107 protein-coding genes (2 of these 107 cut by a window edge) are annotated in these 115,343 nt (G+C 53.2%); 52 read left to right on the forward strand and 55 right to left on the reverse strand.

What is annotated here, in order from left to right; all coding sequences use genetic code 11:
* Both LF95_RS17405 and LF95_RS17410 read right to left on the reverse strand, forming a co-directional pair.
* Positions 1 to 762, reverse strand: the 5' portion of a protein-coding gene (locus LF95_RS17405; protein ID WP_073956453.1) for a pyridoxal phosphate-dependent aminotransferase. The gene continues 390 nt to the left of window position 1, outside the view; only the first 762 of its 1,152 coding nucleotides appear in the window; the start codon lies at positions 760 to 762; the stop codon falls past the left edge of the window.
* A gap of 81 nt (positions 763 to 843) precedes the next feature.
* The gene (locus tag LF95_RS17410) at positions 844 to 2,118 is read right to left on the reverse strand and encodes a gamma-glutamyltransferase (RefSeq protein ID WP_252509814.1); all 1,275 of its coding nucleotides are present in this window, start codon (positions 2,116 to 2,118) and stop codon (positions 844 to 846) included.
* Positions 2,119 to 2,203: 85 nt separating this feature from the next.
* Here LF95_RS17410 and LF95_RS17415 point away from each other — a divergent pair, with 85 nt between their 5' ends.
* From LF95_RS17415 to LF95_RS17425, 3 genes are all read left to right on the forward strand, one after another.
* Positions 2,204 to 3,541, forward strand: a complete 1,338-nt coding sequence (locus LF95_RS17415) for a M48 family metalloprotease (RefSeq protein ID WP_073956454.1) — start codon at positions 2,204 to 2,206, stop codon at positions 3,539 to 3,541.
* A gap of 168 nt (positions 3,542 to 3,709) precedes the next feature.
* A complete protein-coding gene (locus LF95_RS17420; RefSeq protein WP_073956455.1) occupies positions 3,710 to 4,474 on the forward strand; it encodes a hypothetical protein in 765 nt (254 codons plus the stop codon).
* 81 nt (positions 4,475 to 4,555) lie between these two features.
* The gene (locus LF95_RS17425; RefSeq protein ID WP_073956456.1) at positions 4,556 to 5,326 is read left to right on the forward strand and encodes a DsbA family protein; all 771 of its coding nucleotides are present in this window, start codon (positions 4,556 to 4,558) and stop codon (positions 5,324 to 5,326) included.
* 110 nt (positions 5,327 to 5,436) lie between these two features.
* Here LF95_RS17425 and thiS read toward each other — a convergent pair whose 3' ends face one another.
* Positions 5,437 to 6,432: a sulfur carrier protein ThiS gene (thiS, locus tag LF95_RS17430; protein ID WP_073956457.1), complete on the reverse strand. Its 996-nt coding sequence runs from the start codon at positions 6,430 to 6,432 to the stop codon at positions 5,437 to 5,439.
* Between the two features lie 244 nt (positions 6,433 to 6,676).
* On the opposite strand from thiS, the gene aroQ reads away from it, so the two are divergent.
* From aroQ to accC, 3 genes are read left to right on the forward strand one after another with little or no spacing between them, the layout of a single operon-like run.
* A complete protein-coding gene (gene aroQ / locus LF95_RS17435; RefSeq protein WP_073956458.1) occupies positions 6,677 to 7,123 on the forward strand; it encodes a type II 3-dehydroquinate dehydratase in 447 nt (148 codons plus the stop codon).
* A gap of 12 nt (positions 7,124 to 7,135) precedes the next feature.
* Complete coding sequence (gene accB / locus LF95_RS17440) at positions 7,136 to 7,585, forward strand: acetyl-CoA carboxylase biotin carboxyl carrier protein (protein ID WP_073956459.1); 450 nt, start codon at positions 7,136 to 7,138, stop codon at positions 7,583 to 7,585.
* Positions 7,586 to 7,602: 17 nt separating this feature from the next.
* Positions 7,603 to 8,946 (forward strand): acetyl-CoA carboxylase biotin carboxylase subunit, encoded by a 1,344-nt coding sequence (gene accC, locus LF95_RS17445; RefSeq protein ID WP_073956460.1) that lies wholly within the window; start codon positions 7,603 to 7,605, stop codon positions 8,944 to 8,946.
* Between the two features lie 48 nt (positions 8,947 to 8,994).
* On the opposite strand, the gene LF95_RS17450 is transcribed toward accC, so the two are convergent.
* Complete coding sequence (locus tag LF95_RS17450; protein WP_073956461.1) at positions 8,995 to 9,798, reverse strand: hypothetical protein; 804 nt, start codon at positions 9,796 to 9,798, stop codon at positions 8,995 to 8,997.
* A gap of 316 nt (positions 9,799 to 10,114) precedes the next feature.
* Between LF95_RS17450 and aat the strand changes: the two genes are divergently transcribed.
* Complete coding sequence (aat, locus tag LF95_RS17455; RefSeq protein WP_073956462.1) at positions 10,115 to 10,765, forward strand: leucyl/phenylalanyl-tRNA--protein transferase; 651 nt, start codon at positions 10,115 to 10,117, stop codon at positions 10,763 to 10,765.
* 119 nt (positions 10,766 to 10,884) lie between these two features.
* On the opposite strand, the gene serA is transcribed toward aat, so the two are convergent.
* The gene (gene serA, locus LF95_RS17460; protein ID WP_073956686.1) at positions 10,885 to 12,123 is read right to left on the reverse strand and encodes a phosphoglycerate dehydrogenase; all 1,239 of its coding nucleotides are present in this window, start codon (positions 12,121 to 12,123) and stop codon (positions 10,885 to 10,887) included.
* Between the two features lie 197 nt (positions 12,124 to 12,320).
* Here serA and LF95_RS17465 point away from each other — a divergent pair, with 197 nt between their 5' ends.
* A complete protein-coding gene (locus tag LF95_RS17465; protein ID WP_073956463.1) occupies positions 12,321 to 13,487 on the forward strand; it encodes a GNAT family N-acetyltransferase in 1,167 nt (388 codons plus the stop codon).
* 79 nt (positions 13,488 to 13,566) lie between these two features.
* Here LF95_RS17465 and LF95_RS17470 read toward each other — a convergent pair whose 3' ends face one another.
* The 6 genes from LF95_RS17470 to LF95_RS17500 all read right to left on the reverse strand — a co-directional run bounded on the left by LF95_RS17470 (position 13,567) and on the right by LF95_RS17500 (position 21,130).
* Positions 13,567 to 15,249: a methyl-accepting chemotaxis protein gene (locus tag LF95_RS17470; protein WP_073956464.1), complete on the reverse strand. Its 1,683-nt coding sequence runs from the start codon at positions 15,247 to 15,249 to the stop codon at positions 13,567 to 13,569.
* Positions 15,250 to 15,262: 13 nt separating this feature from the next.
* Positions 15,263 to 15,880 (reverse strand): hypothetical protein, encoded by a 618-nt coding sequence (locus LF95_RS17475; RefSeq protein ID WP_073956465.1) that lies wholly within the window; start codon positions 15,878 to 15,880, stop codon positions 15,263 to 15,265.
* 806 nt (positions 15,881 to 16,686) lie between these two features.
* Positions 16,687 to 17,238: a hypothetical protein gene (locus LF95_RS17485; RefSeq protein WP_073956467.1), complete on the reverse strand. Its 552-nt coding sequence runs from the start codon at positions 17,236 to 17,238 to the stop codon at positions 16,687 to 16,689.
* Positions 17,239 to 17,368: 130 nt separating this feature from the next.
* Positions 17,369 to 19,687 (reverse strand): ATP-dependent Clp protease ATP-binding subunit ClpA, encoded by a 2,319-nt coding sequence (clpA, locus tag LF95_RS17490; protein WP_073956468.1) that lies wholly within the window; start codon positions 19,685 to 19,687, stop codon positions 17,369 to 17,371.
* Between the two features lie 6 nt (positions 19,688 to 19,693).
* Entirely contained in the window at positions 19,694 to 20,020 is a 327-nt protein-coding gene (gene clpS / locus LF95_RS17495; protein WP_073956469.1) for an ATP-dependent Clp protease adapter ClpS, read from the reverse strand.
* A gap of 324 nt (positions 20,021 to 20,344) precedes the next feature.
* Positions 20,345 to 21,130 (reverse strand): hypothetical protein, encoded by a 786-nt coding sequence (locus tag LF95_RS17500; RefSeq protein ID WP_073956470.1) that lies wholly within the window; start codon positions 21,128 to 21,130, stop codon positions 20,345 to 20,347.
* Positions 21,131 to 21,155: 25 nt separating this feature from the next.
* Between LF95_RS17500 and LF95_RS17505 the strand changes: the two genes are divergently transcribed.
* Positions 21,156 to 21,464, forward strand: coding sequence for a hypothetical protein (locus LF95_RS17505; RefSeq protein ID WP_073956471.1), 309 nt, complete (start codon positions 21,156 to 21,158; stop codon positions 21,462 to 21,464).
* A gap of 140 nt (positions 21,465 to 21,604) precedes the next feature.
* Here the strand turns inward: LF95_RS17505 and LF95_RS17510 are convergent, their stop codons facing one another.
* Positions 21,605 to 22,276, reverse strand: coding sequence for a hypothetical protein (locus LF95_RS17510; protein ID WP_252509815.1), 672 nt, complete (start codon positions 22,274 to 22,276; stop codon positions 21,605 to 21,607).
* A 248-nt stretch (positions 22,277 to 22,524) separates the two neighbouring features.
* Between LF95_RS17510 and LF95_RS17515 the strand changes: the two genes are divergently transcribed.
* Positions 22,525 to 23,838 carry a D-alanyl-D-alanine carboxypeptidase gene (locus tag LF95_RS17515; RefSeq protein WP_252509816.1) on the forward strand — a complete coding sequence of 438 codons (1,314 nt, stop codon included), beginning with the start codon at positions 22,525 to 22,527 and terminating at the stop codon, positions 23,836 to 23,838.
* Between the two features lie 216 nt (positions 23,839 to 24,054).
* Here LF95_RS17515 and pgmG read toward each other — a convergent pair whose 3' ends face one another.
* The 6 genes from pgmG to LF95_RS17545 all read right to left on the reverse strand — a co-directional run bounded on the left by pgmG (position 24,055) and on the right by LF95_RS17545 (position 30,369).
* A complete protein-coding gene (gene pgmG / locus LF95_RS17520; RefSeq protein WP_073956472.1) occupies positions 24,055 to 25,470 on the reverse strand; it encodes a phosphoglucomutase/phosphomannomutase PgmG in 1,416 nt (471 codons plus the stop codon).
* A gap of 3 nt (positions 25,471 to 25,473) precedes the next feature.
* A complete protein-coding gene (locus LF95_RS17525) occupies positions 25,474 to 26,793 on the reverse strand; it encodes a UDP-glucose dehydrogenase family protein (protein WP_073956473.1) in 1,320 nt (439 codons plus the stop codon).
* 60 nt (positions 26,794 to 26,853) lie between these two features.
* Positions 26,854 to 27,741, reverse strand: coding sequence for a UTP--glucose-1-phosphate uridylyltransferase GalU (galU, locus tag LF95_RS17530; protein ID WP_073956474.1), 888 nt, complete (start codon positions 27,739 to 27,741; stop codon positions 26,854 to 26,856).
* Between the two features lie 120 nt (positions 27,742 to 27,861).
* Positions 27,862 to 28,674 (reverse strand): J domain-containing protein, encoded by an 813-nt coding sequence (locus LF95_RS17535; RefSeq protein WP_073956475.1) that lies wholly within the window; start codon positions 28,672 to 28,674, stop codon positions 27,862 to 27,864.
* 5 nt (positions 28,675 to 28,679) lie between these two features.
* Entirely contained in the window at positions 28,680 to 29,408 is a 729-nt protein-coding gene (locus tag LF95_RS17540; RefSeq protein ID WP_073956476.1) for a hypothetical protein, read from the reverse strand.
* Between the two features lie 85 nt (positions 29,409 to 29,493).
* On the reverse strand, positions 29,494 to 30,369 hold the full coding sequence (locus LF95_RS17545) for a division plane positioning ATPase MipZ (protein ID WP_073956689.1): 876 nt from the start codon (positions 30,367 to 30,369) through the stop codon (positions 29,494 to 29,496).
* Positions 30,370 to 30,596: 227 nt separating this feature from the next.
* On the opposite strand from LF95_RS17545, the gene LF95_RS17550 reads away from it, so the two are divergent.
* From LF95_RS17550 to LF95_RS17565, 4 genes are all read left to right on the forward strand, one after another.
* Positions 30,597 to 31,703 (forward strand): hypothetical protein, encoded by a 1,107-nt coding sequence (locus LF95_RS17550; protein WP_083607802.1) that lies wholly within the window; start codon positions 30,597 to 30,599, stop codon positions 31,701 to 31,703.
* 5 nt (positions 31,704 to 31,708) lie between these two features.
* Entirely contained in the window at positions 31,709 to 32,845 is a 1,137-nt protein-coding gene (locus LF95_RS17555; RefSeq protein WP_073956477.1) for an NAD(P)/FAD-dependent oxidoreductase, read from the forward strand.
* Positions 32,839 to 34,023 (forward strand): endo alpha-1,4 polygalactosaminidase, encoded by a 1,185-nt coding sequence (locus tag LF95_RS17560; RefSeq protein ID WP_252509817.1) that lies wholly within the window; start codon positions 32,839 to 32,841, stop codon positions 34,021 to 34,023. Before LF95_RS17555 ends, LF95_RS17560 begins: the two co-directional genes overlap by 7 nt.
* 65 nt (positions 34,024 to 34,088) lie before the next feature.
* Positions 34,089 to 34,688, forward strand: a complete 600-nt coding sequence (locus tag LF95_RS17565) for a 2-hydroxychromene-2-carboxylate isomerase (RefSeq protein ID WP_073956478.1) — start codon at positions 34,089 to 34,091, stop codon at positions 34,686 to 34,688.
* 180 nt (positions 34,689 to 34,868) lie between these two features.
* On the opposite strand, the gene LF95_RS17570 is transcribed toward LF95_RS17565, so the two are convergent.
* A complete protein-coding gene (locus tag LF95_RS17570) occupies positions 34,869 to 35,102 on the reverse strand; it encodes a hypothetical protein (RefSeq protein ID WP_073956479.1) in 234 nt (77 codons plus the stop codon).
* Positions 35,103 to 35,503: 401 nt separating this feature from the next.
* Here LF95_RS17570 and LF95_RS17575 point away from each other — a divergent pair, with 401 nt between their 5' ends.
* On the forward strand, positions 35,504 to 36,553 hold the full coding sequence (locus LF95_RS17575) for a Glu/Leu/Phe/Val dehydrogenase dimerization domain-containing protein (RefSeq protein ID WP_073956480.1): 1,050 nt from the start codon (positions 35,504 to 35,506) through the stop codon (positions 36,551 to 36,553).
* Positions 36,554 to 36,656: 103 nt separating this feature from the next.
* On the opposite strand, the gene LF95_RS17580 is transcribed toward LF95_RS17575, so the two are convergent.
* Together LF95_RS17580 and LF95_RS17585 are read right to left on the reverse strand one after the other, a co-directional pair.
* Entirely contained in the window at positions 36,657 to 36,887 is a 231-nt protein-coding gene (locus LF95_RS17580) for a (2Fe-2S)-binding protein (RefSeq protein ID WP_073956481.1), read from the reverse strand.
* A gap of 162 nt (positions 36,888 to 37,049) precedes the next feature.
* Entirely contained in the window at positions 37,050 to 37,685 is a 636-nt protein-coding gene (locus tag LF95_RS17585) for a BON domain-containing protein (protein WP_073956482.1), read from the reverse strand.
* A gap of 317 nt (positions 37,686 to 38,002) precedes the next feature.
* Here LF95_RS17585 and LF95_RS17590 point away from each other — a divergent pair, with 317 nt between their 5' ends.
* Together LF95_RS17590 and LF95_RS17595 are read left to right on the forward strand one after the other, a co-directional pair.
* Positions 38,003 to 38,554 (forward strand): DUF2975 domain-containing protein, encoded by a 552-nt coding sequence (locus LF95_RS17590; RefSeq protein WP_073956484.1) that lies wholly within the window; start codon positions 38,003 to 38,005, stop codon positions 38,552 to 38,554.
* A complete protein-coding gene (locus LF95_RS17595) occupies positions 38,554 to 38,775 on the forward strand; it encodes a helix-turn-helix domain-containing protein (protein WP_073956485.1) in 222 nt (73 codons plus the stop codon). Before LF95_RS17590 ends, LF95_RS17595 begins: the two co-directional genes overlap by 1 nt.
* 73 nt (positions 38,776 to 38,848) lie before the next feature.
* Here the strand turns inward: LF95_RS17595 and putA are convergent, their stop codons facing one another.
* Complete coding sequence (putA, locus tag LF95_RS17600; RefSeq protein WP_083607803.1) at positions 38,849 to 42,658, reverse strand: bifunctional proline dehydrogenase/L-glutamate gamma-semialdehyde dehydrogenase PutA; 3,810 nt, start codon at positions 42,656 to 42,658, stop codon at positions 38,849 to 38,851.
* A 232-nt stretch (positions 42,659 to 42,890) separates the two neighbouring features.
* Here putA and LF95_RS17605 point away from each other — a divergent pair, with 232 nt between their 5' ends.
* The 6 genes from LF95_RS17605 to LF95_RS17630 all read left to right on the forward strand — a co-directional run bounded on the left by LF95_RS17605 (position 42,891) and on the right by LF95_RS17630 (position 49,783).
* Positions 42,891 to 43,364: an Lrp/AsnC ligand binding domain-containing protein gene (locus tag LF95_RS17605; protein ID WP_073956487.1), complete on the forward strand. Its 474-nt coding sequence runs from the start codon at positions 42,891 to 42,893 to the stop codon at positions 43,362 to 43,364.
* Between the two features lie 156 nt (positions 43,365 to 43,520).
* Positions 43,521 to 44,117: a 2-hydroxychromene-2-carboxylate isomerase gene (locus LF95_RS17610; protein ID WP_073956488.1), complete on the forward strand. Its 597-nt coding sequence runs from the start codon at positions 43,521 to 43,523 to the stop codon at positions 44,115 to 44,117.
* Positions 44,118 to 44,420: 303 nt separating this feature from the next.
* Positions 44,421 to 46,028: a carboxyl transferase domain-containing protein gene (locus tag LF95_RS17615; protein WP_073956489.1), complete on the forward strand. Its 1,608-nt coding sequence runs from the start codon at positions 44,421 to 44,423 to the stop codon at positions 46,026 to 46,028.
* Between the two features lie 17 nt (positions 46,029 to 46,045).
* On the forward strand, positions 46,046 to 46,852 hold the full coding sequence (locus LF95_RS17620) for an enoyl-CoA hydratase/isomerase family protein (RefSeq protein WP_073956490.1): 807 nt from the start codon (positions 46,046 to 46,048) through the stop codon (positions 46,850 to 46,852).
* Positions 46,853 to 46,856: 4 nt separating this feature from the next.
* On the forward strand, positions 46,857 to 48,857 hold the full coding sequence (locus LF95_RS17625) for an acetyl/propionyl/methylcrotonyl-CoA carboxylase subunit alpha (RefSeq protein ID WP_073956491.1): 2,001 nt from the start codon (positions 46,857 to 46,859) through the stop codon (positions 48,855 to 48,857).
* Between the two features lie 2 nt (positions 48,858 to 48,859).
* Entirely contained in the window at positions 48,860 to 49,783 is a 924-nt protein-coding gene (locus tag LF95_RS17630; protein WP_073956492.1) for a hydroxymethylglutaryl-CoA lyase, read from the forward strand.
* 106 nt (positions 49,784 to 49,889) lie between these two features.
* Here the strand turns inward: LF95_RS17630 and LF95_RS17635 are convergent, their stop codons facing one another.
* Complete coding sequence (locus tag LF95_RS17635; protein WP_073956493.1) at positions 49,890 to 51,554, reverse strand: methyl-accepting chemotaxis protein; 1,665 nt, start codon at positions 51,552 to 51,554, stop codon at positions 49,890 to 49,892.
* A gap of 615 nt (positions 51,555 to 52,169) precedes the next feature.
* Between LF95_RS17635 and LF95_RS17640 the strand changes: the two genes are divergently transcribed.
* Positions 52,170 to 52,553: a hypothetical protein gene (locus LF95_RS17640; RefSeq protein ID WP_073956494.1), complete on the forward strand. Its 384-nt coding sequence runs from the start codon at positions 52,170 to 52,172 to the stop codon at positions 52,551 to 52,553.
* A 363-nt stretch (positions 52,554 to 52,916) separates the two neighbouring features.
* Here the strand turns inward: LF95_RS17640 and LF95_RS17645 are convergent, their stop codons facing one another.
* Genes LF95_RS17645 through LF95_RS23565 form a run of 3 tightly spaced genes read right to left on the reverse strand, consistent with a single transcriptional unit; the run spans position 52,917 to position 55,392 of the window.
* A complete protein-coding gene (locus LF95_RS17645) occupies positions 52,917 to 53,444 on the reverse strand; it encodes a DUF934 domain-containing protein (protein ID WP_073956495.1) in 528 nt (175 codons plus the stop codon).
* Complete coding sequence (locus tag LF95_RS17650; RefSeq protein ID WP_073956496.1) at positions 53,431 to 55,086, reverse strand: nitrite/sulfite reductase; 1,656 nt, start codon at positions 55,084 to 55,086, stop codon at positions 53,431 to 53,433. Before LF95_RS17650 ends, LF95_RS17645 begins: the two co-directional genes overlap by 14 nt.
* Positions 55,087 to 55,098: 12 nt before the next feature.
* Positions 55,099 to 55,392 (reverse strand): DUF2849 domain-containing protein, encoded by a 294-nt coding sequence (locus tag LF95_RS23565; protein ID WP_073956497.1) that lies wholly within the window; start codon positions 55,390 to 55,392, stop codon positions 55,099 to 55,101.
* 178 nt (positions 55,393 to 55,570) lie between these two features.
* On the opposite strand from LF95_RS23565, the gene LF95_RS17660 reads away from it, so the two are divergent.
* Positions 55,571 to 56,014 (forward strand): DUF1489 family protein, encoded by a 444-nt coding sequence (locus LF95_RS17660; RefSeq protein ID WP_252509818.1) that lies wholly within the window; start codon positions 55,571 to 55,573, stop codon positions 56,012 to 56,014.
* 27 nt (positions 56,015 to 56,041) lie between these two features.
* Here LF95_RS17660 and LF95_RS17665 read toward each other — a convergent pair whose 3' ends face one another.
* Positions 56,042 to 57,001: a transcriptional regulator GcvA gene (locus LF95_RS17665; RefSeq protein WP_073956499.1), complete on the reverse strand. Its 960-nt coding sequence runs from the start codon at positions 56,999 to 57,001 to the stop codon at positions 56,042 to 56,044.
* 193 nt (positions 57,002 to 57,194) lie between these two features.
* Between LF95_RS17665 and LF95_RS17670 the strand changes: the two genes are divergently transcribed.
* The 3 genes from LF95_RS17670 (at position 57,195) to LF95_RS17680 (ending at position 59,913) form a co-directional block, all read left to right on the forward strand.
* On the forward strand, positions 57,195 to 57,533 hold the full coding sequence (locus LF95_RS17670) for a DUF1127 domain-containing protein (protein ID WP_073956500.1): 339 nt from the start codon (positions 57,195 to 57,197) through the stop codon (positions 57,531 to 57,533).
* 103 nt (positions 57,534 to 57,636) lie between these two features.
* Positions 57,637 to 58,806, forward strand: a complete 1,170-nt coding sequence (gene ppk2 / locus LF95_RS17675; protein ID WP_252509819.1) for a polyphosphate kinase 2 — start codon at positions 57,637 to 57,639, stop codon at positions 58,804 to 58,806.
* Between the two features lie 237 nt (positions 58,807 to 59,043).
* On the forward strand, positions 59,044 to 59,913 hold the full coding sequence (locus LF95_RS17680; protein ID WP_073956693.1) for an NAD(P)-dependent oxidoreductase: 870 nt from the start codon (positions 59,044 to 59,046) through the stop codon (positions 59,911 to 59,913).
* A 98-nt stretch (positions 59,914 to 60,011) separates the two neighbouring features.
* On the opposite strand, the gene LF95_RS17685 is transcribed toward LF95_RS17680, so the two are convergent.
* On the reverse strand, positions 60,012 to 61,550 hold the full coding sequence (locus LF95_RS17685) for a S41 family peptidase (RefSeq protein ID WP_252509820.1): 1,539 nt from the start codon (positions 61,548 to 61,550) through the stop codon (positions 60,012 to 60,014).
* Between the two features lie 333 nt (positions 61,551 to 61,883).
* Here LF95_RS17685 and LF95_RS17690 point away from each other — a divergent pair, with 333 nt between their 5' ends.
* The 7 genes from LF95_RS17690 (at position 61,884) to rsmA (ending at position 71,596) form a co-directional block, all read left to right on the forward strand.
* Positions 61,884 to 63,674 carry an acyl-CoA dehydrogenase gene (locus LF95_RS17690; RefSeq protein ID WP_073956502.1) on the forward strand — a complete coding sequence of 597 codons (1,791 nt, stop codon included), beginning with the start codon at positions 61,884 to 61,886 and terminating at the stop codon, positions 63,672 to 63,674.
* A gap of 241 nt (positions 63,675 to 63,915) precedes the next feature.
* Positions 63,916 to 65,028 (forward strand): LPS export ABC transporter permease LptF, encoded by a 1,113-nt coding sequence (gene lptF / locus LF95_RS17700; protein WP_073956694.1) that lies wholly within the window; start codon positions 63,916 to 63,918, stop codon positions 65,026 to 65,028.
* Entirely contained in the window at positions 65,025 to 66,128 is a 1,104-nt protein-coding gene (gene lptG / locus LF95_RS17705; RefSeq protein WP_073956504.1) for an LPS export ABC transporter permease LptG, read from the forward strand. The genes lptF and lptG overlap by 4 nt, the downstream gene beginning before the upstream one ends.
* Before the next feature lie 187 nt (positions 66,129 to 66,315).
* The gene (locus LF95_RS17710; protein ID WP_252509822.1) at positions 66,316 to 68,358 is read left to right on the forward strand and encodes an LPS-assembly protein LptD; all 2,043 of its coding nucleotides are present in this window, start codon (positions 66,316 to 66,318) and stop codon (positions 68,356 to 68,358) included.
* Positions 68,359 to 68,364: 6 nt separating this feature from the next.
* Complete coding sequence (locus LF95_RS17715) at positions 68,365 to 69,642, forward strand: peptidylprolyl isomerase (RefSeq protein ID WP_143182092.1); 1,278 nt, start codon at positions 68,365 to 68,367, stop codon at positions 69,640 to 69,642.
* Positions 69,643 to 69,672: 30 nt separating this feature from the next.
* Complete coding sequence (pdxA, locus tag LF95_RS17720) at positions 69,673 to 70,731, forward strand: 4-hydroxythreonine-4-phosphate dehydrogenase PdxA (RefSeq protein WP_073956507.1); 1,059 nt, start codon at positions 69,673 to 69,675, stop codon at positions 70,729 to 70,731.
* The gene (gene rsmA / locus LF95_RS17725) at positions 70,724 to 71,596 is read left to right on the forward strand and encodes a 16S rRNA (adenine(1518)-N(6)/adenine(1519)-N(6))-dimethyltransferase RsmA (RefSeq protein ID WP_083607804.1); all 873 of its coding nucleotides are present in this window, start codon (positions 70,724 to 70,726) and stop codon (positions 71,594 to 71,596) included. Before pdxA ends, rsmA begins: the two co-directional genes overlap by 8 nt.
* Positions 71,597 to 71,673: 77 nt before the next feature.
* Here rsmA and gmk read toward each other — a convergent pair whose 3' ends face one another.
* Positions 71,674 to 72,306 (reverse strand): guanylate kinase, encoded by a 633-nt coding sequence (gmk, locus tag LF95_RS17730; RefSeq protein WP_073956508.1) that lies wholly within the window; start codon positions 72,304 to 72,306, stop codon positions 71,674 to 71,676.
* 22 nt (positions 72,307 to 72,328) lie between these two features.
* A complete protein-coding gene (locus LF95_RS17735; RefSeq protein ID WP_073956509.1) occupies positions 72,329 to 73,210 on the reverse strand; it encodes a YicC/YloC family endoribonuclease in 882 nt (293 codons plus the stop codon).
* Positions 73,211 to 73,402: 192 nt separating this feature from the next.
* On the opposite strand from LF95_RS17735, the gene LF95_RS17740 reads away from it, so the two are divergent.
* Positions 73,403 to 74,182 (forward strand): SDR family NAD(P)-dependent oxidoreductase, encoded by a 780-nt coding sequence (locus LF95_RS17740; protein ID WP_073956510.1) that lies wholly within the window; start codon positions 73,403 to 73,405, stop codon positions 74,180 to 74,182.
* Between the two features lie 81 nt (positions 74,183 to 74,263).
* Here LF95_RS17740 and mltG read toward each other — a convergent pair whose 3' ends face one another.
* From mltG to LF95_RS17770, 6 genes are all read right to left on the reverse strand, one after another.
* Positions 74,264 to 75,175, reverse strand: a complete 912-nt coding sequence (mltG, locus tag LF95_RS17745; RefSeq protein ID WP_252509823.1) for an endolytic transglycosylase MltG — start codon at positions 75,173 to 75,175, stop codon at positions 74,264 to 74,266.
* A gap of 89 nt (positions 75,176 to 75,264) precedes the next feature.
* Positions 75,265 to 76,524, reverse strand: a complete 1,260-nt coding sequence (gene fabF / locus LF95_RS17750) for a beta-ketoacyl-ACP synthase II (protein WP_073956512.1) — start codon at positions 76,522 to 76,524, stop codon at positions 75,265 to 75,267.
* An 86-nt stretch (positions 76,525 to 76,610) separates the two neighbouring features.
* Positions 76,611 to 76,847, reverse strand: a complete 237-nt coding sequence (locus LF95_RS17755) for an acyl carrier protein (RefSeq protein ID WP_073956513.1) — start codon at positions 76,845 to 76,847, stop codon at positions 76,611 to 76,613.
* A 166-nt stretch (positions 76,848 to 77,013) separates the two neighbouring features.
* The gene (fabG, locus tag LF95_RS17760) at positions 77,014 to 77,754 is read right to left on the reverse strand and encodes a 3-oxoacyl-[acyl-carrier-protein] reductase (RefSeq protein WP_073956514.1); all 741 of its coding nucleotides are present in this window, start codon (positions 77,752 to 77,754) and stop codon (positions 77,014 to 77,016) included.
* A 37-nt stretch (positions 77,755 to 77,791) separates the two neighbouring features.
* The gene (gene fabD / locus LF95_RS17765) at positions 77,792 to 78,733 is read right to left on the reverse strand and encodes an ACP S-malonyltransferase (protein ID WP_073956515.1); all 942 of its coding nucleotides are present in this window, start codon (positions 78,731 to 78,733) and stop codon (positions 77,792 to 77,794) included.
* A 268-nt stretch (positions 78,734 to 79,001) separates the two neighbouring features.
* Positions 79,002 to 80,795: a chloride channel protein gene (locus LF95_RS17770; RefSeq protein ID WP_073956516.1), complete on the reverse strand. Its 1,794-nt coding sequence runs from the start codon at positions 80,793 to 80,795 to the stop codon at positions 79,002 to 79,004.
* A gap of 451 nt (positions 80,796 to 81,246) precedes the next feature.
* Here LF95_RS17770 and rpsF point away from each other — a divergent pair, with 451 nt between their 5' ends.
* From rpsF to LF95_RS17830, 12 genes are all read left to right on the forward strand, one after another.
* Complete coding sequence (gene rpsF / locus LF95_RS17775; protein ID WP_073956517.1) at positions 81,247 to 81,615, forward strand: 30S ribosomal protein S6; 369 nt, start codon at positions 81,247 to 81,249, stop codon at positions 81,613 to 81,615.
* Positions 81,616 to 81,638: 23 nt separating this feature from the next.
* Entirely contained in the window at positions 81,639 to 81,872 is a 234-nt protein-coding gene (gene rpsR / locus LF95_RS17780; protein ID WP_073956518.1) for a 30S ribosomal protein S18, read from the forward strand.
* Between the two features lie 49 nt (positions 81,873 to 81,921).
* The gene (locus tag LF95_RS17785) at positions 81,922 to 82,863 is read left to right on the forward strand and encodes a DUF2232 domain-containing protein (protein ID WP_073956519.1); all 942 of its coding nucleotides are present in this window, start codon (positions 81,922 to 81,924) and stop codon (positions 82,861 to 82,863) included.
* Positions 82,863 to 83,453: a 50S ribosomal protein L9 gene (gene rplI / locus LF95_RS17790; protein WP_073956520.1), complete on the forward strand. Its 591-nt coding sequence runs from the start codon at positions 82,863 to 82,865 to the stop codon at positions 83,451 to 83,453. Before LF95_RS17785 ends, rplI begins: the two co-directional genes overlap by 1 nt.
* A 193-nt stretch (positions 83,454 to 83,646) precedes the next feature.
* Positions 83,647 to 85,188, forward strand: a complete 1,542-nt coding sequence (locus LF95_RS17795) for a replicative DNA helicase (RefSeq protein WP_073956521.1) — start codon at positions 83,647 to 83,649, stop codon at positions 85,186 to 85,188.
* A 31-nt stretch (positions 85,189 to 85,219) separates the two neighbouring features.
* Positions 85,220 to 86,341, forward strand: a complete 1,122-nt coding sequence (gene alr / locus LF95_RS17800) for an alanine racemase (RefSeq protein ID WP_073956522.1) — start codon at positions 85,220 to 85,222, stop codon at positions 86,339 to 86,341.
* Positions 86,342 to 86,394: 53 nt separating this feature from the next.
* Positions 86,395 to 87,168 carry an MlaE family ABC transporter permease gene (locus LF95_RS17805; protein ID WP_073956523.1) on the forward strand — a complete coding sequence of 258 codons (774 nt, stop codon included), beginning with the start codon at positions 86,395 to 86,397 and terminating at the stop codon, positions 87,166 to 87,168.
* A 15-nt stretch (positions 87,169 to 87,183) separates the two neighbouring features.
* The gene (locus tag LF95_RS17810; protein WP_073956524.1) at positions 87,184 to 87,960 is read left to right on the forward strand and encodes an ABC transporter ATP-binding protein; all 777 of its coding nucleotides are present in this window, start codon (positions 87,184 to 87,186) and stop codon (positions 87,958 to 87,960) included.
* A 117-nt stretch (positions 87,961 to 88,077) separates the two neighbouring features.
* Positions 88,078 to 89,490: a DNA repair protein RadA gene (gene radA, locus LF95_RS17815; RefSeq protein WP_073956525.1), complete on the forward strand. Its 1,413-nt coding sequence runs from the start codon at positions 88,078 to 88,080 to the stop codon at positions 89,488 to 89,490.
* Between the two features lie 60 nt (positions 89,491 to 89,550).
* Positions 89,551 to 90,237, forward strand: coding sequence for a CvpA family protein (locus tag LF95_RS17820; protein ID WP_073956526.1), 687 nt, complete (start codon positions 89,551 to 89,553; stop codon positions 90,235 to 90,237).
* A 229-nt stretch (positions 90,238 to 90,466) separates the two neighbouring features.
* Positions 90,467 to 91,930 (forward strand): amidophosphoribosyltransferase, encoded by a 1,464-nt coding sequence (purF, locus tag LF95_RS17825; RefSeq protein ID WP_073956527.1) that lies wholly within the window; start codon positions 90,467 to 90,469, stop codon positions 91,928 to 91,930.
* Positions 91,927 to 92,637 carry an SDR family NAD(P)-dependent oxidoreductase gene (locus LF95_RS17830; protein ID WP_073956528.1) on the forward strand — a complete coding sequence of 237 codons (711 nt, stop codon included), beginning with the start codon at positions 91,927 to 91,929 and terminating at the stop codon, positions 92,635 to 92,637. Before purF ends, LF95_RS17830 begins: the two co-directional genes overlap by 4 nt.
* 136 nt (positions 92,638 to 92,773) lie before the next feature.
* Here the strand turns inward: LF95_RS17830 and LF95_RS17835 are convergent, their stop codons facing one another.
* The 13 genes from LF95_RS17835 to LF95_RS17895 form a co-directional block, all read right to left on the reverse strand.
* Complete coding sequence (locus LF95_RS17835) at positions 92,774 to 93,073, reverse strand: hypothetical protein (protein ID WP_143182093.1); 300 nt, start codon at positions 93,071 to 93,073, stop codon at positions 92,774 to 92,776.
* 40 nt (positions 93,074 to 93,113) lie between these two features.
* Positions 93,114 to 93,293 (reverse strand): hypothetical protein, encoded by a 180-nt coding sequence (locus LF95_RS17840; RefSeq protein ID WP_073956530.1) that lies wholly within the window; start codon positions 93,291 to 93,293, stop codon positions 93,114 to 93,116.
* A 112-nt stretch (positions 93,294 to 93,405) separates the two neighbouring features.
* Complete coding sequence (locus LF95_RS17845) at positions 93,406 to 93,702, reverse strand: hypothetical protein (protein ID WP_073956531.1); 297 nt, start codon at positions 93,700 to 93,702, stop codon at positions 93,406 to 93,408.
* 348 nt (positions 93,703 to 94,050) lie between these two features.
* Complete coding sequence (locus tag LF95_RS17850; protein ID WP_073956532.1) at positions 94,051 to 94,347, reverse strand: hypothetical protein; 297 nt, start codon at positions 94,345 to 94,347, stop codon at positions 94,051 to 94,053.
* Complete coding sequence (locus LF95_RS17855) at positions 94,344 to 95,957, reverse strand: hypothetical protein (protein ID WP_143182094.1); 1,614 nt, start codon at positions 95,955 to 95,957, stop codon at positions 94,344 to 94,346. The genes LF95_RS17850 and LF95_RS17855 overlap by 4 nt, the downstream gene beginning before the upstream one ends.
* A gap of 183 nt (positions 95,958 to 96,140) precedes the next feature.
* Positions 96,141 to 97,481 carry a DUF4123 domain-containing protein gene (locus tag LF95_RS17860; RefSeq protein WP_073956534.1) on the reverse strand — a complete coding sequence of 447 codons (1,341 nt, stop codon included), beginning with the start codon at positions 97,479 to 97,481 and terminating at the stop codon, positions 96,141 to 96,143.
* A gap of 335 nt (positions 97,482 to 97,816) precedes the next feature.
* Complete coding sequence (locus LF95_RS17865) at positions 97,817 to 98,203, reverse strand: hypothetical protein (protein WP_073956535.1); 387 nt, start codon at positions 98,201 to 98,203, stop codon at positions 97,817 to 97,819.
* A 92-nt stretch (positions 98,204 to 98,295) separates the two neighbouring features.
* Positions 98,296 to 98,682, reverse strand: coding sequence for a hypothetical protein (locus tag LF95_RS17870; RefSeq protein WP_073956536.1), 387 nt, complete (start codon positions 98,680 to 98,682; stop codon positions 98,296 to 98,298).
* 132 nt (positions 98,683 to 98,814) lie between these two features.
* Positions 98,815 to 100,116, reverse strand: coding sequence for a DUF4123 domain-containing protein (locus LF95_RS17875; protein WP_073956537.1), 1,302 nt, complete (start codon positions 100,114 to 100,116; stop codon positions 98,815 to 98,817).
* A 454-nt stretch (positions 100,117 to 100,570) separates the two neighbouring features.
* Positions 100,571 to 102,142: an ABC transporter permease gene (locus tag LF95_RS17880; RefSeq protein ID WP_073956538.1), complete on the reverse strand. Its 1,572-nt coding sequence runs from the start codon at positions 102,140 to 102,142 to the stop codon at positions 100,571 to 100,573.
* Complete coding sequence (locus tag LF95_RS17885) at positions 102,129 to 102,899, reverse strand: ABC transporter ATP-binding protein (RefSeq protein WP_073956539.1); 771 nt, start codon at positions 102,897 to 102,899, stop codon at positions 102,129 to 102,131. Before LF95_RS17885 ends, LF95_RS17880 begins: the two co-directional genes overlap by 14 nt.
* A 2-nt stretch (positions 102,900 to 102,901) precedes the next feature.
* Positions 102,902 to 103,882 (reverse strand): ABC transporter substrate-binding protein, encoded by a 981-nt coding sequence (locus LF95_RS17890; protein WP_073956540.1) that lies wholly within the window; start codon positions 103,880 to 103,882, stop codon positions 102,902 to 102,904.
* Between the two features lie 23 nt (positions 103,883 to 103,905).
* Positions 103,906 to 104,643, reverse strand: coding sequence for a 5-formyltetrahydrofolate cyclo-ligase (locus LF95_RS17895; protein ID WP_073956541.1), 738 nt, complete (start codon positions 104,641 to 104,643; stop codon positions 103,906 to 103,908).
* A gap of 112 nt (positions 104,644 to 104,755) precedes the next feature.
* Between LF95_RS17895 and LF95_RS17900 the strand changes: the two genes are divergently transcribed.
* Positions 104,756 to 105,604, forward strand: coding sequence for a MurR/RpiR family transcriptional regulator (locus LF95_RS17900; protein ID WP_073956542.1), 849 nt, complete (start codon positions 104,756 to 104,758; stop codon positions 105,602 to 105,604).
* A gap of 86 nt (positions 105,605 to 105,690) precedes the next feature.
* On the opposite strand, the gene der is transcribed toward LF95_RS17900, so the two are convergent.
* From der to LF95_RS17915, 3 genes are all read right to left on the reverse strand, one after another.
* Positions 105,691 to 107,220 (reverse strand): ribosome biogenesis GTPase Der, encoded by a 1,530-nt coding sequence (der, locus tag LF95_RS17905; RefSeq protein WP_073956543.1) that lies wholly within the window; start codon positions 107,218 to 107,220, stop codon positions 105,691 to 105,693.
* Between the two features lie 115 nt (positions 107,221 to 107,335).
* Positions 107,336 to 108,685, reverse strand: coding sequence for an outer membrane protein assembly factor BamB family protein (locus LF95_RS17910; RefSeq protein WP_073956544.1), 1,350 nt, complete (start codon positions 108,683 to 108,685; stop codon positions 107,336 to 107,338).
* A gap of 75 nt (positions 108,686 to 108,760) precedes the next feature.
* Positions 108,761 to 109,411, reverse strand: a complete 651-nt coding sequence (locus tag LF95_RS17915; protein ID WP_073956545.1) for a DUF2659 family protein — start codon at positions 109,409 to 109,411, stop codon at positions 108,761 to 108,763.
* 443 nt (positions 109,412 to 109,854) lie between these two features.
* On the opposite strand from LF95_RS17915, the gene LF95_RS17920 reads away from it, so the two are divergent.
* From LF95_RS17920 to LF95_RS17930, 3 genes are all read left to right on the forward strand, one after another.
* On the forward strand, positions 109,855 to 110,304 hold the full coding sequence (locus LF95_RS17920) for a hypothetical protein (RefSeq protein ID WP_073956546.1): 450 nt from the start codon (positions 109,855 to 109,857) through the stop codon (positions 110,302 to 110,304).
* 196 nt (positions 110,305 to 110,500) lie between these two features.
* Positions 110,501 to 110,854 (forward strand): DUF2794 domain-containing protein, encoded by a 354-nt coding sequence (locus LF95_RS17925; protein WP_073956547.1) that lies wholly within the window; start codon positions 110,501 to 110,503, stop codon positions 110,852 to 110,854.
* Positions 110,855 to 110,872: 18 nt separating this feature from the next.
* On the forward strand, positions 110,873 to 111,646 hold the full coding sequence (locus LF95_RS17930; RefSeq protein WP_252509825.1) for a tetratricopeptide repeat protein: 774 nt from the start codon (positions 110,873 to 110,875) through the stop codon (positions 111,644 to 111,646).
* Positions 111,647 to 111,761: 115 nt separating this feature from the next.
* Here the strand turns inward: LF95_RS17930 and LF95_RS17935 are convergent, their stop codons facing one another.
* From LF95_RS17935 to LF95_RS17945, 3 genes are all read right to left on the reverse strand, one after another.
* Positions 111,762 to 112,790 (reverse strand): ribonucleotide-diphosphate reductase subunit beta, encoded by a 1,029-nt coding sequence (locus LF95_RS17935; RefSeq protein WP_073956549.1) that lies wholly within the window; start codon positions 112,788 to 112,790, stop codon positions 111,762 to 111,764.
* Positions 112,791 to 112,814: 24 nt separating this feature from the next.
* Positions 112,815 to 114,686, reverse strand: a complete 1,872-nt coding sequence (locus tag LF95_RS17940) for a ribonucleoside-diphosphate reductase subunit alpha (RefSeq protein ID WP_073956696.1) — start codon at positions 114,684 to 114,686, stop codon at positions 112,815 to 112,817.
* Positions 114,687 to 115,284: 598 nt separating this feature from the next.
* Positions 115,285 to 115,343, reverse strand: the end of a protein-coding gene (locus LF95_RS17945) for a glucose/quinate/shikimate family membrane-bound PQQ-dependent dehydrogenase (protein ID WP_073956697.1). The gene runs 2,284 nt beyond the window's last position; the window shows 59 of its 2,343 coding nt (coding positions 2,285-2,343); the start codon falls outside the window, past its right edge; it ends in the stop codon at positions 115,285 to 115,287.

Here is a 115,343-nt window from a genome sequence, read left to right on the forward strand (position 1 = left end):
CTGGCGCACCAGATCAGGCGGCACCACCGCCCAACCCAAACGCCAGCCGGTCATGGAAAAATATTTGGAAAAGCTGTTTACGATAAAGGCATCGTCGCCAAATTCGACAGCCGTAGAATCGGCCACATCACCAAATGAAATGCCCTGATAAATCTCGTCAGAAATCAGGCGAATGCCCTTGGCCTTGCAGTAGGCCACCAATTCGGCAAATTTCTCGCGTGAGACCATGCTGCCCGCAGGATTGGACGGGCTTGCCAGAATAAGGCCATCTACCGGCTTATCCAACGCCTCCAACATCGCAACAGTTGGCTGATAATGGCTTTCGGGCCCGGCCATAAGGGTGACGGTTTCAATCCCCAGTGCGCCTAGAATATTGCGATAAGCAGGATAGCCTGGGGCCGCCATAGCAACACGGTCGCCTGCATCAAAAGCGGCCAAAAATGCCAATACAAAAATCGAGGATGACCCGCTGGCCACACAAATGCGCGACGGGTCCAGCGACACGCCGAATTTACGCTGATAATGCCCGCAAATGGCATTGCGCAAGGGGGCAACACCTAACGCATCGGTATAACCAATCAAATCGTCCTCAAGGGCACGGGCGGCAGCTTCACGCACCTTGCGCGGGGCCGGTGTGCCCGGTTGTCCGACCTCAAGGTGATACACCGCCTTGCCGCTTTGCTGGCGCATATTGGCCGCGCGCAAAACATCCATCACGATAAAGGGCGAAATGGCCCCGCGTTCCGATTTTTTCAGCGTCATCTTCCATCCAGTCCGTCAAAACGAAACCTGCCTGTATGAAAACCACACAGGCAGGAAATGGGCATCACGAGTCAGGCCCAGTTAGCGGCCCATTGCCATCCCGGCCCCGGCCGGATCGGCCACAAACTGGCAACTTTCAGGATGCGGCGGAATACCCTGCGGGCAGAACACCCGGTTCACCAGTGACACACCGTCATTATTCAGCGGGACATTAGCCGCACTGCCAGCCCCTTCCAGATCTTCGGCCATTTGCGCAATCTGTTTGGTGGCACCAGCGGGCGTATCGCTCCCCGCGATACCATAATAGAATTCCCAAACATTGGGATTCACCTTCAGAACCGGACCAACCAGAGGCGGCGACACATCCCCGCTGGCAAGATCAAGACCAAAGGCATCTGCGCCGATTCCCACGCCAAACGGTTCGGTCATGGTGGTTTCGCAGGCAACGGCATTTGCCGCGACATCCACAACAACAAACCCGCTGCGCCCGCCTTTGGCGGCATTGGCCGGTGCGTTATCAATATCGGCGAGATACCGGTTCAAAACCCCGACCAGATCATCGGTTCCTGCAATAACATCCTTCCCGGTTGTCGATTTGGGAGCCTGCGTGAAATAAATATTTTCATTGCCAGACTTCACCGCCGTCGCTTCACGCCAGACGGGTTTGTAATTGTTGAGATCAGCAAGGGTTAATGTGCCCCCCGCAGCAGTCACTGCTTTGACTATCTGGCTGGCCAGTACGCCATTATAAAAATCACCCGGTCCTTTAACCCGAAGCGAGGTTAACAACGCCCCCAGGCCCATTTGCTGTACCCGGTCGCCCACTTTCAGAAGCTGACCATCCCGGCTGTAGATATTTGCCAACGACGGCGTAGAGAGGATTTTATCGCGTGATGCGTCAATATCGGTTTTAAGAGATCGCGACAACGGCACGCCAAAACGCGCATCCTGCTCGGCACTGGCAAGCAATTGCCCCCAGTTCAAACGGCCGTAACGCGCGCTAAGGGCATAAAGGCCACGCGGTACGCCCGGCACTGCCGTATGAATTTGCCCATCCGCTGTTTGCGTTCCCGAACGGGGCCAAAAATCCAGAACCTCGACCTTTTTCGCCGCACGATCATGCACAATACACACGCCGCCGCCGCCAATCCCGGCGACCGAGGGTTTGGTCACTGTCATGGTGGCATACAGGGCCACGGCGGCATCAGCAGCAGTGCCCCCTGCCGAAAGAACATCACGCGCGGTTTGCACGGCAAGAGGTTCATCAGCGGTCACACCGCCCAGAACGCCCTTCACTGCCCCGATCTGGCCAAGATTTTGTGGTGTGCTACTACATGCGCCAAGCATGGCAGTCATTGCGCAAACAGCGGCGATCCGCCATGATGGCTGACCAAATGACTTTTCGCCTGGCCCGGATGAACGAACATACGGAACGCATATTTTGCTTAGACGCATTTTAACACTCACTGCCATTTTCCTTGTTGCCTTGCCCAGCGCAGTTTTCGCTCAAGGCCGTTCATTTATCCGTGACACGGAAATCGAAGAAACCCTTCGTCTCTATGCCACGCCCATCTTCAAGGCCGCTGGCCTCGATCCACAGGCTGTATCGGTTTACATCGTTTCCGATAACAGTCTCAATGCGTTCGTTGCCGGCGGGCAAAAACTTTTTATCAATACCGGGCTTCTGTTGAAAGCAGATACTCCCGAACAGGTGATAGGCGTGATCGCCCACGAAACCGGCCACATTGCCGGTGGTCACCTTTCACGCGTCCAGGACCAATTGCGTAACGCATCAGCAATTTCCATTCTTTCCACCGTGTTAGGTGTCGCTGCCGGTGTTGCTGCCGGCCGGGCCGATGTAGGAACAGCCGCCGTTATTGGCGGGCAAAATATTGCCCAGCGTAACTTTCTGGCCTATTCACGCACCCAGGAAAGCAGTGCGGACCAGGCCGGCGTCAAATTCCTGACGGCGGCGGGCATTTCCGCCCGCGGCATGCGCGATTTCATGGAAAAGCTGGAAGGACAGGAACTGTTGAGTGCCGCCAACCAGGACCCGTATCTGCGCAGCCACCCGCTGACCACCGAACGTGTCGAGTTTCTTGAAAACTATGTTGCCAACTCGCCGCTTAAGGATGCCAAGGTTTCCCCGGCCCTGTACGAACGCCATGCCAGGATGCGGGCCAAATTGTATGCCTTTACCAACGGCCTGCAAATGACGCTGCGCCAGTACCCCGATTCTGATACCAGCGTGGCCGCACGTTATGCCCGCGCCATTGCCTATTATCGCGACTCGCAGTTGCAACCGGCACTGGACCGCATTAATGCCCTGATTGCCGATGAACCGGAAAACCCCTATTTCGCCGAGCTTAAAGGCCAGGTATTACTGGAATTTGGCAAGGCCAACGAGGCAATCGCCCCTTTGCAAAAGGCCATTCAGCAGTCCGATGGTGCGCCGCTCATTCGTATTTTGCTGGCCCATGCCGAACTGGAAACCAACAATCCAGACATGCTGCCCGATGCGAAAGAAAACCTTCTCGCAGCCCTGTCAAAGGAACGGGACAACGCATCGGCCTGGCGTTTCCGCGCCATTACCGAATCCCGGCTTAATAACCAAGGTGAGGCCTCGCTTTCCCAGTCGGAATACAGCCTTCTGACCGGGGATCGCAGTGCGGCGCGCTATCATGCTGTTCAGGCGGATCGCGAACTTAAAAGCGGCACCGCCCCCTGGCAACGTGCACAGGATATTTTGCGCGCGACGGAACCCGACAAACAAAACTAACCCCTGCTAGCCAATCTCCTGCAAACCGGCGTGCATGTGGCAGCAAATGCTTCATCGCGCCGGTTGGCCGTTACAGGCGACAAAACAGCTTTCAGCAACAGGATTGGTACTCTAACGCGATCTGTCTTTATTTCTGTAATATGCGCCTGCTGGCGAAAGAAACGTCCTATGCCGAAATACCCGTTTTTACAGTCTATCAGGCCCGTGCAATGGGGTACCAAGCCAGCTTTGGCTCTGGTTTTGTGTTTTTTAGCCGCTGCCTGCACCTTGCCAGGGGCCGGGGTAAATGCCGATGGCGGGCTAAAACTGCTTTATGCGCCTTTCTCGCTACGCCCCGATAAACTGCCTGAATACTGGCTTTATGCAATATCACCGCTTGATGGCACATCATCGGCTAAGCAAACAAAAACACCTGAACATGCTGCCCGGAACGATGCGCTGTTCTGGGATGATATTGACGGACGCATCGCGCTCGGCATTTCTTCACATCCATCGCAAAACCAGCCGATACAGTTGGGACGACGCACCAATGTCGCCATTCTTGGCAGTCCCTTCCTGTCGTTTGACTGGCAATTGCGGGGCGGGGCCAAAGCGGGCGATACCACCCTCATTCTCGGGTTCAAAAACCAAAAGGCCACCCGCTGGACGGAGAGCGATCTGGGCATTGGCCTGCCCGGTGCGGATTATATTTTACAAATTCCAGTTGGCGGCAGCCCGGTGGGGCAAACGCCCCTGCTCAATCATCCTGCCCCGGATGAAACCGGCTATTGGCAAACCGATTATCTGGACCTTGCCACATTACACCGCCATTACTGGCCCGCGGCAAATACCCGCGATGTCAAACTTGTCTGGATCGGCATTGCCGCCGCCCCGCACCCAGGCCGCCCAACCAATGCTGTGACCTATCTCTCGCATATTTTACTTTCCCGTTAGGGAACCGTCCCGTATCAAGGGAAAAGACAATTTACAATAGTGCTGCCATCAATGGCACCTGACAGGTGAACAGGAATTTCAATGCCTTTGCATATTTTCAAAAAAGCCGCCGGATTTGCCGCCATCGCCCTGCCCTTGTCGATCATGGCAATGTCCCCGGCCCATGCTGCAGATGACAGCCTGTCTGACGCGCAGCAAAAGCAGGTTGAAACCATGATTGAAAGCTACCTCATGGACCATCCTGATGTGCTGCTCAAGGCGCTGCAAAATGTGCAAACCTGGCAAATGGCCGAAAAAACCCGCCTGCAGGACGAAGCCATTGCCCCGGTCTGGCAGGCACTGACCAGCAAAGACTCCAGCGCCCCATCGGTTGGCGCGGCAAACGCCCCGGTCACAGTTGTTGAGTTTTTTGACTATCAGTGTGGTTATTGCAAGCGCGCCTTTGATGATGTGATGGCAATGGCCGATGACGACACACAAAAAATCCGCACCGTATTTCTGGAATTACCCATCCTGACACCGGAATCACTGGTGGCAGCAAAGGCCGCCCTGGCCGCGCAAAAGCAGGGCAAATATCTTGAGCTGCACCGCGCCATGATGGGCAGCCGTGGCAAACTGACCGATGATCGCATTGACGAACTGGCCGCTGGTGCCGGTATTGATGTGGCAAAGATGCGCAAGGATATGAATGGCGATGACATTCGCCAGGAACTGTCGCGCAATGCCGCAATGGCAAAATCGATTGGCGTGAATGGCACCCCGGCCTTTTTGATCAATGGCACCCTGGTCGCCGGTGCCGATATGGAACGGGTCAAGTCGCTGGTGGATGCCGGACTGGAAAAAGAGTCCTGACCTGAACGCGCCAACATTGGCAGTTTTTCAGTTTCGTTAGCAAAATAAACAAAAAGGCTCCGTTTCCATATCGAAACGGAGCCTTTATTCTTAAACGGGTTAACGACCGATCAAATGATCCCGGCTAACGGCGAGGATGGATCAGCATAACGTTTACGCGGCATACGCCCGGCCAAAAAGGCCTCGCGCCCGGCAATCACCGCATGTTTCATCGCGCGTGCCATACGAATGGGGTCTTTGGCACCGGCAATGGCCGTGTTCATCAAAACACCATCACAGCCCAGCTCCATCGCATAGGATGCCTCGGATGCCGTGCCAACACCGGCATCAACCAGCACCGGCACCTTGGCGTTTTCCTTGATCAGGGCAATATTGACCGGGTTGATGATCCCCATGCCCGACCCGATTAGCGAGCCCAGCGGCATGATGGCAACACAGCCCATATCCTCCAGCATTTTTGCCTGGATGGGGTCATCGCTGCAATACACCATCACATCGAAACCTTCCTTGATCAGGATTTCGGCAGCTTTCAGGGTTTCAGGCATATTGGGATACAGGGTTTTCTGATCGCCCAAGACCTCCAGCTTTACCAAATTCCAGCCCCCGGCTTCGCGGGCCAGGCGCAGGGTGCGCATGGCATCGTCGGCGGTAAAGCAGCCAGCGGTATTTGGCAAATAGGTGTATTTTTTCGGATCCACATAATCAACCAGCATCGGCTGGCTGGGGTCGGTCACATTCACCCGGCGCACGGCAACGGTAACAATTTCCGCACCCGATTCTTCAATTGCCAGGCGGGTTTCCTCAAAATCGCGATATTTGCCGGTGCCAACCAACAGGCGGGATTTAAAACTGTGCCCGGCCACGACAAAGCTGTCATCCGCCGCAGCGGCCAGTTCCGGTTCTCCCGAACCACCGCCAATAAAATGAACGATCTCCAGCCGGTCGCCCTCGCCCAGCTCAGTCGCACCATAGGCCGTTTTAGGCACAATCTCCAGATTACGCTCCACGGCGACCTTGGTTGCGGCAATATTCAATTGCGCAAGCAGGTCGGCGACGGTGGGGGCATTTTCGATGATACGGTCTTCACCATTGATCGTAAGGCGCATTGTTCTGCTGACTTTCCTAATCCTTGAATGCTGCCGGGCAGTATGGTCAGCACCGGGAACGAAGGCAAGACGTGATCCATCCCCCCGCCGCAATACCACGACACACCCCGACAAATGCGTGCCTTAACGGTGCCTTCACATCAAAGCTGGCATATTGCGTGATCTGGATGTAAGGAATGCGGCGTTGCGTCAGACTTTCGTCGTGGTATAAACGCACCACAAACTGTTGGATATGTGAGACCGGATGACAAAACCCGTCTACATCTTAAATGGCCCTAACCTTAATCTTCTGGGACAGCGTCAGCCCGAAATTTACGGTGCGACCACGCTCGAGGATATAAAGTCACTGTGCGAGAACCATGCCGCGACACAGGGCCTGGAAATTGCCTTTCATCAAAGCAATCACGAAGGTGTTCTGGTTGACCAGATACAGGAAGCCCGTGTAAAGGGATGCGGCATCATTTTGAATGCTGCGGCCTATACTCATACATCGGTCGCTATTCTTGATGCCTTGCTGGCATCTGACCTGCCGATCATCGAGGTACATCTGTCGAATATTCATCAGCGCGACACATTCCGGCACCATTCCTTTGTTTCAAAGGCAGCAAAAGGCATGATTTGCGGCTTTGGTGCCCAAGGGTATGTTCTTGCCCTCGACGCGTTGAAACCCCTTATCGCTCCATCATCATAAAAGATAGTCGAAATGAGCAAGTTCAACATCGATAACGACGCCATTCGCCAGCTTGCAGAATTGCTGGACGAAACCAATCTCACGGAAATTGAAGTTGCCGATGGCGACAACAAAATCCGCGTTGCCCGCCAGGGCACCACCTATGCTGCCGCACCGGCCCCGGTTGCCGCTGCTCCGGTTGCTGCTGCAGCACCGACTGCTGCCAGCAGCGGTGATCTTTCATCGCATCCGGGTTGCGTTAAATCGCCGATGGTGGGTGTTGTCTATTTCGCACCGGAACCCGGTGCCGCACCGTTTATCACCGCAGGCAGCACCGTTGCCGAAGGTCAGACCCTGATGCTGATTGAAGCCATGAAAACCTTCAATCCGATCCGCGCACCGAAGGCTGGTAAAATCAGCCAGATCATTGCGACCGACGGCAACCCCGTCGAATATGACGAGCCGCTGGTCATCATTGAATAATCCGGGGTTATACCGCAATGTTTGAAAAAATCCTGATTGCCAACCGGGGCGAGATCGCGCTGCGTATCCAGCGCGCCTGCCGCGAAATGGGCATCAAAACCGTTGCGGTGCATTCCACCGCCGATGCCAATGCCATGCATGTTCGCCTGGCCGATGAAGCCGTGTGTATTGGTCCGGCAGCATCGCGTGACAGCTATCTGAATATTCCGGCCATCCTGTCGGCGGCCGAAATTACCGGGGCCGAAGCCATCCATCCCGGTTATGGCTTTCTCTCGGAAAGTGCCGATTTCGCTGCAATGGTCGAAGAACACGGTTTTGCCTTTATCGGCCCCAGCCCGGAACATATCCGGACGATGGGCGACAAGATTATGGCAAAACAGACGGCCGAAAAACTTGGCATTCCTGTTGTGCCGGGATCCGATGGTGAAATTACCACCGTTGAACAGGCCAAAAAATGTGCCGCCGACATCGGCTATCCGGTCCTGATCAAGGCATCCGGCGGCGGTGGTGGCCGTGGCATGAAGGTTGTGGAACGCGATGAAGACCTGGCCGAAGCCTTTTCCATGACCCGCAAGGAAGCCTTGCAGAACTTCGGTAATGCCGCTGTTTACATGGAAAAATATCTGGGCAAGCCACGCCATATCGAATTGCAGGTGATTGGCGATTCACACGGCAATGCCGTGCATCTGTTCGAGCGTGACTGCTCCCTTCAGCGCCGCCACCAGAAAGTTCTGGAAGAAGCCCCGGCACCCATGCTCTCGCCCGAGGAACGGGCGCGCATTGGTGGCATCGTTGCCAATGCCATGCGCGGCATGGGCTATCGCAATGCCGGGACCATCGAGTTTCTTTATGAAAATGGCGAGTTCTATTTCATTGAAATGAACACCCGTTTGCAGGTGGAACACCCGGTGACAGAGGCCATTTCAGGCGTTGATCTGGTGCGTGAACAGATCCGCGTTGCCGCCGGCATGGAACTGTCCTTTATCCAGGATGACATTGAAATCAATGGTCATGCCATTGAATGCCGCATCAATGCCGAGGACCCGCAAACCTTTGTGCCCTCGCCTGGTAAAATTCAGGAATATCATGCGCCAGGCGGTCTGGGTGTGCGTGTTGATAGCGGCATTTACACCGGCTATTCCATCCCGCCCTATTACGACAGCATGATTGCAAAGCTGATCGTGCATGGTCGTGACCGCGAAGAATGTATGATGCGCCTGCGTCGTGCGCTGGCCGAATATGCGATTGGCGGCATCAAAACCACCATTCCACTGCATCAGCGCCTGTTGGCCAATCCTGATATTCAGGCCGGGAATTACGATATTCACTGGCTTGAAAAATTCATGGACATGAAGAAGTAAAACAAAAACCGGGGATCAAACGATCCCCGGTTTTTGTTTATTACCACATCATGATGGTCGGATCGGCGAAGCGTTATTGACAGCCTCAGACTCCGGCGAAGGGGGCTCTATTGGATCGCCAACAGGGTCCTGTGGTTGTTGCACCACTGTTTGTGTCTGCTGTTGCTGTTGCTGCTGTTGCGGTTGCGGTTGCTGCTGCGCCAATATTGAGTTCATTTGCGAGGCATTACTAGAGTTGCTACCATTTAAACTCTGGTTGGCACTTGCCTGACTAATAACCGCACTCACTTGCTGCAATGCAGTTGGGTCGGCAGCTACAACCGTCGGATTATTGACCGCTGCATGTGTATTGGCAGCAACCTGCACACTTGCTGTCGGGTTCGCCTGATATACGACCGGTGATGTTGCAACCCGAACCGCCTGGGTCGCAACCTGCGCAACCTGGGCTGGCGCGGCCTGAATCACATTCGGGTTAACAATAATACGGGCCGCAATTGCGGCCACATTATTGGCAGAAGCTGGCGCGGAAGTCTGAACCGAACCGTTGCTGACAACATTAACAGCCACCTGCGCCGCCGCAAGGGCCGCCTTCGGATTAGACTGAACAAGCTGTTCTGCCGCTGCGACAACCTGCTGGGCAAGCTCCGCTTGCCGCGCCGGATTACCGGCACTCAAGACCTGTATCGCCTGCTGAATAGCACCTGCATTACCAGACAAAAGAGCCGCCCGCAAAGCAGGCGGCAACTGGTTTTGCACCCCCGACTGCTGGGCAAAAGCCGTTGTCGTTCCGTATGCGCCGACAAAAGCCGTCGAAACAAGGAAGGCAACACCAACGGACCGTAAAAGTTTCATAATACCCCCTCAGAAAACATACGGTAAAATTTGCGGATCATGCGCTGAACACGGCAGAAATCAAAACTGGAAGTCACATTTCAAAAACACGGCACCCGCAGCCTGTATTTCCCATTGCCGTTTTCCGTTATTCATCAATATGATAACATTACGGAACAAATTCCCCGTTACGTATAGGATTTATTATACCTAATCGTAATAAAGCAGAATAGAGGAATTTTCATCTTGTTGCGGCAGAGCCAATGCACATATGAAATACAGACACGGACAGAAAAAACCGTCCGCACAACCAGGACATGCAACCATTTCAGCAATTATGTCTAACCAACTGACACCGGAACTTTTGATTCGCGCCTATTCCGTGGGACTTTTTCCCATGGCCGAAAGCCATGATGATCCGACGCTGTACTGGATTGACCCGGAATGGCGTGGCGTGATCCCGCTGGATGGTTTTCATGTGCCGCGAAGCCTGCGCAAGGTTGTGCGGCGGAAGGATTTTGACATCAAGGTTGACAGCAGTTTTGCTGCCACGATCGCCGCTTGTGCCGCCACCACAGAAACACGCGAGGAAACCTGGATCAATAAAAGCATCCGCGAGGCCTATTGCCATTTGCACGAAATGGGATGTGCCCATTCGATTGAAGCGTGGCAGGATGGAAAACTTGTGGGCGGCTTATATGGCGTTAGCCTCGGCCAGGCCTTTTTTGGCGAAAGCATGTTTTCGCGCGCCACCAACGCCTCAAAGGTTGCCTTGGTTCACCTTGTCGCCCTGATGCGGCAGGGCGGGTATCGCCTGCTGGATACGCAGTTTGTCAACGACCACCTTAAACAGTTTGGCGTTGTCGAAATTTCACGTCAAAAATATCGCAGCCAGCTAGCCAACGCCCTGACCGGCCGCGCCTCCCTGCCCTTTGAAGCCGATGACGCTGCAATCGAAGCCGTTTTAAGCGAAAAACCCTATCCGTAATCCAGCCACATGTCTTACCAAGGCTTTCCGGCAAAACAAAATACAGCCTGAATCCCCACAAACAAAGGGCGATGCCATCCGGCACCGCCCCTTTCAGATCAATTCAGCAAACCTGAGTCTTAAAACAGGAAACGAACACGCAGGGTGCCGTTAATCGCTTCAAGTTCCTTGCGAATGCCCAGGCCAGGCTTGATTTCGTCATCGACTTCCACGACGACATAACCAATACCGCCTTCGGAACGCAAATACTGCCCGGAAATATTCATACCACGCGATGCAAACACATCGTTGATCTTGGAAATAACGCCCGGAACGTTGCGATGGATGTGCATAAACCGCGTATGATTGCGGTTTTTGACCGGCAACGACACTTCGGGGAAGTTGACCGCACCCAGCGTTGAACCATTATCGGAATAGGTGATCAGCTTTTCAGCCACTTCGATCCCGATATTTTCCTGGGCTTCCTGGGTGGAACCCCCAATATGCGGTGTCAAAATCACGTTGCTCATGCCGCGCAGCGGGCTGACAAATTCCTCGTCCTTGCCTGCGGGCTCAACCGGGAACACGTCAATCGCGGCACCAGCCAGATGCCCGCTTTCCAGGGCGGCTGCCAGATCTTCAATCACAACCACATTGCCACGCGCCGCATTAATGAAATGCGCACCCGGCTTCATTTTGGCAAGCTCTGCCGAGGTGATCATGTTCCTGGTCTGGTCATTGGCCGGAACATGCAGCGACACCACATCGGCACGCGCCAACAGGTCATCCATGCTGGCACAGGAAGTTGCATTGCCCATCGCAAGTTTGTTGATGACATCATAATAAATGACATTCATGCCAAGCGACTCGGCAAGCACCGAAAGCTGCGAACCAATATGGCCGTAACCGATAATCCCGAGCGTCTTGCCACGGGCTTCAAACGATCCTTTGGCATTTTTAAGCCAGCCCCCCGCATGGGCCGCCGTGTTGCGCTGCGGAATACCGCGCAACAACATGATGATCTGGCCCAAAACCAGTTCGGCGACCGAACGGGTATTGGAATAGGGCGCATTAAAAACCGGAATGGCGCGCATGGCCGCAGCACTCAGGTCAACCTGGTTGGTGCCAATACAGAAACAGCCAATCGATGTCAGCTTAGGCGCAGCCTCGATAATTTCTTCGGTCAGTTTGGTACGGGATCGAATGCCCAGAAAATGCGCTTCGGAAACGACAGACTTCAGTTCGTCTGCGTCAAGCGCTGCAGGATACAGGTCAACGTTGGAATAACCCGCCTCCCGAAACATTTTAACAGCATTTTCATGGATACCTTCGAGCAGAACAATCTTGATTTTGTCCTTCTCCAACGAAAGTTTGCTGATCACGACGTACCATCCTTTTTTTCGAAGAATTAGCCGGGGCACTCCCCAAGCCGTTCATGAAATAGGACCAACAGGCCCCTACGTCAAAGGCTTTCCCTTGCACATATACGCATTGCGCCTATCTTTTGAACGCATATACCGGGTTATGCGTAGAATTTTAAAGCCTCAACGCACCCATTTGCCAACGGGGAAAACCTTTGCCAGTCGAACTGAAAACAGCCACCGATATCCATCAGATCGGGGCCGACGCATGGGATGCCTGTGCCGGCTCTGCCAACCCTTTTGTCAGCTTTGCCTTTTTATCGGCGATGGAAGACAGCCAGTCCGCCCACCCGGACACCGGATGGCAACCTTTTCATATTATCTGCCAGGATGAGGATGGCACGATTGCGGGTGTCGCACCGCTTTATGTCAAAGGCCATTCTTATGGTGAATATGTATTTGACTGGGCCTGGGCCGATGCCTTTCAACGCGCCGGGGGCCAATATTACCCCAAACTGCAATCCGCCGTGCCCTTTTCCCCGGTTCCGGGGCCCCGCCTGCTGGTACGGGCTGATCATCCTGCCCCGGGCGGCATCAAAACTGCCCTGGCCCAGGGCCTTGCCGCCCTGCCAGACCAACTTGGCCTTTCCGGTATCCATGTGAGCTTTTGTCAGGAAGACGAAAGCCAGACTCTGGCGCAAAATGGCTTTCTGACACGCGCAGGCATCCAGTATCACTGGAAAAATCGCGGATATGGCAGCTTTGACGATTTTCTGAGCGCATTAAATTCGCGCAAACGCAAAAATATCCGCAAGGAGCGCCGCCAGGTCATCGATGCTGGATACAGTTTTGCCGCCTTGTCCGGGGATGATTTGAAAACACGGCACTGGGACCAGTTCTTTCGGTTTTACCACGATACAACCGACCGCAAATGGGGCGAGGCCTATTTGACCCGCGAATTCTTTGACCTGCTACATGACCGGCTACGCGACAATGTTGTTCTGGTTACAGCCTTGCGCGATGGCGATATTGTTGCAGGCGCGTTGAACCTTTTGGGCCAAGATACGCTATATGGTCGCAACTGGGGCAGCATTGACCGGACCCCGATGCTGCATTTTGAAACCTGCTATTATCAGGCCATCGACATTGCCATTGAACGCGGCCTTAAAACCGTCGAGGCCGGGGCGCAGGGCGAACATAAAATTCAACGTGGCTACGAACCGGTACTGACCCATTCGGCCCATTTCTTACGCCATCCTGGCCTGCGCGATGCGGTTGCCCGTTTTCTGGAACAGGAACGTGCAGGTATCGAGGAAAACAGCCTGTTCATTCGCGAAGAACACAGCCCCTATCGCAAGGACAATACAAACCCGCAAAAGTAATTTGCCCCAAACCACCCAAAAATAAACCGGGCCGAAGCACCATGCCTCGACCCGGTTCAACATCTTTTAGGAAAGAAGGCTAAATCTTGCGCACCTCATCAAGGAAGCCATGCACATGTGCCAGCAACTGGTCGTTTGCAGCAGTCAGACGGCCAACACAGCCCAACTGACCATTCGACAGCTCGCCGCTTTCAGTGGCAGCACGGGCAACATTTCCAACCGCATGGTTGATTTCCTGATTACCAGAAGCAACACCATCCACACTGCGCGAAATTTCCCGGGTGGCAGCGCCCTGCTCTTCTATTGCGCTGGCGACAACGGCCATCAGTTCTTCGATGCGCAAAATGGTCTCGGCAAAGTCACGCACTGCTGACGCGGCTGCACCGGTTTCGGACTGCATTTCGGTAATTTTGCTCGTAATCTGCTCGGTCGCACGGGCGGTTTGCGACGCCAGATTTTTGACCTCGCCGGCAACCACAGCAAACCCTTTGCCAGCCTCGCCCGCCCGGGCAGATTCTATTGTCGCATTCAGGGCCAGAAGATTGGTCTGATCGGCAATATCACTGATCAGATTAACAACCTCGCCAACGCTTTCGGCGGCCTCGTTAAGCTGCAAAACGCGGGCATTGGTTTTTGCCGTATCCTGTGCGGCCTTTTTGGCAATATCGGCAACCTGTGAAATCTGGTGCGAGATTTCGTTAATCGACGACGAAAGCTGCGATGTCGCCGTTGCCACGGTTTCGATATTAACCGAGGATTCGTCAGCCTGGCTGGCTACCCGCTGGGCATAATCATTGGCACGCGCAGAATGATCTGAAAGTTGCTCGGACGCACCACGCACTTCACCCAATGCAACCGACACTGTTGAAAGAACATCCTTGATCTGCTGGTCAAAGCGCGCCGACAGTTCGTGCATATGTCGTCCACGCTCCAATTGCCGCTCGGCTTCGGCTTTTTCCTGTTCTGCCATGCGCATCCGGTCTTCGGCATTTTCACGAAACACCCGCAAAGCCCGCGACATTGCACCAACCTCATCGGCCCGTTTCATTTCCTTAAAACGCACATTCACATCGCCATTGGCCAGTTTGCTCATCGCACTTGTCATGTCGCGAATGGGAAATGCAATCATACGTGTCAGGACTGTCGCAAACAGGATTGCAAAGACAATCAACCCGGCCACACCAACCGCAAGTGTGACTTTGAAAAACAACGCGGCGGCATGTTGCTCTCCCGAAAGGTCCTTGCGCGATGTGACAATATAGCTTTCGAGTTTTTGCGCGGCTTCATTAACCTTTACAGCCAGCGCCCGTGGCTCGCCCGAAGCTTCAATCGCGCGCGCATGATTAACCGTCAGATATTGCCGCATTAATTGCGCCTGCTGGTTGGCAATATCCTGCCAGGCATCAATCGCGGTTTCCATTTCCTGCGCAAGGCCCATAATTTCCGGGTCCGCGAAGGCTTTTTCCTTAAGATGCGTCACAGTTTGATCCGTGCGTGCCACAGCCGCATGATAGGCATCAAGCCCGCTGCGATCACCTGTGGTCAGAAAATAGGTCATTTCCTGACGCGCCGTGCGATAGGCGTTATCGATATCGTTAAAGCTTTCCTCAATATCGATCAGACGCTCACTGCGCGCATCTGCAATCTCCACCTGGTTCATCGCATAAAAAGCCGCCCCGCCAACCAACAGAATGATAACGATCATGACTGCAAAGCTGGCTGCCAGTTTGACAGGAATGAGCATATTTTTAAAAAACATCATGACTCTTGTTTCCTTAAAGGCCCTTGCGGCGGGCAAGTTCAGTCAGGTTGATTTCAACCGTGACAGCTCCAATCGGCTCTCCGGTGCTGTCTGACACCGTCATGTTCAGTTGTGCGCGCCAGTTATCCGCCTGTTCGTTGTATTCCGCCTCGTCGATAAAGACAGCCGAGGCACCTTGCGGGTAGGTTTTCTGAAATTTGGCTTCGTCACCCTGCCAGAAATCCGAGGTAATGGAACTCTGACCAACATTGAGCCCTTGGGCATCGGTGACAAATATCTCGCTATATAGCCCGCCGGAACGGGCCTGGATTTGCGTTAAATATCCTGACAGCGGGTTATTGAGTACGGCGGCAATGGTCGGCTGATCGTCAGATTCACGCTCTGCGCGCCATTCCTTGTCTGCGGCATCGATTTGCGCCTGAGACAAGTTGGCATTGCGCACATTCTGCCCCTTTACCGATATCTCAACGACCGGGTTAACAAGCCAGTTGCGCACTTCCGCAATCACGCCCGCATCAATCAGCTCTTTCGGACCTGCGGGAAGCTGCTGTTGTGCCCATGCACCTGCGGTGAACGACAAAGCCGCCACACCAACAACAAACGCCGCAAAGCGTGAACCAGACCGTTTCATGACAAATCCCTCTCAATTCCCCGAGGCCCCTTTGCAGTAAAGCGGGCACAACCATCCGATTAAAGCACGTCACACACTAAACCTAGCCATTAGGTATGATATTAACATATACCAAAGGATATACTTCCAACCATCCTAATTTAAGGAGTATCGTTTTGCTGCACTCTGGATTTCTGAACTGGCGACATACAGGGTCGCTACCAGCGGTAAACAGCACCTTGTCATGCCTTTGCAGAACAATCAGGTATGGGCAATGACGCAACCTGCGGATGGATGGCACAGAAATGCAGAGACAATGAATGCGGGATAAGAAGAGTTTTCTGCCAGATTACAGGCAAGAAAAAAGCGGCGATAAAAATCGCCGCTATAAGTTTTGGTTGGGACACGAGCAAACTGCAGAAGATTACGTTGTTCCAGGCGCACCGTAGTGCGCCCCTGCACAGAACAACTGTCCGCCCTTATATATGCAGTTACCGTGCCAGTTTTTTAAATTTAAAAATTTCGCGGGTTTGCACGGTATAGAGTGGCAATACCTTAGGGGTATATCCATCGATTGTGCAAAATGCAAAAATGATTTTGCAAAATGCAAAAATAAGTATCCCATATTGCAACATACACGCGTTTATCGGCATCAGATTCACACAGGATACGCATAAACCACTGCAATCCGGGCAATACCAAGCCACACCAAAATTTGCATTTTGAGGAATCACGGAGATCAGAAATAAGGGAAGCATGTAATTTAGAACATTCAAACCGGATAGGGGTTACCCAAACGGATTGGAATTATTCAAAATTACAACAGCCTAGCGGAATCTCTTCCGTTTATTGGCTGCGGGTCTATTGCTGAAATTCAGCAACGCAGGAGCATGCTGGATAATTTCCTCAAGGATATCGCGTGCCATATCCAAATCGTCCTGCGCACTGTCATCCAAATCGCTTTTAAATCTAGGATCAGACAACATTTTTTCTGCCTCATAAAGCGTTCGCAATTCGCTTTGAAACAACTCACGAGAGCCCAATGGCAGAAAGGGCTTGGCACTCATGACAAAAAAGAATTTAAGACTGGTTTTAATCACGAGCCGCAGCATCAGCACTTGAAGCTTATGGAACTGTTTCTCCAACTCATCCTTACGCGGATGATTATCCAGCGCCGACAGCCTTTCTGAAAGGATCAGGGAAAGAGCCTTGAAGTTGTCGACCTGTTCCCGGAAAGGACGATAACGGGTAACATCTGTCGTATCTGCCAGGGCTTCAAGCTCCGCAGCAATCGAAACCAGAATACGCCCGCGCTTTTCCAACTGCGACAGGAAATGCTCGACTTCTTTTACTTTTTGTCTTTGGCCTGATGAATTCATAAAAAGTCGAAATAACCTCAATTAGAAAAGTATCCAGCCCCGAAACCGAGCTGGATACATTTCAGAATACTATGGCCCACCACGATAGCAAGCAGAACCATGATAAAGGTTCAAATCAGCCGTAGCTGATTTACTCAACCATTTCAGGGTCACGGCTCTCGCTTTTATCATCCTGCTGATCGGGAAAACGGAAAACAACCCCGTCATTCTCGATATCAACCAGCACCGAACCACCCTTCTCGAGCTTGCCAAACAGCAACTCTTCGGCAAGTGGCTTTTTAACATGCTCCTGAATGACACGCCCCAACGGACGCGCGCCGAAAGCCGGATCATATCCGCGATCGGCCAGCCATGTACGGGCAGCTTCTGTCAGTTCAATGGATACATTGCGATCCGCAAGCTGCACTTCAAGCTGCAGAATGAATTTATCCACCACCATCTTGACCACATCCGCCTGAAGATGGGTAAACGGAATAACCGCATCAAGACGGTTGCGGAATTCAGGGCTGAAGGTGCGTTTAATTGCCTCTTCATCCTCACCAATGCGCCGATCACGCATAAAGCCGATGGCAGGTTTTGCCATGTCCGACGCGCCAGCATTGGTGGTCATCACCAGCACGATATTGCGGAAATCAACGGTCTTGCCGTTATTATCCGTCAGCTTGCCGTGATCCATAACCTGCAACAGGATGTTAAACAGGTCCGGATGGGCTTTCTCGATTTCATCAAGCAGCACAACCGCATGCGGATGCTGATCAACCGCATCGGTCAAAAGACCGCCCTGGTCAAACCCGACATAGCCCGGCGGCGCACCAATCAGGCGTGACACGCTGTGGCGTTCCATATATTCGGACATGTCAAAGCGGACGAACTCGATGCCCATAACATTGGCAAGCTGTTTGGTGACTTCGGTTTTACCAACCCCGGTCGGGCCAGAAAACAGATAGGACCCAATCGGTTTTTCCGGTTCACGCAGGCCCGCGCGCGCCAGCTTGATCGCACTCGAGAGGGCCTCAATGGCTTTGTCCTGCCCAAACACAACCGTTTTCAGGTCACGTTCGATATTTTGCAGTGCCTTGCGGTCATCACTCGAAACCGATTTGGCCGGAATACGCGCGATCTTGGCAACAATCTCTTCAACGTCCCGCTTGCTGATCGTGCGTTTACGCTTGCTTGGCGCAACCAGCATTCGCGACGCCCCCACCTCGTCAATCACATCAATCGCGCTGTCGGGGCGTTTACGGTCATTAATGTAACGCGATGCCAGTTCAACCGCAGAACGAATGGCTTCGTTGGTGTACTTAACGTGATGATGTTCTTCGTAATAGGGCTTCAGACCCTTGAGAATTTTGATGGTGTCTTCCAGCGACGGCTCATCAACATCGATTTTCTGGAAACGACGCACAAGGGCACGATCTTTTTCAAAGTGCCCCCGAAATTCCTTATAGGTCGTGGAACCGATGCAGCGCAGTGCACCACTCGCCAGGGCAGGCTTCAACAGGTTCGAGGCATCCATCGCCCCACCCGACGTTGCACCAGCCCCAATCACGGTATGGATTTCATCAATAAACAGCACGGCATTGTCATGCTCGTCCAGTTCTTTGACCACAGCTTTCAGGCGCTCTTCAAAATCACCACGATACCGCGTTCCCGCCAGAAGCGAGCCCATATCAAGGGCAAAGATGGTCGCGCCCTGCAGAACCTCCGGCACATCGCCGTCAACAATGCGTTTGGCAAGGCCTTCGGCAATGGCGGTTTTGCCCACACCCGGGTCCCCGACATAAAGCGGGTTATTTTTGGTACGACGGCACAGCACCTGAATGGTGCGGTCAATTTCGCTTTGGCGGCCAATCAGCGGATCAATCTTGCCCTTTTGCGCCTTGGCATTCAAATTCACGCAATAGGCCTTAAGGGCCTCGCCTTCCTTGGCGGCTCCGGCCTCGTCGGCCTCGCCAGCGCCCGACGCATTCAATTCGTCATCGGCACCACGCGGCACCCGCCGTTCGTTAAGTTCCGGCGCCTTGGCTATACCGTGTGAAATATAGTTAACGGCATCCAGGCGCGTCATATCCTGCAGTTGCAGGTAATACACCGCGTGCGATTCCCGTTCGGAAAACAGCGCAACCAGCACATTGGCACCGGTCACTTCTTCGCGCCCCGAAGACTGAACATGAATGGCAGCACGCTGAATAACCCGCTGAAACCCGGCCGTTGGCTTGGGATCAATCAAACGCGCACTGACCAGACCGGACAGTTCACTATCAGCAAATTCAAGAAGCTCGCCACGTAACCGGTCTACATCAACGCGGCAGGCCTTTAAAACCGCAACCGCATCCTGATCCTCGGTCAAAGACAGCAGCAAATGTTCCAGTGTTGCGTATTCGTGACGCCGTTCGGATGCGTATGCAAGCGCACGGTGCAGGCTTTCTTCCAGATTACGCGAGAGCATGTATGACTACTCCTTCTCTATCGTGCACTGCAACGGGTGCTGGTTTTGACGCGCCAGATCCATGACCTGGTTTACCTTTGTCTCGGCGATCTCGTATGTAAACACACCACAAACACCTACACCCTTACGGTGTACCTGCAGCATGATCGCCGTCGCCTCTTCCCGTCCCTTGGCAAAAAACTGCTCCAGGACGAGCACGACAAATTCCATTGGTGTGTAGTCATCATTGAGCAACAACACCTTGTACATTGCCGGCTTTTTGGTTTTCGGCCGCGTTTTGGTTACAACGCCTGTGGTAGGGAGGCCGTCACCCTGATTGCCCTGATCACTCATAACCTGCTAACCGGAATCCTTGTTAGTTGTGCTTTAAAAACATGATAGGTCAACATGACCGCGTTTCAAAGCCCCGTAAATCAATCCACGAAATGATTGCCTAGTTACATGTCATGTAAGGTGCGTTTGCAAGCACGCAAGATGCCGTGAAAAAACTAGGATGCACGGCACAACACAAAACCGCACAATACGTGACACTACACCCGCAAGAAAAAAACGGACGTGACCAAGGTCACGCCCGTTTACGCAGATAAAACCCTATCTTGGCAAAGCCCGACGGCCGTGAACCAAATCATATAGATGGTCTTGCCAGCAACCTGCCCTCTAGCGACCTGCCTTCGCAGACCAGCTCTTTTCCATCAGGGCAACACTGTCATTCCACATGCCAAACCATATTTCCTGAAAGCGGGAATGTTCTGCCATCCCGTCATCAACGAAACGCTTTACCATGCGGGCATTGATTTCCTGAATGTCGCCAATCGATTCCACCTTGGAAAGGGCATCGATATCCCCCTGAAGCGCATCCATTTCACGCTGCATCCAGGACATCCACTCCTTACCAAAACGCCCGCCCTGATCTGCCATTTTGGAAGAAGCCTGCATCATTCCATCCCAGTTCGACAGGTGCGACTGGATCAAGTCTTCATACTGGCTGGCAAAATGCGCCCCTGCATCAGAAACCATGTCAGTATGGTCAGACACGGCATCAAGCAGACCAGACAAGGCCTCATTTGCTGCTTCCTGGGCAGATGAAACCATATCAACCATTTCGCCCGAATTCCAAAATTCAAACAGCTGCGAAACAGGCATTGTCGGCATAGGAAGATCCGCTTCAATCTTTTGCGAGACCGCCAAACCCTTAGGCTTTGCGCCGTCATCCAGGCTCACCTTGGCACTTGCAACCGGTGTCGTCACTTCGGCTGCGACAGGCGCCTCAATCTTGGGCGCCTTCGGTGCCTTTTCGGCGGCACTGGCAACAGCACCGGATGCCGTCTCGGTTACTTTCCGCGCTGTTTCCTTGGTGGCCTCAACCTGCTTTTCGGTTGCGGCCTTAACCGCATCAGCGGTCTTGTTCGCAGCTGTGGCCGCCTTTGGGGTTGCTTCACGCACAATCGCGGCCGATTTCTCGGCAGGCTTGCTGGCCCCTGCTGCCGCAGCCCGTGTTGGCGTAGCAGCTTTGGCCGGAGTAGCTGCAGAAGCAGCTGAACCAGCAGCTTTATTTGAACCAGAAGGCGTTTTTGATACGGATGACGTGGAAGCAGAAGCAGTTTTATTCGCAGATGCAGCACCGGCTTTCGCTGTTTCCACAGAAGAAGCAGAGGCCCCCGACGAAGCAGTCGTTTTAGCCTTCGATGCTGATGCGTTTCGGGATTTTTCAGGCACCTTTTTCGGGGTCGTCACCATTGTGCCGTCCTCCATGTACGAGTTTCAGGATCGCCGTTGACATGTTGCAATGCAGCAAAACTCTAGATGGAAACAGGGCCTTCGTCAAGGCTCCTTTCATGACATTCTCTTGATATATCCTGCCAGACTGCCCTTTTTCAAAGAAAACGGGCTGACACTGCCAGCCCGTTTAAAACCAATTTACTGCAAACTATTGCCGCGTACCGTTCTGTAAAAATTACGATCCCGCAAATCCTTGTCATTACCATAGACCGGATCGGGGTTTTTCACAGCATCAGGATCTGGTGCCGCTGGAAGCGGCGTTGACTGGCCCGATATTTTTTCCAGCACAACCGGAAAATGAAGATCGCGCAGATCATCCTTTGCCGATGTCCAGGCGGCCAGCGTCATATGCTGCCCCGAGCATCCAAGGGCGACCCAATAATAATTTTCTGAGTTAAGCCGCAGACCATCACGATCCTGCGTGCCAAATCCATCCTGCTGGAGGGCGTCTGTCAGAGTCAGATATTGCTGACGGGTAATCTGGTTCCGGACGGGATCACCGCTAAAGGCCCCAAGCGGAGAGCGCACCGAAACATTGAGATCACTGACATCAATCGGACCGAACACATGAGACTCGACGACAAAACCATCATGCCCCGGTTGCGGCAATACATCAAAGGAGCGAACTTCCTTATAGTAGTCAGCATTATAAACGATTCTGATTTGCCCTTCCGCCTGACCGGCAGAACAGGCCGTACGGATATCCTCCGCGTTAAGATACGAGAACCAGCTCGCCTTGCGCACAACCGGATTCGCAATATCGCTGTTTTCCGTGTAGGCACAGCCGCCCAGCATCGCAATTGTCGCCAATGCTGTGGCAAACTTAATGATTCCAAGCCGCTTCGGCGCTAGATCCTTGTGCGGTCTATGTAATTTAATGGGCATTAATACCTCTGTTTTGACAGACTCGGTCACAACGCATACACTCTCGCTTAATTGGGGCATCGGCAAGGCATTAAGTCCTGTCAGGAAAATTCATTCCGTTAAGATTTTTTTTAGTCGGAACTGACATGCTGGCCCTAACCGTCTTGGGGATACTCGTTAACCGGACATTGTTTATGATTTCCATGTTCCGCGTCGGCTTTGCCAGACCGACCAGACAACCTGATACCAATGACTTTTTGCCATCACGCATGACGGCACGAAGGCTGTTGTGCGTGATAGGGATTGTGCTGCTATCGCTAATTGCAGTTTCGGCCAACAGCCACACGGCGTTTGCCCGCACCTATACAGCCCTGATTGTCGATGGTGATACGGGGCAAGTGCTGCACGAATATCGCGCTGATCAAAAGGTATATCCTGCGTCACTGACCAAGATCATGACGCTGTATATGCTGTTTGATGCGCTTGATAGCGGCAAGGTTTCGCTGGCAACGCAAATGCCCGTTTCACGGCGTGCATGGGGCCAGGCACCGTCAAAACTTGGTGTTCAGCCGGGCGACACGATTACGGTACATGATGCGATTTTGGCACTGGTTACAAAATCGGCCAATGATGTTGCTGTGGTAATTGGCGAATATCTGGGCGGTACCGAAACCAAGTTTGCCCAGATGATGACGTCAACCGCCCGCAAGATTGGCATGAAGAACACAACGTTCCGCAATGCTTCTGGCCTGCCCAATCGCGGTCAAATGACAACGGCGCGCGACATGGTTCGTCTTGCGATGCGCCTGCGCAACGATTTTGGCGACTATTATCATTATTTTTCGACGCAGAAATTCACCTATGGCAACCGTACTTATGGCAACCATAACAATCTTCTGGCGTCGTATTATGGGACTGACGGTATCAAAACCGGTTTCATCAATGCTTCGGGCTTTAATCTGGTTGCATCGGTCAAACGCGATGGCAAACGCCTGATCGGGGCGGTATTTGGTGGCAGAACGGCACGTTCCCGCGATGCTCAGATGAAAAAGCTGCTTGACCAAGCCTATATGGAACTCAAAAAAGACGGCGACATCATTCCGCCCCGTCCGCGCATCAGCCCGGAAGAAAAAATTCTGCCGGCCGATACGCAACTTTTGATGGCCAAGGCCAACAGTGCAAATGAAGGTCAGATCCCGGGTCATATTGATACCGACACCATTGTCGCGCGAATCAAACCGACATCCGGTGGCTGGGGCATTCAGGTTGGCGCTTTCAGCGATCAGCGTCGTGCCCAGGAAGCTGTTTTGACTGCTGCGCGCACCGCGCCAGAAATTCTGCGGTTAACCCGGGCAGCCGTTCAGGAACAGGAATCCGATAGCGGCGTAGTCTATCGCGCCCGTCTCATCGGCTTTGGCGCAGAGGAAGACGCCCGCAGCGCCTGTGCCGCACTACAACGTCAAAACATGGCCTGCATACCGGTTGTTACCCCTGGGGATGCGGGCTGATTAATTCGGGAATTCCGAAAATTAACAATAAATTTTAGGGGCTGCCCATTGGGTGGCCCTTTTTCTTTGCCGTCAGAACAAAACCAATCGCCCTGCCCTGGGCCTTGTGTTTCGCAGTAAATTACACCATCCAAACAAACCCCAATAAGGAAAAGGCCGGGAGCATCTCTGCCACCGGCCTTCAGGACACCCCCTCATCAGGGTATCAGATATTCTTTAATGTCCCCCACCGGGGGCAAAGAAATCGTCGCTTTCAAGACCGCTTTTCTGAAGCTGTGCGGTTACTTGCGCTTTCAAACGCTCCAGCCCGGCTTCGTCTGCGGCTTCACAGCGAGCGACAATGGCAGGCTGGGTATTGGATGCACGAAGCAGCCACCAGCCATCATCACTTTTAACGCGAACACCATCAATGCCATCAACTTCGGCATCGGTGCTGGCCAAACGGTCCCGCACTTCTTCGATCAGGGCAAATTTACGATCATCGGTGCATTCAATACGGGTTTCCGGAGTATTGACGGCCACCGGCATGGCATCGCGCCAGGTATCAAGGCTTTTGCCGCTTTGCACCAGAATGCGATACAAACGAACGGCGGCATAGGTGGCATCGTCATAGCCGTAATACCGTTCGGCAAAGAAGATATGCCCGCTCATTTCGCCCGCAATCGGTGCCTTTTCCTCGATCATTTTGGTTTTGATCAGGGAATGACCCGTTTTCCACATGATGGCGTTACCGCCCAAACGGGTAACTTCATCAAACAGGGTCTGACTAGCCTTCACATCTGCAATGATGGCACCACCGGGAACACGCTCCAGCACGTCAGCCGCATAAATCTGCAAAAGCTGATCGCCCCAAAGAACACGCCCCTGCCCGTCAACAACACCGATACGGTCGCCGTCACCATCAAAGGCAACACCCCAATCGGCATTGTGTTTGGCAACAGCCGCCTTCAAATCCACCAGGTTGGCTTCAACCGTCGGATCAGGGTGATGATTGGGAAAGGTGCCATCAATTTCGTCAAACAGCAGATGATGCGTGCCCGGCAACTTGTCCGTCAGACGGCGAACCACATCACCCGCAGCACCATTACCGCAATCCCAGACAATGGTCATCGGTTTGGCAACATCAACATCCAATTCCTCGACCAGACGGTCGATATAACGTTCTTCGATGTCAATATCATCCAGACCACCGGCACCGACTTCAAAATCACCGTTTGCAGCAATTTTGCCCAGTTCCTGGATCGCCTCACCAAACACCGATTTACCGGCATTCAGCATTTTAAAGCCATTATAATCCGGCGGGTTATGCGACCCCGTCACCATGATGCCGGCATCGGTTTTCTGGTTATAAACCGTGAAATACAGCATCGGCGTCGGGCCTCGCCCAATGCGCAAAACATCACAGCCCGTCGCGCGAATACCCTTGATCAGGGCATCGGCCAGCTCGGGCGAGCTCAAGCGCCCGTCACGGCCAACAGCCACACGCTGCCCACCGCTGCGCCGAACCATTGTGCCAAATGCCCGCCCAAGAGCATGGGCATCTTCAGCATGCAGGGTTTTGCCAACAACACCGCGCACATCGTATTCGCGCAGCATGGACGGGTCGAATTTATGGCCATCCGAAGCGGTCATATGTTAATTGCCTCCGATTGTGCCGCGACCGATACAGCTATAGTCAAAGCCGTTTTCTTTCATTTCGCGCGGCTCGTACACATTACGCAAATCCACCACCACCGGTGATTTCAAAGCAGCTTTCACGCGTTTCAAATTCAGCCCGCGGAACTCGTTCCATTCCGTCATAATGACCATCGCATCCGCACCTTCAATCGTCTCAAAGGCACCTTCGCAGAATGTCAGGCCATCAAGCAGCTTTGCCGCCTCTTCCATTGCTTCGGGGTCATAGGCCCGAACATTGGCACCAGCGGCAATCAATGCCGGAACGACGTCCAGGCTGGGTGAATCGCGCATATCGTCTGTGTTGGGTTTAAATGCCAAACCAAGAATACCGATGGTTTTGCCCGTAACAGAACCGCCGCAGGCCGCGATAATACGATCCGCCATTGCCTTTTTGCGGCTGTCATTGACAGAAACCACAGTTTCAATAATGCGCAGCGGCGAATTATGTTCCTGTGCGGTGCGAACAAGAGCAAGCGTGTCCTTGGGGAAGCACGACCCGCCATAGCCCGGCCCGGGATGCAGGAACTTTTTGCCAATACGCCCATCAAGGCCAATCCCGCGTGCCACGTCATGCACATCGGCACCCACTTTTTCACACAGATCAGCAATTTCATTAATGAAGGTGATCTTGGCTGCCAAAAAGGTATTGGCCGCATATTTGATCATTTCCGAGGTTTCGCGGGTGGTGAAAACAATCGGCGTTTCGATCAGATAAAGCGGACGGTAAAGGTCGGACATCACCGCGCGGGCACGTTCATTGCTGGTACCGATAACTACGCGATCCGGGCGCATGAAATCGCCAATTGCCGACCCTTCACGCAGAAATTCCGGGTTGGACACCACGGCAAATTCCGCATCCGGTCGCTTGGCGCGAATAATCCGCTCGACCTCGCGCCCGGTCCCCACCGGCACGGTAGACTTGGTCACGATAACGGTAAAACCATCCATTGCCTCGGCAATTTCTTCTGCCGCAGCATAAACATAGCTTAAATCGGCATGCCCATCGCCACGGCGCGTTGGCGTTCCCACCGCAATGAAAACGACATCTGCATCTTTAACCCCCTTTTTAAGGTCGGTGGTAAAATGCAGTCGGCCCGCCTTGACGTTATTTTCAACCAGAACATCAAGCCCCGGCTCATAAATTGGCATAATGCCCTGCTCAAGACGTTCGATCTTGGAGGCGTCTTTATCAACACAAATGACGTCCGTACCGAACTCGGAAAAGCAGGCCCCGGATACCAAACCGACATAACCGGTGCCAATCATTGCAACATGCATGGATGTTTTACCCCATAAAACGCTTCCGGGGGCAGCGCCCCCGGAAATTTGACAAATCTGTTATTTCGCAGCGTCGCCTTGTGCGAATTCCTGAATAAGCGCCTTCATATCGTCGCGCAAATCCGGGCGCTCCAAGGCAAAGGCAAGGGTCGCCTTAAGGAAGCCAACCTTATTCCCACAATCAAAACGCTGGCCTTCAAAACGATAGCCATAGAAAGGCACCTTACCGATCATGGCCGCCAGCGCATCGGTCAGCTGAATTTCATTCCCCGCACCACGCGGGATGGATTCCAGAACATCAAAAATCCCCGGATCCAGAATATAACGCCCAATCGCCGACAGCGTGGAAGGTGCGTCTTTGGGGTCCGGTTTTTCGACCATCCCACAGGCGCTAACAAGGCGACCATTGGTCCCTTCTACTTCAAGCACGCCATAACGTTTGGTTTCTTCGCGCGGCACATCCATCACGGCAACCATATTGCCGCCCGTGCGACCATAGCTTTCAACCATCTGCTTCATGCAGGGCGTTTGCGACTGGATAAGGTCGTCGGCCAGCAGAACCACAAAAGGTTCATCACCAATCAGCGACTTTGCACACAAAACGGCATGGCCAAGGCCCAGCGGGTTCCCCTGACGGGTATATGTCACACGGCCATGTTCCGGGATCATTGCCAAGGCGGCCTCAAGGGCATCATGCTTGCCGCGCTCCATCAGGATCGCTTCAAGTTCGGCCGAACGGTCAAAGTGATCCTCGATCGCAGTTTTGCCACGCCCTGTCACGAAAATGAATTCTTCAATGCCCGCCGCAATCGCTTCATCCACCGCATACTGGATCAGCGGCTTGTCAACAACCGGCAGCATTTCCTTGGGCATTGCCTTGGTTGCAGGCAAAAACCGGGTCCCCATGCCCGCAACCGGGAAAACCGCCTTTTTAATTCGCTTGGTCATATTTTATTTCCTTTGTTTTTGGCGGCAACGAATGCGCTAAATCGCTCTGTTTGCAGCAGGATACATCGCTTTTGCCACATTTCGAGATCGATGATCAAGCTGCCCCTTGAGATGGTCATATCAATCGCCACAGTTTTTTAACAATAGCTGTCGCGCCGCATTGACCCGTGATGCCAAATAGTCCGAACCGCCGTGATCAGGGTGTACCGCCTTGATTAACGTTTGATAGGCGCGATTGATCTCGGCGCGGCTGGGATTTTCTCCCAGTCCCAAAATTTTACGGGCTTCGGTGACATCCATTCCCTCAGAACGAGATCCGCTACTGCCTCCTTGTTGCTCCTGCCTCGACGAGCTTCCTTGAGCCCGCCCGACACAGTCCCAGTTCCGCCAGTCCTGACAATCGCTACGACGATCAAGATACGTCTCAAGCACTGTACGGCTTTGATCTTGTGCGCTGCAACATTCAACATACAAATGCTGCAGCGCGTCAAGTCCCAGACCATCCAAATCCTGCCCTGTCAGCGAACCGGAAATCACCGATCCTGAAAGGCGGCCTGTTTCATGCTCAAGCTGCATCACCAGAAACTGCGTCCTGATCTCAGAGAAACGTCCCTTTCGGGCACCGCCACGACCAGTACCGTTTTGGTGTGTTCCCCTGCCCTGATATCGGGCAGCACCGAACATCCTTTTGAAAAATGGCCATATTAAGCCAAATTTGAGGACACGAAAAAGAAATGGTATGGCGGCAACAAGGGCCGCAAACATAGCAGCAAGCTTGCCGGTCAATAACAACCAAAGCCCGAGCAACACCAACACCAGGGCAATCAGACCAAATCCGATATAGCGAATGTCAGACGGCTTTGCATTGGCCAGCCAGCGCACAAGAAAGCCGGTCGCCACAAAAAGACCAAAGCCCAAAATCACCCATTGCATCGGCGTTACCGCTTTAACTGATCTGTCAGAAGTCGGATCGTACTGGTTTTCCTGGTTTTTTCATAAAGCGTTAGCGCATCCATCCCGCCCACAACCAGTGATGCAATCGCGCCCAGCAAATCGGCCAGCACCGATGCTGCATTGCCGTCAAGACGGGCAAAGGCGCCATTCCCCAACCGGCACATGTCGCGAAAAACAGTTTCCGCCCCGCCATCACGACCATCCTGAAACACAAAAACCCGCGTTCCCGTCATGCCCAATGTTCCAGCAAGGTGCCCCAATTCGTCAGCATCTTCCTCAACGCAATCGCCCACATAAATCAGCGCATCCACCGGCTGGTCTGGCGTTTTACGGGACTGATTGATCACATGCTGCAAAACGCGCGCAATTTGCGTATGTCCGGCGCGGCACTGCACTGCCGTCATCTTGTCGCGCAACTCGCTGGCATTGCGACACCATTTACTGGCTTTACATTCACCAAACCCGCGAAAAAACACCAATTGAATATCAAGCGTGCCAATCTTGCTAACGGCATCAAACATCTCGGCCTGGATATGCGCGGCCATGTCCCAATTAGGCTGGCGGCTTGCTGTGGCATCCAGGGCAAACACAATGCGTCCCGCCGCCGGGCCGGAGCGGGGTGCTGTTGTCTCGACAGATCGGGCACGATTCAAAAAATCCGCGACATCCTGTCTGCTCGATTGTGATGAAACAGCCCCGTCATCATCCGCCATTGCGTTCCTGAGTGTTTGTTGTCCCTAAAGAAACCTTTGACCCGGCTTTAATCAAACCAGCAAAATGCCGAGGCCAGAAGCATCATCAAATCGGTAACTCTTCGCCGTCAGCCGGTGTAAAGCCAATAACCTCAAGCAATTGCCGAACTTCCTGACGGGCCGCCATGTGCGACATGCTCAGCGTAATACCGATGCCCTTTTCACGCAAATCAAGAAGCGTTAGGCCATTCAGGAACAGTTCACGATAAATCACACGTTCACCAAAACCCGGCGCAACCCGAAAATGAATGCGGCTTGCCAGCTTGTCGATGATTTCGGCGATATCACGCTTATTACGGGCATCAAGATGTGACAAACGATTGCGCATCACAATCCAGTCAATAGACCCGCCATCAACCGCAGCACGGCGCTTGCGGGCATCCCACACCATTTCCGCATACAGGCTTGGCCCCTTGACTTCCAATGTCTCCGGGTCAATCCGTGCGAGCATATCCAAATCGATGTAACTGTCATTGATCGGGGTAATCAGGGTATCGGCACAGGCGTGGGCCAACCGCGAGAGATAATTGTCACTGCCGGGGCAATCCATGACGACAAAGTCATGGTTCAACACCAGCTCACCCAGGGCACGGGTAAATCTGTCCCGTTCATCATGCTTGGCGGCGGTTGCGTCATTATCCTCGCTTTTATAAACCGGATAATGAACCGGCATCTTGAGCGAAAGTCCGCGTGCCTGATTAAAGGCCTGACGGTTTTCGACATATCGGGTCAATGTGCCCTGCCGGGCGTCAATATCCAGCGAACCGACGGAAAAATCCATTTTCAGCAAGGCAACAATCAGGTGCATCGCTGTTGTCGATTTGCCCGACCCGCCCTTTTCATTGCCAATGACAATGACATGCGCGCGTTTCGCGCGTCCGCCTGTGGATTGTGCGTCGCCCTGTCCCTTGATTTCGGTCATGGTGGCGGTTGCGTCCCCCGTCATTACGCGCTGCTCCGTCATAGTGTGTTCTGAAAACCAAAAAGTCCCCAATGCCCGTGAATGAACGCCTTTATGCGTAAAAATCAAGTATAAAGACGCATAAGCCACAGCGCAAACCGGCTCTACCCTAGCCAATTTATCGTCTTGGCGCTAAACATAGAGCAATCGGCATCGCAAAGACAGCAAGCTCAACGGGGGAGAAGTTTGTGACCTTTCTGCAAAAATATATACCGGCATGCCTGGCACTTGCCGTGATCGGGATCTCAGCGCAGGCCAGCAGCCAAAATGCAGGGGCATTTCTTAAAATCGACGCGGCGCAAAGCCCGGTACGATATCACCCACCATTTAATGCGACGGCTGTCTATTTGCGACAGATCCGTGAAAACAGCACGGTTTATGTTGCGCGCTGGCTGGATCAAAGCGACGACAGCCACACGGCCAACCAGATATTTATCGAATCGGTCTTTTCCGAAACCAATCCCGGTTTTGCCTTTCGCACCGACACGCCACCGGCCAGCCTGCTGGATATGTTTGACGAATTAAGGGGAAAAAGCCGTGCCAATGGAAACAGCTTTGCCTATCAAACCCCGTCGGGCCTCATTCAGGTCCTGCCCTTTGCCAAAGACAATGCCCAGTGCATCAGTTATGCCGGGCGCTGGGACCCTTTGCGCACGGATCAAAAAGGCAGTCAGCTTTTAGGGTATTTCTGTGAACCGATTGCCGTTCAAAATGCGCCACAGCACCAGGCCCCGGCACAACAAATGACATCAAACGCGGCACGCGATTTTGCCGCCGATTTCTTTTTACGATTTGAGATCAATTTGCCCGACAACACCGGCGCCACTGTGCCGGTCGCCCCGGCACCGCAACTCACCGCACCGGGAACAAATCCACCTCTGCAAACCGAGGGCAACGTGCCGGTAACGACACAGGAAGGTGCCCCGCTGTCGGCATCGCCATCCACCTCGCCGCCAGCGGCAACACAAAAGGCCCCGGCCATAGCCCCCGACCAGGGGATTGGTATTACAACAAACTGGGGCAACCAGACCGGATATGGTGTGCTGAAATTTGACAAACCGGCCGGTGAAGGCACCATGATTGTCGATAGCGGGGATCGCCACTGCGAAGGATACTGGCAACATCAGGGCGGACGGTATCAAAGTGCTACCCTGCCGTTTGGCAACTGGGCAATTTTTTGTTCGGACGGCATTTCAGCCCGCGGCACCTATAACAGCCCGGACCCAAGCCAGGTCAAGGGCGAAGGCCAGGACAGCAACGGCGCGCCGGTCTTTTTTCGTCAGGCAGGTCAATAACGATTATGACGTTTGATATCGAAACCATTGTTGTAGGTGCGGGCGTTGTGGGCCTCGCCTGTGCACGCGCCTTGGCGCAAAGCGGGCGTGAGGTCATGATTATTGAACGTCATGACGCCATTGGTACCGAAACCAGTTCGCGTAACAGCGAAGTCATTCATGCTGGAATTTATTACCCAAAAGGCAGCCTGAAGGCCAAATTGTGCATAAGTGGCAAACAGGCACTTTATCGCTATTGCGCGGATCGCGGCATTAACCATCGCAATACCGGCAAACTGATTGTCGCTACCCACGATGCACAGATTGATGCCTTGCGCCAAATCGAAAAACACGCAATCGGCAATGGCGTTACCGACCTTACCTGGCGTAGCGCAGAAGAAATTCACGAGCGCGAACCTGCTGTCAAATGTGTTGCCGCCCTTGAAAGCCCATCTACCGGGATTATTGACTCACACGATTTAATGGTCTCGCTTCTGGGCGATGCCGAAATTGCCGGGGCCACCCTTGCCCTAAATACCGACGTTATTGCCGGTCGCCATGAAAATGGTTTGCACATTCTTCAAACCCGTGATGTCGCGGGTGAAGAAATGGAAATTTCCTGCAAGGAACTGGTGATTGCGGGGGGATTGCACAGCCAGACACTGGCCAATAACTATTCCGGCCTTGCCCGCCAAACTGTACCACCACAACATTATGCGCGCGGCATCTATTTCACGCTGGGCGGCAAAAGCCCGTTTTCAACCCTGATCTATCCGGCCCCGGAACAGGCCGGGCTTGGCATTCACCTGACCCTTGACCTTGGCGGGCAGGCGCGCTTTGGCCCCGATGTTGAATGGATTGACCAGCCCGACTACACCGTTAACGATGCCCGGCGCAGCCTGTTTGCGGATGCCATTCGCCGCTATTATCCCGACCTGGATGAAGCAGCGTTACAGCCGGGCTATGCCGGTATCCGTCCCAAAATCCAGTCCAAAGGTGAACCGGCACGCGACTTCCTGATTTCCGGGCCCGATGATCATGGTGTTGATGGGTTGATAACGCTTTACGGCATTGAATCGCCCGGGCTGACGGCATCAATGGCGATCGGGGATTATGTCTGTGCTAAACTCAGTTCTTTACCGGTAAAAAAGGCTGCATGCTGATCATGGTTTCCGCCCTTGCGCTCCGCCCCGCCGGGTTTACCCGTCGTCATCAAAGTGAAACAGCATCTGGCTGGCGATTGTTTTCGCGCAGTTTTTTTCTTGCTGGCCTGATGGCAGGATTAATGATCAGTTCGCTGCCTTTTCATGCGAATGCGCAGCAACTTGAACCCTTTGTTCCGCCAGCCAACAGCCTGTCCAACAGCCCGGATGTGGGCGACAACAAAGACGAAGATGATTCCAAACCAAAGCGTGATTTTGCCGAAGAAATGCGCAAAATGATCGTCTCGCTAAGCCGCTGGGCCAAAAATCAGCGAAGCGATTTTTCGATCATCGCCATGAACGGGTTGGACCTCACGACATTTATTGAACCGGGGCTGTTTGTTACCAAGTCCGATGCCAAACCAGCCCGTAATTTCATCCGCGCGCTGGACGGTTTTCTGGTCGAGGCCCCGCGTTACGGACGCGATGGTTACAACAAGGAAACCGCCGAAGGCGAGGTCAAATATGATCAGCAATATCTGGAACGCCTGTCAAATACCGGCATGCGGTTTTTCATGCTTGATTATACCGACAAGATGGAAAACATCCGCAAATCACGCCAGAATCTGAAAGACCTTGACCCGCTTTATTACGCAGCCCCGCCCCCGGACATGCAGCTTTCAGCACTAGCAAAGGTGCCTTCGACACCGTTTAACGAAAACCCCTTTGTCATTGATACGATCCACAAGGCGCGCAATTACGCAATGGTGATCGACAGCGCCCCATTTGGCAATAAAGACGCCTATGTCAATGCGCTGGCCAACACCAATTACGACATCCTGATCCTGGATGCCTTTCACCGTGGCACGGTTCCGCTGACTTTTGATGACATGCGAAAATTGCGCTACAAAAAACTTGGCACGCCCCGATTGCTGCTGGCTTATGTCGATGTTGGAACGGCACAAACCTACCGCTATTACTGGCGGGCGGACTGGCGCGCCGGATCGCCCGATTTTATCAGCAGTGCCAGCAACACGGGCCGGTGGGGCCAGGAAAACCATGTTTATTACTGGGAACCACAATGGCAAAACATCATTTTTGGCAATGCCAACAGTTACGTCGCCGGCCTGATGCAGCTTGGTTTTGACGGCATTGTCATCGACGGCGTTGACGATTATCGATGGTGGGCTGACCAGTAAACAAAAACCGGGCACAAACGGGTATTTCAAGACATAATATCCCAATAGAATCGCAGGAGAAAATCGTGTCCAAGGTTATAACCCACTATTTCTTTGTCCCTTCGCCCTGGGCCTTTTTAGGCCTTCAGCGGGCAATGGAGATTGCCAAACGCCATAATGCCTCACTCGATCATCGCCCGGTGGACCCGGCCGAGATTTTCAAACATGGTGGCGGTGTTCCCTTGCATCAGCGTCCGATCCCGCGTCAGCAATACCGGATGGTCGAACTCAAACGCTGGCGCAAGTTTCTGGATATTCCCTTAAATGAAAGCCCGAAATTCTTTCCGGTGGATGGCTCATTGGCAGCAGGAACCATGATTGCCGCCAAGCGTGACGGCCACGATATTTCAAACCTGATTATGGCCATCATGGAAGATATCTGGGTAAACGACCGTAATGTTGCCGCCCCCGACACCATTGCCAGCGCCCTGGCGCGCACTGGTCTTGACGGTAAATATCTCGAACAGGCGCATGACCAGACCGTTACCCATACCTTCAAAAGCTATACCGAAGATGCCAAAACCCTCAACATCTTTGGTGCCCCGACCTATTTTGTCGATGACGAAATGTTCTGGGGACAGGACAGGCTGGACTTTGTCGACCGCGCGCTCTCGGAAGCCGAATGATCGTTTAAAGCGATTTGTCTTTACCACATATTCCTGTGGGCCCACTGAGCGGCAGGGCAACAACCTATCGTAAAACAAGAAACAGGGCGGGTGTGGATCCCGCCCTGTTTCTTTGCAACTTTTTGCACAGATATCGCCAGCTTCAACACCCAAAACCCGGCGCTGATGCGGCCCCTAAAATCAATCGTGGCGTTTGACGTGATCGACAACAAATCCGTCACAGGACGGATAATTTTTTTCGATCATGGCAAGTGCCTTTGTTTTGGTCTGTGCCGCTACTTCGTGAGTCTGTATATCGGCCCAACGGTCGTCATACAGGGCATGAGAACGGTTTTCCTTAACGCACTCACGCACGAATTTGTTGTGCAACCCAACTTGATAAACCCGCTTCCGGTGGTCTGTAAAAGCTGACATCCCCCGAAACTCCTCTTGCTGTCAGCGTCCGACCCGACGCTTGATGTGTCCTGATGATATCTCTCTTGAAAATGAAATATCAACCACAAGTCTGCGACCAGTAGTTTAACGAGCCGTAAATCATCCGGCCTGAATCGTAATTTAATTGAAACATAAGAAACCACAGCGCGCCAGTTTTGCATAATCGGCTTGCAATATTTGCACGAAATAAAATTACAAAGCAGCGCTGACTCGGACATTAAATTCCACACAACCCAAGGCTTTGCTTCAAAACGGTCTTTTTTGCTTTTTTGGCAACTTTCCAATTGCCGAATGGGCTATCTCGGCAAACATAAAAGGGTAAGCAGGACTTTTTTCTTTCCCAAAATCAAAACAAAACCAGCCCGGGAGGCTGTCCCAAGATGTCCATTTTTTCCGATCCCGCCTTTGATAATCATGAACAGGTTGTTTTTGCCAGCGACCGCGAAACCGGCTTGAAAGCCATTATCGCTGTTCACAACACCCATCTTGGCCCTTCGTTGGGCGGATGCCGTATGTGGCCCTATGCCAGCGAACAGGATGCCATTCACGATGTTTTGCGCCTGTCGCGCGGCATGACCTATAAATCGGCCCTGGTTAATCTGCCGCTTGGGGGCGGTAAATCCGTTATCATCGGTGATCCGCGCACCCAGAAAACGCCGGAGCTGTTTCGCGCTGTCGGCCGGGCGGTCGAACGTCTTAATGGTCGTTATATCGTCGCCGAAGATGTTGGCACCAGCCCCGCCGATATGGCTGAAATTGCCCGTCAGACACACCATGTTGGCGGCATCAATGATGGCAAGGACCCAGCGCGCACTGGCGATCCCTCGCCTTTTACCGCCTATGGCGTGTTTATCGGCCTGAAAGAAGCCGTCAAACACAAAACCGGCAATGATGACCTTAAGGATATGCGCGTCGCCGTGCAGGGTCTGGGCAATGTCGGTTTTCACCTTTGCGAGCTGTTGCACAATGCCGGCGCCGAGCTGATTGTTGCCGATATCAATGCCAGCGCGGTTGATCGGGCGGTTGACCGGTTTGGGGCCAAAGCTGTTTCCGTTGATGAAATCCTGTCGGTCAATGCAGATGTTTTGGCTCCCTGCGCGCTGGGTGGCATCATCAACGACACCTCGATTGCCAGCCTGAAGGCCGGGATTATTGCCGGGGCGGCAAACAACCAGCTTGAAGCAGACCGCCACGGCGACATTTTGCGCGAAATGGGTGTGTTATATGCGCCGGATTACGTCATTAATGCCGGTGGCGTCGTCGAGGTGCATTACTGCCGCGAAGGTCGCCCGGTTAGCGAAACAAACCGCCATATTGAAGGGATTGGCGCAACAGTGCGCGAAATCTTTGAACGGGCGGACCGGGAAAACAAATCAACCAGCTTTATCGCCGACCGCCTGGCCGAGGAACGTTTTGGCAAAAAGGCATAATTTTTACCAGACTGGTAAAATGAAAGGCGAGGCCCCAGCGGCTTCGCCTTTTTCGTTTGTATGCAAAAAAGTTGGTGTTTAACCGACGAAACAGTCCAAATGGCTATTCCGCTGCAATCGCCTGATCAGCGGCAACATTGGCAACCACCTGATCCTGCCCGCCATCCGAACAGCAATGACGGTTCAGTTCTGCCCGCATGTGACAGGCACATTTACCACATTGTGGTTTGCAGCCGTGAAAACGGAAAACCTCTGCCGGACGCGTCGCATTGCCATCCGTCGCAGCACGTTTTACATCGCCCTGGTTAAGGGCATTACAAACACATACAAACATAAATGCAAATGCAATCAGTTATTAGTTACACCCAATCTAACTACTGCAAATGCGAATGCGTTTCAAATGATTTCGATCAAATTCCCGTTTCGGGGCACAAAAAAATCCGCAGCCAGCTTGAGGCTGCGGACCCAGATGGGAAAATATCCTGTCGTTACAAGATCATCCGACAACCGATACATGGCTGACCACTTTGGTCACCCCCTTGATGCGACGTACGATATTCAGCACCTTGTCATATTCGGTTTTATTGGCCGATTCGCCCATGATATAGACGATATTGCCTACCGTTTCCCAACGGTAATTCACTGAACGAACACCCTTTTCTGCCAACAGCAGGGCCTTGATCTGGCTGTCGATCCAGACATCGGAAACTGACTGTTTGGCCGAATCGGCTGGCACGGCATTATCTTCACCGTATTTCTGCTCGGCCTCGCGATATTCGGCAACGGTTTTGGCATCTGCAACCTGCAGGTGATCATAAATTTTCGTGATGCGCTTATCCTGGCGAATGATCGACATCACGTCGTAATATTTGCCTTTGGAATCCACCATGCCTGTCACCATGACCTGCTGTTTCCAAATATCGACATTCACGTCGATAAGATAACTGTGATCAACTTCGGCAAATTTACCCAGAATTTCCGATTTGATCTTGGTATCGAGCCACTGATCATCGCCAGAGCGATTTTCGACCGGCATTTGCAACGGGCCACAAGCCGCCAGCGGGGCACTGAAAACGATTCCCAGTGCCACAACCTGCAATGTTCGTTTCAAACCGCGAGACATACGTTTCATTCGGCTACTCCTAAATCGATTTCGTTATTCGCCCCAAAGGCCTGTGGCCTGATCAGGCGCACAATACTCCGAAACAACAACACAGTTACCTCAAATCCCTACAGGGCGATTGTGACGAAATCGGCACTGTAATTATGGCAAAGATAAAAAATCCTTCAAAACTCTCATCAAATTAACGCTTCATCCGACCACAAGGCATCACAACACTTGAAATTTTCTAGCTGCACGTCCCCATCTCAAAATTATATTTGACTCATTTCATTAATTTATTCATGTTTTACGATAATTAATGAACACAAAACAACAGGAATATGGAAATGAGCCCGACCGTCACCAAAATACGCAATGTCAGCCTGATCCTAAGCTGGATTTGCCTGATCGCGATTATCTATGAACTCTGTTTTGTCCCCCTGATCTGGCTGACACCGGATCTCGCGCGAGATGCCATTTCCTATTCTGACAGCCTGGTACCCGTCCCGCTGGGCGACCTGCAATCACTTGCAGGCGGGCAACTTGCCCTGGTTTTCATCACACTGATGGTGCCGTCACTGGTGCTTGTCTTTGGCTTATGGCATTTGCGCAAAATGTTTTTATGCTTTGCCCGCAGCGCGATTTTTGAGCATGGCACAATCCGCCATTTAAAAGTCTTCAGCATCGCCCTGCTATCGCAAACGCTACTTTCGCCCCTTGCCGGTACGCTGACGTCGCTATTTGTCACCATCACCCGCCCGGCAGGTGAACGCACCATATCAATTGGGCTGAGCAATATAGAAGCCACCAGCCTTTTTCTGGGCGGGTTATTCCTGATCATTTCGTGGGTTCTGGGAGAAGCTGTGACCCTGCATGATGAAAACCGGAGCTTCGTCTGATGTCGATTACCGTCCGCCTTGATGTAATGCTGGCCAAACGCAAGATGAAGTCCAAAGACCTCGCAAGCCGCATCGGTATTAGCGAACAGAATCTGTCACTTCTGAAATCTGGCAAAGTCCGTGGCGTGAGGTTTGAAACCCTTGCCGCCATTTGCAAGGCGCTGGACTGCCAGCCTGGCGACCTTTTGGAATATACCGCCAGCGCGGATGCCGAAAACTGATCCCGCGGCACAAAAAACGGCCAGCCCAACCGGGCTGACCGTTTTGTTGGTTGAACCGTTTAACAGGTCCTATTTATGCTTCTTCCATCGACATCAGCGAGGCATTGCCCCCGGCTGCCGTGGTATTGATCGTAACGGTTTTTTCCGTGGCAAAGCGGTGCATGAACATTTCGCCGGGCAAGGCCCCGTCATCCTCGATCCCGCTATCGGAAATCAGCGACAAAATGGCGCCATCACGGCGGGCCAGAACCTGTTTGAAAACGGTTACCCTTTGTAAGGGCGCAACACAGGAAACACCGGCCACGGCACCGCCATTCATGGTCGCAAGACCGGCTTCATCATTCACCACCCTGACGAGGGATTTTGGCAAATCAAGGCTGGCAACCTGCTTTTCCACCCGGGCAAGCCATTTGTCATTCCCGGCGAGCAGCACGCTGTTGCCCGCAGCCAGGGCCGCCGCCACATGGCGCAAAACACGGCCGGGTTCCGCCCCAAGGTCCGCCTGGACCAGGTAAACGCCACGCCCCAGAAGCTCCAGGTCGTTGGTTTCACCCGTCGGTCCGGGCAAACGCACCGGCGCAACAAAGCCGTTTTGCGAAATCGCGGCAAAATCGGCAAAATGCTGTGCGCCCTGCGCCAGTTCATCGCTGCCCTCACGCGCCAGTTTACCGGCAAGGTTTTCAAGCTGCTTCATGCGCACATCACCGGGCATATTCTGCCAGTCGATCTGCCCTTTGCTCAGGGCGGTAATTTCAGCCGCCGGAACGGGAGTATTGACAAAAATCGTTTCGCGGTCATCCGCCGAGGACGCATCGCCAACCGCAACCTTGCCCTGATCGACAACCGGTTTGGCGAAACGGGCAACATAGTGGGGCCCGCCCGCCTTGGGACCTGTGCCTGATTTCCCCTGCCCGCCAAAGGGCTGTACGCCCACGACCGCGCCAATCATGTTGCGGTTAATATAACAGTTACCAACCCGCAACTTCCGGGCAATGTGGCGGGCCGTGCCGTCAATGCGCGAATGTACACCCAGCGTCAGGCCATAACCGGCATCGTTGATCTGGTCCAAAACCTTTTCCAGGTCACGCGCCTTAAAGCGTACCACATGCACGATTGGCCCGAAAACTTCGCGTTCCAACACATCCAGGCCGGAAATTTCCACACAATGCGGGGCAAAGAAGGTGCCTTTATCGGTTTCAGGCAACATATCGCACGTATGCAGGATTTTGGCTTCGCGCTTCATGCGGTCGATATGCTTTTTCAGCATATCCTGCGCCTTGCCATCAATCACCGGGCCAACATCAATATCAAGATAGGCCGGATCACCAACCCGCAATTCCTTCATCGCACCAACCAGCATATGGCACAGTTTGTCGGCAATATCTTCCTGGACAAACAAAACGCGCAGCGCGGAACACCGCTGTCCGGCAGACTGGAAGCCCGAAATCACCACATCCTGCACCACCTGTTCGGGCAGAGCCGTGGAATCGACGATCATGGCATTCTGACCACCGGTTTCCGCAATCAGCGGGATCGGCGCACCGGGGCGCTTGGCAAGATTGCGATTGATCACCTGGGCTGTTTCAGTGGAGCCGGTAAAGGCCACACCGGCCACCCGGCGGTCATTGATCAAGACATCACCCAGCTTGCGCCCCGACCCTGGCAACAATTGAAACGCGCTGCCCGGCACACCGGCAGCCAAAATCAGCTCGGCCGCCTTTGCTGCAATCAGCGAGGTTTGTTCTGCCGGTTTGGCAATCACGGCATTCCCCGCCGCCAGAGCCGCTGTGACCTGACCGAGGAAAATTGCCAACGGGAAGTTCCAAGGGCTGATGCAGACAAACACACCGCGCCCTTCCATTTCGCTGCCTTCACGATAAAGCTCTTCACAGCGATTGGCATAATAGCGGCAAAAATCCACCGCTTCGCGTACTTCGGCGACACCATCGGAATAAAGCTTCCCGGCTTCGCGCTGGCACAGCAAAATAAACTCGTCCAGATTATCTTCCAGCAAATCGCCCAGCTTGCGCAGACAGGCCGCACGGTCTGCCGCTGGCGTGGCATTCCAGGCCGGATAACCCGCACTTGCCGCCTCAAGAGCGGCCTTGGCGGTGTCTTCATCGGCCAGTATAACCTCGCCTACCTTTTCCGTCAGATCAACCGGGCTCATTACATCCTGTGCGTCCCCATCAACCCACTTGCCGTTGATCAGGGGGGCGGCGCGCCAGTCATTTTTGGCAAGGCTTTCCATATGGGTTTCCAGCGCGGTCAGTTTTACCTGATCGGTTAAATCCATCCCGCGCGAATTGATACGCCCTGCCCCATAAAGATCAATCGGTGCCGGAATTTTCGGATGCGCCTTGCGTGGCAACACCGCCATTTTTTCGACCGGGTCGCCGATCATTTCTTCAATCGGTAGCTGTTCATCCTGAATACGGTTCACAAAGCTGGTATTGGCCCCATTTTCCAACAGGCGGCGCACCAGATATGCCAGCAAGTCTTCATGGGTACCAACCGGGGCATAAACGCGGCAGGGAATATTTTCGCCGTCCTTGCCAACAATCTGCTCATACAGGGCCTCGCCCATGCCATGCAGGCGCTGGAATTCAAAGGTGCGGTCATTGCCTGCCATTGTTAAAATGGCCGCCACCGTATGGGCATTGTGGCTGGCAAACTGACAATAAAATGCGTCACGGCGCGACAGCATCAGTCGTGCACAAGCAAGATAGGAAACATCGGTCGCGGCCTTGCGGGTGAATACCGGATAGCCTTCAAAGCCGTTTTCCTGGCTGTTTTTAATTTCGGTGTCCCAATAGGCACCCTTTACCAGACGCACCATCATTTTACGGCCAACGCGCATTGCAACATCGGCCAGCCATTCCAGCACATGATAGGCACGCTTTTGATAGGCCTGCACCGCCAAACCAAAACCTTCCCAACCATCGAGGTCAGGATCGGCAAAGACCGCCTCAATTACATCCAGCGACAAATCAAGCCGGTTGGCTTCCTCCGCATCGACGGTAAAGCCGATATCATGTTGTTTTGCCATCAGGGCCAGCGCCTTGAGGCGCGGTACCAGTTCTTCCATCACACGATCACGGTTGGCAAAATCGTAACGCGGGTGAATGGCCGACAGCTTGACCGAGATACCCGGGCTGTCAATTGGTCCGCGCCCCTTGGCAACCTTACCAATTTCATGAATGGCCCGTTCATAGGATTTAAAATAGCGATCCGCATCTTCCATCGTGCGGGCGGCTTCGCCCAGCATGTCATAGGAATAACGATAGCCCTTTTCCTCGTTCGCGCGCGCCCGTTCGGCGGCCTCGGCAATGGTGCGGCCCATCACGAACTGGCGGCCCATGATCCGCATCGCCTGGTTAAAGGCCCGACGGATCACCGGCTCGCCCGAACGGGCAATCATGCGTTTGACCAGGGCCCCAGGATTGGCCCGTTCTTCGCGACCAAAACGGATCACCCGGCCCGTCAACATCAGCCCCCAGGTCGAAGCATTGACAAAAAAGCTGCCGCTATTGCCCAAATGACTGTTCCAGTCGGCATCAAACAGTTTGTCCTGGATAAGTTTGTCCGCCGTCACCGCATCGGGCACGCGCAGCAATGCCTCGGCGAGACACATCAGGATCACGCCTTCCTTGCTGGTCAGTTCATATTCATGCAGCAGCGCATCGATCCCGCTTTTGCCGGAATCCGATGCGCGAACATTGGCAACAAGCTGATAGGCCTTTTCCTGCACCCTTGCCTTGTCTTCAAACGACAATGTGGCCTTTTCGATCAGGTTATTAACGACGGCTTCCTCATCACAGCGATAGGTCGCGCGGATCTGATCACGAAATTTATCGGATTGAGGCAAGGGGGAACGAAACATCACGCAAAAAACTCCCTGTTCACAACGACGCAGCCCTGTCTGTGGCTATCTCAATCTGTCAGGACGGTTATGATCCGCATTCTCCCGACAGAATTTTAAACCAAGGGCAACAGCAATGTTCGTCAGAATAATAACTAATCAGAAAAATATGCTGCCAATTTTTCCGTTTTTGCGATATATCATCCATTGATCGGTTGATATTGCAGTTTTTAACACTGGTTAAGCACATCAAATGCAGAAGAATGTCAAAAGCCTCGACAAGATCGACAAACAGATCCTCCGGGAACTGCAACATGACGGCAGAATGTCGAATGTTGAACTGTCACGGCGCGTCAATCTAAGCCCGACCCCCTGCCTTGAACGTGTGCGACGCCTGGAACAGCAGGGCTTTATTATCGGCTATATGGCCCGGCTTGATCCGCGTAAGCTCGATCAGTCGCTGGTTGTTTTTGTTGAAATCACGCTGGACCGCACCACCCCCGATGTTTTTGACAAATTTTCCTCTGCCGTTCGCAAATTGCCCGAAGTCGAAGAATGTCACATGGTGGCGGGTGGCTTTGATTATCTGATGAAATCGCGGGTTTCCGACATGTATGCCTATCGCGAATTTCTGGAACGTCTTTCATCTGTCGAAGGCGTCAGCCAGACCCACACCTATGTCGTGATGGAAGAGGTCAAAGTCCGGCCTGGCATTACCGTTATCTGACACTGACCAAATCCAGAGCATTCAACATCAAAACAATTAAGGTCTAAAGTTAAGCTGGACCGGGTTATTTTGGCCCGTGCTTCATTTTAAAGTAGCACAAATAACGGCAATCCGTAACGATCAGGGAAATCAAACCAAATAATCGGGAAGGCTCCCATGTCGGATGTGGATTTTTATTTTGATTTCTCATCACCTTACGGCTATCTCGCTGCGGAACGCATCGACGGGCTGGCACAACGGTGCGGCGTCACGGTTAACTGGAAACCCTATCTGATTGGGGTCATTTTCAAACAAACCGGGCAAACACCTCTGATCGACCAACCGATTCGCGGGGATTATTTCCGCCGCGATATGGAGCGTTGCGCAAAACTTCAGGGAACACCATTCAAACTACCAGCCAAATTTCCCTACGCCGCCACCGCGCCCAGCCGCGCCTTTTACTGGATCAACAGCTTTGATCCCGCCCTTGCCAAGCGATTTGCCCATGACATTTATCGCGGCTATTTCGCCGATGGCCTGGATATGACCAATCCCGAAACCGTCATTGCCTCGGCCACCCGCCACGACATTAACGCCGATGATATCCGTAGCGCCATGAATGACCCCAAATGGAAACAGCATCTACGCGACGTGATGACCGAGGCGGTCGAACGCGGCGCTTTTGGATCCCCCTTCTTTTTTTACGAAGACGAACCCTTTTTTGGCAATGACCGCATGGACCAACTGGAACAGTGGATCAAAAGTCGCCCCTGATCATCTGGCCGAGAACGCCCCCATTTATGCGATCCGGCTAACCCAAACGCGCCCAACGTCGGCGAAATTCCTTTTAAAACCATATCGATATGGAAATTTCGATCATATTTCCAATGATCGCATCTGGGCGACTAAAAGGCATATACGTATATTCGGTACTGAAATACCAATTTATGCTTGCCGTTTACGTAAACTTCCGCCATAACAGGCGCATGGCCTTTGCGCCAAAACATACATTATGGGCCAACATGCCTGTCACCCGGCTGGCCCAAACGGTTTGCTTTCGACCCAGCAGGACGGAACATGCAGATAAAATCCGCCATCAATATTCGCGCCGAAGATTTCCGCAGCAATGCCGACCATATGGCAAAACTGGTTGAGGGTTTGCGCGACCAGATCGGCAAAATCAAACAGGGTGGCGGGGATCGTGCGCGTGACCGCCACACCAGCCGGGGCAAATTGCTGCCGCGCGAACGCATTCGCCAGTTGCTGGATGTTGGGTCGCCATTTCTGGAACTTTCGCAGCTTGCCGCCTATGGCATGTATGGCGACGAGGAAGTACCGGCCGCAGGCATTATTACCGGTATTGGCCGGGTTTCTGGCGTGGAATGCGTGATTGTTGCCAATGATGCCACGGTCAAGGGTGGGTCCTATTACCCGATGACGGTTAAAAAGCATCTGCGCGCCCAGGAAATTGCACTGGAAAACCACCTGCCCTGCCTTTATCTGGTCGATAGTGGCGGTGCCAACCTGCCCCGGCAGGACGATGTTTTCCCGGACCGGGACCATTTCGGCCGCATCTTTTTCAATCAGGCCAATCTGTCGGCCAAGGGTATTCCGCAAATCGCAATTGTCATGGGGTCCTGCACGGCAGGTGGGGCCTATGTCCCCGCCATGTCCGATGAAAGCGTGATTGTGCGTAATCAAGGCACCATCTTTTTGGGCGGGCCACCGCTGGTCAAGGCGGCAACCGGCGAAGTTGTGTCCGCCGAAGATCTTGGCGGGGCGGATGTGCATTGCAAAACATCCGGTGTCACCGACCATTACGCCCAGGACGATGCCCATGCCCTGTCCATTGCCCGCACGATTGTTAAAAACCTGAACTGGACAAAAAACCCCGGCATCACCCTGCGCGACCCCATCGCCCCGGCCTATGACCCGCGCGAAATTTACGGGATCATCCCGACGGATTCCAAAAAGCCGTTCGATGTACGCGAAATTATTGCCCGAATTGTTGATGGCTCCGAGTTTGATGAATTCAAGGCGCTATACGGCACCACCCTTGTGACCGGCTTTGCCCGCATTTTTGGCTATCCAGTCGGGATCATTGCCAATAACGGCATCCTGTTTTCTGAAAGTGCCCTGAAGGGTGCCCATTTTATCGAGCTTTGCAGCCAGCGCGGCATTCCGCTGGTGTTTTTGCAAAACATCACCGGCTTCATGATTGGTCAAAAATATGAAAGCGGCGGCATCGCCAAGGATGGCGCCAAGCTGGTAACGGCGGTTGCCACAGCCAAAGTCCCCAAATTCACCGTTTTGATTGGCGGGTCATTTGGGGCGGGCAATTACGGCATGTGTGGACGCGCCTATAGCCCGCGTTTCCTGTGGATGTGGCCCAATGCCCGTATTTCCGTGATGGGCGGCGAACAGGCGGCCAATGTGCTCACGCAAATCAAGGCCGATGCGATGGAAAAACGCGGCGAAACCTGGCCGCAAGACGAACAGGACGCCTTCAAGGCCCCTATCCGGGACCAGTACGAAGAACAGGGTCACCCCTATTATGCCTCGGCCCGCCTGTGGGACGATGGCGTGATCGACCCTGCCGATACCCGTATGGTGCTGGGCCTTGGCCTTTCTGCAGCATTGAACAAACCAGCCGAGGAAACCCGGTTTGGTGTGTTCCGGATGTGATCGGGGGAAGGAAAGCCATGACCGAAGTTAACAACGATAACAAAGCCCTGATTTGCATCACCGAGGAAAACGGTATTGCCCGGATTACCCTTAATCGCCCGGACATCCACAATGCCTTTGATGATCAACTGATCAGCGATCTGACCGCCACGCTGAAACGTCTGAATGACGATGAAAATGTGCGCGTGGTGCAGCTAACAGGCGCAGGCAAAAGCTTTTCTGCCGGGGCGGATCTTAACTGGATGAAACGCATGGCAACCTATAGCCATGCCGAAAACCTGGCAGATTCCCGCAACCTTGCCGCCCTGATGAAAACCCTGAATTTCATGGCTAAACCGACCATCGCATTGGTCAATGGGGCCGCATTCGGTGGTGGTGTTGGCCTGGCGGCCTGCTGCGACATTGTTATTGCATCAGAAAATGCAAAATTCTGCCTGTCAGAAACGCGTCTGGGGCTGATCCCGGCAGTGATTTCACCTTATGTGATCGAGGCGATTGGCGTGGCACAGGCGCGGCGCTATTTTTTGAGTGCCGAACGGTTTGATGCCAAAACGGCGCAAAATATTGGTCTGGTGCATGACATTGTTAGCGGGGAAGAGCTGCTTGCCAAAGGCGATGAAATGGCGCGCACCCTGCTGCAAAACAGCCCTGCTGCCATGCAGGCGGCCAAAGACCTGATTTACGCGATCGCCCATCAGCCGATCACCGATACCATCATCGAGGATACCGCCACCCGCATCGCAGACCAGCGCGCCAGTGACGAAGGTCGCGAAGGGATCAGTGCCTTCCTTGAAAAACGATCCGCCTTCTGGATTAAGGAATAAACATATGCTGCGCAAACTTCTGATCGCCAATCGCGGCGAAATTGCCTGCCGCGTTATTGCCACCGCAAAGCGCATGGGCATTACCACCGTTGCCGTTTATTCCGATGCCGACAAATCCGCCCTGCATGTACAACAGGCCGATGAAGCCTGGCATATTGGCGCAGCCGCCCCGGCGGAAAGTTACCTTCGATCTGACCGCTTGCTTGACGTTATCGCGCAATCAGGGGCGGATGCCGTTCACCCAGGTTATGGTTTTTTATCCGAAAATGCCGATTTTGCCGATGCCGTTGCCAATAGCGGCGCTGTTTTTGTTGGCCCGCCTGCCAGCGCCATTCGCGCGATGGGGTCAAAATCCGAAGCCAAAAAAATTATGGCGGATGCTGGCGTGCCCCTGGTGCCCGGCTATCATGGCAAGGATCAGGACCCGGACCTACTGGCGGCAGAAGCCGAAAAGATCGGCTATCCCGTGCTGATCAAGGCATCCGCGGGTGGCGGTGGTAAAGGCATGCGTGCGGTTGAAAAACCCGAAGATTTCGCCGATGCCCTGACCAGTTGCAAACGCGAAGCGCGGTCCAGCTTTGGCGATGATCACTGCCTGATCGAAAAGCTGATTTCCCACCCCCGCCATGTCGAAATCCAGGTTTTTGCCGATGGCCACGGGAATGCCGTTTACCTGTTTGAACGCGATTGCTCCCTGCAACGTCGCCACCAAAAAGTCATTGAAGAAGCCCCGGCCCCCGGCATGACGGAAGAATTGCGTGCGCAAATGGGCGAAGCAGCGGTCAACGCCGCACGCGCGATTGGCTATCAGGGTGCTGGCACGGTTGAATTTTTGCTGGATGCCTCTGGCGCGTTTTATTTCATGGAAATGAATACCCGCCTGCAGGTCGAACATCCGGTGACGGAAATGATTACGGGCGAAGATTTGGTGGAATGGCAATTGCGTGTTGCCAATGGTGAAGCCCTACCCAAAAACCAGGACCAGCTTTCCATTACCGGACATGCCTTTGAAGTCCGCCTGTATGCCGAAGATCCGCAAAACGACTTTTTGCCCGCCACCGGCACGTTGACGCATATGCACATGCCCACGGCAAACCGCCATATCCGCATTGATACCGGCGTTTATCAGGGCGGTGTTGTGTCCATTCATTATGACCCCATGATCGCCAAACTGATTGTCTGGGATCAGGACCGCACATCGGCGCTGCGCCGCTTGTCACGCGCGCTGGATGACGTACAAATCGTTGGCGTCACCACCAACACCGCCTTCCTTGCCAATATTGCCCGTCACCCGGCATTTGAACGGGGCGAGGTTGAAACCGGCTTTATCCCTGCCTATCAGGATGACCTGATTCCAGCGCCGTCCCTGCCCGATGACACTGCATTATGCTTTGCCGCACTGGAAATATTGCATCAGCGCGATTGCGAAGCCCGCAAATATGCACGCGCCAGCAACGATCCCTGGTCCCCCTGGAACAGCACAAATGGCTGGCGCATGAATGATGACAACCATCATGACATTATCCTGCGTCATGGCGACGACGAGATATCCCTGAAACTGCATTACCGCGATTTTGGGCATATCTGCGACCTGCCGGATGGCACCTCTATCCGCATCGAACAGATCACACATGATAACGGTGAAATTGCTGCCATCCTGAACGGCATACGCAAACGCACCCAGGTGCGTTGCACCGGCAAAAGGCTGTCGGTTTTTCAACCGGGCCGGATGGACCGCCTTGAAATTGTTGACCCTTCCGAAAATGCAACGGGCAATGCAGCGGGGGGCGGCAACCTGAATGCGCCAATGCCTGGCAAGATCATTGCCGTGATGGCAAAAAGCGGCGATGCTGTGCAGGCGGGTGACAAGCTGGTGATTATGGAGGCGATGAAAATGGAGCACACCATTTTCGCCCCTGTCTCGGGAACCGTCCGCGATGTTTATTTTGCCGTCGGCGACCAGGTGGGCGACGGCGACGAATTGATCGCAATCGAGGAGGCCTGATCATGCCACGCCGCACGCTGGGAACGCTGCCTAAACAGGTAAAGATCGTTGAAGTCGGCCCCCGTGATGGCCTGCAAAATGAAAAGGCGATGGTTTCCACTGCCACCAAAATCGAGTTGATCCATCGCCTGGGCGCAGCCGGCCTTTCCGTGATCGAGGCTTCGGCCTTTGTCAGCCCCAAATGGGTGCCGCAAATGGGCGATGCTACCGACGTCATGACGGGTATTGAACGTCGTGATGGTATCACCTATCCAGTGCTGACGCCGAATATTAAAGGCCTTGAAGCCGCCATTGCCGCAGGCGCAACCGAAGTGGCGATTTTTGGCTCTGCTTCGGAAAGTTTCTCGCAAAAGAATATCAATTGTTCGATTGAGGAAAGCCTGAAACGTTTTCGTCCTGTCATGACGGCTGCACGCAAAAACAATATTGCCGTGCGGGGATATGTTTCCTGTGTACTGGGCTGCCCGTATGAAGGCGATATTGCCCCGGACAAAGTTGCCAGTGTTGCCAACGAGCTTTTTAAAATGGGCTGTTATGAAGTCAGCCTGGGTGACACCATTGGCACCGGAACGCCGATAAAAGCGCAAAACATGATTGCTGCTGTGGCCGAACATGTACCGGTCGATAAGTTGGCGGCACATTTTCACGATACCTACGGTCAGGCACTGGCAAACCTGTTGGCGGTTATGCAGATGGGCATTGCCACAATTGACAGTTCGGTTGCCGGTTTGGGCGGCTGCCCCTACGCCCAGGGGGCCAGCGGCAATGTCGCCACCGAAGACGTTGTCTATATGCTAAACGGGCTGGGAATTGAAAGCGGCATAAACCTTGAAAAACTGGTGGAAACCGGCCACTGGATTTGCAGCCGCGTGGGTCGGCCATCAGCATCGAAGGCGCAATTGGCAATTTCCGCCCATATGATGTGATGACAATGGGCATAAAAGGGCCCCAAAACAAAGACACCCCGCTGCCAGGCTGGCAGAGGGGTGAAAATACTTTACCGATTTGAAGTTAGGGCATCCCGGAACGATCTCAGGCCGTTCTCACGGCCTCAAGAAACTGATCCACCCGACCCCGCAAAACTTCGGACTGCTGGGAAAGTTCGCCGGACGCAGAAAGAACCTGCTGGGCTGCTGCTCCGGTGCTTGATGCCGCTTCCGTCACACCGTAAATATTGTGCGAGACATCATTGGTTCCCTGTGAAGCCTGCTGGATATTGCGGGTGATTTCTCCTGTTGCGGCCCCTTGCTGCTCAACAGCACTGGCAATGCTTGCGGCAATCTCGTTGAGTTCTGAAATGGTTGTCCCAATGCCCTGAATGGCCGAAACCGCACTTCGGGTTTCATTCTGGATCGCACTGATCTGGCTGGTAATTTCGTCCGTCGCCCGTGCGGTGGCCGATGCCAGATTTTTCACTTCAGCCGCCACCACGGCAAAACCCTTGCCTGCCTCACCGGCGCGCGCAGCCTCGATGGTCGCATTCAGTGCCAACAGGTTGGTCTGGTTGGCAATGTCGTTAATCAGATTAACCACCTCACCAATGCGAAGTGCCGCCTCGGCCAGACCTTCCACCTGCGCATTGGTTCGGGTTGCATCTTCCGTCGCTTTTGATGCGATTTGGGCAGAATGACTCACCCGCCCACTAATTTCATCAATAGAAGAACTCAGTTGTTCGGTGGCGCTGGCAACCGTTTGCACGTTCGTCGAGGCCTCATCGGCTGCCGCTGCCACGGCAGTAGATTGCCGACTGGTTTGTTCTGCCGTTGCCGTCATCGACTGTGCCGTTACCTGCATCTCCGTTGCCGCCGAAGCAAAACCGTTCAGAACATCAGCAACGTCCTGATCAAACTCTTTGGTCAAACGTTCGATCAAGTCAGCACGCGCCTGCCTTAAGCGAACCTGTTCTTTCTCATACTCTGCCATTTCGTCTGCTTTTATCATGTTTTCCTGGAAAACCAGCACGGCCTTGGACATTTCACCAATTTCGTCTCCGCGTTCCTGTCCCGGAATGCGAATGGTCTTGTTGCCGCCCGCAAGATCACGCATTGCATGGGTAATCTGGCTAATTGGTTTTGAAATACCGGTGCCAATAATCCATGCAGCCAAGCCCCCCACCAGCAGTGCAATAACGGCAACAATGATCATCGATATAACTGCTTCGCCGATGGCTTTATCCGCCCTTGGACCAAGTTCGTCCTGCTCGGCTTTGATATCAAGCTTCAGCTTTTCCAGGTCTTCCGCAAGCTTCGGGCCCAGCGGCTCCAGCTTCTGTTTAAAAATCTGGTCCCGCTCGGCCTGGGATTGAGCCGCAACCAGGTCCCTGAAAGCTTCTTTATATTGTTCGATCAGGTCATCGTTCCGATTACCAACCGCAACGCGGTCTGGCCGGATCAAGAGGGATAAAAGCTGTTCGTTATATTTGTCAGTACCTTCCAAACGATCTTTTCCGCGCGCAATGGCATCGGCAGACCCATTTGTCATGTACTGATAGGTAGCAACACGGGCTTCAAGCAAATTGGCCTGCACACGCCCGGCCTGAAGCGATTGCAAAGAAATCTGGCGATAACGGGAAAAATTATCATCGGCAGAACGCAACGACACAACACCAATGGCCGCCACCACCAGCAACAGCAAAAGTACAACGGCGAAACCACCAAATACCTTTTGCGGTACAGCGATCTTTTTAAGAAAATCCACCTTTTGAGTCCCCCTTGATCATGCCGACTATCTCGCAATGGTAAAATCGGAAAGTCGCGCAATCATTCCTCATCAACGGACGACAGAAAAAGAGGGAAACCAAAATGAATCTAAGGCGTTACAAAGTGTTAGCCCATGAAACGCCAAGCCTGGAAAACATTCTGGAACGTGACTCATATTCAATCACGAGGTATCATCAAATATGGAATAATCATCCTTGACTGAGTCAAAAATTCAGCAGCACAGCATAACGCACCACTTGAAATATTAATTTGAGCACTCACTCTTGGCATAACTCACATTGCTTGAGCAAACCCCGAGCGCCAAAGAAAGCGAAGATGTATTCCTAATCAGACCCCTTAACCGAGAGCTCCAACCTCTAAATATTTCTGTCAACTTCATACCCCGGCCATTTTGTCCCCCAATCGCCGGGTACACATCCTCATATCGGACAGCAGCCACAATGGTACACAAAATACCCTTTTTCAAGCAGAAAAAGAAAACACCCGATCAGAAATGGTTCAAAAATAAACCAGAATATAATAGTGATCGAGCTTAACCCATATGAAAAGCTGCCTAAGCGCCCGCATCAGAACTGCCCGGAAATACTTGGGAATGACAACATCTCAAGCTGCCGAGCTGGCCGGATTGACACGAAAGTCATGGGAAAGATATGAGCTGGACAAAAACGAACCACGCGCCACATCGTTGACCATGCTTGTCGAAAACGGAATAGACGGCACATGGCTGTTGACGGGAAAAGGCAATATGACATCGAGTAACGCGGAAAGGTCCCCTCTCACACTTGATCCGGACCTTTTGAAAAACATCATCGAAGAGCTTGAAAATTTTCGCCAAAAACACAATCCGGATTGGACCACCCAACAAATTTCCCAGATTATCTCGCTTGGCTACCAAATGACAGAGGCACAGGAAACCGCCGAACGGAAAGATGCTATTAGAAACCTCCAATTCCTAATGCGGGCTGCAACATTATAACCTGCCGAAATATCCTTAAGCCACCGCGCAGCATCGCCTGTAACAGTGATGTGATCAATTCTGTCCGATTTCATCGCCAGCATCAAACCTCCCCACACCAGGGAGCAAAAATTACGCGACATTCTCGTCCGCAAGAATAGCTAGCCTCCTATTCCTGAGAGAGAGGGCTGGGACAAAAAAGAACCAAAAGGTATAAACACTGCGGTCAGAAGCTACCTTTCTTCCTTAGCAACCTGCGACGAGTCGCCCTTCAGCACGCCAAAAGGACACAAACAGACCCAGTATACCTTGATACCAGGTAAAAAAAGGGTGCCTCAGAAAATAGGGCACCCTTTTGCAACCACATTCATTTTGCAAACGACGTCAAGAGCCGCCAGAATCAAGAACCGCCCGCCGCCGTTCCCGCAGGGAACCCGCGGTCGCCCGGCCATCACCAGTTGGCTGATAATAAACCGTCATATCCCGCAAAGCAGCCCGCACCTTTTCAAGCGCCTTATCGGGCATATCGGCCAGATCATAAGCATCAAAGCCGCAACGGTGCATATTCAGAATCTGATCACGCAGCACATCGCCAACAGCACGCAACTCGCCCTGATAACGATAACGTTCGCGCAAAATACGTGCATAAGAATATCCACGTCCATCCGTGTAGGCCGGAAATTTCACCGCAATCAACGATAGACGGTTGACATGATCAGCCAGTTCCTCAGGTGCATCACCGGGCACCAGCAGAACACCCAACCTGCCATTACGCGCAATCAGGGCATCACGTTCCGCGTTAAAGCGATTCAGGCTGACCAGAATGTTCTCGCCGCCTTCCGGAACCTGCGCCTCGTCATCAAGCGTGACCCATTCATTATCAATCACGGTGTCATTTTTAACGATCGCCATAAAGCACCTCCTTGAACGGGTCCATGCCAACACGGCGATAGGTATCAATGAAACGTTCGCCCACAGTGCGAATGTCGATATAGCGCGTAATCAGCGATTCAATGGCATCGACCACTTCGGCTTCCGAGAAACCGGCCCCGGCGATTTTACCAATCGAGGCATCCTGGCTGGCGTCACCACCCAGCGTGATCTGGTAAAACTCCTTGCCGCGCTTATCGAGGCCCAGAATACCGATATGCCCGACATGGTGATGACCGCAGGCATTAATGCAGCCCGAAATCTTGATCTTGAGCTCGCCAATATCATACTGGCGGTCAAGGTCGCCAAAACGTTCGGAAATACGCTGCGACAACGGAATGGAACGTGCTGTTGCCAGCGCGCAATAATCCAGCCCCGGGCAGGCAATAATATCGGTCACAAAACCGAGATTGGCCGTTGCCAGACCCGCATTTTTCAGTTCCGCCCACAAGGCAAAAAGTTGAGCCTTTTTAACATGTGGCAAAACAAGGTTTTGTTCGTGAGTTACACGCACATCACCAAAGCTGTACTGATCGGCAAGGTCACCCACCAGTTCCATCTGATCGGCTGTAGCATCACCGGGAATACCGCCAATCGGTTTTAGCGAAATATTGGCAATGGCATAACCGGGCTGCTTATGCGCAATCACATTGGAACGCACCCAGGCGGCAAAATCCGGGTGGGCCTGCTTGCGGCGTTCAAATTCCGGGTCATTATCCTGCAATTCTTCAAAGGCAGGCGGGGCGAATTGTGCAACATATTGCGCAATCTCATCATCGCCAACACGCAGCGAACCGTCTTTGATTTTCGCCCATTCCTCTTCCACCAGGCGGCTGATTTCCTTAACACCCACCTCGTGAACCAGAATTTTGATACGCGCCTTGTATTTGTTATCCCGGCGGCCAAAGCGGTTATACACCCGCAAAATGGCTTCCAGATACGAGAACAGGTCATTCTTGCCAATAAAATCGCGAATGGTTTTACCCACAAAAGGTGTGCGGCCAAGACCACCGCCGACAATCACCTCGAACCCGATTTCACCGGCGTCATTTTTGTGCATCCGCAGGCCAATATCGTGCACTCGAACGGCAGCACGGTCATTGGGCGACCCGGTCACGGCAATTTTGAATTTGCGCGGCAGATAGGTAAATTCCGGGTGGAAGGTGGACCACTGACGGATCAGTTCGCAATAGGGGCGCGGATCTTCGATCTCGTCAGCCGCGGCACCGGCATACTGATCAGTCGTCGTGTTACGAATACAATTGCCAGACGTCTGAATGGCGTGCATCTCCACCGTCGCCAGATCATCAAGCGCATCGGGAATTTCATTCAGCTTCGGCCAGTTGAACTGGATGTTCTGGCGCGTGGTAAAATGCCCATAACCCTTGTCATAAGTCCGCGCGATATAACCCAGCTTGCGCATCTGGTCGCCATTCATGGTACCATAGGGCACGGCAATGCGCAGCATATAGGCATGAAGCTGCAAATAAACACCATTCATCAAACGCAGCGGCTTGAACTGGTCTTCGGTCAACTCACCGGACAAACGGCGGGCTACCTGGTCGCGAAACTGTGCGGTACGTTCCGCAACAAGCTGGCGGTCAAAATCATCATAACGATACATAATGTATCCTCCTTATCCCGCCTGATAACCAAGATCAGTCCGAACGCTTGGCCCCAAAGTCCGCAGAACTTCGCGGTATTTGGTTGGTGCCAGCACACCATCCTCATGGGCAACATCAATCAAATACGGTCCAACAACCGTAATTTGCTGTTTTTCGGTGTTTGCCCGCGCCAGCAGGGCTTCGGCCTGCTCTGCATCCTCGGCGCAAACAGCCTGTCGGATGTCGGTGCTCCAGCCCTCATCAGCGGTCATAAACACCGCGAGGCCATCATCAAGCCGGTTTGCCGTAACAACTTGCAAGGACATTGGGTTCTCTCAGACAGTAAATCTCTCATGGGTGCCCGCGCGGAACCGGGCTTTTATTGTGTAGAATTTGGCCTATTGCATTATATTTGTCAAGTTTTTTTGTTAAATACCATGAATAACAAATTTTTAATGTTAATAATAGCAACCTTGACGCTCCGCATTCCCTCGGCTAGTGCACATGAAGCCCCATCAACAGATTGCACCCATGCCCCAGAACCTGATCAAATTGAGTGTCGGCACCGAAAGCCCGGAAACACTGCGCCAGTGGCAGGAATATATGCGCCAGACTTATGGCCGCATTTATCACACCACCCGCATGACTCCGAAACGACGCGACGACGTTCTGGAGGGTGGCTCTATTTACTGGGTGATCAAAGGTGCAATTCGCTGCCGTCAGCGCGTGATTGACCTGGAAGAATTCACCGACGAGGCCGGGATCAAACATTGCCGCATCGTGCTGGACCCGGACCTGATTGAAACGGCGGCCTACCCGTTTCGTGCCTTTCAGGGCTGGCGCTATCTGGCCGAGGACAAAACCCCGCCCGATGCCAAAAGCAGTGGCACGGATGATGCCCTGCCCGAAGACATGGCAATGGAACTGCGCGATTTGGGCCTGATTTAAGCCCAACGCCTTTCGCACGGGCTGTAACTAACGTCTATCCTGCGCCCCAAATGCAATCGCGGGCTGATTTTCCTCGATATCTTTCAGGGTGATGGCCACTTCCTTTTTCAGCCAGCGAATAAAAGCCAACACACGCGGGCGATTCAGGTTTTCTTCCGGGCAGGTCACATAGTAGGCATAGTTTGAGGCCACTTTTTGCGAAAAGGGCCGTACCAGAAGCCCTGCCTTCAAATCTTGCGCAGCTAGCGATGTACGGGCAACGCCAATACCCTGCCCCACCAGGGCCGCCTGAATAACCATATCCCCACTGTTAAACCGCAGGCCCCGGCGCAAATCAATGCCGGTTACGCCCACACCGTCCAACCAAAACTGCCAATCCGCCGCACTGGTTTTATGATCATCGGATGTGGCATCATGCAGCAATCGATGGGCGGCAATATCCCGTGGTTCGCGCAAAGGCGGGCTTGAAGCCAGATATTCCGGGCTGCACACCGGAAAAATCTCGTCGCACATCAATCGTTCAACATACAGGTTCGGGTAGCGCCCGCGCCCGAAGCGAACCGCCAAATCAATACCTTCACGGCGAAAATCCACCAGCCGGTCATCAGCATGGATGCGCACATCAATATCGGGATGCTCGTTTCTAAAATAGCCCAGTCGCGGGATCAGCCATTTTACCGCAAAGGACTGCAGCACACTTACCGTCACCACGCCAGCTTCCTCAACGGCAAGCAGACTTTCGATCTCGCTGGCAATGCGGGTAAACCCCTCGCTGGTGGCACGCGCCAGGCGCTCGCCTTCATCGGTCAGTTGCAAGCGGCGTGGCAGGCGAAAAAACAGGCGAAACCCCAGATATTCCTCAAGCTGCCTGATCTGCTGGCTCACCGCCCCCTGGGTGACAAAAAGTTCCTCGGCAGCACGGGTAAAATTCAAATGCCGGGCGGCGGCATCAAACGCACGCAAGGCCTGCAATGGCGGTAATCGCATTTGCCCCCCAAGAAAAATTACTGGCGGCCAAACGGGCCCTTGTCCTGGCAAGGGCCTGCCGCAAAACCATTAGTCTGGCTAATATATAAACCGAGAATATATGGTTTGTCATTGGGCATTTTCTGGACAAAAACTCTGTGCAACGCACATGATAACAGCCATATCCCCGTATTACGGGACGGAGTTGACCAAGATGCCTTTTCCAAACCCCATTAGCCAGACTAGCGAACTGTGCCCTAAAACGCCTGTCCCCTGCACGCTTCCGGCCAATTCCATAAAAAGCAGCAACCGGACACGCAACATCATCATCGTTGGGCTGCATGACATGGCAGCGCAGGTGCCAAACCGCTTTCTGGATGCCATCAACCGTTTCTTTGACGCCCTTGCGTACCGCCTCACGACACGCCGCAAACAGCGCCTTGATGTTCGCATCCTGAGTGACCGCCAATTGGCAGATATCGGTCTTTCGCGGCGCGACTTTCATCATACTCCCGAAAAACCGGCCCATTGGAACTTTCATTTGAAAAATTGATCTGTCTGCTTGCGACCAATTGAAAAGAATACGTATCCTGTTTTCTGGAAATTGCGTTCGACGGTGGACCATCCCCGCCGCCTTGCCCCGGAAAGGATCAGACATGGCCAAAAAGCAGAAACCGGCTTCAAAGAAAACAACCTCTGACAAGAAAAACGACGACACCCCGGTTCTTGACGATGCGGTTCACAAAACCCAGCACAGTCGCAGCCATGCCAACCGCCATCCCGACCTGCAGGGCCTTGATAGTGAAACCCGCGACCATATGCTGCTGGATTCCGAAAGCCTGACCATGGAGCGCGTGGATGATGGCGATGGAACGCATCATCACCATCATCATAATAAAGACAAACATACCAGCGATGCTGCCACCAAACGACAAAACGATGTCGAAATGGCGCACAAAGACACGATGAAAACCGAAAAAGAGGCTGCCGCTGTCGCCAAACGGGCAACCCATATCATTCACAAACAGGTCAGCATTCCGGCCGACCTACCCGATACCCCCGATGAACCGTTAAAAAAAATCAAGACCAAACAATATCTTGAACTTATTGCCCCGCTGCATATCGAGCTTCTGAAATTTCAGAACTGGGTCAAAAGTGAAAAGGTCAAGGCCCTGATCATTTTTGAAGGCCGCGATGCAGCAGGCAAAGGCGGCACCATCAAACGCTTTACCGAACATCTCAATCCGCGTGGTGCGCGGGTGGTTGCGCTTGATAAACCCAATGATCGCGAAGTCACCCAATGGTATTTCCAGCGTTATATGGAACATCTGCCATCCGGTGGTGAAATCGTGCTGTTTGACCGGTCATGGTACAACCGGGCAATGGTGGAGCGGGTGATGGGCTTTTGCACCCGTTTTGAAGTTAGCGAATTTCTGCAATCCGTTCCCGAGCTCGAACGGATGTTGCTGCGCTCCCACATTTCAATGACCAAATTCTATTTTTCCGTCAGCAAGGACGAACAGGCACGTCGTTTCGCCCAACGCCAGGAAGACCCGCTAAAACAATGGAAACTCAGCCCGGTTGATTTGGCCTCGCAAAATCTGTGGGACGAATATACCGAGGCCAAGGAAGAAATGTTTTACGCCACCTCTACCCAGGCCTGCCCGTGGGTGATTGTCAAATCTGACGACAAAAAACGTGCTCGCATCAATGCCATTCGTTATTTCCTGTCGCAATTTGACTATCAGGGCAAACTGCCCGATCTGCTGCAATACGATCCGCGCATCATTCGCAGTGTTGATCAGGAACTGGGGATCGACGAATAACGGCGGCGCGATCTGGCGCGTTTTGGTCTTTCCCAAAACGCGCCATCCGCCCTTGCAAACCGTCCAAAATCACGCGCGACACAACGCAATGTTTTCCCCGCGCGCCTTTCGCGACTTCGCCCGTACAAACCCCTCCCGGCCCGCAGATCTGACGAAGTTTTGCGCCACCAATTGACAAGCCCGCCGCCCACAGCCTTTATAAGGCACAGGAAAAACCACAAAATGGGAGGCCGCCGCATGGCCAAATGTGCATTTATCGGGCTTGGCGTGATGGGATATCCGATGGCCGGACATCTTCAAAAAGCCGGGCACAGTGTTACCGTTTATAATCGTACCGCCAGCAAAGCCGAAAAATGGGCCGCAGAGTTTGGCGGAAATTTTGCCGAAACACCGGCAAAGGCCGCCGAAGGCGCGGATTTTGTTTTTTGCTGCGTTGGCAATGATGATGATTTACGCAGTGTCATCACCGGCCCCAATGGTGCATTAGCGGGCATGGCTGCTGGCAGCATCCTGATTGATAACACCACCGCATCAGCAAATGTTGCCCGCGAACTTTATGAAACCGCCGTCAAACAGGGCGTTTCCTTTATTGATGCGCCGGTTTCCGGTGGGCAGGCCGGGGCCGAAAACGGCGTTTTGACCGTGATGTGTGGCGGCGATCAGGAGGCGTTTGACAAAGCATCCCCCGTCATTGATGCCTTTGCCCGCTCCTGCCAGTTACTGGGCGAAAGCGGCAGCGGCCAGTTGACCAAAATGGTCAACCAGATTTGCATTGCCGGGCTGGTTCAGGGGCTGTCGGAAGCCATGAATTTTGGCAACAAGGCCGGCCTTGATATGACCAAGGTCATTGATGTGATTTCCAAAGGGGCTGCTGGTAGCTGGCAAATGGAAAATCGCGGCCAGACGATGGTGGATGGCAAATTCGATTTTGGTTTTGCCGTGGACTGGATGCGCAAGGATCTGGGCATTTGCCTGGAGGAAGCTGGTCGCAATGGTGCTCGTCTGCCGGTAACGGCGCTTGTTGACCAGTTCTACGCTCAGGTTCAGGGACGTGGCGGCAATCGCTGGGATACATCCAGCCTGATCCACCTTCTGGCAAACGACTGATTTTCCAACGCATCTATTGAAAATGGCGGCACCCTGAGATGCCGCCATTTTTATTACCATCATTATAACTGGCCCAAACAGGCCTTCAACGAAGGTAATTACAAGCCCGCACGCAATAACGGTTCAACCTGACTGCGATATTGCGCCAGCATCCCGTTATTGAAATAGCCAACGGCACATTCCAAAACCTCGTCATGTGGGGCATCGCCGTTTTGGGCCTGATCACCGGCATCAGGTGCAATCTCGTCAGTTTGCGGATTGGGGGCCTGATCCTCGGCCTTCACGCCATCCTTACCAAGACGGTCTATTTCAATAGAGGCGGCACATTTATCCGCATCAACCGACGTTATAGTTTTGCGCGGGTCACGACGGCGCGGCGGCAGGGCGTGAGCAAGATCAATCTCGCGATCAAACTCCTCGGCATCCTTCAGCTTCACCTCGATGTCGGGCACAACACCATTGCCCTGAACGATGTGATCTTCCGGGGTGGTATAATAACCTGTGGTGATTTTAACACCGCCACCGCCCGAAAGCGGCATGATACGCTGCATGGAGCCTTTGCCAAACGACCGTTCGCCAATGATAATACCACGGCCATTTTCACGCAAAGCCGCCGCCATCAATTCAGCCCCCGAAGCAGACCCGCGATCCAGCAGGATCACCATCGGAACACCGGCAAAAAAGCTGCCACGATCGGCTTCATATGTGCGCATTTTGCGTTCGCCCCGGCCTTCGGTGGCAACGATCAGGCCTTTTGACAAAAACTGATCGGCAATGTCGGCGGCCGAATCAAGCAATCCACCCGGGTTGCGCCGCAAATCAACGATAATGCCGCGCGGATTGGCGACGGTTTTGGTCAATTCTTTCAAATAATCCCGGGTCTGTTCCAGGGTATTGGCATCAAACCGGGAAACCCGGATATAGGGAATGTCATGATCAATGATCGCAGCGGTAACGGACGGCACCTCAATTTTGGCCCGGCGAATGACGACATCAAAATTTTTGTCCTTACGCAAAATACCAAGGCGCACCGGCTCTCCCACCCGTCCGCGCATCAAACGCACGGCTTCCGATATCGGCTGGCCTTTCATCTCGTGATCGTCAATCGAGGTAATACGATCATTGGGTTGCAAACCGGCACGGGCAGCGGGAGTGTCGTCAATCGGCGAAACAATGCGAATTTGTTTGTCTTCGTCCTGCGCGATAACAATCCCGACACCGGCAAAGCTGCCTTCGGTACTTTCCTGCAGGCGCTTGAACATATCTTCCGACATATAGGCGCTATGCGGGTCGAGGTCGTGCAAACTATGATCCAGCACCTCGCCGACAACATTTTCGGGTGACTTGTCCTTTAGTTCCAGCTTGGGCAAATCCGCGATGGAATCATCAACAAACTTTTTGGTATCGACATCAAAAACATAGGTTTCACGCAAAACCTGCAAGGCTTCAACATACAGGCTGTCAGCCCGATCAAGTTGATCATCGGTGGCATTCGGATCAACATAACCACGGTAGGCATCGAGGAAACGCTGTTCGTCCTGATCGGCCCAAACGGGTCCGGCACAGGCCACCAATCGTGTTCCGGCAAAGGCAATGATTATTCCGAAAACAATTGGTAAAATTCCCTTCCGCAGCACCGCAGGCTCCTTGTCATCAAGTTTACATAGTATCAGGCGTTATATTCTTTACCGCACAAACGCGCCCCAAAAGGCAAAATTTCCGGGACTTCATCTCAAGAACAGATATATCCCAATTACGGCAAGACAATATATAGGCCTGCCACAACAAAAAATAAATCGGCCTTGGCAAATACAGTCCGGTAAATTAACGGGATTGATCATCCTGCGACAATATGGACTCGAATTCCGGCATAAGCTTGATTATGCTGTCTGGAACAAATGATGCCCGGCAAAAGATCGCGGCACATCCGAGCGGGCGCCTCACTGTTTACTAGGGAGACGTCATAATTCATGACCGACTATTCGCCACCCATTGATGATATACGGTTCATCCTCCGTCATGTCATCGGCTTGGATCATATTGCCGGCATTCCGGCCTTTGCCGATGCTACACCCGAAACCATTGATGCCATTCTGGATGAAGCAGGCAAACTGGCAGCAAGTCATCTTGCGCCATTAAACAGAACGGGTGACAAACAGGGTGCGCATTTGCAACCCGATGGCACTGTTAAAACACCAGATGGCTGGCAAAACGCCTATCAACTGTTCCAGGAAGGCGGCTGGCAGGGTATTTCAGCCGATCCCGATCATGGCGGCATGGGATTGCCGCTTGTTGTCGGGGCTGCCGTTGCCGAATTTTGGCATTCCGCCAATATGGCCTTTGCCCTGTGCCCGATGCTCACAGCCGGTGCGATTGAACTTCTGACCACACATGGTTCGCCTGCCCAAAAAGAGCTTTATCTGACCCGACTGATTTCCGGCGAATGGACAGGCACCATGAACCTGACCGAACCCCAGGCCGGTTCTGACCTTGCGCAAATACGCACCCGTGCGGAGCCCGATGGCACCGGCAACTGGCGTATTCGCGGGCAAAAAATATTCATCACATATGGCGATCATGATCTGACCGAAAATATCGTTCATCTGGTTTTGGCGCGCACACCCGATGCACCAGCTGGTGTCAAAGGTATTTCACTGTTTATCGTGCCCAAGTTTTTAACAGCTGAAAACGGCACGATTGGTGAACGCAACGATGTGCATGTCGTTTCGCTGGAACATAAGCTGGGCATTCACGCCAGCCCCACCGCCGTTTTATCGTTTGGCGACCAAGACGGTGCTGTTGGTTATCTTGTTGGCGAAGAAGGCCAGGGTCTTGCTGCCATGTTCACCATGATGAACAATGCCCGCCTTGCCGTAGGCCAACAAGGCATTGCCATTGGTGAACGCGCCTATCAGCAGGCACTGGATTATGCCAAAACCCGCATTCAGGGGCGCGACACCACAGGCACCCCCTGCCCCATCCTGCATCATCCCGATATTGCACGCATGCTGCTTCGCATGCGGGCCAGCACCGAGGCCGCCCGTATTATGGCACTTTATGCGGCCAACCAGCTCGACATTGCGCATCATCATCATGATGACAGCACATCGCGCAAGGCACAGGCGCGGGCTGACCTTCTGATCCCCATGATCAAGGCCTGGGCAACCGATCTTGGTGTGGAAAATGCCTCGTTGGGCATTCAGGTGCATGGCGGCATGGGCTTTATCGAGGAAACCGGGGCGGCCCAGCATTTGCGCGATGCCCGCATTGCGCCCATCTATGAGGGCACCAACGGCATTCAGGCAATGGACCTGATCGGGCGCAAGCTGTTGCGCGATAAAGGCACCACCGCCTTCGAGCTGATCGACACAATCGAGGCCTATATCGATGATACTGCCGATGCCCGCACCCTCAATACAGCACTTGAGCATCTCAAAACCTCTATCCAGTTGATCCTGGATCAATGTGCGGATGACCCTGTCCGCGCCCAAACAGCGGCAAGCCCGTTTTTGCGGCTTTTTGCCATTGTTTGTGGTGGCTGGTTGATGCTCAGGTCTGGCACAGCACTTGAAAATGGCAATCACACATTTTCAGTTGCTTTTACCAACCGCAAGCGTGCATCTGTTGCGTTCTATCTCAGCCAGATTTTGCCGGAATGCGAAATGCTGCAGGTCCAAATCCGTCATGCCCTCACCCCCGGCATCATTCCCCACGCCGATAACGTTTTGACAGAAATTGAAACCGGCTTTGCAACCGACTAACGGGCATGCAGCATCAGGCCCGCCATTTGCCGTTGCGGGTGAAAATCCGCAATGCACCACGGCGGGCCTCCTGTTTCAGGGGGAATTTACAGTCGATAATACGCTGGAAAACAAGCCAATTTCCATTGGCAAGCCTTCAATTTGGCGAATACGAAAAAATACGGAAATTTTCGGCTAATTTCCTGTTTCTGTTTTTATCGGCTTCTCTATAATCCGCCCGATGAATCGCTTGACCCGATATATGCTCAAACAGCAGCTTATCATGATGGTTTTTGTGACACTGGGCCTGCTCTGTGTCATCTGGCTGTCACAAAGCCTGCGTTTCGTGGAAATGATTGTGAACCGGGGTCTGTCGATTTCGGTCTTTTTGCATTTGACCTCCCTGCTACTGCCAAGTTTCCTCACGATCATTTTGCCGATCGCTTTGTTTTTCGTGGTGGTATTCACCTATAACAAGCTGATCCAGGACCGCGAACTGATCGTGATGCGATCTGCCGGCTTAAGCCAATGGGCACTGGCAAAACCGGCAATTATCCTGTCGGTTGGTGTAGCGGCTGTAGGATATTTCTTAACACTCTATTATCTCCCCTACAGCTATCGTCAATTCAAGCAACTGCAATACACCATCCGGAACGACTATTCGTCGGTCCTGTTGCAAGAAGGCAGCTTCACCGATATTGACGGATTGACGATCTATGTACGCGAAGTCGGGCAGGATAATGAGCTGATGGGCATTTTGGTTCATGATGCCCGCAATCCCAAAGCACAAAGCACCATGATGGCAAAACATGGTGCGCTTATTCGGACCGACAAGGGGCCGCGCATTGTGCTGCTCGATGGCAATCGGCAGGAAGTGAACATCCAGGACGGCACCATGTCGATCCTGTATTTTGATCGATATGCGGTTGATATTGCCGAGGACGTGAACGATCCATCCCTTCGGTATCTTGAGGCCCGCGAACGCAGTGTCAGCAACCTGCTTACCGCTGATCCCCCCGACATTCAGCCACAGGATATTCGCAAATACCGCGCCGAAGGGCATGAAAGGCTGATTTCGCCACTTTATGCTGTGGGCTTCGCCGCGCTGGCACTGGCCGTTCTGGTTTCAGGCAGCTTTTCACGCCGTACCCAGCATTCCCGCCTTTTAATCGCCATCGCGCTCATGATCGGCAGCGAGGCGGCGGCAATCGCGCTTAAAAATCTTGCGGCGAAAAACCCTGCCTTCATTGTGCTTATGTACCTTAACGTTTTAATCCCCATTGTTGGCGGAATGTACTGGACCTTGCGTGGGCCGAAAATCACTCTGGCCCGTAAGGCAGGCAAAAACAGTCAGGAAGAAGGATCCGCCCCATGAGGATCTCTCCGCTTCTGACCTGGTATTTCGGGCGGCATGTCCTGTTTTCGATCCTTGCCATTCTGGTTCTGCTGGTGGGACTTATTTTTATCGGCGACCTGATCGAACTTTTGCGCCGCGCAAGCACCCGACCGGATGCAACGATTGGTATCGTCATTCAGATGGCGCTGGCCCGCATCCCGTTCATGACGGAAAAAGTTCTGCCCTTTGGGGTGCTGTTTGGGTCGATGTATTCTTTCTGGAAACTTACGGGAAACCAGGAACTGGTTGTCACCCGTGCGGCCGGTGTTTCTGCCTGGCAGTTTTTATTGCCGCCGCTTCTTTGCGCCTTTTTGCTTGGCACCATTCAGATCACGGCCCTCAATCCGCTTTCCTCGATCCTGCTGCAAAAATATGAAAAACTCGATTCCCGTTACCTCAAGGGTGTTTCGAGTGTCATGAACCTGTCCTCCAGTGGCTTATGGTTGCGTCAGGGCACCCAGAACGGACAGGCCGTTATCTATGCCCGCTCCATCCATTCACAGCAGGAAAACCGCATTGATCTTCGCAATGTCACGGTATTCCGCTTTGAAAATCTGGACGATTTCACTTCGCGGATCGATGCTGCCCGAGCAGTTCTGGCGCCGGGTCTTTGGCATTTTTACGACGCCTGGAGCTTCACGCCCGGTCAAAAAAGTACTTTTTCCAAAGACCTGGAATTGCCGACCAATCTGACGGTGCGCAAAATCCAGGACAGTTTTGCCTCCCCGGATACAATGTCGTTCTGGGACCTCAAACCTTTCATCAACCTGCTGGAACACGCAGGATTTAACGCAAGACGGCACCTCATTCACTTCAACAGCCTGTTATCAAGACCGTTACTTTTATGTGCAATGGTTCTCATTGCGGCGGCATTTTGTCTTAAATTTTCTCGACGCCGCAGGGTTTCTCTTGTTATCGGTGGTGGTGTTACCACGGGTTTTCTGTTGTATTTCTTTACCGACGTCGCTTCTGCACTGGGTGTTTCGGGGGGATTACCCCCAACACTGGCAGCTTGGGCACCAGCCGGTATTTCCGCATTGCTGGGAATATCGACACTGTTACATCTGGAGGATGGCTAACTAGATGGCGGACTTGTCAGGGGGAAGTCTGAAAGCATTGGCTGTATGGGGTATGATCGGGGGCTTCGCGACGATAGCGGCACCAGCGATCTCTTATGCGCAGGGAACAGACGCAAACAAACCAAGCGTAAATGCCCAAACGCCTGATGGCGGTAACAGCAAAGATGCGGACCAAAAGGAAAATCCGTTGCTGTTTTCTGCCGATGAAGTCGACTATAGCGACGATCTGAAAACCGTTACCGCGCGTGGCAATGTCGAAATTTCGCGCGATAATCAGGTTTTGATGGCCGATACGGTCAGCTATGACATGACCAAGGACATCGTTTCGGCGTCGGGCAATGTCAAGATGCTGCAACCGACCGGCGAAGTATTGTTTGCCAACTACATCGAACTGACCGGCGATTTCAAAGAAGGCATTATCAAGGATATTTACGTTCTTTTGGACGATCACACCCGCCTTGCGGGTGTTGGTGCGCGCCGCAGTGCCGGCAACTATACAGAACTGGCAAAGGCGGTTTATTCGCCCTGTAACGTGTGCAAGGACAACCCTGATGAACCGCCCCTTTGGCGGATCAAGGCAGCGCGCGTGATACATGACCAAAAAGGTCAAAGCATTGAATACAAAGATGCTCGCCTGGAATTCGAGGGCATTCCTATTCTCTACAGCCCCTATTTCAGCCACCCGGACCCGACGGTAAAACGTCGTTCGGGCTTCCTTGCGCCCTCTTTTGGCAGCACGAGCTATGTCGGGCCGCGTTTTGAATTGCCGTATTACTGGGTCATTGATAAGTCCAGTGATCTTACGGTGACGCCCATCATCACCGCAAAAAAAGGCGCGGTTCTGTCATCCGATTACCGGCGCAAATTTGATACAGGCAACCTGAGTATTGTCGACAGTCTCACCGATGGTGGTGATGATGGCTGGCAGGGCCATATCGATGCGAGCGGTCGTTTTGATATCGATAAAAACTGGCGCTGGGGCTTTGATGCAGAACAGGCATCGAGCAAAACCTACATGTCGCGTTATGGTTTCGGTTCCCCCTCGGTTCTGACGTCCAATTTGTTTAGCGAACATTTCACAGCGCAAAATTATGGACGTATCGACGGGTATTATTTTCAGGGCCTGAAAGAGGAAGACAACCGCGCAACCAGCCCGCTGGTCCTTCCGCATGCCCAATATCATGCCCGCACTTCGCCCGATGCGATGGGTGCCTATACCACACTGGATCTGGATGCCCTGTCGCTTTCGCGGCGCACGGGGGCGGATTCCAATCGTCTGTCGGGTAAAGTCGGCTGGGAACTGCCGCACATTGGTGATTATGGTGATGTTACCAAAATCACGCTTTCCATGCGTGGCGACAGTTATCTGGTTAACAATGTCGCACGTAGCGGGCAATCCGATTATACCGGCTATGCCGGGCGAACGGTGCCGCTTGCCGCGATCGACTGGAACATGCCCTTTGTCCGCGATGAAGGTGGTTATCATCAGGTGATCAAACCAATTGCGATGGTCGCTTGGTCTCCCAATGGCGGTAATCCCTCGGAAATTCCGAACGAAGATTCTCAATCATTTGAATTTGACGACATCAACCTGTTCTCCCACGATCGCTATGGCGGGCTGGACAAAGTCGAAGATGGCCTTCGTGCAAGTTATGGTCTGGAATGGGGTGTTTACGGGCAAAATGGCGGTTATACCAATGCGCTGTTTGGTCAAAGCTACCGCATGGAAGATAATAACACCTTCGCTGAAGGCTCCGGTCTGGACAAACATTTTTCCGATTATGTTGGCCGCCTTACGGTTGCCCCGAACCAATATGTCGATCTTACCTACCGTTTCCGTCTCGACAGCGATGACTTTTCATCACGCCGTAACCAGGTTTCTGCAAGTGTGGGGGATGAGAAGATTATTCACCTCGACCTCAGTTATCTGCAGCTCTCGGAAAATGCCGGTTCAGAAGAATTCAACGACCGCGAAGAATTTTATTTCAACGTAAAACGCCGATTCGACGATCACTGGTCAGGCAATGGCTATGGCCGCTTTGACATGGATCGCAACAGCTCCCCTCTTGAATACGGTATCGGGTTTCAGTACGAAGACGAGTGCTTTATCTTTGACGGACGTGTGCGTCGGACATTCTATCAGGATCAGGATCTTGGACAGTCTGACGAAATCATGTTCCGTCTCGTCTTCAAGACATTGGGCGAATTTGCCTCGCAAGCAGGACTTTAACAGAATATGAGACCTTACATTTCCAAACCGCTCCAGCTTTGTGCGATGCTTCTTGGCGTTGTTCTGTTAACCTTTTCAGGCGGGCAGGCCCGTGCCCAGTCGACCATCGGTCTGGCAGCCGTTGTCAACGACCAGCCTATTTCCGTGGTGGACCTGATTGATCGTCTCAAACTTGTCGCCACAACATCAAATATCCAGCTCACAGACGAACGTCGGCGGGAAATGATCCCGCAAATTCTGCATCAGCTGATTGATGAAACCCTTCAGATGCAGGAAGCCAAACGCCTTGGCTATACCGTATCTGACGAGGACATGAATCGTGCCATTGCAGCAGTAGAGCAAAATTCCGGCATGCCACCGGGCGGGCTGGAACGTTACCTTCAGCTTAACAACATTCCGCTCGAAAGCCTGAAAGAGCAGTTGCGTCCGCAGATCGCTTGGCAAAAGGTCCTGCGTTCGATGCGCCGTGACATCGAAATTTCCGAAAGCGAAATTGACGATGTGCTGGAACGTATTAAGCGGAACCAGGACAAACCGCGGAACAATGTTCAGGAAATTTTCCTGCCCATCGATAACCCGCAGGAAGAAAGCAAGATCCTGGACAATGCCCAAAAAATCATCGGCGCTCTGCGCAACGGTGCCAGCTTCGAGGGTCTTGCCCGTCAGTTCTCTGCCAATGCCAGTGCTGCCAATGGCGGTAACCTTGGCTGGATGTCTGTCGGTGAAATGGACAGCACGCTGGAAGATGCCATTAACAAAATGGAACCCGGCCAAATCAGCCAGCCCATCCGCACGGTCCGGGGATACTACATTTTAAAACTGCTGGATCGCGCAAAAGGCGACACCGATGCTGACCGCGACGTCAAACTTGACCTCTATCAGCTTTATGTTCCCATTTCGCAAAACGCCTCGAATGATGAAATCCGCACCAAAGTCGGCATTTTGCAAAATGCACGCGATACTGCCAAAAGCTGCGAAGATATGGCCAAAATCGCGGTTGACCTCGGATCAGATCTGAGCGGTCGGACCAAAGGCATATCACCACAGGAGCTTTCTGGCACAGTCGCTGCAGCCGTCAGCCAGCTTAAGGACGGCGAAACGTCGAATGTGATTCGTGTGGATGGTGGTGCGCTTGTTGTCATGCTGTGTGGCTCAACGGTCAAAAGCACCCTGCCGGACCGCGATACCATTCACAATCGCCTGCTGATGGAACGGCTTGAAATTGCCGCCCGCCGCAAATTGCGCGAACTGCGTCGTGAAGCCTTTATTGATATCCGTATCTGACCGATACCCAACCTTCATGCGAGACTGCCAATGGCAAACAAACGGCCACAACCTCTGGCAATGACTCTTGGCGATCCCGGCGGCATCGGGCCGGAACTCGCCCTGAAAGCCTGGCAGGCATATCAAGGTGCCAACAAAACATCATCTCATCAGGGCAGCGATATGCTGCCCTTTTGCCTGATTGCCCCGGCCCGTATCATTGCACAATATGCCGATATGCTGGCTTATAATGTCCCGATCATAACAATCGGCGACATCAGCCAAACAGGCGATCATTTCGCAAACGGTCTTCCCGTCCTTGAAATTGCCGATAATGGCGCAGCAGTCATTCCCGGTATTGCCGCTGCCGACACCGCCCCTATGGTCATTGACAGCATCAAAACTGCGGTTGATCTCACCCGCAAGGGGGCTGCATCCGCCGTTGTCACCAATCCCATTCAAAAAAGCGCGCTTTATCAGGCGGGATTCAGCCATCCCGGTCATACGGAGTTCCTGGCTGAATTGGCAGGACCCGGAACCATCCCGGTCATGATGCTGGCAAACAGCAAATTGCGTGTTGTGCCCCTGACCATCCATATTGCGCTGTCACAAGTCCAATCGGCCCTGACGACCGACTTGATTGTCGATCTAACGCGCATTACGGCAAAAACCCTGTCTCGCGATTTTGGCTTGGTCCGTCCCCGTCTTGCCATTGCCGGCCTGAACCCCCATGCAGGCGAAGATGGCGCAATGGGACATGAGGAACAAACCGTCATCGCCCCTGCCATCACGCGCCTGCTCAAGGAAGGATATAACGTTATCGGCCCCCTTCCCGCCGATACAATGTTTCATGAAGAAGCACGCGCGGAATATGACGTGGCTCTGTGTCCCTATCATGATCAGGCACTTATTCCGGTTAAAACACTCGATTTCCACGGTGGCGTGAATGTCACCCTGGGACTGCCCTTTATTCGCACTTCACCCGATCACGGCACCGCACTCAATATTTCCGGTAAAGGTATCGCCCGTGTTGACAGCCTGATGGCTGCTGTGAAAATGGCGGACCAAATGGCCCATAATCGCCTTAGCATGGATGCCCAAGATGACTGATTCATCTGCCCCGTCAGATCTCCCCGGCATCAAACTGGCAAATGATGGTCTGCCTCCCTTGCGCGACGTTATCGCCGAACATGGCCTTTCGGCACAAAAAAAATTCGGTCAGAACTTTTTGTTTGATTTGAATCTTACCGGTCGCATCGCCCGCGCCGCAGCCCCGCTGGATAACGCCACCGTCATCGAAATTGGCCCTGGCCCAGGCGGGCTGACCCGGGCCCTTTTGTTTAACGGTGCCAAAAACCTGACCGTGATTGAACGTGACCCGCGGTGCCAGCCGGTGCTCACCCAAATCAGCAACCATTATCCGGGTTGCCTGCATGTCATTGATGGCGATGCGCTTGACGTGGATGTCACAACACTTGGCCCGGCACCGCGCAAGATTGTCGCCAATCTTCCCTATAATGTGGGCACCCTGCTGCTGATCGGCTGGCTGGAAAAAATTGACGCATTCGCCAGCCTGACCCTGATGTTCCAAAAAGAAGTCGCCGAGCGTGTGGTGGCAAAACCCAAAACCAAGGCCTATGGCCGGTTATCGGTGTTGTGCCAGTATTTGTGTCACTGTGACATTCTGTTTGATGTGCATCGCAGCGCCTTTACCCCGCCGCCCAAGGTAACATCGGCAGTTGTTCAACTGATCCCCAAGGCCGAGCGCGGAGAAAATATCAATATTGATAGCCTGGCAAAAGTCACCCAGGCGGCTTTTGGTCAGCGGCGTAAAATGCTGCGCGCCAGCCTGAAAAGCCTGAATGTCGATGTTCTCACCCTTCTGGAACAGGCAAACATCGCCGAAACGGCTCGCGCCGAAGAGCTATCGGTAAATGATTTTGTCCGGCTCACCCGGATTTATGACAGCCTTTAAAAAAAAGAAATCCCCCTGTGTCTGAACTGACATCAGGGGGATTTTCTTGGTAAACATCGCAAACAGCAAATTCAGGATCAGTCGGTCAGAAGCTTTTTGACAAAAGCATTCAGTTCCATCTGCCGCTCACGCTTGACCCGTTCAGCACCGATAATATGCTCCACAGAGGCCAGACACTGTTCAAGGTTATCATTGACCAGAACATAGTCGAACTCTTCCCAATGGCTGATTTCGGCCCCGGCCTTTGCCATGCGCTTCATGATCACATCATCGCTATCCTGCCCACGGTCACGCAGGCGACGTTCAAGTTCCGCCGATGATGGCGGCAGAATAAAGACCGAAACAACGTCGTCACCGCCTTTTTCGCGTAACTGGCGCGCACCTTGCCAGTCAATGTCGAATAGGACGTCACGCCCGGCGGAAAGGGCTTCCTCGACCGGTTGACGCGGCGTGCCATAATAATTGCCAAAGACCTCGGCCCATTCGAGCAATTCATCATCCGCGATCATGTGTTTGAAACCATCCACGGACTTAAAGAAGTAATGCACTCCTTCTTCCTCGCCAGGTCGGGCGGAACGGGTCGTGGCGGAGACGGACAGTGAAATCAGATCATCTTTTTCAAGCAGCTGCCGTGTAATTGTGGTCTTGCCAGCCCCGGATGGCGCACAGAAAACCAGCATGACGCCCCGGCGCTTATGCGAATCAATCATTGGTCAAACCTTTCGCCAATCGTTATTCAACGTTTTGCACCTGTTCGCGCAACTGGTCGATAATCACCTTCAAATCCATACCACAGCTCGTCAGTTCGATATCATTTGCCTTGGAACACAGGGTATTGGCCTCGCGGTTAAATTCCTGGCACAGAAAATCAAGCTTGCGGCCAATCGCCCCACCCTTGCCAATCATGCTGCGTGCGGCAGCGATATGTGCCTTTAAGCGGTCAATCTCTTCGCGCACATCAACCTTGGTGGCCAAAAGGGCTGCCTCCTGATGCAAACGATCCGCATCAAACTGCCCGGCATCCATCAATTCACCAATCTGGCGTTGCAGACGCGCCCGAATGGCCTCTGCCCTTGCACCGGCACAGCTTTCGGCTTTTGTCACCGTCTGTTCAATCCGTTCGATATGACCCAGCAGCATTTCATGAAGCTTAACACCTTCAGCTTCGCGGTTTTCGGCCAATTGGGCAATCGCGGCTTCCAGGGTTGCCATCATGGCGGTTTCTCGGGCCTCACGGCTGGCGTCATCTTCGGTTTGCTCAACCGCTTCCAGCACACCCCGCACATTCAACAGATCGGCAATGGTGCCCGCCCCCAGCTTGCTGGAACTGTCAAATTCCTCGGCAAGGCGGACCAGATCGGCCAAAAGGTCGCGATTAATACGATAGCTGGTATTTTCACCCGGTCGCGTCACATTCAGGGTCACGCCAATATTGCCCCGTTTGAACGTCTTTGAAACCGCATCACGAACCGGAGCCTCCAGCCGTTCGGCACCATTCAGGCGGGCGCGAACATCCAGTCCCTTGCCATTCACACTGCGAAGTTCCCAGACCCAGGCAAATCCCTCGCCAGCCCCCTCGGCGCGGCCAAACCCGGTCATGCTTGAAACGGTCATGCTGATATTCATCCTTTTAAATTGTGTTCGGTTTTATAACGCTGCATTGCCATCGCGCCAAGAATAAGTCACCGATAAAACACGTAAATTGACCGGCGAACATTCATATTGATGCCCCAATCATCCGTCATGGTCGCCCAAGTTTTAAACACGCAGAAAATGCGACATTAATGAAGCGGAACACGTCCTCGCATGTCTTTGCAATATAACGCAATTCTGATCACAGGTGCCAGTTCCGGCATTGGCGCGGCACTGGCACGGCATTATGCCCGCCCCGGCGTAACCCTGTTTATCAGCGGACGCAACAAATCGCGCCTGAAACAGGTTGAAAATGACTGCCGTAACACCGGCGCCAATGTCTTTTCCGACATTCTTGACGTCACAGATGCGGAAGTCATGCAGGATTATGTCAGCAAATGCTACGGCATCATGCCGCTTAGTCTGGTCATTGCCAATGCCGGTATTTCGGCAGGCAGTGGCGGCCTTGGCGAAACGCCAGATCAAGTCCGCGAGATCCTGTCAATCAATGTCGAAGGTGTATTAAACACCATTGATCCGGCCATCGAACTGATGACACGCGATGGTCGTGGCCAGATTGCAATTATGTCGTCCCAGGCCTCATGGCGCGGCCTGCCAACGGCCCCCGCCTATTGTGCCAGCAAAGCCGCCATTCGCGTCTATGGCGAAGCCCTGCGCGGCAGCCTGAAATCATCCGGTGTGCGGGTTAATGTCGTCTGCCCCGGCTTTGTCAAAAGCCGCATCACCGATGCCAATGACTTTAAAATGCCCTTCCTGATGGAAGCCGACAAGGCCGCAAAAATCATTGATCGCGGATTAAGCAAAAACAAGGCCCTGATCGCGTTTCCCTGGCAGATGAATATGGCGACAAGATTGCTGAAACATCTTCCGTCCGCCCTGTATGAGCGCGTTACTGCCCGCCTGCCCAAAAAGCCATCCCAACAAAGCAGTTAAACGGTTAAGCGGTTAAAGCGGCGCACCCGAGAACTCCACCACGGATGATCGCATCACCATCGGGCCCAGAAGAATTTCTCGCTAATCATTGTCCTGGGCCCGCAATTTGCGCCAACGCGCAACATTGCGATTATGCTCATCCAGGGTGCGGGCAAAGGCATGCCCCCCGGTACCGTCGGCCACAAAATAAACTTCGTCCGTTTCAGCCGGATGCAGTACTGCGTATATCGCCTCGCGCCCGGGGTTGGTAATGGGTGCAGGTGGCAGCCCGGTAACAACATAGGTGTTATACGGGCTTTCATATTTCAGATCAGTCCGGGTCAGCGCACGGTTTAGCGGCACGTTCGGACTAACGGCATAGGCAACAGTGGGGTCCGATTGCAAACGCATATTCTTGCGCAAACGATTGACAAAAACACCGGCAACCCGTGCCCGCTCAGCGGCAATACCCGTCTCGCGTTCAACAATAGATGCCAGGGTCAGTGCCTGCTGACGTGTTTCTATTGGCAAATCTGAGTCGCGCTGGGGCCAAAGCCGGTCCAGCAAATCCACCTGGGCTGCCCGCATCCTGTTGATGATGCTGTCTTTGGTATCACCATAGGAAAACTGATAGGTTTCCGGCAGCAACGTCCCGTCATCCGGAACGGTCTCAATGGTGCCAACCAGCCCGTCAACACGATCAAGCCGATCAACAATCTCGATGCTGCGCAATCCTTCGGGAATAGTGACAAACCGCTTGACGGTTTCGCCTGATGCCAGAATTTGCGCGGCCTGCCTGGGGCTGACACGGGCTGGAAAATGATATTCCCCCGCCTGCAGCGCATGATCAAGACCTGCAGCACGTACACCAACCAGAAAAATCAAAGGGTCGGAGACGATTTTCTGACGCGACAGGATGGCGCCAATCTGGCGCACGCCAGTCCCTTGCGGGATGACAATGTCAATGCCCTGAGCAAGCCGACTGGGTGAGGTATAGGCAATATATACATACACCGCCACGCCCCCGATAGCGAACGCGGCGGTGATACATAACATACCAAGTAAGAGCAGAAAACGCCGCAATGCGTTCCCCTACTGACTTGTTAGACCGATTTGAACACCAGCGAAGCGTTGGTGCCCCCGAAGCCGAACGAATTCGACAGTGCGTAATTGACCTTGCGCTGTTTGGCTTCCAGCGGAACCAGATCAACCCCAAGGCAGGCCTCGGATGGGTTATTCAGGTTCAGGGTCGGCGGAACCGCCCCTTCATGGATCGCCAGGATCGAGAACACAGCCTCGATCGCGCCAGCAGCACCCAGCAAATGCCCGGTTGCCGACTTGGTCGAGGACATTGAAACCGAATTAATGGCATCACCAAACAGGCGTTTTACAGCACCCAGTTCGATTTCATCCCCCAGCGGAGTCGATGTGCCATGTGCATTGACATAATCGACCTGATCCGGGTTGATCCCCGCATTACGCAGCGCATTGCGCATGGAACGGAAACCACCATTGCCATCCGATGCCGGGGCGGTGATGTGATACGCGTCCCCTGACATGCCATAACCGGCAACTTCGGCGTAAATCTTGGCGCCACGGGCCTTGGCATGCTCGTATTCTTCAAGCACGACACAACCAGCACCTTCGCCCATGACAAATCCGTCACGGCCTTCGTCCCAAGGACGGGAGGCTGCGGTCGGCGTGTCATTATAGCCTGACGAAAGCGCACGGGCCGCAGCAAAGCCCGCCATGCCCAAACGGCATACGGCGGCTTCGGCACCACCGGCAACCATTACATCGGCATCGCCCAGCATGATCAGGCGCGAGGCATCGCCAATGGCATGTGCGCCCGTCGAACATGCCGTAACAACCGCATGGTTCGGGCCTTTCAGGCCATGCTTGATCGATACCTGGCCGGAAACCAGGTTAATCAGGCAGGAAGGAATAAAAAACGGACTGATACGGCGAATTTTGCCTTCAGCAAGCAACCCGGCAGATTCGGCAATACGCGGCAAACCGCCAATACCCGAACCAATCATGACACCGGTGGCTTCACGGTCTTCTTCTTCTTCCGGCGCCCAGCCGGAATCAGCAAGCGCCTGATCAGCAGCCGCAATGCCAAAGATGATAAATTCGTCCATCTTCTTCATGTCTTTGATCGAGACATGATCTTCGGCATTGAACTCGCCAGCACCCGTTCCACGCGGAACCATACCCGCAATCTTGGCGGGGATATCAGACACATCGAAATGATCGATGGCTTTGATGCCCGATTGTCCGTTCAGCAGCCCCTGCCAGGTCGCCTGGGCACCGTTTGCGACAGGCGTGACTGCGCCAATACCGGTTACAACTACGCGTCTCATCCCGCTTTACGCCTTTATTTTATGAAAATTGCAAAGACGAAAAGGGCGCCCGAGGATGCCTCTGGCGCCCGCGTCAAATAGCCAGATTAGCCATTTGCCTTTTCGATGAAGTCAATCGCGTCTTTGACGGTCAGAATTTTTTCAGCGGCATCGTCGGGAATTTCAACGCCGAATTCTTCTTCAAACGCCATAACCAGCTCGACAGTATCCAGGCTGTCGGCGCCCAGATCGTCGATGAAGCTTGCGTTTTCCGTGACCTTGTCTTCTTCAACACCGAGGTGCTCGACAACGATCTTCTTCACGCGATCTGCGACATCACTCATAGCTTAAATCCTTCAATAGGTTCTCTGTCAGTAGTTTAATGTGCCCCAAAAGCCCGCCCTTTTCGGTGCGAACCGGGACCGTGGAAACCGGCAACCGTAATTGCCGGTTCCGGTTATTTGATATAGCGGCCTCTTTTAAACAGAAAAGCAAGCAACCCGCAACGGGTTAAATCATCGCCATTCCGCCATTCACATGCAAGGTCTGGCCAGTAACATACCCGGCTTCCTGACTTGCAAGATACAAAACTGCTGCGGCAATTTCCGCGCTATCGCCCATACGACCGGCAGGAATGGCGCCCAACAGCTTCTCTTTCTGGGCATCGCCCAATTCTTCGGTCATTGCCGTGGTAATGAAACCCGGTGCCACACAGTTTACCGTAATTCCACGCGCGGCGACTTCCTGTGCCAGCGATTTTGACCAGCCAATCATACCTGCCTTGGCGGCTGCATAGTTGGTCTGGCCCGGATTCCCGGTCACACCCACAATCGAGGTGATGTTGATGATCCGGCCAAAACGACGCTTCATCATACCACGCAGCGAATTGCGCGCCAGCTTGAAGGCCGCCGTCAGGTTAACATCCAGCACCGCCTGCCAGTCTTCATCTTTCAGGCGCATGGCCAGCTGATCACGGGTAATACCCGCATTATTGACCAGAATGTCAAGCTGGCCACCAAGGGCCTCTTCTGCCTGCTTGATCAGGCCATCGACCGATGCACTATCAGAAAGATTGCCCGGCACCACAACGGCATTTTCACCAATTTCGGCCGCAACAGCCTCAAGGCGTTCTGCCCGCGTACCCGAAAGGGCAACCTTTGCACCGGCACTTGCAAGCACCTTGGCAATTTCGCCACCAATGCCACCGGTTGCACCCGTCACCAGTGCGGTTTTACCTGTCAGATCAAACATATGTTTCGTTCCTGTCACTTTTTTAAACTGGTGCGGTTCACAGCGCGCCCAGAAAGGCTTCTATATCTGCCGGACCATTAATTGCGGTTCCGTTAAGATCGCGGTCAATTCGGCGGACCATACCACTCAGTACCTTGCCAGCACCGATTTCGACCAAACCGGAAATCCCCTGCTCTTTCATATAAAGCACGGATTCACGCCAGCGCACCGTGCCACAAACCTGTTTAACCAGCAAATCACGGATGGCATCAGCATCCTGGACCTTGGTGGCGGTCACGTTGGCAACCAGCGGCACCTTCGGCGCATTCATCGTCACCTCGGCCAGGGCCTCTGCCATACGGTCGGCGGCAGGCTGCATCAGGGCACAATGAAAGGGTGCGGAAACCGGCAACAAAACAGCGCGCTTGGCGCCCTTTTCCTTGGCAATCTCAATTGCCCGCTCAACGGCAGCCTTGTGCCCCGAAACAACAACCTGCCCATTGGCATTGTCATTGGCGGCGGTGCAAACATCACCCTGGGCGGCCAGTTCGGCAACGGCGGCGGCATCGGCAAAATCCAGGCCCAAAAGGGCAGCCATCGCGCCAACACCGACCGGCACGGCGGCCTGCATCGCCTGACCACGAATTTTAAGCAAACGGGCGGCATCAGAAATGCTAAACGTTCCGGCCGCGGCAAGGGCGGAATATTCCCCCAGCGAATGCCCGGCAACCAGTTCACATTTATCGGTCAGGGCAAAGCCGCCTTCCTTTTCCAGAACACGGGTTACAGCCAGACTAACAGCCATCAGGGCGGGCTGGGCGTTTTCCGTCAGGGTCAAATCCCCTTCCGGGCCTTCAAACATCAGCGTACTGAGCTTCTGGGAAAGTGCGTCATCAACTTCCTGAAACACTTCGCGAGCCAAAGGAAAGGCATCGGCCAGTTCCTTGCCCATACCAACAGCCTGCGACCCCTGACCGGGGAATACGAATGCGCGTGTCATTATGGATATAGCACCCTTGTCTGCGTTTATGTCGCCCGAAACACCCGGCCCGACATTTTTAAAAGGCCCCCTTGATAACGCGCCGAACCGTCCTGTCAAGGCCGGACACCGTTATGCACCCCGGAAAAACCAGATTGTTCACAAAGGTGGCTCAGAAATTCACGATTGCAAGAAAAAAGGCAGTAAACAGGGTAAATTGTCTACTGCCTTTTCATATATGAAACGTCAAACAGCCGATCCAAACATCAACTGCTCGCCGAGACGGCCCTTACTCAAGGTAGTTTTGCATACTCGAAACAACGCTGTCCGAAATATGGGACTTCGTAATCACACCGCGCACATCAGACTGGCGCGGCAAACCGCGACAGGGCTGAACAACAACGGCGGAACGTGCATTGCGGCGGTGCATGCGCTTGATCACGTCAAACAATGTGGTGTTATCCACCACCACGACAAAATCCTCGTCAACAATATCGGACAGCGTGTCATTGCCCTGTTCCCCAACAATGGCGAACAGATGATCAATATCGGGCAAAACGCCAACAATTCGATCGCCCGCTACCACCACAATCGAAGCCACTTTGGGTTTCGGCGTCAGGCTGTCAACCGCTTCGGAAACGCGCATGGCGGCATCCAGGAAAATCGGTTCACGATCCATCACCTCGTGAGCGGGATGAACCATAAACATGTTGCTGTGACGTTCCTTGGGAATGTGCAAACCGCGCAACACCAGCTTGGAAGTATAGATGGTTTCGCTGATCAGCATGCGACGAATACCCAGCGCGATGGCAACGGCCACCACCAGCGGCACGACGATATTATAGTCGCGGGTCATTTCAAAAATCATGATGATCGCGGTCATGGCGGCACCGGTACCGGCGGCTACAACGCCACCCATACCCACCAGGGCAAATTCCGCCGGATTAATCCCCGCATTCGGGAAAATCATGGTGCCGATAACACCAACAGCCCCCCCCATCGTGGCGCCAATAAACAGCGATGGTGAAAACACACCACCCGAGGCACCAGAACCAATACTGACCGAGGTGGCATACATCTTGGCAAAGAACAGGATCACCAGCAGCGGCAATGTCGTCATACCGCCACGCAGAATTTCCTGAATGGTGCCATAACCAACACCATCGACGTAATAATTGCCTGCTGTCAGTAGCAGGACATACATCAGGATGCCGACCGACAGCATACCAATGGCATGACGAACATAGTCATTGACCGGCAGTTTCTTGAAAAACTTGTCGGTAATCAGCATGGAGCGGATCAGCATCCATGCGGCAACACCGCACAGAACACCCAGCACCACATATATAATAAGTGCTTCAAGATCGATTGCCGAAACCTGGGGAATGGCCGCCAGCGGCACTTCAAAGGCCGGTGCAAGACCAAAGGAAATACGACCAATATACGTCGCAGCCCCGGTCGCAATCACGACCGGCAGGAAAGTACGGGTCGACACTTCCGGCATCATCAGTTCGATGGCAAATAAAACAGCGCCCAGCGGGGTATTGAATGTTGCCGCAATACCAGCACCCGCCCCGGCCGCAAGCAGCGTGATGCGCTGGCCTGTCGGCAAATTGCGAAGCTGTGCGATACTGGAACCCAGCGACGAACCGATCTGAATGATCGGGCCTTCACGACCAACAGCCGCCCCTGTCCCAATCGACAGCGCGGATGCAATCGACTTGATCACCGCCACCAGCGGGCGAATGCGCCCCTGTTTGAAGTAAATGGCGTGCATCACTTCGGGAACACCGTGACCCTTGGCTTCCGGGGCAAAATTGTTAACCAGAAAAACCACCAGCATCCCGCCAATCACGGGCACCAGAATAATCAGCGGCCCCCATGTCGAGGGCTCCGTCAGCATGTTGGCATCATAATCAAGCGTAAAAGTGCCATAAAACGCCAGATTATGAATAAGGGCGACCAGTGCGCGAAACGCCACCGCGCCATAACCGGTAACAATGCCAACGACGAGCGAGAAAAAACATAATGTAACAAGTGTCGCGCGCCGGGGTGACGCGCCTTCAACCTGGGATTCTACCATCACCAAACCATGTACGTTCTGAGTATATCCCGGCGTTGCGCCCAGTAACAGCTGTCCCCTGCCCCGCAATTTTTGTTGTCGTTAAGAGGGGAAGGCAGGAAAATCGTGCAAGAATGGGAGGTCGACCGGTTCGACGAATGGCCTTAAGGCTTACTCGCACACCCTTTGCAAATCAAGGGAATATCCGGCTTTGCATAGCCGCTCTTAGAAAAGTGCAACGCTTTTGTGACAAATCCATCCAGGCCAATTGCGCTGTCAGGATTGTGCAAAGCTGGCCTGCAAGGATCGGATGTCGAATCGTGTGAATATCGCGGTATTTGACGTTGCACCAATTGGCGAAAAGTGTATATTCGCCCGCTCACGGCTCCTTGCCGGGACGTACCCGGCTATGCCTGCGCGACATGCGGTCGCGTCAGGAAGAGACAAGCCACAAGGGGTGATTAGGAGAATTATGAGCAAGTACGAGAGCGTGTATATTGCACGTCAGGACTTCTCGACCGCACAGGTCGAAGCCCTGAACGAAAAGCTGAACGAAATCCTGACCGGACTGGGCGCAACCGTCGCCAAGACCGAATACTGGGGTCTTCGTTCCCTGACCTACCGGGTCAAGAAAAACCGCAAGGGTCACTATACCCTCTTCCAGATCGAAGCCGACAAGGACGCGATTGCGGAATATGAACGCCAGATGCGCTTCAATGAAGACGTCCTGCGTCAGATGACCGTAAAGGTTGACGAGTTCGAAGAAGAACAGTCTGCCATTCTGCGTAACCGCGACGAGCGCGGCAGCCGTGGCAACCGCCGCAGCGGCCCGCGTCAGTAATCGAGTAACGAGGAGGATATATCATGGCTGGACGTCGTCTGTTTTTCCGTCGCCGCAAAACCTGCCCGTTCTCGGGTCCGGATGCGCCGAAGATCGACTACAAAGATGTCAAACTGTTGCAGCGTTTCGTTTCCGAACGCGGCAAGATCGTTCCGAGCCGTATCACGGCCGTTTCGGCCAAGAAACAGCGTGAGCTTTCCAAAGCCATCAAACGCGCTCGTTTCCTGGCGCTGCTGCCCTACGCAGACCAGGTCTGAGGCAGTCGGCAAGAGACTTTGTTTTGCGGTCTCGGCCACGGAGTAGCCAATGTCTTCGCGTGACACCCTGACATCTATCGGAGCAGGACTGGGCAGTGCGCTTCTGTTTCTGCTGGTATTGACAGGAAGTCCGCTGGCTTTGCTGCTGTCCTATTTCGGGCATTTGCCACTTTTCCTTATCGGATTGTGGCAGGGACCCAAAAGCCTGCTGGTTGCGGCGCTTGCGGCATGTGCTGCCCTGCTTTTGCTGGGTGGCGTCATGCCCTTCACAGTCTTTTTGATTGTGATAGCCGGACCGGCGACGATGCTGACCCGCGTGGCGCTGATTATGCGGGCTGACGACTCCGGAAAACCGAAGTTCATTCAGCCTGGCATCATTTTGGCGGTCATGGCCCTGGCAGTTGCAGTGATAGTGACAATTGTCCTTGCAACCGTTGCGGCGGAAGGTCTGGAAATAAAGGAAGTGATCGCTCACTTCTTCTCGACGATGTATTCTTCAATGGGTGTTCCGTTAACCACGGAAGTCCAACAGGTCATCGCCATCTTCCAGGCATATTTCCCGGCAATTGCGGCTTTGTCCTGGTACCTTATGGTTCTGGTCAATGCCATGATTGCACAGGCAATTCTGATACGCGCAGGCAAAAACCTGCGCCCGACACCAAGTCTGGCGTCGCTTGAATTACCTGGCTGGTCACTTTTTGCGTTCGCCCTGGCTGGGGCATCCATCGCCTTTGGTGATGGCAACCTGGCCTATATCGCACGCAACGTCGCGGTTGTATTGGCAGTGCCTTTCCTGTTTCAGGGGCTGGCACTCATACACGGGCAGGCAGCCCGATGGCCGCAAAAACGTTTGATATTGACGGTATTTTATATCGTCGCGGTTCTGTCTAGCTGGTCGTTTATCGCGATTTGCGGACTTGGAATTGTTGAGCATTTAATCAGGCTGCGGGGGAACCAACCGATGACCCGTAGCAATGAGGAGGATCGGTGATGGAAGTTATTCTGCTCCAGCGGGTGGAAAAACTCGGCCAGATGGGTGACGTTGTCACCGTAAAGCCGGGCCACGCCCGCAACCGCCTGCTGCCCCAGGGCATGGCCCTGCGCGCAACCAAGGCAAACATTGCTGTGTTTGAAGCACAGAAAGCCCAGCTTGAAGCTGACAACCTGGAACGCCGTAACGAAGCCGAAAAAGTTGCCGAAAGCCTCGGCAGCCTGGCTGTTACCCTGGTTCGTCAGGCTTCTGACGTTGGTCAGCTTTACGGTTCTGTCACGGCACGCGACATCGCATCTGCCGTTACCGAAGCCGGCTGCACCATTTCGCGCGGTCAGGTTCGCCTGGATGCCCCGATCAAGACCCTGGGTCTGCACGACATTACCGTCGCCCTGCACCCGGAAGTCCTGATCACGGTTACCGCCAACGTTGCCCGTACCGAAGAAGACGCTGCCGAGCAGCTTCGTAAAGGTGCGGCCGTTCTGGGCACCATCGAAGAGATGGAAGAAGAAGAAGCTCTCGCTGAAGAAGCATCCGAAGAAGATTTGGAAGCCGAAGGCGAAGAAGAAGCTGCTGCTGCCAACGCCTGATCGGTGTTGTCTTGACGGTTTCGGAAAACGGCGTATCCGCAGGGATGCGCCGTTTTCTTTTACCAAAACCGGAATTTATTATCCTGCCCAACAGGTTGCGCTACCACCGACCTTTGCGGTTAAGGTATACCGGCTATGACCAAACTGGTTTTAGGCTTTCAGCTCAACAGGATGACTGGTACCCTCCGCCATCATGAATGAACCCGAACTTGATGCCTTGTTTGCCCCCCTTGATGCAGACGAAGGTGCCAACCACAAAACACCCCTTGAACGCATGGCCCCTCATAATTTTGAGGCCGAGGCCGCGTTGCTGGGCGCCATCCTGAACAACAACGCCGCCTATGAGCGCGTATCGGATATGTTGCGCCCGGAGCATTTCGCCGATGCCCGGCATGGTCGCATTTACGAGGCATGTGGCAAACTGATCGAGCGGGGACAGCTTGCCAACCCTGTGACACTGTCGGCCTTTTTTCGCCAGGACGAACATCTGGCCGAAATTGGCGGACCACAATATCTGGCCGAACTTTCCAACAACATGGTTTCCGTCATCAATGCCGGGGACTATGGCAAACTGGTCTATGACCTTTATTTACGCCGCGAACTGATCGATATTGGCGAAAATGTCGTCAATGAAGCCTATCAGTACGAACTCGATGCCGACGCCTCCAACCAGATCGAAAATGCCGAACAGCGGCTGTTTTCACTGGCAACCGCCGGAGCAGCGGAATCGGGCTTTGTTGCCTTTGGTCCGGCACTGACCAAGGCGGTCGAAAATGTTGAACATGCCTATAAAAATGCGGGCAAGGTTGTCGGTGTTACCACCGGCCTTCGCGACATTGACCGCAAATTGGGTGGTTTGCACCCGTCTGACCTTCTGATCCTGGCAGGTCGCCCGTCGATGGGTAAAACCGCGCTTGCCATGAACGTGGCCTTTAACGCGGCAATTTCGGCCCATAAAAACCGCCAAAGCGGTGAAGAGCAGGACGACGAATTGCGCACCGGCGCCATTGCCGTATTCTCGCTTGAAATGGCCGCTGACCAGCTTGCCGGGCGTCTTCTTTCCCAGGCAGCCGAAGTTTCGGGCGACAATATGCGCCGTGGGGATCTGACCGAGGACGACTTTGAACGTCTTGTCATTGCTTCGCGCGAGTTAAATACCGTTCCGCTTTATATCGACGATACCCCGGCCCTGCCAGTATCCACCCTGCGAACCCGTTGCCGCCGCCTTAAGCGCCAGCACGGTCTTGCCATGATCGTGGTTGACTATTTGCAGCTTCTTGCCCCGCCCACCAATTTCCGTGGTGATGGCCGTGTGCAGGAAGTCTCGGAAATTACCCGCTCGCTTAAGGCCATTGCCAAGGAACTGGGCTGTCCGGTGCTGGCACTGTCCCAGCTTTCACGTGCGGTCGAACAGCGCGACGATAAACGTCCGCAACTTTCGGACCTGCGTGAATCCGGCTCGATCGAGCAGGATGCCGACGTCGTGATGTTCATTTACCGCGAACAATATTATCTCGAACGTGCCGAACCGGCCCAGAAACCCGAAGAATCGAACGAAAAATTCTCGGAACGCTATTCGCAATGGCAGGAACGCCTTAACCACGTTTACAACACTGCTGAAGTTATTGTTGCCAAGCAGCGACACGGTCCGGTAGGTAACGTCCGTCTGTTCTTTGACGGTAACTACACCAAATTTGGCGATCTTGATCATGTCGCCGAAGAATTTGAAGAATAACCCACTATGTCCATAACGGGGTTTTAAGCCGATGAGCGTCCTTCCCGCCCCTGGCCGTGCGGCAGACTGCGCACAGTTGGAAATTAACCTGAGAGCCATCGCTGAAAACTATCAGCGCCTGCAAAAAACCTATACCGGCCGCACGATGGGGGCGGTTGTCAAGGCCAATGCCTATGGGCTGGGTGCCAAGGCAATTGTACCGGTTTTAAAAAAGCAGGGCTGCCGTCTGTTTTTTGTCGCCCATGCCAACGAAGCAGCCGACCTGTTTCCGTTGTTGCGGGGTGGCGGACGCATTGCCGTGTTTAACGGCCTGATGCCAGGCGACGAAGAATTCTTCATCGAAAACGATGTCATCCCCGTATTGAACGACTTGGGCCAAATTGAACGCTGGTCCAATCTGTGCCGCGAATATGAACGCCCGGCACCGGCCTTCATCCATCTTGATACCGGGATGAGCCGCACCGGCCTGTCACCCCGTGAATTGCAGGCCCTGATCGAACGCCATTCGCAGCTTTTATACGGCTTTGAAAAGGCAGGCTACATGACCCACCCGGTCGCCGCCGACGAAGCCGACAGCCCGATTACCCGTGAACAATATGACCTGTTCATGAAATGGTATCGCCGCCTTCCCCCTGCCCCGCGTGGCTTTTGCAATTCGTCGGCCATTTTCCGCCATACCGATTACCACCTGGAATTTTGTCGGCCCGGTTACGCACTGTGGGGCGGCAACCCGACACCCGAAAAAGCCAACCCGATGCGCAATGTGGTCACGCTCACAGCCAAGGTGCTGCAAGTGCGCCAGATTGACACCGGTGAATCGGTCGGATACGGTGCGTCCTGGCGGGCTGAACGGCCTTCCGTAATTGCAACTGTTGCTGCCGGTTACGCCGATGGCTGGTTGCGCCATCTTTCCAATGCAGGGAAACTCAAAATCGGCGGGATTCAAACGCCTATGGTAGGACGTGTGTCGATGGATGCCTTTGGCCTCGATATCACCGACCTTCCGGACGGCAAGCTGAAACCGGGCGACGATGTGACGCTGCTTGGCAAAGACTGCACTGTCGATGATATCGGCACCATGTCCGGTACCATTGGTTATGAAATCCTGACCTCGCTTGGTCATCGTTATCAGCGGGTTTACACCGAAGGCTAATCCGGTTGCAATTGCGCTGCCAGAACGCCAGGAACAAGGGAATAACGTCCCAGATGCCGATTTTAGCGCCAATAGGCCGTATATTTCTTGCATTTTTGGCTGTTGTCGGCCGGGTCACAATATTTGCCTCAAAAACGCTGATGCATTGCGTCACGCCGCGCTTTTATTTCCGGCTGATTTTCAAGCAAATGTGTGAAATCGGCTATTATTCTCTGCCGGTTGTCGCCATGACCACGCTGTTTGCCGGTATGGTTCTGGCCCTGCAAAGTTATTCCGGTTTTTCGCGTTTTTCCGCCGAAAGTGCCGTTGCCACCGTGGTTGTCATTTCCATGACCCGCGAATTGGGCCCGGTGCTGGCCGGGTTAATGGTGGCAGGCCGGGTCGGTGCGGCCATTGCGGCTGAAATCGGAACGATGCGTGTGACCGAACAGATTGATGCGCTGGTAACACTATCCACCAACCCGTTCAAATATCTGGTTGTGCCGCGCGTGCTTGCCGGTCTGATTACCTTGCCGATCCTTGTTTTTATTGGTGATATTATCGGGGTTATGGGCGGTTACATCGTGGGTGTGAACAAGCTGTCCTTTAATTCCGGCTCCTATATCCAGAACACCTTTCAGTATCTTGAAACACTCGATATCGTTTCGGGGCTGGTCAAGGCGGCGGTGTTTGGTTTCATCATCACGCTGATGGGCTGCTATCAGGGCTATCATTCGCGCGGCGGCGCACAGGGCGTTGGGCAGGCCACCACGAATGCCGTGGTTTCCAGTTCCATCCTGATCCTGATCGCCAACTATATCGTGACCGAACTGTTCTTTGTTCGCTAACCAGGGCCGCAAAACATGTCTGACAGCCCGAAAATCAGCCTGACCGACCTGCATAAGGGGTTTGGTGCCAAAAAGGTTCTTCAGGGCGTAAACCTGAATGTTGCCGCCGGTGAATCCGTTGCCATCATTGGTGGTTCGGGCACCGGCAAATCAGTGACGCTGAAATGTATTCTCGGCCTGCTTACGCCCGATAGCGGCTCGATTAAAATTGATGGCGTTGAAATGGTCGGGGCGGACCGCAAGGCCCATGATGCCATGCAGGCCAAAAGCGGCATGCTGTTTCAGGGGGCGGCCCTGTTTGATTCGCTTTCGGTATGGGAAAATGTCGCCTTCGGCCTGATCGAAGGCCAGGGTATGGACCGCAAGGAAGCGCACGACATTGCCATCAAACGCCTTTCCGATGTTGGCCTTGGGCCAGATGTTGCCCCGCTTTCCCCTGCCTCGCTTTCTGGCGGGATGCAAAAACGTGTTGGCCTGGCCCGTGCCATTGCGACCCGGCCGGAAATCCTGTTTTTTGACGAACCGACAACCGGCATAGATCCGATCATGGGCGACGTCATCAATGATCTGATCGTCAAATGCACCCGGGAACTGGGGGCCTGCGCACTGACCATTACCCACGACATGGCCAGTGCCCGCAAAATTGCCGACCGTATTGCCTTTCTTTACAAAGGCACCATCATTTGGGATGGCCCGGTGGCCGATGTTGAAACCAGCGACAATCCCTATTTACAGCAATTCATCTCGGGCAATACCGAAGGTCCGCTTGACCTTGACCTCAAGCATCTTTAACCCCGACAACAAATTGCCTATCGTCATGCTTTAAGCGGCCTACAGGCCCGGCCATCCTGCCAGGGCAGGATAAGGCTGGCGTGACAGCCGACATGTCAAAATCCAGCGGAGCTTTTCGTGGCAAAAACCCAAAGCCGTTTCATCTGCCAGAATTGCGGGGCCGAATACAGAAAATGGACGGGCCATTGTGATGCCTGCGATTCCTGGAACACCATCGAGGAAGAACGCATCGAGGCTGGCCCCAAAGCCACCGGCGGCATCACCAGTGGTGCACGCGGCAAACAACTGGATTTTGTCGCCCTGGAAGGCGAAAGTTCCCGCCCGCCCCGCATCATTACCGGCATTACCGAACTGGACCGCGCCTGTGGCGGTGGCCTTGTTCCCGGCTCTGCCCTTTTGGTGGGCGGCGACCCGGGCATTGGTAAATCCACCATATTGCTTCAGGCGGTTGGCGTATTGGCCGCACGGCATAAATGCGCCTATATCTCGGGCGAGGAAGCGGTTGACCAGGTGCGCATGCGTGCTGCCCGCCTTGGCCTTGAAAAATCCAGGGTCGATTTTGCCGCCGCCACCAGCCTGCGCGACATCATTTCAACGCTGGATCAAAGCAGCCACGAAGTGGTGGTTATCGACTCGATCCAGACCATGTATGCCGATACCCTCGACAGCGCCCCGGGCACCGTGTCCCAGGTACGCGCCTGCGCGCTGGAATTGATCCGCCTTGCCAAACGCAAGGGCTTTGCCGTTATTTTGGTCGGTCACGTTACCAAGGAAGGCCAAATCGCCGGCCCGCGTGTGCTGGAACACATGGTTGATACAGTGCTGTATTTTGAAGGCGAACGCGGCCACCAGTTCCGCATTTTGCGCGCGGTCAAAAACCGTTTTGGGGCCACCGACGAAATTGGCGTGTTTGAAATGGGCGATGCCGGGCTGGTCGAAGTCCCCAACCCGTCCGCCCTGTTTCTGGCCGACCGCGATGCGCCGGTCAGTGGTACCGCCGTTTTTGCCGGACTGGAAGGCACCCGCCCGATGCTGGTGGAAATTCAGGCGCTGGTGGCCCAATCAGCCCTGGCAACCCCGCGCCGCGCCGTTGTCGGCTGGGATTCCGCCCGTATGAATATGATCTTGGCCGTGCTGGATGCCCGTTGTGGCCTGCCGCTCAGCCAGTTTGACGTTTACCTGAACGTTGCTGGGGGCCTTCGTGTCGGCGAACCCGCCGCAGACCTCGCGGTCGCATCGGCCCTTATTTCTGCCGTTGCTGATGTGCCGGTTCCGGCCGAAACTGTGATTGTTGGTGAAATCGGGCTTTCGGGCGAGGTTCGCCCGGTCGGGCAAATCGAGGCCCGCCTGAAAGAAGCCGCCAAGCTGGGCTTTGCCAATGGATATGTGCCGCGTCATGGCCAAAATGCGAAAAAGAAGCTGACGATCAAAGGCCTGAAACAGGTGGAAATCAGCCATCTTCAGGATTTGGTAAATTTATTCGGCCAAGATGTTCGCGAAAAGGTGCGCCCGCGCGAAGGCATGTATTAAACCGGCACTTTGCCAGGGGCACCCCTTGGGGACGCTTTCCGACAACAGGACCAACACAGAATGGACTTTTCCTTCCTCTCAGAACTGGGTGCCAGAGACGTTTTTGATCTGGTCGTGGTGGCGATTGTCCTGCTATCGGGCCTGTTTGCGTTTTTTCGCGGCTTTGTTCACGAAAGCCTCTCGATGTTGGGCTGGGTTGGCGCGGGTGTAACCGCGCTTTATGGCTATCCGGTTGCGCGGCCCTATGTGCGCGAACTTATTCCATCGCAGTTGATTGCCGATCTGGCCACCGGCATTGGCCTGTTTGTCATTTCGTTTCTGATTTTCTCCTTCATCAGTGGCCGTATTGCCAAGGCCGTGCAAAATTCCGGCCTTGATAGCCTTGATAGCACGCTGGGTTTTGTTTTTGGCCTTGTGCGCGGCGGGCTGGTTGTTTGCATTGCCTATCTGGCGCTTTCCTGGCTGATGCCCCCGGCCCAGCAGCCCGACTGGGTGCAAACCGCACGCACCCGCCCTGTCTTGCAGGAGGGTGCCTATTTGCTCAAGGCAGCCATGCCCGATGCGCTGTTTGATAATACCGCCGAAGAAATTGCCCGCACCCAACGCGAGGCTGATGCCCGGGATCAAACTTATCGCAAATTGCTTGGGCCAACGCCAAAAGCCAAGGAATCCGCGCCGATCAAGGGCTACACCCAGGAAGAGATCGACGCCAAAAACCGCCTGATCGATGCCGTAACCCAGCAATAAAAAACCGCGTACTCCCCTGTCTGGTGGCCGGTAAAATGGTTTTAAACAATGTTGCCGGGCGGTTGATCTGCAAAAGGTTCTGGACCAAACACCCAAAAGCGTTATACAACGCCCTCGCGCGAAGATATGGATTGCCCCTGGTGGTGATCCCCAACGAGTGAGGCGTCGGGATTTCGTTAACGCGTGCGGCATCCGACAGACGCCACCGGCGAGAGAGCGGAACCCACTCATGCTGACCACCAACCCATTTGATGACGACAAGCTGCGCGAAGAGTGTGGCGTTTTTGGCGTTTTTGGTTCGTCCGATGCGGCGGCCCTGACAGCCCTTGGCCTTCATGCCCTGCAGCATCGCGGCCAGGAAGCGGCCGGTATCGTTGCCTACGATGGTTCTGACTTTCCCGCCCATCGGGCGTCAGGCCAGGTTGGCGATATTTTTGGCTCACAGGATGTAATCGAAAGCCTGCCCGGCCACCGTGCCGTGGGCCATGTGCGGTATTCCACCGCCGGCGGCAAGGGCCTTCGCAATGTGCAGCCCCTGTTTGCCGATTTTGAATTTGGCGGTTTGGCGATTGCCCATAACGGCAACCTGACCAACGCCCTTGCCGTGCGGGACCGTTTGGTCCGTCGGGGTTCGATTTTCCAGTCCACGGCTGATACCGAAGTTTTCATTCACCTGATCGCCACCAGCCTTTACGAAAAAATCGTCGATCGTCTGATCGATGCGCTGCGCCAGGTCGAAGGAGCTTACAGCCTTGTCGTCATGACCCAGAAAAAGCTGATCGGTGTGCGTGACCCGCTGGGTGTGCGTCCGCTGGTCCTGGGAAAACTTCACGACTCTTACATCTTTTCATCGGAAACGGTCGGCCTGGATATTGTGGGCGCGGAATTCATCCGCGACGTCGAACCGGGTGAAATCGTTGAAATCACCGATGAGGGCATTCGCTCAATCAAGCCGTTCAAACCGGTCAAATCGCGCTTTTGCATTTTTGAACATGTCTATTTCGCCCGCCCCGACAGCATTGTCGAAGGCACCAGCGTTTATGACGTGCGCAAAAATATTGGTCGCGAACTGGCCCGTGAATCCGCCATTGAAGCCGATGTTGTCGTGCCGATCCCCGATTCCGGCGTGCCGTCCGCCCTGGGTTATGCCGAAGAATCCGGTATACCGTTTGAACTGGGCATCATCCGCAACCATTATGTCGGCCGGACCTTTATTGAACCGACCGACCAGATCCGTCATTTGGGTGTGAAGCTGAAGCACAATGCCAACCCTGGCAAGCTGAAGGGCAAGCGCGTTATTCTGGTAGACGATTCCATCGTGCGCGGTACCACTTCGACCAAGATCGTTGAACTGGTCCGTCAGGCCGGTGCAGCCGAGGTGCATATGCGCATCACCAGCCCGCCCACCGCAAATCCGTGCTTTTATGGTGTGGATACACCGTCAAAGGAAAAGCTGATGGCGGCGAACCACGATATTGATGCTATGGCGAAAATGATCGGCGTGGATAGCCTTGCCTTCGTCAGCATTGACGGGCTTTATCGGGCCACCGGCCTGCCGGGCCGCGATGCCGAAAACCCGGCTTTCTGCGATGCGTGCTTCACCGGCGATTATCCCATTCGCCTGGTGGACCACACCGCCGAAGAAAACAAAAACCGCAAGCTCTCCCAGCTTGTTGAAAGACGCTCTGCATGAGTACGCAAAAACGTCTTGAAGGCAAAATCGCACTGGTGACAGGGGCATCGCACGGTATTGGCCGTGCGATTGCCAAACGCTATGCCGATGAAGGTGCCACCGTTATCGCGCTGGGCCGCAATGTCGGCGCGCTCGAAGAACTCGATGATGAAATCCGCGAAGCAGGCGGCAAAGCCGTGCTGCTGCCGCTTGATCTGACGATGTATGAAAAAATCGATGCAATGGGCGCTTCGATCTATGAGCGTTTCGGAAAGCTCGACATTGTTGTTGGCAATGCCGCCGTTTTGGGCGAACTCGCCCCGGTTGGCCATATTGACACGCAGATGTTTGAAAACACCTATGCCGTCAATGTCACCGCCAATTTCCGCCTGATCCGCAGTGTCGATAAACTGCTGCGCTTTTCCGATGCCGGTCGCGCCATTTTCGTAACATCCGGTGCATCGGCCAAGGGCCGTGCCTATTGGGGGCTTTATGCCTCGACCAAGGCCGCCCTTGAATCTCTGGTGCTCTCCTATGCCCAGGAGATGGAAGACAGCAAGGTTAAGGTCAATCTGGTTAATCCGGGCCGCATCCGCACCACCATGCGCGCCACCGCCTATCCCGGCGAAGACCCGGAAACCCTGCCAAAGCCAGAAACCATCACCGATATTTTCGTCGATCTGGCCGCCGATGATTGCCCCCATCACGGCGAAATACTTCAGGCTTAAGCTGATAAACGGGCAGAAATGTCCGTTTTTTTATACCTGATGCTAGCCTATGATTCTTATTATAACACCTTCCACAAAGACAAAGCCTTTTGTGGCATCTAGTTAGTATAAGTTCATGCCCTAACGGAAGTATTTCTCATTCAGCATAGTCATAAATATCTGGCAGCTCTGCTTTGCCTTCAAGATAATCAAACAGTGCCTGAAAGAATGCTACAGCCGCTTTCTTGTCAGGAAAATCCAAACCCGTCCTCCGATAAGCAAAATCCAAACCAATCACGTCATTCGATATTAAATCGCTCAACTCCTTCCTTAAACTGATTAAATCCTGTCTCGAGATACTAGCAAGATAAGATGGTATCTCATTTTCCTCCATAACTTCTGGTCGATAAGACCCAACCAACGTATTCAATACGCATGAAGTGGAAGCATCAGTCATATATCCTCCGTTATGAACATAAAAGACAGCAAAGCAAGGATTAACAAGGATACCCCAGCACCCGAGCTAAAGCCACGACGAAGGCTGAAACCACCCAGATGATCCATTCGGAAATGAACAAACCATGATCTTGCCCTGCTACCTCCGCCCAGAAATTCAGCGTGATCATTATGACAACACGCATGGTATAAATGCCGGTTTTCATGACATCGGCAATCATCTGGACTAATTAGCCAATCACCCCAATCGTTTAGTTCAGTCTTTGCCAGTATCTCTTAGCTAATGCAAAGCATGTAAAATATCAGGCAACGGAAATTTCCACGGCATCAGTCTCAATATTCGTATTTTTCGATCTCTGGCTCAGGACCATTGTTAAACGCGTATTGCCAAACTTCTTCCAAATGCTCATATAGTTGCCGATCCGTTTCGATCTCAATGCCGGTCATACTTTCGTAGTCATCTCGCGACCAAAGGCGTTCGGAAATAACTTTTCGGAGCTCATTTTTTGTTTTTTCATAATATTCTTCACTCCTGTTATTCAGAAGTCGTAAAATGCTCTGAGGTTCATATTCGTCCACAATTAACCTTAGCATAATACTTTCTAATTCGTCAGATCTAAGTGCCGTCATATATCGCTCCTGTAGTTTTTTAGGATACAGTGTGTAGAGGTAATAAATTCCGTCTGATTTTCTCTTAAAGAACACAAATATCGTAGTTTCTGGCGGGAAAAAGTATTAACTGCTTTTCCCGGCGAAGACCCGGAAACCCTGCCAACGCCAGAAACCATCACCGATATTTTCGTCGATCTGGCCGTCGATGATTGCCCCCAACACGCCGAAATACTTCAGGCTCAAGCTGATGAACAGCCAGGAATCCTCGTTTTATTTAGTCTGCTGGCTCGCGAACCAACCCATCATGCAAGGTCTTTCTCAAAGGGACAAGCTTCAAGAGCAAGACGCTTTTAAATGGGAAATACATCAATACCAGTATTTCTCAATATCCGGCTCAGGTCCTTGATTAAAAAGATACTGCCAGACCTCTTCAAGATAAGCATAAAATCCGTCTTCGGCCTCAAACTCAAACCCTGTCAAACCAAGATAAAAATCCTGAGACCAAAGTCTTTGATCAATAATTTTCCTGAACTCCTCTCTAACTCTTTCCTGTTCTTCCATACTGAGATAGCTAAGCTCCTTAATTGTATTCTCAACCTCGTACTCATCAGCAATTAAACAGTAAAATATTTCCTTCAAAGAATCTGATATTTTATTCTTCATTTTGGAGAAACCTCCGGTATTTTTGGATACATTGTATAAAGATAGTGAGCCCCATCGTCTTTCTTTTTAAGATAGACAAACATATTTGTTTCGTCCGGAAAAACCGTATTCTTTGCTTTGCCAGGTTTTTTCCTACTTCCTGTCCGTGTTCGCCCGAATATCCTGCTCCTCCAATTTTCCCCCAGTAGTTCTTTTATTGGAATTTCCGCACGAATCTCATCTTTGCCAGCTTCCATTTGAGATTTAATCTTTGAATTCTCTAAAGCCTTCTCATATGCCCTCACAAAGTCAGCAGGCGTTTTAATCTTCGTCGCATCTTTACCGTAACCATGCGTCCCACCATGCACTCCATCCGTCGTTGTTCCCGTTATCGGATCTTTACCCTCGAGGCACCGTCTATCAAGCTGCTTCTTTCTCACTTGACCTTCATGCCGCTGAACACCATGCGCTCCGGGTCCGTGATGTTGCAGTTCTTTCAGTTTTTTTGAAAAATATCGCGCCTGACGATATCTCTTAATGGCACCATCAACCTCTCCCTTTATCGACTCAAAGATACTACGACGCAGCTTGACGCCCATATCCTTGATTTTCTGGACGATCTTCCAAAGATCCCCCATAAAAGAGACAATCTTCCCGGCGGCTGAACCGCCCTTGATCGCACCACGGATCTTGCTGGCAATATTTGCAGCCCGCACCGTGAGCGCCGATGCACCGGCACCCGCACTCAGGGCCGCAATGATGGCTGTAACCGCCCAGATGATCAGTTCGGGAATGATGAAACCATGACCTTGCCCCGCCATCTCCGCCCAGAAATTCGGCGTCATCATTGTGACAACACGCATGAAGGTGCTGGAAATCAGCCCCAGAAGAGGTGTGCGGCGGATCAGCTCCACCATGTCGCGCATGGTATCGATGCCGGTTTTTATGACATCGGCAATCATCTGACCGAATTCGCCAATCGCACCGGGCAACTCTTTTAGCACCGTAAGCTTTTTAAAAGCGGCGATAATCGCGTCAATATCACCAAAAAGAAACGCCCGCAGCAAACTGTGCAGCGGTTCGATATAATCCATAATATCGACACCGGCAAACAGGCCCTTAAGGCCATCAACTATGTCAGAGCCCACATTAAAGGCCAGATTCACGACCGGTGCATTCGGGATGTATTTTGGCGCAGGGCCGTTCGTCGCCCCGTCATAAACGTAGCCACCTACCAGAGAAGTCGTACTTTTCAGCGCGCCCCAAGCACTTCCCCAAAAATCTGTTTCACCTTCCCACCAGGCCTCGACACCCTTGCCAAAGCCGGAAACGTAACTTTCCGGCACACCGCTCCAGCCATCGCGTTCCCATGCCTCGGCATAAGGGCCGAAAATGTCGGTCATCCGGGTTTCAAAATCCCACAGCATCCCGACAATTTCCTGCTCTAGCGCCCAGGCTTCATCAGCCGCACTTTGAATTTGCGGCTGTGCCCCAGTATCAATAGTCAGCGCCGAACGTGGCAGGTCCGCCTGCTCCGCCAGGCCATATTCCGAGTGGTTCTCCAGAACCGGTTCTGTGCCATCTTCGGCACCAAAATTCATCGGCTTATAGGTTGTGGTTTGCGCCAGCACCCTGTCATCCATATCCAGAAAACGGGTGGTCAGGTCCGTGATGGGCGTTTGTAACGGATCATCATAAAAGAACTGAACCTGTCGGGGGAGCCTTACAGGACTGGCTTACCCCACCAAATTCGCCACTCATTTTATTTGCAACAGGCTCGGCAAGGGCGGCAATGGCCTCTGGCGTCAATCGGTTCATTGCGCGGCCTCCATAACAGCAGATAGCTCCGACATGCGCCGTTTCATCGCCTCCATCTTGTCCCCCTCGTTTAACTGACCTTTGCAAATATCCAAAAGTACGCCGGTCGGGTCCGTTTGCTCGAATGTTTTGCCAAGAAAAAGGCTCCAGGCTGCAAGCAGATAAAGGCTGGATTTCCGTACAAAGCCATAGCCCCGCATCCGCGAAACCGGTTCCGCAATAAGTTGCGCGATAATGTCGGGTGAATAATTTTTCAGGTCTTCCGGAAAGCCCTGCTTTAGCGCTGCCGCCAGTGCCGCCCTGTCTTTGTCTTCACGGGCGCGGTAAAACGGCTCCAGATCATAATCGGTCAAGACAAACGGGGCGGCTGGCGCATTACGCAATATAAACAAATCGCGCCGGAGCGTTATCGAACGCACCTCGGCCCCCTCCTGCTGATCGGCCAGAATGGCGTTGATGCAAAACCCGTTACGCAGGAACCACGCTGCGACGCGGTCCTTGTTGCTGGCGATATGCGGAAAATAAAGGCGGATATATTGTTCATCCCAGAAACGGACAAAAACACGCCCCGCATGCCCCTCGCGCGGCAGCAAGGTAAATTTGCGAAAATGCCGCCAAACCTCATCCATCAGCGCCGTGGTACGGATGAATATCCCGGTATTCCGGCCCCAGTGACGACAAAAGAAATCACGATGAAACGCCGGAACCTGACTATTGTCATCCCAAGCCCCATCCGGCAGCGTCATCTCCACCAGATAAGGTGCGTGCTCTTTCATCTCTTCGGCGGCTTCGCCCTTGAACAGACAACGCACCGGAAGATCAAGAATGTCGAGATCAAAAAAACCGGAAATTTCTTTGCGTAATGTCGCATCGACAATCAAATAGGTCCGCATTTTGGCACCGTCTTCCGACGGCCCAAACAGCCGTTCCTTAAGCTCCGGCGCAATCCAGTCCCGATCCTTGAAAAAGACCTCCGACTGATCAGAGAGCGCCTGAACCGGATGGTCCTTTATGACGAGATAGTTTTCAGTCTCTGACGCACCAGCCTCCGCCACTGCCGCCATCGCCCCCAACTCAACCCTATGAGCCGGATGAACAGCTTTGGCAAGTGCGCCGACCTGGCGCTGTTGCCCGGCGTTGCGCGCAAGGTATTGTGGTGCGGGCAAAACGTTTTCCAGCCACAGAACCGAATAACCAAGATCAGCAACACGGGTTTCAACCCCCTCAAGGAAGCCGTCATAACCATCCGTCCAGACCGCCGCCTGACAGCGATACTCTTCACCGCCGTCCTTCGCCTGCAAATGACATTCACCGATCCAGACTTCAAAATCACGCATACTCAATCAACCCGCAACTCTGCTTGATTAATACCACCGAAAATAGTGACACATGTCATTGAGCAGAATCTTGCGGAAAATTGATTTTTCACAAGAAAGATGAAAACCTGGATAAACAATTGACTAAAAAGGAGAAATTACAATTTTAGCAAAAGGCAAGAAGTGCCAAATCAGGCGGATTTCCGCCTGCGCAGGCGGAAATCCGCCCGAACCCTGAACTTCCCCCAGAAGAATCAAGTCGCTATGAATGCGCTGCGTGCAATAGAGTACGCGGGCCCTTCACATGACCAATTACTCACATAGATTAACCAAAAAATACAAATTCTCGAGACGAATTATGGCGTAACCAAGCCAAAATACCCTATTGAAATAACCCTGTCGAACACACCATCCTTAAATTCAATCATTACAAAACCGGAATACCTTGCTGGCACTGGAAAGAAACTTTTTGAAACTTCAAACTCGATTCGATTGCCTCCTTCGAAAAAATATCTGACATCATATCGATCCAGCTCAAAGATAACATATTCGGCCTCTCTACCATTAAATAATCCGGCATAATAGTCAGCCATCTTTTCTTTATCCGGGGAATAATCCTCAAACATTGAGAAAAGTGGATCTGGTATGATGACGAAAGGACCTGTACTATTTATATTTTTCAAAAACAATAAAACGGCAACGACAAAAACAACCAAACCAAACCACAGCTTTCGAAAATTCATCTAAAACTCGTATTCCGCTGTCTAGTAAAAACTAGCATCGAAACACCAAATTTAACCATTAATATTTCTACCAAACCAGAAAGAGAAAAAACTTAAAGCGCATCTATTCCAAAAACACCAAACGACACAACTTTCTCGAAATATCCGTCTTTAAATTGAATCAAAATATCACCAGAGTAACGAGCTGGTATTGGCACAAAACTCTTCGAAACAAGAAAGTATATTTTGTTACCGCCTTCAAAAAAATACATAACATCATGTTCATCAAGAAAGGATATAATATCAGATGCGGATTTTCCCTTAAAAATGTCTGTATAATAGGACTCCATAGCTTTCTTATCTATCGAATAATCATCCGCTACAGGAAATCTTGGCTCTGGAATAATAATAAAAGGACCCATTGAATTCATCATTCTGAACATCAAAAAAAGAACCGCAAGAGCTACAGCTAGCCCAATCCATAGTTTTTTCTGCCTCATCTAAACCTCGCATTCTGCCCGCTGACAACATCTAGTGCTTTTGCCTCACTACCGGCTGAATAAAAATATATTTCACGTTAAGAAAAATTTATACAAACAACCTCAATCTTACAGGATGGACAACTTCCAGTTTCACATCCCGTATTCCATCCCTTGCACTTTATAGAAGATAAGGCGCTGCAAATAACGTTCTTTCATAATATCCGCCATACCTTCACCAGTGTCTGGCACCAAGGCCGAAAAATCATATTTTTCCTTCACACCAAAATATCCATGTAGCAGAGTTATAATTTTCAAGTCATCCAACTCGTAATCCTGCCAAGAATAATTGTAAGCCTGATAAATTTCCCAATCGAAAGGAATATCCTGCTCGTCTGCGAATTTCGACATCACTTCTCGTGCATGTTGACGAGCAAGAATTTCTTGCTCCAGTCGTACAGGAGAAGTTTGCTGACTTGCCGGAATATTCTCCGCCAGGGCATAAGAGTGAAGCACCCCACCAGAGATCGTGATAATCGTTAGCGCCATCGCGCGTTTGCCAAACCAGTTCACAACCTTGCCCGTTTCATATCGCAAATCATAAAGATAATTTCTCAAAACACGTGGTTCCCAAAAGCGAAAAAAGTACCACTGCCCCTGATCATTCTGCATCCGCGGAAATTTCCGTAACCGCTTCCAAATCGAGGAAAAATCCGCACGGGTCCTAATATAAATACCGGGTTCTTGGTGCCAAACGTGAACCGATGTCATGACATCTGGCATTTCCGGCATATATTTGAACAAACGATGCGTGAATTCGTTCTCCTGATCGAGTTCAATAAGATAGGGAGCCACATCTTTTAAATCTTCGGCAGCCTGACCTTTGAACAGGCACCGGAAAGGCATCCCGCAATGCTCGATTTCACTATAGCCCCACTGCATCTTCCCACTGTCCAAGACAATATAGGTCCGCATAGGTGGCACGGCCTCATAGCTTCCATAATGGATTATTTCCTCAGGCGTCGGTTCCACATAACCAAATAATGGCTCTACCAACATGTCTGGAATGTTCTTCTTCGGCCAAACACCAAGCTGTCCGTCCAATGGCTTGATACCGTCAATCTCCCCAATACTGAGCCAGCTTTTTGGTTTTTCCAACTCCTGCACCGACACCGCCGCCATCGGCCCCAATTCAACCGTGTGTGCCGGATGGACAGCTTTGGCAAGGGTGCCGACCTGGCGCTGTTGCGCAGCGTTGCGCGCAAGGTAATGTGGTGCGGGCAAAACGTTTTCCAACCACAGAACCGAATAACCAAGATCAGCAACACGGGTTTCAACCCCCTCAAGGAAGCCGTCATACCCATCCGTCCAGACCGCCGCCTGACAGCGATACTCTTTGCCGCCGTCCTTCGCCTGCAAATGACATTCACCGATCCAGGCCTCAAAATCACGCATACCCAATCAACCTGCAACTCTGCCTGATTAATACCACCCGAAATAGTGGCACATGTCTTTGAGCAGAATCTTGCGGAAAATTGATTTTTTACCAAAAAGGTGAAAACCTGGATAAATAATTGACTAAAAAGGAGAAACTACAATTTCAGCAAAAGGCAAGAAGTGCCAAATCGGGCGGATTTCCGCCTGCGCGGGCGGAAATCCGTCCAGCCCCTAAATTCCCGTGGGCTCGACATGCACCAAACGACGCAGATGGTGCAGTTTTTCAGGAATATTCGACAGTCTTTGAGATTGCGGGCGCATCTATCGTTATGATTGCATTAGCAACACTTCTGATTCAGTCTGCGCGATCAAACCTTCGCGCCAAAACCTGACATCAAGGGCGAGATAACCAGCCTTATTCTGACCTTGTGTGCAGTTGAAATTAAGTCGGCCTGCTGTACTGCCGAACATTCTATTCCGCCGTCTGCATGCCCAGCCGTTTTAAAACCCGGCGTTCGACCATCACCACGGCCTGATAAAACACCACCGAGAGGATGACCGACAGCACCGCCACCGTCCAGATCATGCCGTAATCCATATATCCCCGGGACTGATTAAGCAGATTTCCCAATCCCTTGCCTGTTGCCAGCCATTGCGCGATCATCACGCCCAAAAGCGCGCGCGGGACCGTCAGGCGTGTGGCGGCAAACAGATAAGGCAATGACGCGGGGATCGTTACCATACGCATTTCCTGCCAGGCTGATGCGCCATAAGCCCGAGGCACATCGCGCGCACTCCTCGGCACAAGCGCAATCCCCTGGGCCAATGTAACAAAGGCGGGGAAGAACGTGACTGAAATCGTCACCCACAGGGTCAAGGACGTTCCACGCCCCAACAGCAACACCAGAAGCGGCGTTAAAGCCACCAGCGGCATGGTTTGCGTGACCAGGGCAATGGGCATGAGGGTGTTTAAAACCCGGGGGAAAAGCCGTGTTGAAATCGCCAGTAAAAAGGCAACCGCCAGGCCCGCCGCCATCCCGACAAAGGTAATCGGCAATGTTTCAACAACAGCCTGCCACAAGCGGGCCTGCGCAGTGTGCGCCGCTGGGGAAAAGAACAGATAATCCACCACCCCGAACGGAGTTTTGGCAATCATGTCGGGCACAGACAATGCCCGAATGAACACCCACCACAGCACAAAAGGCAAAATAAAGGCGCCAAGTGTCGTCAATGCACGAACAAAAAAGCTTTGCCCTATATCTTGCGCATCGGGAATGGCTGCATTCATCGTAACGGCCCGGCTTGCTCCCAAAAACCGTTGTGACAACAGCGCAAAAAACAAATAGCTGATACCGGCAATCAGGGTCGCTACCAGGCCAATCCCCCACAGGCGGTCCGGTTCTGCCCGGCCGAGCGACCCCAGCAAATAGGCCCCCAGGCCCCAACGGCCACCCCCGCCAAATTCAGCCAGAATAGCCCCCAAAACCGCGTTAGGAGCCGCAACCCGAAAGCCCGACAGGATGGAGGGCAAAGCCCCGCGCAACTGCACCAGGCGCATTATCGCCCATTTGCCGCCACCATAAGCGCGGATCACGTCAACAGCGCGGCTGTCCGCCTGGCTCAGGCCAATGACGGTCGCTGTCATGGTCACAAAATAAACCCCCAGCGTCGCCAGAACGACACGCGGCGTCATGCCCGAAAGGGTTAATGTCAGGATGGGGGCAATGGCAATCGGCGGCAGGGCAAAAATGGCAATATTCACCCCGCGCGACAACCGCAGGGCCACCGGCGACATGACAAACAACATGCCCGCCCCAACACCCAGTATATTACCAAAGACAAACCCTAACCCCGACCCATACAAAGTCGCCAGAATATGCTGTGGATAATCGGCACGATCCGCCCATAAGCGGATCAGAATTTCGGAGAAACCCGGCAAGGCCCCACCCGCGACCAGATCAAACCGGCCGACAAGTTCCCAGATCAGCAACAGGCCGATTGTCGTGAGCACGGCCTTAAAACGGGCTGTGTTATTCAACGACATATAAAACCTCGGCCACCTGATCACACATCTGATGAAATTCATGCGTCGAAAACAGTGTTTCCGAACGGGGCCGGGCAAAGGGCACATCAATCACAGCCGCAATGCGCCCCGGTTTGGAGTGCATCACCACAATCCGGTCAGCCAGAAACACTGCTTCATCAATGCCATGCGTTACCAACAACGCGGTTGCCCCGGTTTCCATCCAGATGCGTTGCAATTCCAAATTCATTTGCCGGCGTAAAATTTGGTCCAATGCGCCAAAGGGTTCGTCAAGGAACAGAACCTTTGGCTGTGTCACAAGGGCGCGGGCAATGGCAACACGCTGGCGCATCCCGCCCGAAAGCTCGCCCGGCAGCGAATTTTCAAACCCCTTCAAACCAACCAGTTCGATCATCGCCTGAACCTGGTCCAACTGGTCTTTGGACTTGCGCCCCAGAACCTCCAGCGGCACCTCGACATTTTTGCGCACACTGCGCCACGGCAACAGGGCAGCATCCTGAAAGGCAACACCGGTTAAACCCGCCCGGCTGGCCTGCTGCGGGGCCTGGCCGTCAATCAGCACATCACCGCTATCGGCATCTTCAAGGCCCAGTGCGATGCGCATCACGGTGGATTTACCGCAACCGGACGGCCCGATAATGGCCGTAAAAGACCCCGCCGGGCAGCTCAGGGACACATCCCTGAGCGCCTCGACCGTTTTGCCACGGCCCCGAAAGGTTTTGCTAAGCGCAGAAAGCCTGATCCCGTCGGGGGCCATGATCAGACCTCCTCAAGCAGGGTCGTATCAAACATGTCACGACGGCCTTTAATGCCAATTTGGCCCAAAGCGGACAAACAGGCGTCGATATCCTTTTCCGACATGCTGAAAATGCCATTCGGGCTTTCGATCAATGCCTTTTGCGCCGTGTTGAAATAAACCTCGTTATCAATGGTCCGCCCGGTGCCCTTAAACCAGGTATCTTTCCATTTCGGCGGCCAAACAGCAGGGTCTGCCAAATTGTCGTTCCAGCCCTTGCGCGAGGCACGAAGCCACGCCACCAGTTCCTTACGTTTGGTTTTCAACACATCCTCGGTTACGACCACGGTGTCGTTGAAAATGGTAAAGCCAAAATCATAAAGCAGGAAGGACGTCGCTTCCTTGCCCTGTTGCGAAATAGTGTAAGGCACGTTGGTGGTGAAATCGAGGCTGGCATCGATCTCGCCGCGCAAAAGCGGCGTTGGATCATAGGCGTAAGGAACGATATTGACGTCGGCCTTGTCAATGCCATTCATCTTGAGCATCGCCTCGACCGAAATCACATTTACCGGCGGCACAGCCAGCGTTTTGCCCACCAGATCGGCGGGTTTGGTAATCGGGTTCGATTTGAGCGAGACAATGCCAATCGGGTTTTTCTGATATTGTGCGCCGATAATTTTAAAGGGCGCGCCCTGCTCGGCAATTGCCTTGATGGTTGTATCCGGCGTTGTCAGGGTCAGATCGGCACGATTGGCAATGATCGTGCTTTCCGGGATCACATCAGGCCCGCCGGAAAGATATTCCAGATCCAGACCTTCATCGCTGTAATATCCCTTGTCCATCGCAAGGAAATATCCTGAAAATTCGGCATCGTTGATCCAGGATGCCTGCATGACAAAGGGGGATGCGGCCTTTGCGGCAAAGGGCCGAAACGACACGGCCGATGCGGCCAGCCCTGCGGCCGCTGCTCCTAGAAAATGGCGACGATTCAAACGTAACGTCATCGAAAGTCTCCTTGATATGGCAATCAGGCCAGACCCTGAATGCGCAGAAGCTCCTGAAGGGGGGGGGTTTGCTCTATTTGTTTCGGGTCCAGCAGCGGCCATTTCACACCGCTGGGACGTTTGGCTCTGCGGCCAATTTCATGCAGACAGGTTGGTGTTGCGATCTGGTCCACCAGAATATCGGTTTCAGATGGCTGCAACTGATCCTCGACCACCTGCACATCATGAACGACGGCCATGACCGGGGTTTCCTCATCCACCAGGCCAAGGTCGGTAAACATGCCCCATTCCAGGTCAAAAAAACCGTGCCCTTTGCCAAACCGCACCCCATTGACCGACACCGCCGATGCCCCTGTCACCATGAAATCAAACCGGGAGCGCCGGGCAATTTCCTCAAGCGTGATCGGGCGGCCAAAATGCTCCATACCGTCCAGCCAGGACGCATAAAGTGCCGCCCCTTTGGGCACCATGCCCGGCTCCATCAGCAAAAATCCGCGATAAATGCCGTATGTGGACATCACAAACGGCTTGCCATCCTCGATCATGCGGCGGCGCAAATCCGCCAGGCAGTTGTCGGGGGTAATGAAGGCAAATTCCGATTTCTGATACGCCTCTTGTGCCACAACACGCGCGACGGCTGCCTCTGATCCCTCGAAATCGGGGATCACTTCGGCAAAATTCAGATGAAACCGGGTGTCCGGTCTGGCGACATCATGCAGCTTGGTCCATATTCTTTCGCGTATCACCTTGGAGGTTGACATTTTGCAATCCCGCATCGTTTCATAGGTTGTCGTTTCACTGTTTCAAAAATAAGAAACTGTTGTTTCAAACGTCAAGCAGATTTTGTCATGCCCCCAATCTCAAGAGACAAAAATGGCCTCGCGACTGATCCTTAGAATTCATGAAAAACAGGCGAAACTGACCAGCGCGGAAAAGAAAATCGCCCAGGTCATTTTGGAAAATAACGATATTATTGAAACACATACGGCGACCGAGCTTGCCAATCTGGCCGGTGTTTCAAAGGCAACAACGGCCCGTTTTTTCCGCACCCTTGGCTATGCCGATTTTGAAGAAGCCCGCTTACAGGCGCGCGACGAACGCAACCGCAAACAACCCTACCGTCAAACGGTTGTTTCAACCGCGCCCAACGTGCTTGGGCGGTCCATTGGCGATCATCTTGAGCTGGAATTACGCAATCTTACCCGCAGTTTTGAAGAACTTAGCTCGCACAAACTGATCGAAACGGCCGATATTTTATCGTCCGCCCCCCGGATATGGTTTCTGGGATTTGGTGCAGAAGATGGCGTCGCCCGAGTCGGCCGTGCCATGCTGTCGCGTTTGCGCCACGATGTTCACTATATTTCCGGCATCGGCCAGGATTGGTCCAGCGACCTTGCAATGGCAGGCCCACGTGATGCGCTGATCCTGCTGACACTCGATACCCGGCCCAAGATCATGCGTTCGATCATTGCCTATGCCCGCACCTCGCGCATGCGGATTATCACCATTACCGAACATGGCTATGAACAGCAGGCCGCACGTTTTTCCGAAGTGGTCTTGCCCTGCCATGTTGCCAATTACGGCCTGCTACCCACCCACGCCACAATGCTGTCCATGATCCGGCTGATTGGCATCACCTATGCCGGTAAACATCCCGAAGCCGTCAAACAACGTGCAGAGACGCTTGATGCCATCATCGAGGAACTCGACATCATGGAATAACGCGCCGCCTGCCCGTCAAACGGACACCAGGCGCCAACTGGCAACCAGCAAAAAAGGGCTGCCATTTTGGCAACCCTTTGAAATACTTATCCGCGCTTTTTCTTTTTGGCGTAGGGATTGTCACTACTGCGCAGGTAAATGCGGATCGGAACACCCGGCATATCAAAATCGTCACGCAATCCATTAATCAGATAACGCGTATAGCTTTCGGGCAGCTCTGCTGCCTTGGAGCAATTGATAAAGAAGCTTGGCGGACGGGATTTTGCCTGGGTCATATAGCGCAAACGGATACGACGGCCTGAAATAACCGGCGGCAAATGCCGTTCGGTAATGGCTTCCAGCCAGCGGTTCAAATGCGATGTCGGGATACGGCGGCTCCAGATATCATAAATATCCAGAACCGTCGGCATCAGGCGCTCTGTCCCGCGCCCGGTCAGGGCAGAGAATGTCAGGATCGGAATGCCGCGTGCCTGGGCAAAGCTGGTATCAAGCTTGTCGCGCAGGGACTGCATCACCCCTGCCTTATCAACCACCGAATCCCATTTATTCACCGCAATAATCAGGGCACGGCCTTCCTCAAGCACCATACGGGCAATCGTCAGGTCCTGCTTGTCGATGGTGTTGGTGGCATCAAGCATGATCACCACAACCTGCGCATAACGGATCACACGAAGCGTATCGCTGACAGATAATTTTTCGACACGATCATCAATCTTCTTTTTCCGGCGCATCCCGGCCGTATCCACAAGGCGGATCGGCCGGCCTTCATAAGACCAGTCAACGGCAATGGCATCGCGCGTCAGGCCAGCCTGCGGACCGGTCATCACCCGGTTTTCCCCCAAAAGCTGGTTTAACAATGTCGATTTACCCACATTCGGGCGACCCACAATTGCCAACTGGATTTTTGAATTATCCCGATAAACGACGGGCTCATCCCCCTCGTCCTCTTCAAACTCATCTTCATAGCTGATTTCAAAAGACGGGAATTTTTCCACACCGCCATCCGTGGCTGCAGCAATCTCTGCCTGCCAGGCGGCTTCTTCCTCGTCATCATCTTCAAAATCGGCATCAATTGCTGCGGCGTCGCCAATCTGACGTGCCTTACGCTGTTTATCCCGATATTCTTCCCAATGAGGCAACATGATATCGATCAGCAATTCCATGCCCAGGCCATGCTCGGCCGAAATCGGCGCCACGTCTCCCAGGCCAAGACCATAAGCTTCATACAAGCCCGGATCCTGATCCTTGCCTTCATATTTGTTGGCAATCACATAAACCGGCTTTTTGCGTTTGCGCAGCCACCCGGCAAAGTGATTATCAAGCGGGGTCAGCCCTGCCCGTGCATCGACCAGAAACAGCGCAATATCACACTCGTCAAAGGCCTGTTCGCTTTGCTGGCGCATCTTGCCTTCAATGGAATCATCAAAGGCTTCTTCAAGGCCTGCCGTGTCGATCACCTCAAAGTGCATATGGCCCAGCCGCGCCTTGCCATAACGGCGGTCGCGCGTGACACCGGGCTGGTCATCAACAATCGCCAGTTTTTTGCCAACCAGGCGGTTAAACAGGGTCGATTTTCCGACATTCGGGCGACCGATAATGGCTACTCTCAAGGACATCTGACGACAAACTCTTCATAAAAACGGCGATGTGCGCCACGATAAAGCTATCGGTGGCGCACCCGCAAAAAACAGCGAAAGGCAAGGCCCTTCAAATCATATAATGGTCAAGACCCTAGCGATAGGCAACCAGTGTTGCGTCCGCCGTCAGGAAATACAGCGTATCACCGGCAACCACAGGCGGCAATGTTACCGGGCCGGGCAGCGTATCAGTGCCGATGACTTTTCCATCATAGGGCGAAATCGTTTCCAACTGGCCCTGCTGATTGCCGACGATCAAACGATCACCCGCCAGAACCGGGCCGGTCCAGACCATTGCCTCGCTTTTATCCTCGGGATCAACATAGCGCGGCAGGGTTGATACCCATTTAACCCGTCCCGAGCGCCGCTGCAAGGCAATCAGGTCGTTGGTATTCGATAGCAGGAATACATAATTGCCGGCCACCCAGGGGGACTGGATACCACCTTCTTCAAGTTCCCACAAACGCACACCGGTCCGAAGGTCAATTGCCACCGTCAGGCCTGAATTGCTTGTGGCAATAACAAGGTCCTTGTCAATCACCGGAAGGCCGCGAATATCGGCAATGGCCGACACCGCATCGGTCCGCCCGGCAGATGCCAGCGTATCCGACCAGATCACCTGGCCATTTTCCACGCGCAGGGCATAAAGTTCACCCGTGCTATAGGCCGAAATCACAACACCCTGGTCAACTGCCGGGCTGGCACCGCCAATAAAGGTCGCCCCTTCCGCAGCACCGCGATGGCTCCATAAAACCTCGCCGCTACCGGCATTTAACGCAACAGTCTGGTTATCCACCGTGACGACAAAAACACGCCCGTCCTTAACCGTCGGTGCGGCCCGCATCGGCGCGGTCAGGGTCGTGCGCCATTTGACGGCCGCCGTTGCTGCATCAATGGCAACAACCTCGGCAAAGCCGGTGGTGACATAAATGGTGCCTTCGGCATAGGCCAGGCCCGACCCCAGAAGCGTGCTGTCGCGCTCTTCATCCGGGGCAATGTCAACATTCCAGATTTGCTTGCCGGTTTTGGCACTAAAGGCCCGCACATCGGCATCGGCATCGATGGTAAAAATCACGCCCTTGGCAATTACCGGCGGATTAAGCAAAATGTTGTCGTCAAGCGACCCGTCACCAATGCTGCTGGACCATTGCTGCTTCATCGAGGCACTATTAAACGCCACATGCTGCAACGAGTGGCTGGGAATGCCGCCATTTTGCGGCCAGTCTTCCTGAATATGGGGCTGGGGCAAAACAACCTTCTGGTCGGTCAGGCCAGGATCAGGCTCGACCGTGCTTTGAAGCGACAAAACCGCCAGGCGCTCGCCCGGCAGTGGCGGATCTTCCGATTCCCCCATCCAGCTTGAACAGCCAGAAACCAGAACGGCAAATCCCATGACGCACAATACGGATTTAAAACGGTCCAGACGGTGTAATTGCAAAACCATATCCTTTTATCCTGTCCCGGCAGGCACCCCAATAAACGGGCGCCAAACGCCCAGGGCACACAACATCACGGTAAATCAGGCTTTGATCGCCTTTAAAAGCTCATTGGCACGACCACGCATATCAGCCGGTGCCGTTTTATCATCCGCAAGCTCGGTCAGAAGCGATTTTGCCTCTTCCGTTTTGCCCGCAGCAATATTCAAAACCGCAATCATCTCGCGCGCGGAATGATACCAGGTGTTTTCCGGCACCGCGATGGGCTCCAGGCGCGCAATCAGCGCGTCGGCATTCTGGGCACTTGCGCTGTTCATCGCAATCTGGATAACGGCAAGGTCGCGATAAACCTGGTCAACATCCTTGTCTGCTGCAATCGCTTCAAGCTCCGTGACGGCCTTGTCGGTGTCATTCTGGCTTAAATAAATACGGGCTTTCTGGAAATGCCCCAGGGCCACAAACCCGTCATCGCCTTTGGCAATGATGGTATCAAAGGCATCAAGTGCCGCCTGGCTTTTATCCGGCCCGGCATTGACCAGTTCCAGCGCATTGGCAAAGCGTGTGCCGTCTTCGACACGGGTGGAATGCTCATAAGTTTTCCAGCCCTCACGGCCTGCAACACCCAGAACGATAACGGCGGCAACAGCAACAATAACCTTGCCGTATTTGCGCCAAATGCGCTCTGCGCGCTCGCGCTTGAGGTCTTCTTCGACTTCCTGGAAAATATCGACCACGAAACCCGCTCCAATTCGATCAAAATAAAGCGGGCCACATGCCCGCCCGTCAGAATAAAATGACGGGAAGGATTTAACGCGCCACTGCCCAAGGGGTCAAGGGCGCTGCGCAGTTCCAGTGCATTTTAAAGTACTTTTCGTCTTACATCGCTTATTTGTGATCACGAATTGGCACCGCGCGGTTTCCCCGGCAAATTTTTCACCCTGTTCGCAGATCGAATAAACAAGCCACACATAATGCTGTACAGGCGCAAGAAAACACACCAAGTCCTCTTGCGGTTAACCTCCACACAACAGCAGTTTCCCTATATATGGAACACCATGGTACAGAATACGGGTTAACCGGCACGAAACTTGCTTTATTCATTATGACGTTCTTGGGGAACAGGCAAACGCAACCGTAACCGGGCAAAATTGGCCGGGCTACACAGGGATAAAACCAAATGAAGGCAAAATATCTGCACGCAAACCCGGTACAATCCGGGCACAAAGGCACCTTGCACATCCTTGCAAGACGTGTGCGGGACTTTGCCATTGCCGGGGCATTGCTGTCTTCGCTGTCTGGCTGTTCCGGCATGGACAGCACGGTGGCCTCCGCTACCGGAACGGACCTTTTGACGGCAACACAATGGTATGTGGCACTGGATGTCGTATCGATCATCAATACCGACAAAACCATTGCCGATCATATCATTTCCATGTCCACCGGCCGAGATTGCTCCACCGTTCGATCCAGCATGGGCGAACCCTACTGCAAAACCGACCCGATCCCCGAACCACCGCTTTATTGTTATCGCACGCTGGCAGCGGTCAATTGTTATGCCACACCAGACCCGTATAACACCGGCAGACGTCCGATTGACTGGCCCCCAACCCGTGGTCGCAGCCTGTAAGCACGTCTTCGCCACTTATATCACGCATTCATGGCCTTTGCACACGACGAGGCGGATTCAAAACAGCCTCGCCAAACCTTGATCCTATAACCAGAATTTTACCGCCACTCCCGCCATTGCGGCTTGAGGGGGTGTTCAAACCGCGCTAGGCTGATCGTTACGAACAGACGGCCCTTTCCACAGCCCGGAGAACGGCATGGGAACACTTCTCAATCTGGCGCAATATCGCAAAGGTAAAACTTTTGTCCATTTCGATCGGGCTGAACTGCAAAAACTGATGAATATCTATTCCCGCCAGGTGGCCGGTGGGGCATGGCGTGATTATGCGATTGACCAGCTTGATGGTATGGCAATGTTTTCCATGTTTCGTTCCACCCATGAAAGCCCGCTTTTTGCCGTGATCAAACTGCCCGCCGATCAAAAAAATGCCGGTCGCTATCTCGCCCTGCACAGCGGGGTAAAAATCAAACAAAGCTCCCAGTTGGAAACCATCCTTGAGGCCATTGAAAAACGTGCCCGCAAGGTTGTTCCGCTGTTTAAAAACCGCTAACGAAAGCCGGTCTTTTTAATGTTGCCTTTCCGCACCGCTTGCCTGCCCCCTCGCCCGAAACGCACATCCGACGGCCGTCATACGCTATTCTTAACCGCCATGATCGCAGGCGGCATTGGCCTGTTTGCAGCCTTCCCCGCCCGGGCCGACTACAAGTCGGGTTATCTTGCCTATCAGGCCGGAAATTATAAAAGTGCCTTACTAGAATGGCAGGATATCGCCGATAGCGACCCGCGTGCCGCCTATGCGCTGGGATTGATTTATTATCGCGGCAAACTGGGCCACACCGACTATGACAATGCTGCCAAATGGTTTGGCATTGCCGCACGGGCCAATCATGCCAATGCGCTTTATTATATGGGTCTGCTTAATCTGAATGGCTGGGGCGTGCCCTATGACCAGTTCAAGGCAACCGATTTTTTCAAACGTTCCCTTGATGCCGACCCCAACAATGCCGATGCCGCATTTTTGCTGGCACAGCAATATATGCACGGGCGCGGTGCCATGCAAAACTATGTCGATGCCGCCCATTATTATCTAAAGGCTGCGCAACTGGGCCTTCCGGCCGGGGAATACATGATCGGCGCGATGTATGAGCGGGGCTGGGGCGTTAACCGGAACCTGTCAGAGGCCTATTACTGGCTGCGTCTCTCGGCCTTAAAACCCATTACAACACCGCCGGGAACCGAGCTTGAGGCCGACCCTGGCAAGGCCGTTGCCCTGCTGGAACAAAAACTGCGCCCCGAAGAAATCCGCCGGGTGGAAGATCGCCTGGGAAGCCGCATCAATTAGGCAAGCCGCAACATCTTATGTCCGTTAGGGCTGGCACGAACTCACCGCACAGCAAAAAGGCCTTCAGGATCATCTCCCGAAGGCCTTTGTTAACTGGTGTTATCAACAATGATAATCAGTTAAATGCCTCGTCCCAGGTGCCACGGGTGGCCGCCTTGGAATATTCGGTCGCGCGGTTTTCAAAGAAGTTGGTGTGTTCCACCGCATTCAACATCGCATCCATCCACGGCAGCGGATTTTCCTCGATATGATAGGTCGGTTCCAGCCCAAGCTGCGTCAAACGACGATCGGCAATATAGCGGATATATTGTTTGATGTCGGTGGGTGTCAGCCCCTCGACCGCGCCTGCCTCGAAGGCCAGATCTATGAACGCATCTTCGTGGGTCACAATCGTCTGGCAGGCTTCGAGCAAATCTGCCCGCATTGCGTCGTCCCAGATTTGCGGGTTTTCGCGAGTGAAGGTTTTGAACAGGCGAATAACGCTTTCACAGTGAAGGCTTTCATCACGCACTGACCATGTCACGATCTGGCCCATGCCCTTCATTTTGTTAAAGCGCGGGAAGTTCATCAGCATGGCAAAGGATGCAAAAAGCTGCAAACCTTCGGTAAAGGCTCCAAACACCGCCAGCGTCTTTGCCATTTTGCGCATGCCGTCTTCGGTCAGGCGCAAATCACCGCGTTCGTCGATATATTCATCTTCAGGGGCGATGCCCCAAATCTGCATATAATCGTATTTGTCCTTCATTTCCTTATATTGAAAGAAGGCTTCATACTCCGCTTCCGGCATGCCGATGGTATCAAGCAGGTGCGAATAGGCCGCCACATGGATGGTTTCCATGTTAGAAAACGCAGCCAGCATCATTTGCACTTCGGTCGGTTTGAACACACGGGTGTAATGCCGCATATAGCAGTTATTCACCTCGATATCCGACTGGGTAAAGAACCGGAAAATCTGGGTTAACAGGTTCCGTTCCGCATCGGTAATCGTGTGGTTCCAATCCTTGACGTCGTCAGCCAGCGGCACTTCTTCGGGCAGCCAGTGGATCTGCTGCTGGGTCAGCCAGGCTTCATAGGCCCAGGGGTAGCGAAACGGCTTATAGACCGGGTTTTCGGTCAGAAGGTCCATCGTCTTTTCTTCAGTCATTTCAATCTCTTTTCTGCCGGGGCCTTACTGGCACGCAAGGCATTCTTCATATTCGGTCTCGGCACCGCCATCCTGGGCGGCAACCGCACTTCCCGCCGCGCGCGCCGCCGCCAGCACGGCATCAATATCCAGCTCGGCTGCTTTTTCCTTACGCGGGACATTGGCAACCACTTCGGCCCGCTGGATCGATTTCGACCGGCAGTAATAAAGGCTTTTGACACCCTTCTTCCAGGCCTGGAAATGGATCTGGTGCAAATCGCGCTTATGCACATTTGACGGCAGGAAAATATTGAGCGACTGCGCCTGATCAATCTTGGATGCACGATCACCCGCCAGTTCGATCAGCCAGCGCTGGTCAATTTCAAACGCAGTTTTGAAAATGTCCTTTTCCAGATCAGACAGGAAATCCAGATGCTGCACCGACCCTTCATTCACCGTGATCGAGGTCCAGACCTGCTCGTTATTCTGGCCTTTTTCCTCCAACACCTGCGCCAGGTATTTGTTGCGCACGTTAAAAGAGCCCGACAGCGTTTTGTGGGTATAGGAATTGGCGGCAATGGGTTCGATCCCCGGCGACGCCCCGCCGCAAATGATCGAAATCGAGGCCGTCGGCGCAATCGCGGTTTTGTTGGAAAAACGCGCTTTCATGCCATATTCCTGCGCATCCGGGCAGGACCCCCGCTCGTCCGCCAGCTTTTCGGATGCCGCATCGGCCTGCTTTTGCACATGATCAAAAATCTGGTTGTTCCAGACCTTGCTCATCACCCCTTCAATCGGAATGCCCTGTGATTGCAGGAAGGAATGGAAACCCATTACGCCCAGGCCAACCGAACGTTCACGCATCGCGGAATATTTCGCACGCGCCATGCTATCGGGCGCGTTTTCAATGAAATCTTCCAGCACATTATCCAGGAAACGCAGCACATCTTCGATGAATTGCGGCTCATCCTTCCAGGCCAAATAATGTTCCAGATTGAGCGACGACAAACAGCACACTGCTGTGCGGTCCCCGCCATGCTGGTCACGACCGGTCGGCAGGGTAATTTCGGCACACAGGTTCGATGTCTTGACACTCAGTCCCGCCATTTTGTGGTGCTGCGGCACGGCACGGTTCACGGTGTCGATAAACAGCATATAGGGTTCGCCGGTTTCCACCCGCGATGTCAGCAAACGGATCCAAAGCGAACGAGCCGAAACCTTGCGCACAACATGCCCGTCCTTGGGCGATGTCAGGGCCCATTCCTCGTCATTTTCCACTGCACGCATGAAGGCATCGGAAATGGCAACACCCTGATGCAGGTTCGGGGTTTTACGGTTGGGGTCCCCGCCGGTCGGGCGGCGCATTTCGGAAAATTCTTCAATTTCCGGGTGGCTAACCGGCAGATAAACCGCCGCCGACCCGCGCCGCAGTGACCCCTGGCTGATCGCCAGCGTCAGGCTGTCCATCACGCGGATAAAGGGCACAACCCCCGACGTTTTGCCGTTTTTACCGACCTTTTCGCCGATGGAGCGTAAATTGCCCCAATAGGAACCAATGCCGCCGCCACGCGCCGCCAGCCAGACATTTTCCGTCCATAAATCAACAATACCGGAAAGATTATCGTCTGCTTCGTTCAAAAAGCACGAAATCGGCAGACCACGGGTTGTCCCGCCATTGGACAGGATCGGCGTTGCCGGCATAAACCAGTGTTTGGAAATATAATCATAAATGCGCTGGGCATGGTCGGCATCGTCACCATAATAGCTGGCAACACGGGCAAACAGGTCCTGATAGCTTTCACCGGGCATCAGGTAACGGTCGGTCAGGACGGCCTTGCCAAAATCGGTGAGCAATTCGTCACGTGTACGGTCAACAATAACCCGCGCGCCTTTTTCATGCTGCACGACATCTAGCATTTTCATGCTGGTATCCCTCAAACTATGGTTTTACCGGTCATTACCGATACGTCGTCAAAACTTTCACGACGGGACACACCGCCCACCTTGATCGCACAAAACAACCCCGTATCCGCGCTTATATGACGCGGACAACAAGCTATTCAGACCGGATCTGGTGGTGTCTTACGGGTGTGTTCCCGTGTCCCTTTATATTTGTCGGGCTAGTATATGCCTGTTCCTGATCGGTTTGAAAACACTATATCTGGTATTCACGCCGAATTTTTTATCCATTGATTGTATCAATTTTGTTGCAGGCCGGGATATCCAATGATTCGCAATCGATCAGCGGACCCGGCCTAAAACCGTCAAGAAAAACATCTAAAAACACACAGGGCCACTTTTAGACATATCCGGGATCGTAAAACGGCCAAACCTGCAACCGGCAGGTTATCATCAGGCGCAAAAGCCACCATTTTCCGCAATATGCCCAAGCCGATTCGATCCGTTCCAAAAAACACCCAAAGCAAAAGGGAGCCCGCAAATGGGGCTCCCCTTATCCATCCGGCATCTGTCGCAAAACCACAAAAGCCTGACGACAGACCATCCCAACCAGATCCTAATTCTTCTGGTTCGGCAGTTTATAGGCCATCACATAGTCACCGGGTTTGGTACCGA

It is taken from the genome of Thalassospira sp. TSL5-1 (genome assembly GCF_001907695.1).
Taxonomy (GTDB): Bacteria; Pseudomonadota; Alphaproteobacteria; order Rhodospirillales; family Thalassospiraceae; genus Thalassospira.

Excerpts from the sequence above, each read along its gene's own strand:
- LF95_RS17785 (WP_073956519.1), top strand. The coding sequence starts at position 81,922 with ATGTCTTCGCGTGACACCCTGACATCTATCGGAGCAGGACTGGGCAGT.
- LF95_RS17525 (WP_073956473.1), bottom strand. The coding sequence starts at position 26,793 with ATGCATGTTGCAATGATTGGCACCGGTTATGTCGGTTTGGTATCCGGG.
- LF95_RS17640 (WP_073956494.1), top strand. The coding sequence starts at position 52,170 with ATGACAACATCTCAAGCTGCCGAGCTGGCCGGATTGACACGAAAGTCA.
- LF95_RS17410 (WP_252509814.1), bottom strand. The coding sequence starts at position 2,118 with ATGACTGCCATGCTTGGCGCATGTAGTAGCACACCACAAAATCTTGGC.
- LF95_RS17625 (WP_073956491.1), top strand. The coding sequence starts at position 46,857 with ATGCTGCGCAAACTTCTGATCGCCAATCGCGGCGAAATTGCCTGCCGC.
- LF95_RS17805 (WP_073956523.1), top strand. The coding sequence starts at position 86,395 with ATGCCGATTTTAGCGCCAATAGGCCGTATATTTCTTGCATTTTTGGCT.
- LF95_RS17715 (WP_143182092.1), top strand. The coding sequence starts at position 68,365 with ATGAGACCTTACATTTCCAAACCGCTCCAGCTTTGTGCGATGCTTCTT.
- LF95_RS17885 (WP_073956539.1), bottom strand. The coding sequence starts at position 102,899 with ATGGCCCCCGACGGGATCAGGCTTTCTGCGCTTAGCAAAACCTTTCGG.
- LF95_RS17900 (WP_073956542.1), top strand. The coding sequence starts at position 104,756 with ATGGCCTCGCGACTGATCCTTAGAATTCATGAAAAACAGGCGAAACTG.
- LF95_RS17850 (WP_073956532.1), bottom strand. The coding sequence starts at position 94,347 with ATGAAGAATAAAATATCAGATTCTTTGAAGGAAATATTTTACTGTTTA.
- LF95_RS17895 (WP_073956541.1), bottom strand. The coding sequence starts at position 104,643 with ATGTCAACCTCCAAGGTGATACGCGAAAGAATATGGACCAAGCTGCAT.
- LF95_RS17860 (WP_073956534.1), bottom strand. The coding sequence starts at position 97,481 with ATGCGTGATTTTGAAGTCTGGATCGGTGAATGTCATTTGCAGGCGAAG.
- LF95_RS17940 (WP_073956696.1), bottom strand. The coding sequence starts at position 114,686 with ATGCTAGATGTCGTGCAGCATGAAAAAGGCGCGCGGGTTATTGTTGAC.
- LF95_RS17545 (WP_073956689.1), bottom strand. The coding sequence starts at position 30,369 with ATGACCGAAATCAAGGGACAGGGCGACGCACAATCCACAGGCGGACGC.
- LF95_RS17560 (WP_252509817.1), top strand. The coding sequence starts at position 32,839 with ATGCTGATCATGGTTTCCGCCCTTGCGCTCCGCCCCGCCGGGTTTACC.
- LF95_RS17515 (WP_252509816.1), top strand. The coding sequence starts at position 22,525 with ATGATTTCCATGTTCCGCGTCGGCTTTGCCAGACCGACCAGACAACCT.
- LF95_RS17590 (WP_073956484.1), top strand. The coding sequence starts at position 38,003 with ATGAGCCCGACCGTCACCAAAATACGCAATGTCAGCCTGATCCTAAGC.
- LF95_RS17475 (WP_073956465.1), bottom strand. The coding sequence starts at position 15,880 with ATGAAACGGTCTGGTTCACGCTTTGCGGCGTTTGTTGTTGGTGTGGCG.
- rsmA (WP_083607804.1), top strand. The coding sequence starts at position 70,724 with ATGACTGATTCATCTGCCCCGTCAGATCTCCCCGGCATCAAACTGGCA.
- accB (WP_073956459.1), top strand. The coding sequence starts at position 7,136 with ATGAGCAAGTTCAACATCGATAACGACGCCATTCGCCAGCTTGCAGAA.
- LF95_RS17925 (WP_073956547.1), top strand. The coding sequence starts at position 110,501 with ATGGGAACACTTCTCAATCTGGCGCAATATCGCAAAGGTAAAACTTTT.
- LF95_RS17835 (WP_143182093.1), bottom strand. The coding sequence starts at position 93,073 with ATGACTGATGCTTCCACTTCATGCGTATTGAATACGTTGGTTGGGTCT.
- galU (WP_073956474.1), bottom strand. The coding sequence starts at position 27,741 with ATGACCAAGCGAATTAAAAAGGCGGTTTTCCCGGTTGCGGGCATGGGG.
- rpsR (WP_073956518.1), top strand. The coding sequence starts at position 81,639 with ATGGCTGGACGTCGTCTGTTTTTCCGTCGCCGCAAAACCTGCCCGTTC.
- LF95_RS17650 (WP_073956496.1), bottom strand. The coding sequence starts at position 55,086 with ATGTATCGTTATGATGATTTTGACCGCCAGCTTGTTGCGGAACGTACC.
- LF95_RS17890 (WP_073956540.1), bottom strand. The coding sequence starts at position 103,882 with ATGACGTTACGTTTGAATCGTCGCCATTTTCTAGGAGCAGCGGCCGCA.
- LF95_RS17425 (WP_073956456.1), top strand. The coding sequence starts at position 4,556 with ATGCCTTTGCATATTTTCAAAAAAGCCGCCGGATTTGCCGCCATCGCC.
- clpS (WP_073956469.1), bottom strand. The coding sequence starts at position 20,020 with ATGAGTGATCAGGGCAATCAGGGTGACGGCCTCCCTACCACAGGCGTT.
- rplI (WP_073956520.1), top strand. The coding sequence starts at position 82,863 with ATGGAAGTTATTCTGCTCCAGCGGGTGGAAAAACTCGGCCAGATGGGT.
- LF95_RS23565 (WP_073956497.1), bottom strand. The coding sequence starts at position 55,392 with ATGTCCTTGCAAGTTGTTACGGCAAACCGGCTTGATGATGGCCTCGCG.
- LF95_RS17740 (WP_073956510.1), top strand. The coding sequence starts at position 73,403 with ATGTCTTTGCAATATAACGCAATTCTGATCACAGGTGCCAGTTCCGGC.
- LF95_RS17920 (WP_073956546.1), top strand. The coding sequence starts at position 109,855 with ATGAAGGCAAAATATCTGCACGCAAACCCGGTACAATCCGGGCACAAA.
- LF95_RS17690 (WP_073956502.1), top strand. The coding sequence starts at position 61,884 with ATGACCGACTATTCGCCACCCATTGATGATATACGGTTCATCCTCCGT.
- LF95_RS17665 (WP_073956499.1), bottom strand. The coding sequence starts at position 57,001 with ATGCGATTACCGCCATTGCAGGCCTTGCGTGCGTTTGATGCCGCCGCC.
- LF95_RS17660 (WP_252509818.1), top strand. The coding sequence starts at position 55,571 with ATGAAGCCCCATCAACAGATTGCACCCATGCCCCAGAACCTGATCAAA.
- LF95_RS17935 (WP_073956549.1), bottom strand. The coding sequence starts at position 112,790 with ATGACTGAAGAAAAGACGATGGACCTTCTGACCGAAAACCCGGTCTAT.
- LF95_RS17845 (WP_073956531.1), bottom strand. The coding sequence starts at position 93,702 with ATGACGGCACTTAGATCTGACGAATTAGAAAGTATTATGCTAAGGTTA.
- pdxA (WP_073956507.1), top strand. The coding sequence starts at position 69,673 with ATGGCAAACAAACGGCCACAACCTCTGGCAATGACTCTTGGCGATCCC.
- ppk2 (WP_252509819.1), top strand. The coding sequence starts at position 57,637 with ATGGCCAAAAAGCAGAAACCGGCTTCAAAGAAAACAACCTCTGACAAG.
- LF95_RS17630 (WP_073956492.1), top strand. The coding sequence starts at position 48,860 with ATGCCACGCCGCACGCTGGGAACGCTGCCTAAACAGGTAAAGATCGTT.
- LF95_RS17680 (WP_073956693.1), top strand. The coding sequence starts at position 59,044 with ATGGCCAAATGTGCATTTATCGGGCTTGGCGTGATGGGATATCCGATG.
- LF95_RS17670 (WP_073956500.1), top strand. The coding sequence starts at position 57,195 with ATGCCTTTTCCAAACCCCATTAGCCAGACTAGCGAACTGTGCCCTAAA.
- LF95_RS17910 (WP_073956544.1), bottom strand. The coding sequence starts at position 108,685 with ATGGTTTTGCAATTACACCGTCTGGACCGTTTTAAATCCGTATTGTGC.
- LF95_RS17535 (WP_073956475.1), bottom strand. The coding sequence starts at position 28,674 with ATGCAATGGGTGATTTTGGGCTTTGGTCTTTTTGTGGCGACCGGCTTT.
- LF95_RS17810 (WP_073956524.1), top strand. The coding sequence starts at position 87,184 with ATGTCTGACAGCCCGAAAATCAGCCTGACCGACCTGCATAAGGGGTTT.
- clpA (WP_073956468.1), bottom strand. The coding sequence starts at position 19,687 with ATGCTCTCGCGTAATCTGGAAGAAAGCCTGCACCGTGCGCTTGCATAC.
- der (WP_073956543.1), bottom strand. The coding sequence starts at position 107,220 with ATGTCCTTGAGAGTAGCCATTATCGGTCGCCCGAATGTCGGAAAATCG.
- putA (WP_083607803.1), bottom strand. The coding sequence starts at position 42,658 with ATGTTTCGTTCCCCCTTGCCTCAATCCGATAAATTTCGTGATCAGATC.
- fabD (WP_073956515.1), bottom strand. The coding sequence starts at position 78,733 with ATGACACGCGCATTCGTATTCCCCGGTCAGGGGTCGCAGGCTGTTGGT.
- LF95_RS17575 (WP_073956480.1), top strand. The coding sequence starts at position 35,504 with ATGTCCATTTTTTCCGATCCCGCCTTTGATAATCATGAACAGGTTGTT.
- LF95_RS17470 (WP_073956464.1), bottom strand. The coding sequence starts at position 15,249 with ATGATGTTTTTTAAAAATATGCTCATTCCTGTCAAACTGGCAGCCAGC.
- accC (WP_073956460.1), top strand. The coding sequence starts at position 7,603 with ATGTTTGAAAAAATCCTGATTGCCAACCGGGGCGAGATCGCGCTGCGT.
- LF95_RS17580 (WP_073956481.1), bottom strand. The coding sequence starts at position 36,887 with ATGTTTGTATGTGTTTGTAATGCCCTTAACCAGGGCGATGTAAAACGT.
- LF95_RS17820 (WP_073956526.1), top strand. The coding sequence starts at position 89,551 with ATGGACTTTTCCTTCCTCTCAGAACTGGGTGCCAGAGACGTTTTTGAT.
- LF95_RS17795 (WP_073956521.1), top strand. The coding sequence starts at position 83,647 with ATGAATGAACCCGAACTTGATGCCTTGTTTGCCCCCCTTGATGCAGAC.
- LF95_RS17735 (WP_073956509.1), bottom strand. The coding sequence starts at position 73,210 with ATGACCGTTTCAAGCATGACCGGGTTTGGCCGCGCCGAGGGGGCTGGC.
- LF95_RS17420 (WP_073956455.1), top strand. The coding sequence starts at position 3,710 with ATGCCGAAATACCCGTTTTTACAGTCTATCAGGCCCGTGCAATGGGGT.
- LF95_RS17585 (WP_073956482.1), bottom strand. The coding sequence starts at position 37,685 with ATGAAACGTATGTCTCGCGGTTTGAAACGAACATTGCAGGTTGTGGCA.
- LF95_RS17870 (WP_073956536.1), bottom strand. The coding sequence starts at position 98,682 with ATGAGGCAGAAAAAACTATGGATTGGGCTAGCTGTAGCTCTTGCGGTT.
- LF95_RS17450 (WP_073956461.1), bottom strand. The coding sequence starts at position 9,798 with ATGAAACTTTTACGGTCCGTTGGTGTTGCCTTCCTTGTTTCGACGGCT.
- fabF (WP_073956512.1), bottom strand. The coding sequence starts at position 76,524 with ATGAGACGCGTAGTTGTAACCGGTATTGGCGCAGTCACGCCTGTCGCA.
- fabG (WP_073956514.1), bottom strand. The coding sequence starts at position 77,754 with ATGTTTGATCTGACAGGTAAAACCGCACTGGTGACGGGTGCAACCGGT.
- gmk (WP_073956508.1), bottom strand. The coding sequence starts at position 72,306 with ATGATTGATTCGCATAAGCGCCGGGGCGTCATGCTGGTTTTCTGTGCG.
- lptF (WP_073956694.1), top strand. The coding sequence starts at position 63,916 with ATGCTCAAACAGCAGCTTATCATGATGGTTTTTGTGACACTGGGCCTG.
- LF95_RS17605 (WP_073956487.1), top strand. The coding sequence starts at position 42,891 with ATGCAGAAGAATGTCAAAAGCCTCGACAAGATCGACAAACAGATCCTC.
- LF95_RS17570 (WP_073956479.1), bottom strand. The coding sequence starts at position 35,102 with ATGTCAGCTTTTACAGACCACCGGAAGCGGGTTTATCAAGTTGGGTTG.
- LF95_RS17645 (WP_073956495.1), bottom strand. The coding sequence starts at position 53,444 with ATGGCGATCGTTAAAAATGACACCGTGATTGATAATGAATGGGTCACG.
- lptG (WP_073956504.1), top strand. The coding sequence starts at position 65,025 with ATGAGGATCTCTCCGCTTCTGACCTGGTATTTCGGGCGGCATGTCCTG.
- LF95_RS17830 (WP_073956528.1), top strand. The coding sequence starts at position 91,927 with ATGAGTACGCAAAAACGTCTTGAAGGCAAAATCGCACTGGTGACAGGG.
- purF (WP_073956527.1), top strand. The coding sequence starts at position 90,467 with ATGCTGACCACCAACCCATTTGATGACGACAAGCTGCGCGAAGAGTGT.
- LF95_RS17620 (WP_073956490.1), top strand. The coding sequence starts at position 46,046 with ATGACCGAAGTTAACAACGATAACAAAGCCCTGATTTGCATCACCGAG.
- rpsF (WP_073956517.1), top strand. The coding sequence starts at position 81,247 with ATGAGCAAGTACGAGAGCGTGTATATTGCACGTCAGGACTTCTCGACC.
- LF95_RS17485 (WP_073956467.1), bottom strand. The coding sequence starts at position 17,238 with ATGAATTCATCAGGCCAAAGACAAAAAGTAAAAGAAGTCGAGCATTTC.
- thiS (WP_073956457.1), bottom strand. The coding sequence starts at position 6,432 with ATGCGCCTTACGATCAATGGTGAAGACCGTATCATCGAAAATGCCCCC.
- LF95_RS17880 (WP_073956538.1), bottom strand. The coding sequence starts at position 102,142 with ATGTCGTTGAATAACACAGCCCGTTTTAAGGCCGTGCTCACGACAATC.
- LF95_RS17615 (WP_073956489.1), top strand. The coding sequence starts at position 44,421 with ATGCAGATAAAATCCGCCATCAATATTCGCGCCGAAGATTTCCGCAGC.
- LF95_RS17755 (WP_073956513.1), bottom strand. The coding sequence starts at position 76,847 with ATGAGTGATGTCGCAGATCGCGTGAAGAAGATCGTTGTCGAGCACCTC.
- LF95_RS17865 (WP_073956535.1), bottom strand. The coding sequence starts at position 98,203 with ATGAATTTTCGAAAGCTGTGGTTTGGTTTGGTTGTTTTTGTCGTTGCC.
- pgmG (WP_073956472.1), bottom strand. The coding sequence starts at position 25,470 with ATGACCGCTTCGGATGGCCATAAATTCGACCCGTCCATGCTGCGCGAA.
- LF95_RS17555 (WP_073956477.1), top strand. The coding sequence starts at position 31,709 with ATGACGTTTGATATCGAAACCATTGTTGTAGGTGCGGGCGTTGTGGGC.
- aat (WP_073956462.1), top strand. The coding sequence starts at position 10,115 with ATGTCTAACCAACTGACACCGGAACTTTTGATTCGCGCCTATTCCGTG.
- LF95_RS17840 (WP_073956530.1), bottom strand. The coding sequence starts at position 93,293 with ATGATTGCCGATGTCATGAAAACCGGCATTTATACCATGCGTGTTGTC.
- LF95_RS17930 (WP_252509825.1), top strand. The coding sequence starts at position 110,873 with ATGTTGCCTTTCCGCACCGCTTGCCTGCCCCCTCGCCCGAAACGCACA.
- LF95_RS17595 (WP_073956485.1), top strand. The coding sequence starts at position 38,554 with ATGTCGATTACCGTCCGCCTTGATGTAATGCTGGCCAAACGCAAGATG.
- aroQ (WP_073956458.1), top strand. The coding sequence starts at position 6,677 with ATGACAAAACCCGTCTACATCTTAAATGGCCCTAACCTTAATCTTCTG.
- LF95_RS17540 (WP_073956476.1), bottom strand. The coding sequence starts at position 29,408 with ATGGCGGATGATGACGGGGCTGTTTCATCACAATCGAGCAGACAGGAT.
- LF95_RS17610 (WP_073956488.1), top strand. The coding sequence starts at position 43,521 with ATGTCGGATGTGGATTTTTATTTTGATTTCTCATCACCTTACGGCTAT.
- LF95_RS17875 (WP_073956537.1), bottom strand. The coding sequence starts at position 100,116 with ATGCGTGATTTTGAGGCCTGGATCGGTGAATGTCATTTGCAGGCGAAG.
- alr (WP_073956522.1), top strand. The coding sequence starts at position 85,220 with ATGAGCGTCCTTCCCGCCCCTGGCCGTGCGGCAGACTGCGCACAGTTG.
- LF95_RS17770 (WP_073956516.1), bottom strand. The coding sequence starts at position 80,795 with ATGGTAGAATCCCAGGTTGAAGGCGCGTCACCCCGGCGCGCGACACTT.